This window comes from Nesterenkonia sedimenti, from assembly GCF_012641515.1.
GTDB lineage: Bacteria > Actinomycetota > Actinomycetes > Actinomycetales > Micrococcaceae > Nesterenkonia > Nesterenkonia sedimenti.
In genome coordinates this window covers 1-115343 of record NZ_JABAHY010000003.1, presented here as the reverse complement: position 1 = coordinate 115343, position 115343 = coordinate 1, and the positions used below count along the sequence as shown (strand labels likewise).

Genomic DNA, 115343 nt, shown 5'->3' with positions numbered 1-115343 from the left:
GATATACGCAGATGCTGGCGCGTCCCACCGAAGTGTGCAACAGGGCTAGAGCAGACAGTGCACCGAAACCCGCTACGCCAAAGAATCCGGCCACGGTCAGATGGATGAGATCCCTCCGGCGGGGCGGAAGCAGTGCAATCCTGCGCGTCAGTGTGACAGCGAAGAGGATGACAGCACCGCCACCGAAGGTCACGACCCGGAAGATCCAGACCGGCACATCCTCGAGAGCAAGACTGGCTGAAACGAAGTTCAGTCCCCAGATCATCGCCACCAGAAGCAGTAGGACCTGGTGCAGGACGGGTTTTCCCACCTCAGCTGACAGCAGCTGAGGGTGCCGCGTCATAGGTCAGCCAGGAGGTCCGGGTGGCGACTTTCTCATAAAGGGCCTGGGCCTGATGATTGTCCTCCGCGGTGATCCACCGAACAATAGACCTGTCTTCTGAGGCAGCAATCTCGGTCAACCTGCCGATGACCGCACGGGCAACACCCTGACCGCGTGCTTCTCTAGTGGTGAAGAGGTCATCGAGCCAAATACCCACCGTTCCAGTGGAAGGGCGCGAGAAGCGACGGTAGTTCCCGAGGCCGAGAATGTGACCATCCCTCTCGGCCACTAGGCTCTGGCACTCATGCACGGGATCCATGATCCAACCCCACACTCGGGAGACGACATCCTCGTCCTCTGGCAAACGATAGAACTCTCGATAACTGCGGAACAGTGCTCGCCAGGAACTCTCGTCAGCGGGGGTCAAAGGACGCACGATCAAGGAAGGTGTTGAATTCATGAGCTCAACATTAGGAAGACTTCTGGACCATGAGTTATGCCGGAAAAGCTTCATTTAGATGGACCAGTATGCAGTGGGCTGCCCACCCCTCGGACGTCCTTAACCCCGGCGTGATCCACAGCACGATGCTGATAAAGTCGACATCACAGCATTTTGTAAACAGTTGACCGCGGATCAGGAGCCCCCAGATGATGATCACCGGCGCAGTATTGGAAGAGATGGGCCGCCCCGGGCCCTTTGCGGAATCCACCCCCATCTCAGTCAGTGAGGTGGAACTGGCTCCACCCGGTGAAGGAGAAGTTCTCATCAGGGTCCGCGCAGCCGGGGTATGCCACTCCGATCTCTCAGTGGTCGAGGGAAACCGTCCTCGTCCGCTTCCCATCCTGCTGGGCCACGAGTCCTCCGGCATCGTTGAGGAAGTTGGTCCCGGGGTCGAAGATATCCCCGTTGGGGCCAATGTGGCCATGATCTTCATGCCCCACTGTGGGGAATGCAAGCACTGCGCCGCCGGGGGCAAACTGCCCTGCATCCGCGGCACCGAATCCAATGGCGCCGGAGAACTGCTGGGCGGATCCCGCCGACTGTCCCGCAATGGTGAGAACATCCACCATCACCAGGGAGTCTCCGGCTTCGCCACCCATGCGGTGGTCAGTGCGAAATCAGTGGTCGTCATCGATGACGATATCCCTGCAGAGGTCGCTGCAGCACTGAGCTGCGCGGTCCTCACCGGCGGAGGGGCGGTCAAGAACGCTGGAAACCCTCAACCCGGGGACAGCATCGTGGTGGTCGGTCTTGGCGGTGTCGGCATGGCGGCCCTGTTGGTGGCTAAATCCCTGCAGCTTGGGGAGGTCATCGCCGTCGACGCCAATGACAGCAAACTCGAACAGGCCCGCCAGCTCGGAGCCGATGCCGCCTACACCCCCGAAGATCTCCAGAACCAGGGCATCAAAGCTGATCTGGTCGTCGAGGCAGCAGGCCACCCCAGGGCCTTCGAAACAGCAGTGGAGGCCACCGCACCCGGCGGCACCACCGTCACCGTGGGCCTGCCGCATCCGGATGCGCGCTCATCCATTGCGCCCACAGGCATCACCCAGGAAGCCCGCACCATCAAAGGCTCCTACCTCGGCTCCGGAGTGCCCTTCGATGACATCCGTGAATACGCCCAACTGTGGAAACAGGGCCGGCTGCCAGTGGAACAACTGATCTCCGGGCGCATCGGGCTCGAGGAGATCAACCAGGCCATGGACCGGCTGGCTGCCGGTGAAGCAGTCCGCCAGATCATCACCTTCGACTGAGGAATTCTCCGATGACCATCACCGCAGATACCCGCACCAATGCAGACGCCACCGATCTCGTCTCCGCGCTGCGCCGCGCCGGAGTCTCCGAGGTCGATGATTCAGCTCTGGCCCGTGGGATGTATTCCGCCGACGCCAGCCTCTACCGGGTAGTGCCCCAGGTGGTTGCCCGACCCCAACACGTCGATGAACTCCACGCCGCCCACGAAGTCTCCCGAGAGCTCGGCGTCCCGCTGACCATGCGCGGGGCCGGCACCTCCATCGCCGGCAACGCCGTTGGCGAGGGCATTGTGCTGGACACTCGGGACCTCAAACGCATCATCGAGATCGACCCCGAAGCCCAGACGGCCCGCATCGAACCCGGGGTCGTCCACGCAGACCTCCAACGGGCAGCAGCCCCGCACGGACTGCGCTTCGGTCCTGATCCCTCCACTCACTCCCGCTGCACCATTGGCGGGATGATCGGCAATAACGCCTGCGGATCCCGCGCACTGGGCTACGGGCGCACCGCCGATAACATCGAGGCTGCCACCGTCTTGTTCGGCAATGGTGAAACCGGCAACTTCGATGCCCGCAGTGGCAAAGCCACCGGGCCCACTGCAGAGAAACTGCTGCAGCTGGCTCAGAACAACCTCGCCCATATCCGCACCCACTTCGGCCAATTCGGCCGTCAGGTCTCCGGATACAGCCTCGAACACCTCCTGCCCGAAAACCGGGGTCGGATCGAACGGTTCATGGCCGGTACCGAAGGAACCCTGGGCACTATCCTGGAAGCCACAGTGGATCTCGTCCGCGATGACCCCGGACGCCGACTGCTGGTCCTGGGCTTCCCTACAGTGGCCGAAGCCGCCGACGCCGTCCCCCATATCCTCGAAGCCGGCAAAGGCCGCCTGATCGCCTGCGAAGGGATGGACTCCCGTCTGGTCGCCTTGGTCCGCGGTGCAGGAAAACGCGTGCCCACCCTACCCAAGGGTGAATCCTGGCTCTTCGTCGAGGTCGCAGGGGAGGACGCCCTCGATGTCCTCGACCGAGTGAAATCCGCCTCCGATGCCGTGGGGGACCGGCTCATCGAGGACGCCACCGAGGCTGCCGCCCTGTGGAAGATCCGCGAGGACGGTGCCGGTCTGGCGGGGATCAGCCTGCCTACCCCCGCCCACTCCGGCTGGGAGGACGCAGCCGTTCCTCCCGAGCATCTGGGTAACTGGATGCGCGAATTCGAGGGACTCATGGCCGAATTCGGCCTCCAGGGCTACCCCTACGGGCACTTCGGCGACGGCTGCATCCACTGCCGTATCGACTTCCCCTTCCAGCACGGAGACCCCAGCAGCACCAGCGTCTTCCGCGAATTCATGGCCGCCAGTGCTGAACGCCTGGCCGAATACGGCGGCTCCCTCTCCGGTGAACATGGCGATGGTCGAGTCCGCTCCGAACTGCTGCCGACGATGTACGGCGAGGACTCCATCGCCCTGTTCGCCCAGGCCAAGCATATTTGCGACCCCGAGAACCTCCTGAACCCCGGGATCATCACCGCCCCGGACGACTCCGGACCGGTCTCTCACACCGAGAACATCAAACCGGTTCAGCCCAAACAGGAACTGCCCTGGCCGGGTCTGCTGATGAGCCACGATGCTGGCGACTTCGGAGCAGCCGTCCACCGCTGCTCCGGCGTCGGGCGCTGTGTGGCACCGAAGACCAACGGCGTGATGTGCCCCAGCTATCTGGCCACCCGAGACGAGAAGGACTCCACCCGCGGCCGCGGCCGAATCCTCCAGGAGGCCATGGACGGAACGCTGGTCAAAGGTCTCGCCGACCCCGCTGTGCACGAGGCCCTGGACCTCTGCCTGGCCTGTAAGGGCTGCGCCAGCGACTGCCCCGCCGGGGTGGATATGGCCACCTATAAGGCCGAAGCCCTCTACCAAACCTACGACCGGGACGCCGAGGGCCAGCCCAAACGCAAACTGCGGCCCCGCAGCCACTACATCCTCGGCCGGCTGCCCTTCTGGGCCAAGCTGGCCGCGCCACTGGCGCCCCTGGCCAACCTCACCATGAAACTGCCCCCAGTGGCCGGAATCGCCAAATGGGTTGCCGGTATCGACCAGCGCCGCAGTGTGCCCACCTTCGCGAATAAGACGTTGAGGCGGTCCGAAAAGAAAGCGGAGAACGCGACGTCGTCGTCGACTCCGGATGTCTGGGTATGGGCCGATTCCTTCACCAACCACTTCTTCCCCGGTTCCGGACACGGTGCCCTGGAGTTCCTGCGCTCGCAGGGCCTCAATGTGCAGGTCATCCAGAAGCAGGGCTGCTGCGGACTGCCATGGATCACCACCGGCCAGCTGGATCAGGCCAAGGAACGTATGGAGCAGGCCATCACCACTCTGGAGCCCTATGTCACCTCTGGGGTGCCGGTGATCGGACTGGAACCCTCCTGCACTGCGACCCTGCGCAGCGATGCCGTGGAGCTCTCACCCCGCGAGGAGGCCAAAACAGTTGCCGATGGGGTGCTGACCTTCGCCGAACTGGTCAACCGGCTGGTCGATGAGGGCAAGGTTGAACTTCCCGATCTTTCCGATATCGATGTGGTCGCCCAGCCGCACTGCCACCAGAGCTCGATCATCGGCTGGGATGTGGACCAGGCCCTGCTGGAGATGGCCGGGGCCAAGGTCACCAAGGTGGCCGGCTGCTGCGGGCTGGCCGGGAACTTCGGCGTGGAAAAGGGACATTATGAGGTCTCGGTGGCCGTGGCTGAGACTCATCTGCTGCCGGCGGTGCGTGAACAGGCCGAACGAGATGACTCCGGTCGAACCAAGGTGGTCCTGGCCGATGGCATGAGCTGCAAGGTTCAGCTTGATGACCTCGCCGATGTGCAGGCGATGCACCTGGCCGAACTGCTAGCCAGCCGCAGCGAAGGGCAGGGCTGAGCGGTGACGGTTTCTGCGGTCAGGCCCCTGGCCGCCCAGCCTCTGGGGGCACGGCTGGCCCAACAGCTGCGCATCGAAATCCTCTCCGGCAAGCTGAGTCAGGATGAGCATCTGGTGGAACTGCAGCTGGCTGAGGCCTATGGCGTCAGCCGGGGGCCAGTGCGGGAGGCGATCAAAGAGTTGGAGCGTGACGGGCTGGTCTACTCAGCCCGGCAGGGCTACCGGGTCACCCAGCTGACCAGCGCAGATGTAGAGGAGATCTACGCGATCCGGCTGATGGTCGAACGCACTGCCATTGAAGCCACACTTGGCACCGGGCAGAGCTGGGAACGGCTGGAAGCCCTGGTGGAGCAGATGCGTGCCGCAGCTGCCCAGGGCGACCAGGACAGCTATATCCGGGCTGATATCGCCTTCCACCGCAGCTTCGTCGAGACCGGGGGTGGGAAACGACTGCAGGCGGTCTGGCGGCTTTTCGAACCGACTCTGACCGCGCTGTTCACCATCAACCCACATCCGGTGGAGAATATGGTCGCTCACGCCGAGGAGCACGCCGGTATCTGTAAATCCCTGCAGGCCGGCGACGACGCCTGGCGTGGGCTCCTGGACGCTCACCTCAGCAGGGCACGACGCCGCTTCCTCACCGAACATTTCAACCAGGCCTGAGTACCTGGTTCACTGCAACATGGCTGACCCGCTGAGGGATCAGTCCTCCAGGACGAAGCCCTCTTCCACCAGCTCATGGACCCCATCGATGATTCGGTTGGGCCGGAAGGGGTACCGGGAAATGCTGGCCTGACTGGAGACCCCGGACATCACCAGGATCGTATGCATACCGGCCTCCATACCGGCGACGATATCGGTGTCCATCCGATCGCCGATCATCGCCGTCTGCATGGAATGCGCGCCCAGATGGTTCAGTGCAGAGCGGAACATCATTGGATTCGGCTTACCCACCACATAGGGCTCTGAACCGGTGGCCTTGGAGATCAGTGCGGCAATCGCTCCGGTGGCCGGCAGCACACCCTCCGGGCTGGGGCCGGTGGCATCGGGGTTGGTGACAATGAACCGAGCACCCTCGTTGATCAGGCGCACCGCTTTGGTGATCGCCTCGAAACTGTAATTGCGGGTCTCGCCGACCACCACGTAATCGGGGTCGGTCTCAGTCATGATGAACCCCGCCTCATGCAGGGCCGTGGTCAGACCAGTCTCACCGACCACATAACAGGTGCCCGCCCCCTGCTCCTCATCGATCTGATTGGCCAGGAACGTTGCGGTGGCCAAAGCGGAGGTCCAGATTCGGTCCTCAGGGACCACCAGCCCGGAATTGCGCAGCCGGGCGGAGAGATCGCGGGCGGTAAAGATCGAGTTATTCGTCAGCACCAGATAGGGCAGATCCTTGCGCCGCCACTGCTCCAGCAGTTCAGCGGCACCGGGCAGAGCCTCATGCTCACGCACAAGAACCCCATCCATATCGGTCAGCCAACATTCGATGGCATGTTCACCGGTCATAGCCCCATCTTACGACCCGGCCCATATCTTGTGACCCCTGGGGCAGGGCAGGGGAGTTGACGTCGTCGTCGTTCTATGGTTCATTAGTAGAGTAATGAACCACTGAGGTAGTGGAGTTGGTAAGCTGTGACGCAGCGAAATCCGGAGGAAGGAGGTGTGCTCGTGGACGAGGGTCGCCCACTGTTCGTACAAATCGCCGAAGAGATCGAGGGATCTGTGCTCGACGGTTCGCTCCAAGAAGAGGAGCGCGCCCCATCAACCAATGAGCTCGCCGCATTCCACCGGATCAACCCCGCCACGGCCGCCAAGGGGATCAACCTTCTTGTCGACCGCGGGATTCTGGTCAAGCGCCGGGGACTGGGCATGTTCGTCGCCGCCGGGGCCGCTGAACGGCTGCGCGAGGAGCGCCGCCAACAGTTTGCCGATCACTACCTCACTCCCATGCTTGCCGAGGCCCGTCACATCGGGCTGTCGGTGGAGAACATCATTCAGCTGCTGCGCGAGCGGGCCCAGCAGTCCGGAATTCACGAGTGAGAGGAGTCTGCCGATGAGTGGAAACACCGCCGGCCAGGCGATAGAAGTGCGGTCCGTCACCAGGCGCTATAAGAACACCACAGCGCTCGACGACGTCACCGTCAGTTTTGGGAAGGACGCCATCCACGGTCTGCTGGGTCGCAATGGGGCGGGCAAAACCACCCTGATGTCGATCATCACCGCCCAGCTGTGGCCCTCAGAGGGGCAGGTGGAAGTCTTCGGCCAGACCCCGCATGAGAACGAGCAGGTGCTGCCGAAGATCTGCTTCGTCCGCGAGGACCAGCGCTACCCCGAGGACGCGCTGGCAAAGCATGCCTTCAAGGCGGCCGCCGATGCCTACGAGAACTGGGACTGGGACTTCGCCAATCGGCTCATCGCCGATTTCAAGGTCCCGCAGAAGACCAAGATCAAGAAGATGTCCCGCGGGCAGAAATCCGCGGTGGCAGTGATCATCGGTCTGGCATCCCGGGCCGAGGTCACCTTCTTCGATGAGCCCTATATGGGACTGGATGCGGTGGCCCGCCAGCTGTTCTACGACCGGCTGCTTGAGGACTACGCCGCACACCCCAGGACCTTCGTGCTCTCCAGCCACCTCATCGATGAGATCGCGCATCTGATCGAGAATGTGGTGCTCATCGACGGCGGGCGGATCCTGCTGGATGAGCCGGTCGAGGACCTCCGGGACCGGGCTGTAACCATCGTCGGCAGAGCCGATGCCATTGCCGAATTCACCACCGGCCGCGAGATCCTCCACGAGGAGACTATGGGCCGGATCGCGCGCACCACAGTGCTGGGCGCACTCACCGAGGCCGAGCAGCAGCGGGTCCGCGAACTGGACCTCGACCTGCAGCCGGTCTCTCTCCAACAGCTGATCGTCCGGCTGACCACCCGGGCAAATGCCGAGAACACTGCGGAGGTGCAGTCATGACCACGGCGACCATGCAGAACACTGAGTCCACCAGACAGCGCTCGAGCTTCGCCCGAGTCCCGGCAGCCTTCCGGCTGCAGTTTATGATCCCCTCCAGCCTGATCTGGGTTCCGGCCATGGTCTTCGCCCTGGCCTGGGGAGTCTCCATCGGCATCGGTATCTGGCTGGACGCCCTGGCCGATGACCGGATCCCGGCCGAGGACCCCTTCTACACCGGCGCCTCCCAGGCTGCCCTGTGGTGCCTGGCCTTTATGGCCGGCTACGCCGGATCTCACACCTTCCCCTTCTCCATGGCGCTGAGCTACAGCCGCAGGGTCTTCGTCCTGGGCGCTGGACTGGCCTTCGCAGCCGTCTCGGCAGCCTTTGGCCTGGCATTCGCCCTGGCCGCCCTGGTGGAGCGGGCGACTAACGGTTTCGGCGTCGAGAGCTATACCTTCGATCTGCCGATGCTCACCGAGGGGCCCGGGGGAGTGGCATCAGCCGGACTCTTAGCCGGTCTGCTCTGCCTGGCCGTTATGCTCCTGGGATTCGGCTTCGTGATCCTCTTCAAGCGATTCGGTCTGATGCGGATGTGGCTGGTGCTCATCGCTCTGGCACTGGTGCTCCTGGGCGTGGTCATGCTGATCACCTCTCAGGGAGCCTGGCCGGATGTTGGGCGGTGGTTCGTCGAACAGAACGCCCTGAGCTTCTCGGCCTACCTCGCTCCAGCGGCCATCGCACTCGGTGTGGTGGACTACTTCATGATCCGCAAGGCAGTTCCCTAAGGCCAGGAGTATCACCACCGGTATGGAAGACAACGCCTGGGGCAGCCTGCTGAACAGAGTTCGGGAGAACCGGCACCAACTGCTGGAAGACTTTCTGGCTGAACTGAGCCGACAGCCCGACTATGTGGACGCCAGCGTCTCTCGGGATGAGCTGGAGCGCACGGCACTGCAGGTCTTCGATCTCTTCCTCAACCGGTTGGCCGACCCCCAGGGCGGGTCCGGGTCAGGCTCCTCAGATGTGGCAACACAGCTGGGGCGCCGCCGGGCCCGTCAGGGTGTCAGCTTCGAGCAGTTCACCGAGGCGGTCCGGATCAACTTCCGGCTCTTCTGGCGGGCGCTGCATAGAGTGGCCCAGCCTGATCTGGTCGAAGCGCTGCCAGCTCACGAACTCTTCGCCACCACTGCAGGTGATCACCCGGGGCTGCTGGAATCCCATTACGGACAGCGGCCATATTTCACCTACGACGACGGCGAATACCACCTCCTGTTCCGCCACCGCCAGGAGACCGGAGAAACACCTGAGGCACTTGGGCAGACAGTGGCCCATATTCGGCATGTCCCGGGGCTGGGTGCGTTGGCCGCAGCCGCTGGGCTTGCCCGGAAGCTCTTGGCCCAGCATGTGGAAGCGGGTGTGGTGAGCCCACGTACAGGATTCTCCCGACTGGTGGCTGAAGGTCTGGGGGATCAGCTCTTTGGTTTCGAACATGAGGTCATCGGCCGGTATCACCAGCTGCCCGAGGAAGAGCGACAGCGATACGCCGAAACTCTGGAGGTCTTCCTGCGGTCAGGCTCCATCCGTCAGGCCGCCGAAGAGCTCTATCTGCACCGCAATACTGTGTTCAAGAGGCTGCGCAGCTTCGAAGAGATCACCGGACTGAATGTGACCATCCCGCAGGATGCGATCATCGCCATGGTGATGTTGGCTCACCGGCCGTAGTACTCGCCGCAGCCTCCGGTGTCAGAATGCACACCCAATGGGTATCAATGCGGAGCATTCTGACGATGACAGCAGTCCCGACCGGGCATACGGTGGGCGTGCCAGTGGGCATATGCACCAACCGCTACCTCCAAAGGGGACTGCCATGATTTCTGATGATGTTGCTGCCAAAATTCTCGACGCCGTCGACGCCCAGTTTGATGACCAGCTGAAGGCCACCGCGGAGCTGGTGACCTCGCCGTCGCTGCGGGCAGGGGAGGAGCCGGCCCAGGATCTCATCGAATCCCGTCTGCAGGATCTCGGGCTGGAAGTGGACCGGTGGACTATCGCCTCCGATGAGCTTGAAGCCCACCCCGGATATGGGCCCTCGACGGTGGACTACACCAAGATGACCAATGTGGTCGGCACCTACCGCCCGCAGAAGGAGACCGGTAAGTCCCTGATCCTCAATGGGCATATCGACGTCGTGCCTGAGGGGCCCGAGGAGCAGTGGGCGCGCTCTCCCTGGGATGCCGAAATTCGCGATGGTTGGATGTACGGCCGTGGGGCCGGGGATATGAAAGCCGGGCTGATCGGCAACCTCTACGCCTTCGAGGCAGTGCGCCGGGCTGGATTCGACCTCACCGGCCGTGTGCACCTGCAGTCGGTGGTCGAGGAGGAGTGCACCGGCAATGGCTCCCTGGCGGCCCTGCTGCGAGGTTATGAAGCTAATGCAGTGATCATCTCCGAGCCTGAAGAAGACGCCCTGGTCCGCGCCAACGTCGGGGTGCTGTGGTTCACGGTCCGGGTCTACGGCAACCCCACCCACCCGCGTGAGATGGGCAATGGCTTCAACGCCATCGACGCCGCCTACCAGGTCATGGGTGCCCTGCGAGAGCTGGAGGAGGAATGGAACCAGGACAAGGTCAACCACCGCTACTTCGAGGACCTTGAGCACCCCATCAACTTCAACTTCGGCGGCATCAGCGGCGGCGACTGGCCCTCCAGTGTCCCGGCCTGGTGTGAACTGCGGGTTCGGGTAGCCACCTACCCCGGGACACCTGCGGATCAGGCTTGGGCCCAGATCGTTGAATGTGTGGAGTCCGCTGCGGGGAAGTCCGGTTTCGAAACCCGGCTGACCCGGGACGGTTTCTACGCTGAGGGTTATGTCCTGGAGCCCGGCAGCGATGCCGAGGCCCTGCTGGAGGAGACCCACCGGACTGCCTTCGCTAAGGAACTGACCTCATTCACCACCCCGGGCTACCTCGATGGCCGGGTCTTCGTGAACTACGGCAAGATGCCGACCCTGGTCTATGGGCCGGTCTCTGAGAATATCCATGGATTCGATGAGCGGGTCAGCGTGGAGTCGGTGCGTAAATGCACCAAGTCCATGGCCCTGTTCCTGGCCTCCTGGTGCGGCGTCGAGCCCCGCTCCTGACCGCAGGTGCCCGGACATGAGAAAACCCCCGGGTGGCTGCGTGAGGGGGACGCTTAGAATGCCAACCCGGGGGTTTGAATCACTCGCACCTTGATGAGGTAGTTAATAATCTAGGGGCAGACCTTGATGGAAACCCCTAAAGTCGCTGGAAGTTTCCTGTGAGTTTTTGGCGGAACTTCTCAGAGCTCTAATTCTGGGCATGGGGATGCGGGGTCCCGGGGTGCAGAACGAGATCGCCATCCTCAACAGTCACCAGGTGAGTCTTCACCGGAGACATCGCCGGAGGGGTTTCAGGAACACCAGTCTTCAGGCAGAAGGCCGAGGCATGCATGGGGCATTCCAGAGTCTGCTCCTCGACGAAACCATCCGAGAGCGAGACAGCCTCATGGGAACATTCGTCATCGAGGGCGAAGTACCCACCATCCTCGGCATGAACCACAGCGATATCACCACTGTGGCCGGTCTGTTCGGCGGTCACCTGCATGACCTCGCCCTCAGGAAGCTGATCGGCCGGTCCAAGATTCACTGTCTGTGCCATATCCCTAGCGTAGCGCCCGGGGGCGAATTTATTGAGGGGGGAACCCTTGTCCAATATGTTAGTGGTTGCTAACCTATCGATATGGACAGCTGGCAGGCTATCGCCGACCCCTCCCGCAGACAGATCCTCGTACTGCTGAGCCAACGGGGTGAAGTCACTGCCGGCGAAATTGCCGAGAACTTCACCTCAACCCGATCGGCGATATCCCAACATCTGGCCGTCCTCCGGGCCGCAGGCCTCGTGTCCATGACCGCCCAGGGACGACGCCGCCTCTACCGACTCCACCTGCCGGCACTGCAGGAGGTCCGCAGTCAGATCGAATCCTTCTGGACCCAGGAACTGGACACCCTGGCCCAGGAGGCCACCGCCATCGCAGACCAAAGGAACCCCGGCCATGACCGAAAAACTGCACGTTGAAGTCGACACCTGGCTGCCGCTGCCCCCGGAGGAAGCCTTCGCTCTAGTCACCCAACCAGCACGACTGCGACGTTGGCTGATAGTGGCAGGCAGCATCGACCTGCGCATCGGCGGAGAGGTGCACCTCCTCGTCGCCCCAGGTGCCCATGCCCAGGGGAAGGTCACTGAAATCGAACCCGGGCGCCGATTCGTCTACACCCACGGCTGGGTCGGAGATGAGCACCTCACTCCCGGATCCAGCACGGTCGAAGTGGTGCTGGAACCCCAGGCAGATGGGACTGCTGTCACCATCCGCCATAGGGGACTGCCTGCCGAATACACCGAAATGGCCGAAGGTTGGGCAGAATTCATTCCCCGTCTGGAACGGGCAGCCCGCAACCTGCACAACCACTCGGACTGGGAGGGACGGATGGAAACTGCCACTGATGCTGCCACCACAGAATCAGCCTTCTATGCACTGCTCAGCGCCTTCCGCCGGGCAGAGGGCCAAGGGCAGACAGCCACAGTATCCACCAGCCTGACCATCACCAAGATGGCCGATCACGTAGTAGAGAACGCCCAGATGCTCAGCACAGCACTGAGTGCCAGTAATGACTCGATCGCCGAACCATCACCGGAAGCATCCGATGCGTCCATGGAAGCCCGGGTCGCTGAAACTATCTGGCCTGCCTTGAACCATCTCGAGGGACTTTCACCGCAGGAGAGCATCGACCTCGGGGCGCCGGTGACAGCCGAGCTGATGCTGCGTTATCTCTCGGTGGAGTTCCTGGTTCACGCCTGGGATATCAGCCAGGCCATCGGCGAACCGCTGGATGCCTCATCGACTCTGATTCACCAGGTGCTGACCAATGCCAGGGACACCCGGGAATCCATCTTCTTCTCACCGGAAGCCTATGCGGAAGCTCTCACACCGGGCCCCGATGCTGATGACCTCACCGAGCTGCTGGCTCTGACCGGACGTCGCGCTGGAGTCTAGGCGACTGTAAACCGGAAGGTTCAGCGGTCCTTGGTATAGCCGCGCAGCAGCTCCAGCTGTCGGCGTTCGCGTTTGGTCGGCCGGCCCGTGCCGCGCTCGCGGACCGGCAGCCCGACCTCCCGGGGCTTGATCTGCTCGGGGGAGTGATCGCGATATGCCACCCGGGCAACAGGTGCACCGACCCGCTTGGAATGGGTATGCACCACCTCGAGGATGACCACATAGCCGGGGCGGCTGATATGCACCTTCGTTCCGGGGCTGATCTTCAGGGCAGGCTTCACCGGTTCGCCGTCGATTTTGATCTTCCCGGCCCGGCAGGCCTCTGTGGCGGCCGAGCGGGTCTTGAACATCCGCACCGACCACAGCCAGGCATCCACCCGCACCGCACCCGTTGGCCCATCACTCATACCTCCCTACTGTAGTGAACCCGCAGGCACCGGCGCATGGGAGAGAATGGGAGGCATGCTGAATCTCACTGACCTCCGCGGACGTACTGTGAACATCGCCTCCGCTCTGCCGCGGGCCGACCAAGACATCACCGCCACCCTGGAGACCGTCACCCCCATTCTGGAGCAGGTGCGCACCGGTGGCGAACAGGCACTGCTGGATCTCAGTGAACGATTCGACGGGGTCCGCCCCGACTCACTGCGGGTGCCCCGCGATGTGATGCAGCAGGCCCTCGAGCAGCTCGACCCCACCGTCCGGCAGGCCCTGGAGACCCTGATCGGCCGGGCCCGTGAGGTCCACGCCGCTCAGCTGCCGGCCTCCACCACAGTCTCCCCAGGCCCCGATGCTCAGATCACCAACCGCTGGGTGCCAGTGGATCGGGTCGGCCTCTATGTCCCCGGCGGCCAGGCCGTCTACCCCTCCTCGGTGGTGATGAATGTGATCCCCGCCCAGGTGGCCGGTGTGGCCTCCCTGGCCATCGCCTCCCCGCCACAGAAGGACTTCGGCGGCTGGCCCCACCCCACCGTGCTGGCAGCGGCCGAACTGCTCGGTGTCGAGGAGGTCTACGCCGTCGGCGGCGCCCAGGCCGTGGGAATGTTCGCCTATGGCGCCCGCGCAGAGAACGACGACGTCGTCGCCCCTCCTGTCTCCCTGATCACCGGTCCGGGCAATATCTATGTGGCAACCGCCAAACGTGCCGTCCAGGGCACAGTCGGCATCGACTCCGAGGCCGGGCCCACCGAGATCATGGTGCTGGCAGACGGTTCCGCCCCAGCCGACCTCATCGCCGCCGATCTCATCTCCCAGGCTGAGCATGACGAACTGGCCGCAGCGGTGCTGGTCACTGACTCCGAGGAACTCGCCCGAGAGGTCCAGACCCAGGTCCAGGCCCAGGCAGAGACCACCAAACACCTCGACCGGGTCAAGCAGTCGCTCTCCGGAGCGCAGTCAGCCGTCCTGCTGGTGGGCACCATGGATGAGGCCGTTGAGGTCGCCAATGCCTATGGGGCTGAGCACCTGGAGATCATGACCGCCGGCCAGGAGGAACTCGCCGGCCGGATCAGCAACGCCGGGGCAGTTTTCCTGGGGCCCTACACCCCGGTCTCCCTGGGTGACTACTGCGCAGGCTCCAACCACGTACTGCCCACCGGCGGCTCCGCCCGGTATTCCTCCGGGCTGAATGTGACAAGCTTCCTGCGCTCCCAGCAGGTCATCCACTACGGCCGCCAGGGGCTGGGCGAGGTGGCCCGCCAGGTGGAGGCACTGGCGCTCGCCGAGGACCTTCCGGCCCACGGCGAGGCCATCAGCGTGCGCTTCCGCTAGTCCTGTTGGGGATCAGGCAGCGGTGAGGTAGGTCAGATCCACCCAGCCGAGCTGAGTGCCGGAGTCAGTCTCGAACTCCACCTGCACCCAGGTGCCCTCAGTGTCACCGGTGCGCAGCACCTCGCCGCGCGGGATCTGAGCCAGCTTCTCCGCAGAGGTGCTGGGCTCCTCACGCAGCGGCACCGAATAGGAGGTGCGGATCTCACCAGAGGAGACAGTGCCCGAGGAGGTCTGGGTGCCACCGTGGACATCGAAGTAGTCATCGCCCCAGCCGCCGGGATCCCCGGAGAGACCCAGACTCTGTGAACAGGCCGGCCAGGCGCCCCAGCCCTGGATCTTCCAGAGCTCATAGGCGCGTTCGATCTGCTCCTGCTTGGAGGCCTGGTGGGGGAGACCGGTGCCACCGACAGCCCGCCAGGACTGCGCGGAGAACTGTAGGCCGCCGTAGTAGCCGTTACCGGTGTTGATGGACCAGTTCTGGTTGGACTCACATTCGGCCAGCCGGTCCCAGGCTGCGCTGTAGGGACCATGGCTGCTCTGCCGGTGCTGCCCGCTTGAGGGGCCAGTCCGGCCTGAGGAGCTGGAGGAACCTGAACCGGAGGAGTTGGAAGAGTCCGAGCTCGAAGACCCAGAGCTGGAGGATCCCGAGGAACTCGACCCCGAAGAGCCGGAGCTCGAGGAACCCGAACCAGATGAGCTTGAACCTGAAGAACTCGATCCGGAGCTGCCGGAGGGAACATCCAGGAAGTCCCGCCAGACCCAGCCGGTGTTGCCGCTGGCCCGGACCTCGTACCAACCGCCGTTGTTATCCAGAACATCCACAGTGGTGCCGGCCGGCAGCTGGCGCTGCACTGAGGAGCTCATGCTGGCTCCGGATCGCATATTCACACCAGCGGTGACCCGGGCGGAGTCACTTGAGGATGAGGAGCTGGAGCTGGAGCTGGACCCGGAGGATGACGAGGAGCCTGAAGAGCTCGAGGAACCGGATGAGCTGGAGGAGCCAGAGGTCGATGAGCCGGAACCGGATGAGTTGGAGCTGCCGGAAGAGCTGGAACCGGAGGAGCTTGAAACGCTGGCAGCCGAGACATCCAGGAACTCATCCCAGACCCAACCGGTGTCACCGTTGTGCTCGATCTGGTACCAGCTGCCGCTGCGGCTGAGCACCTCAGAGGTAGTACCAGCCGGAACAACCTTCTGGATGTTGTTGCCCAAATTCGGGGCCGAGCGCATATTCACCCCGGCAGTCACCCGCACCTCACCGCTGGAAGCCCGCGAAGAGGACGATGACGAGGAGGATCCGGAGCTGCTGGAGGACCCGCTTGTCGAACTTGAGCTTGAGCTGGAGGAACCTGAATTGGAGGAGCCACTGCTCGAGGAGCCTGAGGAGCCCGAGGAGCTAGAGCTCGAGGAACTGGAGCCTGAAGAGCTAGAACCGGAGGAACTTGAACCGGAGCTGGAGGATCCGGAGGAACTTCTCGAAGAATGGCTGCTGGATGAACCAGAGTTCGAGGACGAGGAGGAACTCGAACCAGACGAGCTGGAGCCTCCACCGAGCAGACGGTTGACCTCTGCCTGAACTGCAGAGGCATCGTGACCGGCGTCGTTGAGCCGTTGAATGCGGTCAGCACCATTGCCGAACTGACCGTCGATCACCTGCTGGGCAATTTGGGCCACCGAGGAGTTCGAGGAGCTGGAAGAGCTCGAGGAACCCGAACCAGAGGAGGAAGAGGTCCCGGCAGTCGAGGTGCTGGAACCGGAGGAGGAAGAGCCGGAGCTGGAGGATCCCGAACCTGAGGAACTGGAGCCAGAAGAGCTCGATCCTGAGGAACCCGAACTGGAGGAGGCGTTCAGGAAGTCCTGCCAGACCCAGCCGGTGTTTCCACCAGTGCGGATCTGATACCAGCCGCCGTTCTGCCCCAGCACATCCACCGAGGTGCCGGCAGGGACAATCCGCTCCACTCGGGAGCTCATGCTGGCCCCGGAGCGCATATTGACCCCGGCGGTCACCCGAGCGCTGCCGCTGGAAGAGGAGCTGGATGAACTCGAGGAACCCGTGCTGGAGGACCCGGAGGAAGAACCGCTGCTGGAGGACCCGGAGGAAGAACCACTTCCACCTGAACCGGCCGGGGTGGTTGAGGAGCCACCGCTGGCCGGCTGCAGATAGGAACTATGGGACCAACCGGATTGGCCATTGACTCGAATCTGGTACCAGGATCCCTGGGATCCAGTGACCTCTACCTGGGCGCCGTTGCTCAGTCCGCGAACAGTACTGTGCCCCGTGCCAGGTCCCGAACGCATCCAGAGACCACTTGCCGATTCCACCTCATAGGTGCCGGAGGCCGAGGAGCTCGAAGAAGAGCCAGAGGAGGAGCCGGAGGAACCCGACCCGGTGGAACCAGCCGGCGATGAACCACTGGAGGAGGACCCTCCGGAGGAGTCAGAGTCGTCATCGCAGATGCTGGGCTGGTATTCCCGGGCTGCCGCAGCCTGCATATCCACCCCGCGGGCGGAGAGGAACTCATGGGGGTCCAGGGCAGTGCCGCTGTGCCAGGCGCCCTGCCAGATTTCCAGATGCAGATGCGGGGCAGTGCTGACCCCGGAGTTGCCCACCAGTCCGATGGTCTGACCTGCCTGAACGGTGTCACCGACCTCCACATGAGAGGTGCCGTCCCAGACATGCAGATACCGAGAGTGGTAGGTCTGCCCGCCGATGTTATGCCGAACCATGACATGGCCGGCCCGGCTGGAGGTTCCATCCTGGGTGCTGACTACCGTGCCAGCAGCGATCGACCGGAACGGCGTGCCCTCCGGGGCGACCAGGTCCTGGCCCAGGTGATAGGAGGAGGCGCCGGGATTGGGGCTGCAGCGGGGGCCATAGCCAGTGCTGAAAGTGAAGGTCCCGGTCAGGGGCTGGACGAACTGTCCGGAGCTGCGGGAGTTGGTGATTGTCACACCCTGGGACAACGACGAGGTTGGGGCCAGCGCGGAGCTGCCCTGAGTCGGCGGTGTCGTAGGAGCGGTAGCCGTTGCAGCGCCAGCTGCAGCGGGAACGAACGGAATGGTCAGCCCGACGGCCAGCCCGCCCACAGCTGCCATGGGAAGTTTCTTGTGCACAGACACAGCGATATTCCTCACTAGTCGAAAATCGACTCCTCATTAACCAAAGGCACAGGTGCGCCTCAGCTGCCGGGGGCCGCCCGTGAGGGGAAGCAGTGATGGGAAGTGAGCGAAGTCCCCGGTCAACTCGCTGATAACTGTAACGAGATGGTCACGATGCCGGGCAGAGGGGGTTTCGACCGTAGGTTGAACCTGTGACCAAACTGTGAAGTGGAGGAGGGCAGTGCGGTCTCAACATGCCTATGCCACTACCGCAGGACACCTGCACGGAGACTCGCACTGCCCTCTTCCTCGCCTACTATTCCAGCCAACATTCAGCTGCACACCCCCAGGACTCGAGTTGCACTCCGATTGTGACCAGACCGTTATCCGCAGGACCCCGTGAAGGGGGCTGATCAGCGCTTAAAAATTCATAGGAAATGTCCAGGGAATTCAGGGTGTTCCGTTCAGGTAGAGGAGTACCTTAGATAGTGCCTCTTCAAGGTGCGAGTGATTCATAGCTCCCCGGTTGGCCATCTAGCGTCCCCCCTCACGCGGCCAGCCGGGGAGCTTCTCGTTTAACCCCGTTTTTTGGGTTTAAGGCCAGCGTGCCACAATGCCGTGCATGACTAGCTCCCCCGCACTGGATTCGCTGTCGCAGATATCCCTCGCCACCCCGGAGGAACCGGAGAACCAAGAGGAGACCGCCACCACAGACCCCGCCGAGGAAATCACCTCGGAGCTGGAGAACCACGTCCCGGATGAATTCGAGGACATCGTCGCCGAGGCAGGCCCCTTGCTGGGCATCCTCATCGGCGCCGCCCTTTCAGCAGTGGTGGCCCTGGTGGTCACTCTGGTGGCCGCCGCCGTGGTCAAACAGATCTTCCGGCGCAAGCCCATGGTCAAACGTGCGGTCAACCGCACCCGTACTCCCATGTTCGGCATCCTGTTCTTCGCCGGTTCCGCCCTCTCGGTGCGCTATGCGGTCCAGGACAAGTGGTGGGACGGCCCCCTCTATGTGGCCCTGGTGATCTGTGTGATCGTCTCAGTGGCCTGGTGGGCCCTGCGCGTGGTCAAGATCGTCGAAGCCGTCATCCTCTCCAAGTACATCGGCGAGGGCGAACCAGGCATCGAGGACCGTCGGGGCCGCCGGGTCCAGACTCAGGTGGACCTCATCGGCCGCATCCTCGCAGCGATCATCATCACTCTGGCAGTGGCTGCGGTCCTGCTGCTCAACGAAAGCGTCCGCGGTCTCGGCGCCGGTCTGCTGGCCTCGGCGGGTGTGGTCTCGGTGGTTGCTGGTCTGGCGATGCAGTCGACCCTGGCCAATGTCTTCGCCGGTATTCAGCTGGCCTTCACTGATTCCATCCGAGTCGGCGACGTCGTCGTCATCGAGGACAATTTCGGCACGGTGGAGGAGATCACCCTCTCCACTGTGGTCATGAAATCCTGGGACGGCCGGCGCTTCATCTACCCCAGCGCTCATTTCGTGGCCACTCCCTTCGAGAACTGGACCCGGGTGGGCACCGAACTGCTCGGGGCCGTGGAGCTCGATGTCGACTGGCGGGTGCCCGCCGATGCGCTGCGTGGCCGGCTCAACCGACTGCTGGCCACCACCGACCTCTGGGACGGGGAGACCTCAAGCCTGCAGATCACCGAGGCCACCGGCGGGCATGTCCAGGCCCGCGTGGTGGTATCTGCACGGAACTCCGGCGAACTCTGGGATCTGCGCTGCCTCATCCGTGAGGATCTGGTGAACTATCTGCGCACCGAGCACCCCTATGCGGTGATGACTCAGCGGATGCTCATCACCAATGAGGAGGCCCTGGGCGGCAAACCCGAATCGGTGGCTACCGGTCAGTTTGGTACTGTCGATCCTAATGCTGACCAGGCCGCGGCCCAGGAAAGCTCCGAACCGCCCACCGACACTCAGTTCCCCACTGACGAGGGACTGTTCACCGGCTCAATCGCCGCCGTGGAGCGCAACCGCGAGTTTTCGGGCCCCGGCAAGGATGCCTACCGGGAGCGCAAAGACCGCCAACTCGATGACTAAGAACCGCATCACCTTCCCCGGCCTCACCTGCCTCATGGTGCTGACGCTGGCTGCCTGCAGCCCCGCGCAGACCGATACCGAGGCCCCTGTAGAACCAGTTTCCGCCGCACCGGCTTCCACTCCGCCGCTGGATGAACCCGACGACGGCACCGCCGAGCAGTCTCCGGCAGAACCGGAGGAAGCCGAGGAGGAAGAGGAGGGCCAACCCCAGGCCCGGGCTGCCACCGGGGGTGGGGGACCCCAGGATGTCTCCGAGTTCGCCACCGGAGCCCAGCAGTCCGCGGAGTTCCCCGAACCGCTGACTTCCGTGCCGGACTCCGCAGGGCTGGTGCTGGCCGAGGTCCGTACCGGGGTCCACGAGGGCTATGACCGCATTGTCTTCGAACACGCCGGCCAGGGCGCCCCGGGCTGGCGGGCCGAATACGTCAGCACACCAGTGGAGCCTGGATCAGGTTTCCCCCTGCAGGTGGAGGGGGAGAAGTTCCTCTATATCAGTGCCGCCGGATTATCCCAGGCCGGCAGTGAGCAGCAGCAGCTTGAGCTGGACGACTGGACTGACACGGAGGACACAGTCTTCGAGGATGTGGTCACCACATTCGTTCACAACGGCCGGGCCAGCTACTACCTCGGACTGGACACCGAACGGAAGTTCCGGGTCTCGGTCTGGGAGCACCAGGACGGGCCCCGGCTGATCATTGACGTGCTGCACTGACCTCGGAGTCAGTTCCCTCCGACTCCTGTCCGGGAACCCCCATCCGCTTATCGGCAGCCCATTGCACCACAGTGTCCGGGATGAACTTCAAGGCCCCGGTCAGCGCGCGGTACTGAGCACTCGGCACCGAGATCGCTGAGCCCTGAGCATTTGCGGTCAGCCCCTGGCGGACAACATCCTCAGGATCAAGCCACATCCACTTCTTTGCCCCGGAGATCTTGATCCCCGAACGCTCATGGAACTCGGTGCGCACCAGCCCCGGGCACAGGGCGGTGACGGTCACGCCCTCGGGCTTCAGCTGTGCATGCAGAGCCTTGGAGAAGTTCACCACCCAGGACTTAGCCGCTGAGTAGGTGCCTGTGGGGGTGAATCCGGCGACGGAGGCCACATTGATGATCCTGCCGGCCCGCTGGGCGGTCATCACCCGGGCGGCGGTATGGGTCAGTTCCATAGTGGTCTGCACATGCAGACGCAGGAGGTCCCGTTCGTCGTCGAGGTCGTTGTCCAGGAAATTGCCCGCCAGGCCGTGCCCGGCGTTGTTGACCAGAAGATGCACCTGATGGCGGGTGTCCTCCAGCCGCTCCTGCACTGCGGCCACGCCGTCGTCGGTGGTCAGATCCGCCACAATATGCTCAGCCTTGACGTCGTAGCGGGAGGCGAGGTGCTCCGCCTGTTCCTGCAGTCGCGCTTCATTGCGCGCCACCAGGACCAGGTCGTAACCCTGGGCGCCTAACTGACGGGCGAACTCCGCCCCGAGGCCTGCGGTGGAACCTGTGATGACTGCAGTATGTGTTCCCATGAGGGATATCGTAGAGCCCGCACCCTGGTGAAAGGAGGAGCCATGCGCTGGAGGCGTTTGACGGATTGGGGACCGGAGAAATTCGGCGGTCCCCGGCTGCGTGATGACCAGTGGGCCCCACTTCAGGCCCGGATCGCCTCAACGGACCTCGAAGCGGTTGAGCAGGTCCTTGAGGAACTGACCGGATTCATGGACTTCTTCCGAGAGGACGTCGACGGCCTGCCCCTGACCGGGGTGACCGATGGGCAGCTGGCTGTGGTCCACGACTTCAGCAGCGACTCCTGGGGGCGCCGGGTGCTGGAAGTGACCTTCTACGCCGCCGGCAGGGTCGGTGAATCTCAGCCTGACGCCTTCGAGCGGCTGGCGAAGGCCAGTTCCTCCCTGGTGGATGAGCTGCAGGCCGAAGGCGTCTCTGTCGAAGAGATCCGTTGGACTGAGAAGCCCTATATCGCCCGGCCCTTCTGAGCCTCAACTAGCTGCGCTGGAGATGCTCCAGCTGGGCGGCGGTGATCTTGGTGATGATCCGCTGATCCACCCTCGGGTTCTCCCCGTAGACCAGCACACCGAGTTCCTCAGCGCTGAGGTCCCCGTGCTCCTCCAACAGCTGCCGGGCCTGATCCAGCCGTTCCAAGCGGTGCTCACGGTATTTCTGCACCACCGGACCCATCTGCTCATGGACCGGGCCATGAGCTGGCAGCAGCATGGCCTCACCATATTCGGCCAGCTTCTCCAGGGTGGCCAGATAATCGGTCAGCGTCCCGTCGGGGTAGTCCAGCATGGTGGTCCCGCGGCCCAGCACCGTGTCTCCGGTGAGCATCGCATTGGCCGCCGGCACCCAGAAGCTCACTGAATCCGAGGTGTGGCCGGGGGTATGCAGCACAGTGATGCTGTGACCGGCCACTGTGACCTGCTCTCCGTCGATCAGCGGCAGCACTGTCCCATCCCCGCCGGATATGCAGACATCGGGGTCTATGCCGCGCACCGGCGCGCCGGTCTGGGCCGAGAGCAGTTTCGCCGCCCCGAAATGGTCCGGATGCCGGTGGCTGACCAGAATTTCGGTTACTGTGCGTGAGCCCGCCGCGGCCACGAGATCTGCCACATGCTTGGGATGACCCTCCGGGCCAGGATCGACGACGACGACCTCCTCGGCCCCGGGGTCACCGATGAGGTAGCTGTTGGTTCCCTCCAGAGTCATCGGTGAGGGGTTGTCACAGGTGAGGACCTCCACCTGGGGCGGCAGCGGCGTCGTCGTCGTCATCAATACTCACTTCCCATCGGAACACATGGCGCTGACCTGGGCCGAAAGCATAGCCCCGATCTCTAGATCCTCTCTAGCCTATGCCCAGCCGGTCCGCATAGGCTGGTGGTGAAACTCCGTCCACCAGGAGCACATCCAGAAGGAGCGAGCCTGAGCATGAGTGAACCGCAGCCCACCGACGGCACTGAGTACTCCACCAAAGGCGCCTATGTCACCGGGGACGAGTTCACCCGGGACACCAACTACATCGAAGACCGAGTAGTCGCAGATGTGGATGCGGTGACCTCAGCCGCCCAGGAGGAGTCCTCCAAGACTGGCGACCCGCGGATCAGCGGTCTCACTGAGGACGCAGAAGCCTGGCCGGTGGAAGCCGGACGGTACCGGCTGGTCGCAGCCCGAGCCTGCCCCTGGGCGCACCGTTCGATCATCATCCGGCGGCTGCTGGGTCTGGAGGAAGCGATCTCCCTGGCCACGCCCGGTCCGGTGCACGATGTCCGCTCCTGGACCTTCGATCTCACCGAGGACGGCCGCGATCCGGTCCTGGGCACCGAACGACTGCAGGAGAACTACTTCGCCCGGTTCCCGGACTATCCCCGCGGGATCACTGTCCCGGCCCTGGTAGATATCCCCTCCGGTGGAGTGGTGACCAATAACTACCCGCAGCTGACCTTCGACTTCTCCACCCAGTGGAAGGAATACCACCGGCAGGGTGCACCGAACCTGGTGCCCGATGAGCTCATTGACGAGATGCTGCCGGTGATCAGGAAGATCTTCACCGAGATCAACAATGGGGTGTACCGGGCTGGCTTCGCCGGCTCACAGAAGGCCTATAACGATGCCTACCAGCGGCTCTTCGACGCCCTGGACTGGGCCGAGGAACGCCTGGCCACCCGCCGCTACCTCATGGGCGAGCACATCACTGAGGCCGATGTGCGACTGTTCACCACTCTGGTGCGCTTCGATCCCGTCTACCACGGGCACTTCAAATGCAACCGCAATAAGCTCACCGAATTTCCCAATCTCTGGGGTTATGCCCGGGATCTGTTCCAGACCCCCGGTTTCGGCGACACTGTGGACTTCGACCAGATCAAAGAGCACTACTACGTGGTCCACGAGGACATCAACCCCACCCAGATCGTGCCGGTGGGCCCGGATCTGGAGAACTGGCTCTCCCCGCACGGGCGGGAGAAGCTCGGCGGCTCCCCCTTCGGTGACGGCACCGCTCCAGGCCCGATCAGCCCCGAGGAACAGCCCCCGGGAGCCAACCCGCTCTACCGCTGAAGGCAGGCTTCAGCCGAAAGTCGAATCTGGGTCCTCCACGGTGACGGGGCATTTGGCGCCGGTGGTGAGGTTCGCCAGGACGCCACCACAGCCATGGCCACGGTCCTTTCCATACCAGCGCAGGGCAATCCGGTCGCCTGGAGTAGCATCCGGCCCCGGCCCGAAGATCGTGGCTAGATTGGCGACAGTTTTCGGGCCACGGCGCTGTGAGCCTGAGCGATTGGGGAAGAGTCCCCATTGGGCGGCTGCCGAATCCAAGGGGTTGAGGTCAAAATCAGGCTTCTCAGTATCGGCCGATGCCTTGGGTGCGGCCTCCCAGGAGGCGACCTCAACAGCCACAGAGTAGGTGGTCCAATGCGGGCGGTCATCCCCGATGGGGGATCTTTCGATCCCCTGAAATTGGAGCCGGCCGGCTACCTCACGCACAGGCGGTTTCTTCTTAGCCGCAGGCCGTACGCTGCGGCGCCATCGGTGGACACCTCGTCCGCCGAAGTAGATGGAGGCTGCGGAAAAGATGATGATGGCTCCGAAGAGCACTCCGAAGAAGATCCCCTCGCCGACACTGTCATTCCAGGAGCTCCAGACGAGATAACTGAACCCAGCGGTGCAGGCCGCTACGCCGAGCCAGGCGAAGGCCAGCCCCACATAAGCCCACCGACCAATACGGGTGATCTCGTGGGCGGGTAGATCCAGGTTCATGAGGGCATGCTATCCGCCCCGGAAATACTCAGGAGTAACTTCAGGGCGTGGCCTCCTGCACGATACGGTGGGGACACTACTGAAGGACGGGAGGGACCATGGCGGCACACGATGAACTGGACGGGCCTTTTTCCAAGCGCTACGTCGCCCTGGGGGATTCATTTACCGAAGGCGTAGGGGATATTGACCCCTCCAGCCCCAATGGGGTGCGTGGCTGGGCCGACCGGGTCGCCGCACAGCTGATCGACAATGACAACAGCTGGGGGTATGCGAATCTCGCCATCCGCGGCAAGAAGCTCCAGCAGGTTATCGATGAACAGCTCGACGCCGCCCTGAGCCTGGAGCCAACTCTGGTCACCATCTACGCCGGAGGAAATGACATCCTCCGCCCGGTGGTCAACCTCGACGGCATTATGGAGCGCTATCGCTGGGCAGTGGAGAAACTCGTGGACTCCGGAGCCCGGGTGGTCATCTTCACCGGCTTCGACTCCGGTAAGGCGCCCATGTTCCGCCTCACCCGCGGGCGCACGGCGATCTATAACGAGCACATCCGCAAGATCGTCGAGGACCTCGGCATCGAACTGGTGGACTTCTGGCATATGAAGCAGTTCCAGGACTGGCGGTTCTGGGATGTGGACCGGCTGCATCTGGGCATTGAAGGTCACACCATGATGGCCAAGGAAGTCCTCAAGGTCCTGGGCGAGCCGGATGATATCGAGCCTCCTCAGCCCGAGGACCCACCGATCCAGGCTGCCCTGGAGAAGGTGGTCACCGATATCCGGTGGACCAAGGATTACCTGTTGCCCTGGGTGGGTCGGCGGCTGAGCCGGAAGTCCTCCGGCGATGAGCTCAGCCCCAAATACCCCACGCTGACTCAGCGCATCTGGTAGGTTCTTTTTCTCTTTTTTTGTTGCTTGCCTCACGGCAGTGTGCCAAAATGCTGGCACGTTGTACGTACATTTCTCAGATTGGTGCGTACATTCTGATCTATCTCTGCAACAAGAAGGGGCAACCCCGTGGCCAAAGACGTCCAGGAATCCCGCCGCCGTATCCGTGTTCCGCTCTTCGACGGAATGAACCGGGTCCCCGGCGGTCTGATGCTCATCCCGCTGATCCTCGGTTCCATCATCGGCACATTCTTCATGCCGGCACTGGAGATCGGCAGCTTCACCACCGCACTCTTCGTCGACAGCGCCCTGCCGCTGATCGCCCTGCTGATCTTCGCCACCGGCACCCAGGTCACCCTGCGCTCCACTGGCCCAGTGCTGGCACACGCCGGGACCATCCTGCTGATGAAGTCCCTGGTACCGGCGACCCTGGTCATCCTGCTGGGCCTCTGGGTCGGCCTCGACGGTGTCCTCGGCGTCTCCATCCTGGCGCTGCTGGTCATCCTCGACAACAGCAACGGCGGACTCTGGCTGGCCTTTACCGGACGCTACGGCGACAAACGCGACCGCGGCGCCTATATGGCCTCCGCAGTCAACGACGGCCCCTTCATCAGCATGCTCTTCCTAGGCGTCTCTGGCCTGGCCGATATCCCGATCCTCGCCCTGGTGGCAGCCATCATCCCCTTCTTCCTGGGTATGCTGGTCGGCAACCTTGACGACAAATGGCGCAACATCATGGTCCCGGTGCCCAATATCGTCATCCCGTTCTTCGCCTTCGCACTGGGCACCGGCATCGACCTCACCGCAGTGGTCACCGGCGGCGCCCAGGGGCTGATCGTCGGCCTCATCGCCGCACCATTCACCGGATTCCTGGTCTACCTCGGCTACCGGTTCATGCTGCGCCGCGGGGTCAAGAGCGGTCTGGGCTTCGCCGCCGGAACAACTGCCGGCAACGCCATCGCCACCCCTGCAGTGATCGCCGAGATCGACTCCACCTTCGCCCCCTATGTTGCTGATGCCACCGCCCAGGTGGCCGCATCCGCGCTGATCACCGCGATCATCGCCCCGCTGATCGCCTCCTATGTGCTCAAACGCAATGGTGCACTGGAGCCGGCTGAGGACGTTGCCGAAGCAACCGAAGCCGCAACTGCCACCGAAGCGCCCACCGAGGGCACCGGTTCAGGCGAAGGTGGCTCCACTGGCGAGACCCGGGAGTAACTACCCAGATGAGGCAACAGACAGCGGTCATCGCCGATGACCTCACCGGCGCCAATGACACTGCGGTCCAATTCGCCCGGCAGGGCTGGGACACCCGACTGGTGCTCACCGACCTCCGCAGCGCAGCTCCAGCACCAGCCGGGGATACCCCATCGGCAACCCGGGCGTTGGCCACCACAACCGACGCCCGGGCCTTGCCCGATCCTCAGGCCCAGGCGGTCACCTCTGACACCGTGACCGCCGCGCTCAGTGCAGGGGCAGAACGCTTCTACCTCAAGATCGACTCCACCATCCGAGGCAGCGTCTCTGCCCAGATCACCGGCGCCCTGGCGGCTCTGGAGTCCAACGGCACCGATGCCCTGGCCGTGGTCTGCCCCGCATACCCCGGTATGGGCCGACAGCTGCAGGACTCCACCCTGCTGGTCAACGGAGTCCCGGTGGCAGAAACCTCCCTGAGGAACGATCCCGCGACCCCAGTTGAGCACAGCGATCTGCGCCAGATCATCCCCGGGGCCCAGGCCCTGCAGCCGGCCGACCGTTCAGCCGAGGCCCTGGCCCGGGCGCTGGTCGCAGCCTATGAGGCCAACCTGCGGACCCTCGTCGTCGACGCCGTTGAGGACGCAGACCTCCGCAGCCTCGCCCAGGCACTGGCCGACGTCGACTTCCCCACCCTGCCGGTGGGATCGGCGGGCCTCGCCGCAGCCCTGGCCGAGACCTGGCCCCACCACCAGCTGACTGAAACTGCAGCCGCTAGGGCCGGAACCGGCAGCCGCCTGTTGCTGCAGGTCAGCTCCCTGAACCCTGTCTCCGTGGAACAGGCCGCCCAGCTCAACAGCCACGAGGGTCTGGCGACAACGCTCATCGAACCACCGGCCCAGGTACTGACCACCGCTGAGGCAGCCTTCGCCTGGCTGCAAGAGGCCGAACTGCCCACCGAAGGCGCCCTGATCCTCAAAGCACCCGAGGAACGCACTGACGATGCCCGTGCTGTCGCCACTGCCCTGGGCGCGATCTCAGCAGCACTGCTGAACACCGGGGAATTCGCCGCAGCCGGCCTCATCGGCGGCGACGGCGCCCTAGCCGCGCTGCGAGCCAGCGGCTGCACCAGCCTCCAAGTGCTCGATGTCCTGGAGGAAGGCATGCCACTGGCCGCCACTGTCGACGGCCAGAACCCCGGACAGCTCATCTTCACCAAAGCCGGCGGCTTCGGCAGCCCGGCATCCCTCATCCACGCCGTCGAATCGATGCATCACGTACTGAACAGGAGCACCGCATGAGCAGCGCACCCACCACTATCCCCACCCTCGCGGTCACCATGGGCGATGCCGCCGGCATCGGCCCCGAAATCACCGCCAAAGCCCTGCTGAAGAACCCCGAACTCCGCCAGCGCGCAGTGCCGGTGGTCATCGGCGACGCCGAGGCCATGCGCCGCGGAGCGGAATTCGCCGGACTCAACCCCGAGGCCGTCACAGTCATCGACTCCCCGGCAGGTGCCACCAATGACCCCGAGACCATCGAGGTCGTCCAGACCGGCCCCAGCCTGGCCGATGTGCCGGTCGGTGAACTCTCCGCCAAGGCCGGCGACGGCGCCTACCGGTTCGTGGTCGAAGCCTGCCGGCTGGCCAAAGAGGGCAGCGTAGACGCCATTGTCACCCCGCCGCTGAACAAGGCCGCTATGCACGCAGGCGGCCACAAATTCCCCGGTCACACCGAGCTGCTGGCCCACGAATTCGGTGTAACCAACTACTCCCTGGTGCTCTCGGCCGGTGAGCTCTACTTCTTCCACCTCACCACCCACGTCTCCCTGCAGGAGGCTATCGAAGGTGTGACACCTGAGCGCACTGACTCCGTGCTGCGTCTGGCCGGTGCCTTCGCCCGCTCCCTGGGCAAGCCGGAGGCGCCCATCGGCCTGGCCGGGCTGAATCCGCACGCCGGTGAGAACGGGCTCTTCGGGCACCAGGATGACGAGATCCTTGCCCCCGCCGTGCAGCGGGCCAAGGATCAGGGCATCAACGCCCATGGCCCTATCGCCGCCGATGCGCTGATCCCGCAGGCAGTCAAAGGCAAATGGGACTTCGTCATCGCCTGCTACCACGACCAGGGCCACGCCCCCTTCAAAGCCGTATACGGCGACGACGGCGTCAACATCACTGTGGGACTGCCTGTAGTCCGAGTATCGGTGGACCACGGCACTGCTTTCGATATCGCAGGTCAGGGCATCGCCCGGGAGGCAAGCCTGGTGCTGGCCATGGAGCGGGCCGCCGAGCTCGCCCCGGGCTGGGACCTCGTCTGGCAGGAAGCGCAGCGCTAGTCCCAGCGCGGCGCGCATGTCGCCGCGCTTCTCGCTCGGCAAAGCCTTGCCGAGCTTCACGCCTAAAGTCGGTACCTCGCTTCGCTTGTACCTCATGAGGCACTAGCTAATTCACGGAAAAGATAGGCTCTTGCGGATGGATGCGCATACTGACTGGGTGTTGGAGGACCTCTGTCTGGACCCGCAGGCGCGGGAGCCGCTGCATGCCCAGCTGGCCACCGCCCTGCGCGACCGGATCCGGGACCGGCGGCTGCAGCCGGGGGAGGACCTCCCCACTGAGGTGCAGCTGCAGTCCCAGCTGGGCATCTCCCGTTCGGTGGCCCGGCAGGCGATGAGCACACTGGTGGCCGAGGGGCTGGTCAGCCGGTCCCGTGGCCGCGGCTCAGTGGTCTCACCCCGCGGACAGCACCACCGACTGGCCCACCGGGCCGCCGGGCTCTCCAGTCAGATCGCCGAAACCGGAGTTGAGGTCGGCACCCAGGTGCTGAGCCTGGACCGGATGCGCCGCCCCGCCCATGCCGAACAGCTGGCCGAGGCCGAGACTGTCTACCTCGAACGTCTGCGCAGTATCGACGGGCTGCCGGCAGCCTATATCCGCACCTGGCTGCCGGCGAGCCTCGGTGAAGGGCTGACCAGCAAGGAGCTCACCGATTCCTCCCTGCACCGCATCCTGGAGACCCGGCACGCCATCACGCTGACCGGCGGGTCCCGACAGGTGCGGGCGGTGGCCGCCGATGCCGAGCTGGCACGGCTTTTGGGCACCCGTCAGGGGGCGCCGTTGCTGCTGCTGGAGGGTGTCACCACCGCCTCGGATGGAACAGTCGTGGAAGTCTTCTCCACCTGGCACCGGGGAGATCTCATCGCCTTCGACCTCGACGTCGAGGATTCCGCACCCGGTGCCGCCTCGGCCCCTGAGAGGCTGCCGGCACTGCAGGAAGCCCAGCAGACGGCCCAGCGGCTGGCCGAACAGCTCCACCGCCTCACCCGCTGACCACCGACGATATGACCTCAGCCACCTTGGGCTGACCGCAGCAGGCTGCAGGCATAGGGTAGTTGCATCAGGTAACGATCCAGGTGTGCCGAATATCGGCGGAGGTGCGGAATGAAGCTGTGGGGACTGCTCCGGCTCTTTCTGGCAGCTGCTGCGGTCGGCACTCTCTTCGAACTGCTGGGGGTCCCCGCGGGCATGCTGCTCGGTGCGGTCATCGGGGCCGCGCTGGTCAATCAGCGCTGGACACCTCGGATGAAACCGGCTGAGGTGCCCGCGCCCCTGCGCCAAGGCGGGCTGGTGCTGATGGGATTCGTCACTGGAGTGCTGCTGACCCTGGACTCTCTGGCCAGCACCGCCACGATTGCCATCCCCGTGGCGGTGGCCTATCTGCTGCTCGGGGTGGTCAACCTCGGCTTCGTGACCCTGCTGATGTCACGCTATGGGGTGGATCCCGCCACTGCAGTCTTCGCTGTCACCCCCGGCGGACTGGGTGAGGTGATGTCTCTGGCCATGGACAGAGGCGCTGAGGTCGTCGTCGTGCTCACTGTCCACGCCGTGCGGCTGTTCACCCTGGTACTAGTGCTGCTGCCGATCATGCTGTGGGTGCTGGCCGAATGAACCTCTTGATGCTGGGTGCGGTGATGGCTGGATCAGTGGGGGCGGCTCTGCTCTTCCGGTGGGTGCGCCTGCCCCTGTGGCCGCTGACCGGCGGGCTGGTCGGGGCGGCTGCGGTGAACCTCGGATTCGGCCTGGAAGTCCAGATCCCCGGAGGATTCGCGCTGGCTGCCCAGCTGATGATCGGCACTGCCATCGGTGCCACGATCGGACCCGATGTCTTCAAACAGTTCGCAAGGTTCTTAGCCCCCGGGACCCTCGCGGTCGTCGTCGTACTGGGTGCGGGGCTGCTCTTCGGCTGGAGCTTCGCGGCCCTGGGGCTGCTGGCCCCGGGTGAATCCATGTTCTCTCTGATGCCCGGTGGGGTCGCGGAGATGGTCGCTGCCAGTATTGCCCTAGGCTACGACGGCGCAGTGGTGGTCGGTGCCCATATGGTCAGACTCTTCGCGGTGATCTGGAGTCTGCCGCTGTTCCTCTGGGCGGCCGAGCGAATCTACCGCCGGTGGATCCAGTGACGGTCCCACCGGCGGCAGACCGGATAGAGGGGAATTAGCCCAGCACAGAGGCCAGGGTCTTCTCCCAGATGGCCAGGGCGTCGTCGACCTGTTCCTCGGAGACCACCAGGGCGGGGATGAACCGCACGTTCTGGCCGTACATTCCATTGGTCAGCAGCAGCAGGCCGTTCTCCGCGGCAGCCTTATGCACTGCAGCCGAGGTGGCGCCATCGGGCTCGCCATCGGCATCGGAGAACTCCACAGAGACCATCAGGCCCAGGCCGTGGACATTCTGCACCTGGGAGTACTTCTCGCCGATAGCCTGCAGCCCGGATTTCAACTGCTGACCGCGCTCGGCGGCATTGGCCACCAGGTTCTCCTCTTCGATCACCTCAAGGGTGGCCAGTGCCGCAGCGCAGGCCACCGCATTGGCGCCATAGGTGCCGCCCTGGGAACCCGGCCACGCCTTGGACATGACCTCCTCGGAGGCGGCGATACCGGAGATCGGGAAGCCGGAGGCAATGCCCTTGGCGAACATCTGGATATCCGGAGTCACCCCGAAGTGTTCCTGGCCCCAGAACTTGCCGGTGCGTCCGAAGCCGGTCTGGACCTCATCGATGATCAGCAGGATGCCGTGCTTATCGGCGCGCTCGCGCAGGCCCGCGAAGAACCGCTCATTGCCGGGGATATAACCACCCTCGCCCAGAACCGGCTCCACCAGGAAGGCGGCGGTATCGGCAGGGTTGGACTGGGTCTGCAGCACCAGGTCCAGTTCGCGCAGTGCGAAGTCGGTGGCCTGCTCCACATCCCAGCCGTAGTGCCGGTAGTGAGCCGGATTCGGGAAGGGGGAGACCACCACACCGCTCATCAGGGGGCTGAAGCCGGCACGGAATTTGGTGCCGGAGGTGGTCAGGGAGGCAGCTGCCACGGTCCGGCCGTGGAACCCGCCCTGGAAGACCACAATATTGGGCCGGCCGGTGGCCTGGCGGGCCAGACGCAGGGCAGCCTCAGCGGCCTCGGAGCCGGAGTTGGAGAAGAACAGGGAGTCCAGCCCAGCCGGCAGAACACCGGAGAGACGCTCGGTGAGCTCCTGCAGCGGCTTATGCATGATGGTGGTGTACTGACCGTGGATCAGCTTGCCAACCTGGGCCTGTGCGGCCTCGACAACTTTGGGGTGGCAATGGCCGGTACCGGTGACTCCGATTCCGGCGGTAAAGTCGAGGTGACGGTTACCAGACTCGTCATAGAGATAGACGCCTTCGCCGTGAGTTGCCACAACAGGGGTTGCCTGCTTTAGCTGAGGAGAAAGTTGGGCCATTGAAATACTCCTGTTCGGATTGTTGACAATCTGCATCCTCGACTAGGCTACCTATCGAGCCCCGGAATGTCACAGCACGCCATCAGGAGGAACCGCACATAATGACCGCCGTTGCACAGGACCGCGAAGTGTCCGTCGTCGAGGCCGCGCCCAAGAAGCTCTACATCAATGGCCAGTGGCGCGATGCCAGCGGAGGCGCCACCCTGGAGGTCCACGATCCCTCCACCGGAGAGGTGCTCTGCTCGGTGGCAGACGCCACCGAAGAAGACGGCTGGGAAGCACTGCGGGCCGCTGAGGCAGCCCAGGAGAGTTTCGCGGCCATGCCCCCGCGCAAGCGCGCCGATATCCTCATGAAGGCCTTCGAGCTGATGCATGAGCGCAAGGATGACCTCGCCCTGCTGATGACCCTGGAGATGGGTAAGCCCCTGGCCGAGGCCTATGGTGAGGTCAACTACGCCGCCGAGTTCTTCCGCCACTTCGCTGAGGAAGCCACCCGGATCAGCGGCAACTACCAGACCGCCCCGGCAGGCAATGCCCGGTTCATCGTGGCCAAGCAGCCGGTGGGCCCCTCCATTCTGATCACCCCCTGGAACTTCCCGCTGGCCATGGGCACCCGCAAGCTGGGCCCGGCCATCGCTGCCGGCTGCACCTCGGTGCTCAAGCCCGCAGAGCTGACCCCGCTGTCCATGCTGGCACTGGCCCAGCTGCTGGAGGACGCCGGTGTTCCCGCCGGTGTGGTCAACATTGTGGTGACCTCCACCGCCGGCAAGGTCATGGAGCCGCTGATCCGCTCCGGTATTGCCCGCAAGCTCTCCTTCACCGGTTCCACCGGTGTCGGCAAGAAGCTGCTGGAACAGTGCGCTGACAAGGTCATGCGCACCTCCATGGAGCTGGGCGGCAACGCCTCCTTCGTCGTTTTCGAGGATGCCGATCTCGATAAGGCAGTCGAGGGTGCGATGCAGGCCAAGATGCGTAACTCCGGTGAGGCCTGCACCGCAGCAAACCGGATCTTCGTCCACGAATCGGTGATCAGCGAGTTCTCCGAGAAGCTGGCCGCCCGGATGGGTGAGCTGCAGGTCGGCCGCGGTGTTGCCGAGGGCACCACAGTCGGCCCCATGGTCGACGCCAAGCAGCGCGATAAGGTCGCCGAGCTGGTCGACGACGCCGTGAAATCCGGTGCCGAAGTCGTCCTCGGCGGTGAACCGGCTGCCGGTGAGGGCTTCTTCTACAAGCCCACAGTGCTCAAGGGTGTGCCCCGCGAGGCGCGTATGTGGCGCGAGGAGATCTTCGGACCCGTCGCCCCGGTGACCCCGTTCACCGATGAGGGCGAGGTCATCAAATGGGTCAACTCCACTGAATACGGCCTGGTCAACTACGTCTTCACCGAGAACCTCAACCGCGCACTGCGCGTGGCCGAGGCCGTGGAGTCCGGCATGGTCGGCATCAACCAGGGCGTGGTCTCCAACCCGGCTGCACCCTTCGGCGGTGTCAAGGAATCCGGACTGGGCCGCGAAGGCGGCGATATCGGCATCGATGAGTTCCTGGAGAGCAAGTACATCGGTATCGCCGTGAACTGATTCCACCAGCCCCTGAGGCTTTGACCTTCGGTGGCTCCCTATAACGACGACGACGGCTCCCTTCCGGGCCGGAGCGCAGTTGTAGGGGGCCACCGTTTGTCGTTAATCGGCCGTGTCTGAAGGGGTTGAGGGGGAGTTGAAACCGGCTGATTGGGGCCGGGAATGAAGTCGGCGTCGTCGTCGTTATACTCATCGAGCGCAAAGTTGAGTGAGGTTGACTCAAGTCAGTTTGACAAGATCTGGCTCAGGTTCCAGACTTGAGTCGAACGTACTCAACTGTGACGTGAAGACTTGCCCCCAAAGTCCTGATGAAAGGAGACTGCAGATGTCCCGTGCAGTAGGAATCGACCTCGGAACCACCAACTCCGTGGTGACTGTGCTCGAAGGCGGCGAGCCCACTGTGATCGCCAACGCTGAGGGCGCACGAACCACACCCTCGGTTGTGGCCTTCTCCAAGACCGGTGAAGTCCTGGTCGGCGAGGTTGCCCGCCGTCAGGCCGTGTCCAACCCGGACCGCACCATCGCCTCGGTCAAGCGCCATATGGGCACCGACTGGACCACTGAGATCGATGACAAGAAGTACACCCCGCAGGAGATCTCCGCCCGCATCTTGATGAAGCTCAAGCACGACGCCGAGTCCTACCTGGGCGAGGACGTCACCGAAGCTGTCATCACCGTGCCCGCCTACTTCAACGACGCCGAGCGCCAGGCCACCAAGGAGGCCGGCGAGATCGCAGGCCTGAAGGTCTCCCGCATCGTCAACGAGCCCACCGCGGCCGCACTGGCCTACGGCCTGGAGAAGGGCAAGGAAGACGAGCAGATCCTGGTCTTCGACCTCGGCGGCGGTACCTTCGATGTCTCCCTGCTGGAGGTCGGCAAGGACGAGGACGACTTCTCCACCATCCAGGTCCGCGCCACCGCCGGTGACAACCGCCTCGGCGGCGATGACTGGGATCAGCGAATCATCGACTGGCTGGTCGAGCAGGTCAAGGCCAAGGAGGGCGTGGATCTCTCCAAGGACAAAATCGCTGTGCCCCGTCTGAAGGAAGAGGCTGAGCGCGCCAAGAAGGAGCTGTCCTCAGCCTCCTCCGCCACCATCAACATCCCCTACGCCACCCAGAACGACGGCGTCCCGGTTCACGTCAACGAGACCCTCTCCCGCGCGAAGTTCGAGGATATGACCTCCGATCTGCTGGAGCGGACCAAGAAGCCGTTCAACGATGTCATCTCCGAGGCAGGCATCCAGATCAGCGAGATCGACCACGTGATCCTGGTCGGCGGCTCCACCCGTATGCCGGCTGTGGCCGAGCTGGTCAAGCAGCTCTCCGGCAAGGAGGCCAATAAGTCGGTGAACCCGGATGAGGTCGTCGCCGTCGGCGCTGCCCTGCAGGCCGGTGTGCTCGCCGGTGAGCGTAAGGACGTGCTGCTGATCGACGTCACCCCGCTCTCCCTCGGTATCGAGACCAAGGGTGGTGTGATGACCAAGCTGATCGAGCGCAACACCGCCATCCCGACCAAGAAGTCCGAGGTGTTCTCCACTGCTGAGGACAACCAGCCCTCGGTGGCCATCCAGGTCTTCCAGGGTGAGCGTGAGTTCACTCGGGACAACAAGCCGCTGGGCACCTTTGAGCTGACCGGTATCGCACCGGCTCCGCGCGGTATGCCCCAGATCGAGGTCACCTTCGACATCGACGCCAACGGCATCGTCCACGTCTCCGCCAAGGACAAGGGCACCAATAAGGAACAGTCCATGACCATCACCGGTGGCACCTCCCTGGATAAGGAGGAAATCGAGCGGATGGTGGCCGACGCCGAGGCCCACGCCGAGGAGGACAAGAAGCGCCGCGAGGCCGCTGAGAAGCGCAACACCGCTGAGGCCAGCGCCTACTCCGTGGACAAGCTGCTCAAGGACAACGCAGAGAAGCTGCCCGAGGAGATCAAGACCGAGGTCCAGGCCGACGTCGACGCTCTGAAGAAGGCGCTGGAGGGCACCGACAACGATGACGAGGTCGACGCCGCGTTCGAGAAGCTGCAGGCCTCCCAGGTCAAGATCGGTGAGGCGCTCTACGCACAGGAGTCCGCAGGTGCTGCCCCCGGTGAGGAAGCTCCCGCGGGCGAGGCCGGTGCCGAGGATGAGGACATCGTCGACGCCGAAGTTGTTGACGAGGACGACGACGAGAAGAAATAAGGAGCATCCCCATGGCAGAGGAGAACAGCTCCCCAGAAGAGCCGATCCGCTTCACCGATAAGCGCAAGTACCGGCCGGACGCTGCAGAGCAGCCGGCAGAAGGTGAAGCTACGGTTGAGGACCGGGAGGCGGCTGCAGCTGATCCTGCCGCCGACCCCCTAGCCGAGGCCGAGCGGATTCTGGCTGATGTGCCCGAGGAGTCCATTGAGGTCCAGCAGGCTCATGAGGAACCGGCCTCCGAGGAGGGCGACCTCCATGAGCCGGGCGAGGGCTTGGACTCCAATCTGGACGAGGAGCCTGAGCTGCAGGAAGTCCCGGCCGACCAGGCCGCCGGTGGGGTCGAGACTGAGCCCGCCGAGCGGATCGAGGCGGCCGAGGAGGAACTGACCCAGCAGGGTTACGACCGTGAGACTGAGCTGGAGAACGACCTCCGCCGCGTGCAGGCGGAGTACGTCAACTACCGGCGCCGGGTTGAGCGTGACCGGAACCTGGAGAAGGAGCGGGTCAAGGGCCAGCTGATCTCCGAGCTGATGCCGGTGCTCGACGATATCGCTGCCGCCCGGCAGGCCGGGGATCTCGAGGATGGGCCCTTTGCCCACATCGCTTCCCGGTTGGAGCAGGTCCTGAACGCTCAGGGCCTGAGCCCGATCGGCTCAGTGGGGGAGGCCTTCGACCCCAATGAGCATGAGGCGATCATGCAGCAGCCCAGTGAGGACATCGAGGCAGATCACGTCGCCATCGTTGTCCGCTCCGGCTACCGCTTCGGTGACCGTCTGCTGCGCGCAGCCCAGGTCATCGTCTCCAGCGGCAAGGCAGAATAAGAAGGAAATGAGCTGCGTATGCGGGGGCCACACGCCCCCGCATACGCACACCAACTCAGCTGCCAGCAAAGCAAGCAGCAAAAAGGCCCTGTACCTAGGGGCACCTAGGTGAGGGGCACAAACGTGAGCTGCGAGCAAAGCGAGCAGCGACTTTAGGCGTGAAGTTCCGCGCCAACGAAGCGAGATAATGAGGCGCGAGCGAAGCAAGCGCCGACTTTAAGCGTGAAGCTCGGCAAGGCCTTGACGAGCGAGAGGCGCGGCGGCATGTGCGCCGCGCCGGAACAAACACAGGGAGGAGGCGCCTTATGGCATCACAGGAATGGCTGGAAAAAGATTTCTACGAGGTGCTGGGCGTCTCCAAGGACGCCTCGGACGAGGAGATCAAGAAGGCGTACCGCAAGCTCGCCCGGACGTACCACCCGGATAAGAACCCCGGGGACGCTGCCGCTGAACAGAAGTTCAAAGACATCTCAGAGGCACATACTGTGCTCTCAGACCCCGAGCAGCGCCAGCAGTACGATGCTGTGCGCGCCATGGGATCGGGTGCCCGCTTCTCCGGAAGCCCGGGTGAGGGGTCCGGCGGATTCGAGGACCTCTTCGGTGGGCTTTTCGGTCAAGGCGGTTCGCCTGGGACCGGGGGCGGCCGCTTCGGCGGGGGCTTCGAGGACATATTCGGTGGTATGGGGGACCGGTTCGGCGGTCGCTTCGGCGGCAGTCCGGCCAAGGGCGCAGACCGTACCGCGAAGACCACCATCTCTTTCAAGGGTGCCGTGCGGGGCACGACCATCGGACTGCGTGAGCCCAATGGCAATGTCATCGACGTTCGGGTTCCCGCCGGGGTGAAGGAGGGCCAGAAGGTCCGGGTCAAGGGCAAGGGCCAGCCTAGTGCCGGTGGTGCCGGGGATCTCCTGGTGGAAGTCTCCGTCCAGGATCACCCCTTCTACGAACGCATTGACGACAATATTCGCATCCACCTTCCGGTCAGTCTTGACGAGGCTGTTCTCGGTGCAACGGTCGAGGTGCCGACTGTCCACGGTGAGACGGTGAAAATCCGGATTCCGGCCGGCTCCAGCAGCGGCAAGACGCTGCGGCTGAAGGGCCACGGAATCCGGCGTAAGAACTCCAGTGGAGACATGCTGGTGGTGCTCGACATCGTCGTGCCTGAGGACCTCAACGAGGAGGCCATCGAGGCAGTCAAAGCATATGCTGAGGCCACCACCGCCCACAACCCTCGGGAAGGGCTGAGCGCCAAGGCGGCGTTATAGGGAGTGTAGGAAGTGTAACCGATGGACACATACCGGATACGCGGCAACGTGGTCGAAACTGATGAGACCCAGCGCCATGCCCCGCTGTTTGTCATCTCCGTAGCCGCAGAACTGGCAGATTTGCACCCCCAGACCCTGCGTCAGTACGACCGAATGGGTCTGGTAACCCCCCGTCGGCAGGGTGGTCGGCACCGGCGCTACTCGCCCTATGACGTCGAGCAGCTGCGCCAGATTCAACAGCTCTCCCAGGAAGGTGTCTCCCTGGAGGGGATTCGCCGGATCATCGAGCTGCAGAACCGTGTCGAGGAGCTCGAGGCTGAGACCGATGAGCTGCGCAGCCAGCTGCGGGCCGCCGAACAAAGCCTCGGTGGTTCTCGGGTCTTCGCTGTGGGCCCCCACGGCGATGTGGTGACCCTGGCCCGCGGCCAGCGTCCCCGCGCCAGCACCCGCGAAGTGGTGCTGTGGCGATCAGGACGCTGACCACGGGGCTGTGGTGATCTCCGCTTAGCGGATCGGGACTCCCGGGCCCAGTGGCAGGCCGAAGGCGTACCAGACCATGAAGAACAGGAACCAGGTCACCAGCATGGTCAGCGCCAGCGGCAGGGTCAGCGAGATCATCGTGCCCACACCTGCCCGCGGGTAGTAACGCTGCAGGTAGCCCAAAACCAATGCGAAGTAGGGGCTCATCGGGGTGATGATGTTGGTCGGGGAATCACCCATCCGGAACAGCATCTGAGTCACCTCGGGGTTGACCCCGATCAGCATCAGCATCGGCACCAGCACCGGCGCCATCAGCGTGTATTGGGCGGAGCCGGAGGTGATGAAGAAGTTGAACAGCGCCACCAGCAGCACAACACTGCCGAAGAGCACGAAGGGCGGCAGATCCCAGCGCTCGAGGGTCTCAGCACCGTTGATCGCCAGGACTGTGCCCATATTGGTCCAGTTGAAGTAGGCGATGAACTGGGCGGCGGCGAAGAAGATCACGATCACACCAGTGAGCTCCTTCAGCGACCGCGCCATCACCATCGGAACGTCCTGGGCGCGTTTGATGCTGCCCACCGAGATGCCGTAGGTCAGACCGATGACCAGGAAGGCCAGTGAGATCGGCACCGCCACATCGGTGACCAGCGGGGACTCCAGAGCGCCTGCGCCGCCGCCGTCGAAGGGTGAGCCGGGGATGAACAGGGCGGCGAAGAACACACCCAGGAAGATCACCAGGGACAGTCCGGTCTTCCACAGGGCCCGGACTTCCTCCTTGGTGTAGCTGAGCAGATCCTCATTGTCCTCGATCGCCGCCGAAGCGCCCTCGGTGCCGGCACCCTGGGTCTCCTCGCTGCGGCCCGCCCTCAGCACAGCAGTGGCAGCACCGCCCTCCTTATCCTCCTCGGAACGCATCTTGGCGGTGACCTTCACCAGCAGCAGCTCGGTCACCAGGGTGACCACGGCGGCCAGCACGACGGCGGAGGCGGCTGCGAAGAAGTAGTTGGCGATCGGGGAGACCACATAGTCCTCGTCGATCAGTTGGGCCGCCGAGGTGGAGATACCGGCGAAGAGCGGATCAGAGGCTGTGATCACCAGGGAGGCGTTATAGCCGGCTGAGGCGGAGCCGAAGGCGACAATCGCACCGAGCACCGCAGAACGGCCCACCGCCTTAAAGGCTGCCGCGGCCAGCGGGATCAGAATGATGTAGATGGCATCGGAGGCCACTGAACCGGTCACACCGGCCAATGCGACGGTGAACGTCAGCCACCGTTTGGAAACCCGGGAGACGGCCACACGGATCGTGGCCGAGATCAGTCCGGAGCCTTCAGCCACGGCCACACCGAGCATCACGGTGATGATCAGACCCAGGGGCGGGAAGTTCACGAAGTTGTCCACTGCCCCGGTGACCATCACCTGTAGGCCTTCAGCAGTCAGCAGGGATTCCACACCGACCCAGGAGTCCTCACCTTCTTCAGGAGCGGGGTGCTCGGCGCCGACGCCCATGGCGTTGAGCACCGAGGAGAGCACCACCACAACACCGGCGAGGATCACAAAGAGCCAGAACGGGTGGGGCAGGTAGTTACCGATCCGCTCAACACCGTTGAGCGCTCGGACAATCATCCCCTGGCGTTCTTCAGGTGGGTCCTGCCCCGGCCTGGAATCGTCGGTGGTCTGGTCATGGGCGGCCATACATGGATCCCTTCGGTTCGTCGTCGCGCGGTCTGTGACACCACGGGGGTGCCTCCTTGCTGCAGCGTGAGTTTATCCATGTCAGCGGCTCGAACGGAATAGCGGCAGGTGTTTCTCCGCCCCGCCGCGGGTGGCAGGCCGCATACTGGAATGGTGCGTTTTTCCTCCTCTGCTCGCCCTGTTGTGCTCACTGCGGGGGTTCTGACTCTGCTCACCGCGCTCAGCGGATGCGGCTCCGAGGATGAACAGGCCCAGATTGAGGATGCTGCGGCCGAGACTGCTGAGGCCATCGCCACCGGAGACTTCTCCGGGCTGGACTTCGCTTCCGGGTCCCCCGAGATCCTCGCTGAGGCCGCAGAGAACCTGCACGAGCCCTTCGAAGAGCTGCGCCCGGAGGTCGCAGTCGCCGATATCACCGTCGATGACCCGGGTGAGGACTCGGTCCGCCCGCCCACTGCTGAAGTGACCTTCGAACACAGTTGGGCACTGGAGGAGATCGGGATCGACGGCGAGGACTGGAGTTATGACACCGAGACCTCCTTCACCTATGAGGAAGAGGAGGACATCTGGTACATCGAGGCGGAGCCGGAGATCCTCTTCCCCGGTTATGCCGGGCATGAGAACGTCAGCATCTCCACCTCGGAGGCAGACCGCGGCCGGATCATCGGCGATAACGGCCGGGCCATCGTGCACAACCGAGATGTGGTCCATATCGGTCTGGACAAGACTCAGCTGGACACCGAGGAGGCACAGGCCGAATCCGCCCGCGAATTGGCCGAGGCTGTCGGTATTGATCCGCAGACCTACCAGGAGACTGTGGCTGCCTATGGTGACGAGGCCTTCGTGGAGGCGATCACCGTGCGCACCGAGGGTGGACATGTCACCGCCGCCGATGTTGAGGACATCCCCGGTGTGCATCTGAACTATGACCAGATGCCGCTGGCTGAAAGCTCCGATTTCGCGCCGAACCTGCTGGGCCGAGTCGGTCCGGTCACCGCCGAGCACCTCGAAGAGGACCCCAGCCTCAACTCCGGGGACACTGTGGGTCTCTCCGGTCTGCAGGCGGTGCATGAGGAACGGCTGCGCGGCACGCCCGGGATCAACATCACCGTGGGGGAGCAGACGGTCTTCTCCACCGACCCCGAACCCGGTGATGACATCACCATCGGGCTGAACCCGCGGATGCAGGACCTCGCCCAGGGGATCGTCGACGACCAGGATGTCACCGCAGGCTTGGTGGCCATCCGCCCATCGGATGGTGCGATTCTGGCCGCGGCCAGCCATAACACCGAATCCGCCAGTGTCGACACCGCCACCCAGTCCACCTACGCCCCCGGCTCCACTTTCAAAGTGGTCTCCGCCCTGGCGATGCTCCGCGATGGGCTGAGCCCCGAATCCACGGTCTCCTGTCCCGAGATGGTCACCGTCCACGGACAGCAGTTCCGCAATGTGACCGGGTACCAGGACCAGTACGTGGGCAATATCCCCTTCAACACTGCGGTGGCTGTCTCCTGCAACACCACATTCGCCGCAGCCTACGACGACGTCACCTCCGCAGAACTGGCTCAGGCCGCCCGGGATCTGGGGTTGGACAATGACACCGGGATCGGTCTGCATGCGATCAAAGCCAGTGTCCCCGAAGACGCCGATCTCAACCTGCATGCAGCCAATCTCTTCGGCCAGGGCACTGTAGAGACCTCCACGCTCGGCATGGCAGCCGTGGCTGCCTCAGTAGCCGACGGCAGGACGGTCCACCCCTGGCTGGTCCAGCGCGACGAGGAGCCCGATGACTCCGGGCTCAGCGCTGAGGAGGGGGAACAGCTGCGGGAGCTGATGGCCGGAACGGTGGACTACGGCACCTTGCGGGACCTCGACTCCATCCCCGGACCCCCGGTCTACGCCAAGACCGGTACTGCCGAGGTCGGTTCCGGTGATGATGCCTATTCCCATACCTGGGTGATCGGGGCTCAGGGTGACCTCGCCGTCGCGGTCTTCCTGGAGGAGGGAGAGTGGGGCTCCTCCACCAACGGCCCGCTGATGCGTGAATTCCTCATCGGGGCACAAGAAATTCTCGACGACGCCCAGGGCAGCTAGACTCACTGCCGATGTCTGAGACCCCGCAGAAGCACCACCGCAAACCGCTGTCCTTCGTCCGGCGCAGCAATAAGCTCAAGCCCAGCTACCAGCGCGCCTGGGATGCAGCCCTGGGTAAAGAGCTGCTCGATATTCCTCACGGAGAGCGTGACACCTCAGTTGCCGAGGGCTTCAGCATTGACTGGCGGGCCGAGTTCGGACGCACGGCTCCGTTCATCGTTGAGATCGGCTCCGGATCCGGTGAAGCCGTGGCGGCAGCGGCTGCCAATAACCCCGAGACTGACTTCCTGGCCGTTGAGGTCTACCGGCCAGGAGCAGCGCAGTTGGCCGCCCGAATCCGCCGCGAGGGGCTGACCAATGTCCGGGTGGCCTGCGTGGACGCCGTGGAGCTGCTGGATCACCTGCTGCCCGATGGCGGGATTTCTGAGCTCTGGGTCTTTTTCCCCGACCCCTGGCATAAGACCAAACACAAGAAGCGCCGGCTGGTTCAACCGGGTTTCGTGGAAAAGGCTGCCCGGGTGATCTCCCCGACTGGGCTCTGGCGCCTGGCCACGGACTGGTCCGATTACGCGGTGCAGATGCGTGAGGTGATCGGCGCCTCGGAGTCCTTCACCAACCCCCATGCCGGCCAGCGTGCCGGCGAAGAGTCTCCCCTTACCGAGGTGCGGCTCGGGGATCTCGATGCGGCAAGCCTGGGTAAGCCCACTGAACCGTTGCCGTTGTCTCAGGCCCTGGATGAAGAGGGCGGTTGGGCGCCGCGGTTCGACGGCCGGGTGGTCACCGATTTCGAGCAGAAGGCCCTTGACGTCGGCCGCCGGATTTTCGATCTGACCTACCTCCGCCTGCCCTGAGCATTTACTCCTGCAATCTCACAAGGCTAGACGGTAGCCCCGTTTGACCACCGTCTGGACGATATGGGTTTCCGGCAGTGAATGTCGCAGGCGTGAGACCCACATTTCCAACCCGTGCAGAGACCCGCAGTGCGGCAGCATCCTGAGCAGATGATCTCGAGAGATCACCGCCCCTTGGGCTTTGACCAATACACGCATTACTGACATCGGGCCGGGGGCTAGGCGAATGCCCTGATGTCCGGGGAGATGAACCTCATTGCCGATGATTTCTACTGGTCCGCGAGGCATCTGCACTCGGAGATAATGCTCCTCCTCCTCCACCACCTCTGAGGCCAGCTCGGCCATGCTGTTCCCTCCCGTGCCTGGATTGTCCTGATGCATTCTCCACACTAGGACCGGACCGTTACTCGCCCTTGTCAGTGGCGTAAACCGAATATTTCTGGGTTCTCACATCGCGGAAGTTGAAGCTCCTGCGGCGACACAATTTTGCCTACCGGGTTGCAATCGCAAATTGCATGTGTTTACTATGGCAACAACAAGATTTACTTCAGCAAATCACTTGAGAGGACGAGATCATGGAGCAGCAGACCACTAAGACCACCGCAGGACGCAACTTTGCCCGTCGCGCAGCCACTGCAACGGCAGCCGGCTTCACTGCCCTGGGCCTGACCCTCGGCGCGGCAGTGCCCGCACAGGCCTCCGCCGACTTTGACGAGGAGGCCTTCGACGCTCTGCTGAAGCAGCTCATCACTGAGCTCGAGAGTGAGGGCCTCTTTGACGATGACTTCGTTGAGCAGATTGGGCTCATTGGAGACGAGGAGACTGATCCCATCGGTGAGGGTATCTCCGGTGATGAGGATCCTTTCGAGGGTGACTCCGATGAGCAGGGAATCCTCGACGAAGATGAGGAGGATGACGATGAGGATAGCGATCGAGACGGCGAGAACAGCTGGACCTATGATGAGCCCCTGACTGGCAGCGAACTGGCCGAGATCCTCATCGGCGCTGACGATCTCCCGGAGGGGTGGAGCTCCGGTGAGAGCATCCTTCACGAACAGGCAGGCGATGCCTTCGATGCCGAAGACATCGAGCTGGTCGAGGACTCCGTAGTGGTCATTGGCCCCGAGGGTGACGGCGATATCAACAAGAGCTTCTACCTCGACGGTTTCGATGTCAGCGACTCTTGTGCCCAGGCAGTTGAAGACTTCGACTCCATTGAAGAAGAGACTGAATACGCCGCACTCACCGCCTTCCAGGGTGAGAGCGCCGACATCATCTTGGCTGTGGCCAGTACTGAAGAGGAAATGGATCTCTTCGGTGCCAACTACACCAATATCACCGATGAATGCGGCACCACCGTCACCGAGGGCCCGATGACCGTGGATATCGACCTCTTCGAGGTCGGCGAGGGTTTCACTCTCACATTCAGTGGCCTGGGTGAAGGCGGAAACGTGAGCATGGGTGGGGGCAGCTACGGCAATAACCACGTCTTCCTGATCGGTGAAGGCGAGATCGACGACGAGGACCTCGAGCACATCCTGGGTGAGCAGCTCGACAAGATGGACCAGGCGGTCAACTGAGCCGCGCTATAGGTCGGGGGAACGGGAACATAACTGAATAGAGGAATAAAGGGGTGGCCCCGCGCAACTGCGTGGGGCCACCTTCATGATGATGCGAACGATTTGTATTTGCTGGGACTAGATGTCGATAATGATTCGCATGAACAGAAAAATGAGCACTCTCACCTCAGTGGCACTGATCTCCGCCCTGGCCCTGGCCGCCTGCGGCGAGGCCGAGAACGGCAGCGAAGATCCTGAAGAGACCGCAGACGCGGCAGCAGCCGATACTGATGACACTTCCGAGGACGCCGACGAGGAAGGCGGTAACGGTGCGGCAGAGGAGGATTCCGACGAGGGTGTCGTAGAGCCCTCCGAGCGACCCACCCACGAGGCAGGCGGTGCTGAACCTCGACTGGTGATCACCTATGACGGGGGAGTCTCCGTACTGGACGGAGTCAGCCTGGAGAGCGTCGGTGACTTCGAGGCCGAGGGCTTCCTGCGCGTCAACGAAGCCGGCGACGGCCGTCACGCCTTCCTCACCGAAGGTGACTCTTTCCGGCTCATCGATGCCGGAACCTGGGGGGAGCCCCATGGCGATCACAACGACTACTACACCACTGACCCCCTCCTCTCGGACCTCACCCTGGATGGGGACGCCCCAGCGCATGTGGTCTCCCATGACGGGATCGGAACACTGTTCTTTGACGGTACCGGTGAGTACCACACCATCGATCTGACCGAACTCAGCGTTGAGGACGAGCAGATCGAAACCACCGGTGATTATGAGACAGAGGGCGCACACCACGGTGTGGCGGTCGTGGCAGAGGACGGCAGCCGTTTCGAAACCCTCGAGGACCGTTCAGGCGCTCGCTTCCTGGATACTGAGGGTGAAGAGGTCGATCGCAATGAGGACTGCCCCGGTGTCCACGGTGAGGCGGCCGGACCGGAGGGCATCATCGCCGTCGGCTGTGAGGACGGCGTGCTGATCTGGAATGGTGAGACCTTCGAGAAGCTGGACACAGGTGAGGAGTACTCTCGGATCGGAAACCTCTTCCCGGCGGAGGGCTCCCCAGTCTTCCTGGGCGATTACAACCTCAATGAGGACGGCGGTGAGATGACCGAGGTAGCCCTGGTCAACTCCGAGACCGGAGAGATCACCACTACCGATGTCGGCTCCCCCTATAACTGGCGGAACCTGCAGCGCGGTCCCGAGGGCGAGGCCCTGGTGCTGACCGAGGACGGTCAGCTGCACATCATTGACCCTGAGACCGGTGAGCACCTGGAACACATTGACGTTCTGGATGAGTGGACCGAGCCCGAGGAATGGCAGGAGCCCCGCCCGGCCATCCGTGTCAACGGTGATTTGGTCTACGTGACCGATCCCGACAATCAGGAGATTCACCTTCTGGATCTCACTGAGGGTGAGGTTATCACCACCGCAGAGGTCGACTTCGTGCCCAACGAGATCATCGTCATCGACGGCCGCCCGGTGGAGGGGGTCTCCGATGAGTACGACGAAGGCGATGACGACGCTGTCCATGACCACGACCATGACGAGGACGAGGACCACGATCACGACGACCACGATCATGATGAGGATCATGACCACGAGCATGACCATGACGAAGAGGACGATGATCACGACCACGATCACTGATCTTCGATAATGCTCCTCCCGTAGAACAGGTGCGACGGCGAGGATAGAGAAACAGGCGGCCCGGTAACTCAGGTGCAGGCATGAGTCATCGGGCCGCCTTCTTCTGTTCGGAGCAGGGGCGGTGATTCAGTTCCTCAGGTGCGGCGGCTGGCTGTGGCCGCCCACCAGGCACCGGCAATAATCATGGCGCAGCCGCCCAACTGCCACAGAGTCGGAACCTCGGTGAACAGAAGCGCACCCAGCAGAATCGCGAAAATCGGGCCAGTGAGCATCAGCGTGCTGGAGACGGTCTCATTCAGCCCAGTCATCGCAATGTTGAAGCAGAGATAAACCACCACTTGCCCCACGAAGGCCAGAGCTACCAGCCACAACCAGTCCTGGCCGGCAGTCGGGACCTCAAGCCGGCCCGAGAACAGGGCCCCGCCCCCAGCCGTCAGACCGGCGGTGAGGCAGACGATGGTGACAACAGTAAGCGGGGCCGGACGCAGCGTCACTGGAGCCGTTCGGCGAATAATTGCCAAATAGGTGGCATAACCCGCCCCGGCAATCAGGCCGGCAAGGATGCCGAACCAGTGAATCTCGGCGTCGTCGAAGGCGCCTGCGGCAAAGGCAACACCTGCCATCATCAGCGGCACAATCACCAGCAGCTGACGCATCGGACGCTGTCCCTCCACCGCCCAGGCGATCAGCGGCAGGATGACAATCTGAATATTGATCAGCACCGTCGCCAGACCTGGGCCGATCAGTCCGATCGATGCGTTGTAGAAGCTGTAGTCCACACCAATGGCCACCCCGCCGATGGCAGCACCGATAACGGTCGACTTCGGCAAGGCCTGGGAACGGTCCACCCGCCGTAACTCCCAGAGCACAAAGGGAAGCAGCATCGGTACGGCCAAAAGGCACCGATAGGCTGCCACGCTCATCGGTTCGGCGCCCAGATTGAAGATGATGGCCGCTGAACCAGCCATGGCCAGACTGCCCAGCAGCATCAGTGCCACAGCACGGGGAGCGGAGATCACTTCCACATGGTAGAACAGTCACCCCTCAGTACGAGGTTGCCGATAAGGCGTTTGACCAGTTACTGAAAACGGCGCAGCCGCAGCGAATTGGCCACCACGGACAGTGAAGACAGCACCATCGCGGCCCCGGCAAGCATGGGGTTGAGCACACCGGCCGCCGCCAGCGGAATGGCCGCTGTGTTGTAGAGAAATGCCCAAAAGAGATTCTCCCGGATGGTGCGAAGGGTTCTACGGGAAAGCCTGACCGCATCGGCGACTGAATTGAGATCCCCTCGGATCACAGTGATATCGGCAGCATCAATGGCCACATCAGTGCCGGTGCCCATCGCAATGCCCAGCTCCGCCTGAGCCAAAGCAGCGGCGTCGTTGACCCCATCGCCAACCATGGCTACAGATTTACCCTCAGCCTGCAGCCGTTGCACCGCAGTCACCTTATCCTCAGGCAGAGCCTCGGCGATGACCTGCTCGATCCCGACCTCATCGGCCACCCGCTGGGCAGCACCAGCGTTATCGCCGGTGAGCAGAACCGGGGTCATCCCCAATTTCTTCAACTGCTCAACAGCCTGGGCCGAAGATTCCTTGACCGTATCCGAGACCGTCAGCATTCCAGTGAATTTACCGTCGACGGCGATCAGAACCGGAGTGCTGCCCCGGGCCTCGGCGCGTTCGATGAGGTCATCGACCTCAGTGGGGAGATCCACCTCCTGGGTGCGCATGAACCAGCGCCGACCGATGCAGACCTCATGGCCCTCGACCACACCGGAGACCCCGCGGCCCTGATGATTCTGGAAGTTATCCGGGGTAGGCAGCCGCCCCGGCCGGGAGCCCAGGGATTCCCGAGCAGCATTGGTGATGGCTCGAGCTACGGGATGTTCCGAGGCCGACTCCAGGCCACCCGCTAAGCGCAGCAGCTCCGGATCCTCATACTCCCCGCCCCATTCCCGAGCGGACAACAGAGAGGTCAGCTGCATGGCCCCGGTGGTGACAGTTCCGGTCTTATCCAACAGGACTGCATCGATTCCGCGCGAGGACTCCAGTACCTCCGGGCCCTTGATCAGGATGCCGCGCTGGGCGCCACGTCCGGTACCCACCAGCAGGGCGGTAGGGGTGGCCAGACCCAGAGCGCAGGGGCAGGCGATGATCAGTACCGCCACAGCGGCAGTGAATGCCGCCTCAACGGGTGCGCCGAAGAGCAACCAGGCCGCCAGGGTAAGCACAGTTATCCCCAGAACGATCGGCACGAAGACCCCCGAGATCCGGTCGGCAAGTCTCTGCACCTCCGCTTTGCCGGACTGGGCTTCTTCGACCAGCTTCGCCATCTGCGCCAACTGGGTGTCAGTTCCGATCCGGGAAGCACGGACCACCAGGCGGCCGGAGGTGTTGATCGTGGCCCCGATGACGGTGTCACCTTCTGCGACCTCCACCGGAACGGACTCCCCGGTCAGCATCGACATATCCACTGCCGAGGCCCCGGAGATCACCCGACCGTCAGTGGCGACTTTCTCGCCGGGGCGGACAATGAACTCGTCGTCAACGCTGAGCTCTTTGATGGGCAGGCGGATCTCGGTGCCGTTCTTCAATACTGTGACATCCTTGGCGCCCATATTCAGCAGGGAGCGCAGGGCAGCACCCGCGGAGGCTTTTGACCGCTTCTCGAAATACCGGCCAAGCAGCAGGAAAGTCGTGACCGCAGTGGCCACCTCGAAGTAGACATTCCCCGCCCCCATCGAATGGCCCGAGATCCAATAGGGCTCATCGAAGAGGCTGAAGGCATGCCGCATCTGGGGATCCCCGGCATGGCCCAGCAGCAGGGCGTAGAGCGACCAGCCCAGGGCGGCCAGAGTGCCCAGCGAGATCAGGGTGTCCATTGTCGCGGTGCCACGGCGGGCATTCAGAGCCGCAGCACGGTGGAAAGGCCAGCCTGCCCAGAGCACCACCGGAACGCTCAGCACCAGAGAGACCCATGTCCAATAGTCGAACTGAGTGGCTGGGACCATGGCCCAGAGCACCACTGGGAAGGAGAGGATACTGGCGATGATCAACCGGATCCGAAGCGCTCGCAGGTCACGGGCCCCCGGGGACTCGGCGGAGTCCTCCTGGTCCGGTTCGGGTGGCAGTTCGGCGGTGTACCCGGTCTTCTCCACCGTGCTGATGAGTTGGTCGATGAACTCTGGTCGGTCTGCCGCCCCCTCAGCACCGGAGATCCAGGCCTTCTCGGTGGCGTAGTTGACACTGGCGGTTACGCCGTCGAGCTTATTGAGCTTCTTCTCCACCCGATTGGCGCAGGCGGCACAGGTCATCCCGCCGATGGCCAGTTCGACCCGGTCGGTCGCAGAAGTCTCTGCCTGTGGAGCGGGGGAGCGGCGCGTCATGCAACTGCCTCGGCGGTGTAGCCGGCCTCATCCACAGCATTGATGATGTCCTGATTGCTGACCGAGGCGCCCTCTTCCAGGGTGACTGAGAGATCGCCCTCAGCCGCGGAGACAGTGATTGCCGAAATGCCATTCAGTTCCTCGAGCTCGGAGCGCACTGCGGATTCGCAGTGGCCACAGGACATACCGGTCACAGAGAAGTTCTTCGTGCTGCTCATATCCATATGATACCCCCAGGGGGTATCATTCTGTCCATGGGAGAAGCATCACAGCACAGCGGTCACGGCTATATGAGCGACAAGCAGAAATACCTCGCCCGGCTGCGCCGCATTGAGGGCCAGGCCCGAGGGTTGCACCGCATGGTCGAGGAGGACACCTACTGCATCGACGTGCTGACTCAGATCAGCGCGGTGACCTCTGCCCTGGAGAACGTCGCCCTTGGGCTGTTGGATGATCACCTCAAACACTGTGTGGCAGAGGCGGTCAACACCGGCGGAGAAGAAGCCGAGGCCAAGATCAAAGAGGCCAGTGCAGCCATCCAGCGGCTGGTGAAGTCCTAGGTCCTCAGTTCAGCAGCCCCGCCCACCGGCGTGCTGTGTCGATCAGCTCCACCCGGTCCAACCGGTCGATCTCCTCAGGAGCGAACCAGGCGACGTCGTCGGTTGAGCCATCGGCCTCAGGGGTCAGTTCCCCGCCGGTGATATGCGCCCGGTAGATAATCCGAAGGCTCTGCATCGGCACACCATAGCGATCCGACCGTTTGAGTCGCTTCTCCCCGGGGATCACCATATTGTCGATGCCCAGAAGCTCATCGACGGTGACTTCATAGCCGGATTCCTCGAAAACTTCACGAACTACGGCATCATTGGGATCCTCCCCCGGGTCGGTACCTCCCCCGGGTAGGGTCCACCGGTTATTGAACTCCGCGGTCAGCCGCGGCAGCAGCATCCGCCCATCCTCATCAGTCACTACGGCATAGGCGGCAATGCGAATATCCATACCGCGACGCTATCAACTCAGCAGCGGCTGCACGGACTCCCAGATCTCCACCAGGGCTGGAATCAGAGATGCCACCAGGAGGCCGGCCATCACCCAGTTGAAGATCCGCATATGCGATGCCCGGGAGATCACCTTTCCAGCCCCTACGCCGAGCAGCGCCCAGGCCGCAGTGCAGGGGGTGCTGAAGATCAGGGCGATCAGCGCAATCGTCAGCACCTCGGCCAGGAAGGAATCCCAGAAGCCGGTATAAGTCGAAACAGCGGCAACTACCAGAGTCCACGCCTTGGGGTTGACGAACTGGAAGAGCGCCATCTGGGTGAAGCTCGGCGGCTTTCCGGTTCCTCGGGCTTGGACCTCCGTGGGTGCGGTGGCGATGCGCCAGGCCAGCCACAGCAGATACAGCACACCGATCGGCCGCAGAATGTCCAGCAGCCAGGGCCACTGGGCCAGGACTCCACCGAGGCCCAGTCCGACCAGTACCAGCATGGTCGGGAAGCCGACGTTCACTCCGGCAATACAGGGGATGGTGCGCCGAAAACCGTAATTGGCTCCCGACGCCATCGCGATGGTGTTATTCGGACCCGGGGTGCCGGCCCCGGCGATGAAGAAGAGGATCACTGGCAGAAACGTGGTCACCGAAACAACCTACTCTCCCCGTGGCGGTTCAGCGTAGTCGCGCCCAGGAAGCCCCAGAGGAGGCCCGAGCGGGAGAGTAACGGTGGTGTGCTAGTGGCGGTAGCGCTACTATATATTCCCATGCAACAGGATAGCAGTCAGCGAATCGTTCAGGGGTTGTCCTCCTGGATAGATTCTGCTGCTCCAGGGGCCAAACTGCCCAGCACCCGTCAGCTTGTTCAGGACTACTCCGCAAGTCCGGTGACCGTGCAGAAGGCCCTCCGCCAGCTCGCTGTCCAGGGGCTGGTCGAAAGCCGCCCCGGCGTCGGCAGTTTTGTGAGATCCCTGCGACCGGTTCGTGCCCATGACTACTCTTGGCAGACCGGAGCCCTGGGCGCGGGGAGATCGCGGTCGCTGCATATGGCCGCCGCTCTGCGGCAGCCGCGACCCGGCACCTTCGACCTCAGCTCCGGATTCCCCGACTCCCAACTGCTGCCTGAACGCCTGCTGCGCTCGGCCTTCAACCGGGCCCGCAACCGTGCCTTCCTGAACAGCCCGTCTCCGGCCGGATCACCTGCACTGCGAGCCTGGTTTGCCGCAGAACTGGCAGAGTCCATGTCGACGAGGCTTTCAGCGCCCACCGCCGACGACGTCGTCATCTTTCCGGGAAGCCAAGGCGGGCTCAGCGCAGCCTTCCGCTCTCTGATCGGCCCGGGGGAGCCACTGATCATGGAATCACCCACCTACTGGGGCGCCATTCTGGCCGCCGCCCAGGCCAATGTGGAGATTGTGCCGATTCCCAGCTCAGCCCAGGGACCAGATCCCTCCGATCTCGAACGGGCCTTCGCCCAAACCGGTGCCCGCGTCTTCTACGCCCAGCCGAATTACGCCAACCCCACCGGGGCTCAATGGAGCCCCGAACTGGGCCATGAGATTCTGGAGACTGTTCGCCGGCACAAGGCCTTCCTCATTGAGGACGACTGGGCCCATGACTTCGCCATCGACTCCGCACCGCAGCCGCTGGCCGCCCAGGACGAGGCCGGGCATGTGATCTATCTGCGCTCGCTGACCAAGAGCGTCTCCTCCTCTGTGCGCGTGGCCGGAGTAGTCGCCCGCGGACCAGTCCGAGACCGACTGCTGCATGCCACCCAGTCGGAGTCGATCTATGTCAGCGAGCTGCTGCAGGCCGCCGCCCTGGATGTGGTCAACCAGCCGGCTTGGAAGACTCACCTCAAGAACGTCAACGAACAGCTGGCCTCCCGCCGGGACCTCCTGCTGGGCAGCCTGGCCGAATATGCCCCACAGCTGCATATCGAAACCCGGCCCCGGGGTGGACTCAACCTCTGGGCCCGCCTGCCCGAGGGCGCAGAGCTGAGCGGATTCATCAGGGAGGCCGAACTGGCCGGAGTCAGCGTGGTCCCCGGTGATGAACTCTTCCCCGCCGAACCGGTGGCCCCCTTTATCCGGATGACCTACGCCGGCCGCGATCCCGGCAGCTATCCCGAGGCGGCGAAAATTCTCGGCAGGCTCCTGGGATAGATATCGTGCTGACAGAGCCTCAGGAGTCTGCAACTATGGGGACATGTTGGTCACACACCTTGGACATGCCTGTGTACTGGTCGAGGCAGCCGATACCCGGATCCTGATCGACCCCGGCGCCTTCTCCGATCTCTGGCACGAGATCACTGACCTCGACGCGGTGCTGATCACCCACCAGCATGCTGATCACGTGGACCCCGAGAACGCCAAAACTCTGCTGGAAGCCAACTCCAAGGCCGCCGTCTACACCGCCGACGACGTCGAACAGGTGGTCCTGCTCCCAGGGGCTGAATCAGTGACCCCCGGACAGAACCTCACCGTGGGCAATATCCGCGTTGAGACCGTCGGAGGAAACCACGCGATCATCCACCAAGACATCCCGGCCATCCACAACATCGGCTATCTTCTGCACGCCGAAGGCGAGCCCACCTTCTTCCACCCCGGCGACGCCCTGGACACCACCCCGGGAGGCGTCGATGTTCTGGCCTTACCGCTGATGGGTCCCTGGGCGGCGATGAAAGAGCATGTGGAGTTCGTCCGTGGCCTCGAGGTGCCCAAATACAGCATCCCGATTCATGACGAACTGCTCTCCGACCGGGGCCGGGAACTGCTCTCTCGTCAGATCAGCAACCTCACCGGCACTGAGGTCATCAGCCTCCGAGAGGGCGCTACTCGAAATTTCTGAACGCCTCGGCCAGGCTCTGCCGGCAGGCCTGAACAGCCGGCGCCTGTGCTGAAGACCGGCGAGCAGTGGTGAAGATAGTCCGCACCGGCTCCTGGGGCAGCGATTTCAGTGCCAGCCCCTGCAGTTGGTGACCGGTCAGGAACAGCTCCGGCAGAATCCCCACGGCCAGCCCGGCACCGATCAGCCGCAGATGTGAAGCGAGATCATCTGTGGTGAACCGAATATCCGGTTCGAAGCCCAAAGCCCGGCACTGCTGCAGTGACCACTCACGGGAGGCCGTTCCAGCCGGCTCCATCACCCAGGGATACGCATCGAGGTCCTCAGCGTCGACCTCGGCCAATTGCGCCGGCACAATCAGCCACAGCCGATCGGAGCCAAGTGGCTCGATATCGAACTCTGCCTGCCGGGGCCTGCTCATCCCCGGATACTGCTCAGCCACCACGAGGTCATGACGCCTACCGGCCAGATCGAAGAGCGCCTGCTCCGGAGGGGCCTGGACGACTTCGACCCGCAGTTCTGGATGCTGTGCCTTCAGTTGGCTCAACGCCGAGGGGACCAAAGTCAGAGCAGCAGACTGGAAGACCGACAGTCGCAGTAGCCCACCCAGCTCCGGTTCCGCCGAAGTCAGCGAACGCAGGGCGTCATCCTGCATATCCAGCATCGCCTCAGCATGCTCGGCCAGTCGAAGCCCTGCTGCGGTCAGCCGCAGAGTCCGGCCATCGCGCTGGAAGATCACCGCCCCGGCGTCGTTCTCCAATTGGGCTAACTGCTGGGAGACCGTGGAGGGGCTGTAGCCCAAAGAACTGGCTACGGCAGAAACCGTGCCGCGCAGCCGAAACTCATGCAGCAGCTGGAGTCGATGCAGATTCAGCACGGCCACGCCCCTGAACTTAGTGATAATCCGATGCTTCCGGAGATTTTCATTCGATTCTATCGAATCAAAGACAGTCAATGCCTACTCTGGAAAGAGGTCCAGCCCGCAGGGTTCAGTCCAGGGCCGCGAAAATCCAGGAGAGGACGAAGCTGATGAGCGACACCACTTCCACCGAGCAGAACGTCCAGCAGGAGCTGAACCGGCTGGCCGATGGGGCAGTGCAGAAGGTCACCACCTGGCTGCAGAAGACCCAGGCCTCCGGAATCAAACCCCATGCCTCGGCCAAACGCCTCTCCCAGGTGCTCGCCCATCCCACCGGCCTGGACTTCACCGTGGGATTCGTGGACCGAGTCATCCGCACCGAGGACACCAAAGCCGCTGCCAAAGCGCTCAACGAACTCGGTGAGCTCGCCCCCGACACCCTGGACAAACTCGACCGCGCCCAGATCCAGGCCGGCTCCGCCGCCGGGCGGATGATGCCCAATGTTGTGGTCCCCACCGCGCGGAACCGGATGCGCTCAATGGTCGGCCATATGGTGGTCGACGCCCGCGACAAGCAGTTCGGCAAAGCCGTCAAGCAGATCAAGAAACAGGGCAACCGGCTGAACATCAATCTCCTGGGCGAGGCAGTCCTCGGTGAGGACGAGGCCGATAAGCACCTCGAGGACACCGTTCGCCTGCTGCGCCGCGAAGACGTGGACTACGTCTCCATCAAGGCATCCTCCATCGCCAGCCAGATCTCCATGTGGGGCTACGAGGAGACCGTTGACTACGTGGCCAAACGGGTCACCGCGCTCTACACCGAGGCCGCCAAGGCCCCGGTGGGCACCAAATTCATCAACCTGGATATGGAGGAGTACCAGGACCTGCGGCTGACCATCGCCGTGTTCAAACGCCTGCTCTCCCTGCCGGAACTGAAGAACTATGAGGCCGGCATCGTCATCCAGGCCTACCTCCCCGATGCCCTGGCCGCCGTGCAGGAGCTCACCGAATTCGCCAATGCGCGGGTCGACGACGGCGGCGCCGGCATCAAGATCCGCCTGGTCAAAGGTGCGAACCTCGCCATGGAGCGGGTGCACGCTGATATCCACGACTGGCCAGTGGTCACCTGCGAATCCAAAGAGGCAACTGATGCGAACTACAAGCGGGTGCTGCACTGGCTGCTGACCACCGAGCGGATGCGCGGAGTCCGGCTCGGTGTGGCCGGACAGAACCTCTTCGACATCGCCTTCGCACATCTGATGGGCGTCGAACGCGGGGTCACCGACCGCCTGGAGTTCGAAATGCTCCAGGGCATGGCCGCAGAGCAGCAACAGACCATCCGCGAGGACGTCGGCGAACTGCTGCTCTATGTCCCCGCCGTCCGGCCTGAGGAGTTCGACGTCGCCGTTTCCTATCTGGTGCGCCGGCTGGAGGAGAACGCCGCCAGCGAGAACTTCATGTCCGGAATCTTCGAACTCTCGGTGGACAGCAACGGTCAGGGCAGCGAGATCTTCCGCCGCGAGGAGGCCCGGTTCCGCAGCTCAGTGAGCACCCTGGCGCAGATCATCGCCACAGACGGCGAGACCCCACCGGCAGCCAACCACCAACAGGACCGGCTGGCCGAGGAGAGCAACGAGCCCGGAGACTACTCCGCCGGGATCCCTGAGTTCCGCAATGAACCCGATACCAACCCCTCCCTGGAGGCCAACCAGCGCTGGGCTGAAGAGGTCGTGGCACGGGCGACCCCCGAATGGCTAGCTCAGCAGTCCTTGCCGGAGAAAGTGGCCGCTGAGGAGGTCGACGCACTGGTGGAGAAGGCCCGGGCTGCCGGCGAGGAATGGGCCGCACGCCCTGCCGCTGAACGGGCCGCGATTCTCTACCGGGCCGCAGACATCATGGCCGCCCGCCGCGGGCACCTCGCCTCCGTGGCGGCAGCCGAGGTGGGCAAGGCAGTCGCCCAGTCGGACCCCGAGATCTCCGAGGCCATCGACTTCCTGCGCTACTACGCCCACAGCGCCCTGGCCCTGGAGGAGGTCGAACACGCCGAGTTCACCCCCGACAAACTGGTGATGATCACCCCGCCGTGGAACTTCCCCCTGGCGATCCCCACCGGCGGCACCGCCGCAGCACTGGCCGCCGGTGCCGCAGTGATCCACAAGCCGTCCAACCCCACCCCGCACTGCTCCATGGCACTCCTGGAGTGCCTCTGGGACGCAGGGGTGCCCCGCGAGGTGCTGCACGGGATCTATCCCGATGAACGCGATGCTGGTAAGAAACTGATCTCCCACCAGGGTGTGGACCGGATCATCCTCACCGGCGCCTCGGAGACCGCCGCCCTGTTCCGCTCCTGGAAACCGGAGCTGAACATCAACGCCGAGACCTCCGGCAAGGATGCCCTGGTGATCACTCCCTCGGCCGACCGTGACCTCGCCGTCGCCGATCTCGTCTACTCCGCCTTCGGGCATGCCGGGCAGAAATGCTCAGCGGCCTCCCTGGGCATCCTGGTCGGCAGTGTCTACAGCTCTGAACGATTCCGCCGCCAGCTGGTGGATGCCGCGAAATCCCTGGTGGTGGACTGGCCGCAGAACCTCTCGGCCACTGTGGGCCCTCTGACCGAACTGCCCAGCGATAAGCTCAAGCGCGCCCTGACCACCCTGGAACCGGGGGAGGAGTGGCTGGTGGAGCCCAAGCAGCTCGATGACACCGGCCGCCTGTGGAGCCCCGGGATCAAAGCCGGGGTCAAACCCGGCAGCTTCTTCCACCTCACCGAGGTCTTCGGCCCCGTGCTGGGGCTCATGGAGGCCAAGGACCTCGAAACCGCCATCGAGTACCAGAACCAGACCGAGTTCGGCCTCACCGGCGGTATCCACTCCCTGGAGACCGAAGAGGTCGCCCAGTGGCTGGAGAACGTCGAAGTCGGCAACGCCTACGTCAACCGGGGAATCACCGGTGCGATTGTGCAGCGCCAGCCCTTCGGAGGTTGGAAGGCATCCTCGGTGGGGCTGGGCTCCAAGGCTGGTGGCCCAAACTATGTGATGCTCTTCGGCACCTGGAACGACGCCGTCGACCCCACCAAGGTTGTCGAGCCAGAGGTGAACAACCAGATCGTGGAGGATCTTCTGCACACCGTAGAGGTGGAATCCCTGGCCGGGCCCGAAGCCTTCGAGGCACTGAAGGTCGCCGCCACAGATGACACCCACTGGTGGGCTCAGGAATTCGGCGTGGCCAAGGACCCCACCGGCCTAACTTCGGAGGCCAATATCTTCCGCTACCGGAAGGAAGAGGTGCTGCTGCGCCTGGCCCCCGGTGCTCGCAGCAAGGAAGTCATCCGTGTGCTGCTGGCCGCGGCTGCAGCCGAGGTCAACCCCGTGATCTCCTACCACCCCGATGCCGATGACCGGGCAGTGAAATCACTGAAGACCCTGGCCAAGCGGCGCAGCGTGAAACCGGTGAAGGAGGACGATGAGGAGTTCGCCGAGAAGCTGGCCTCCGGAGAGTACGACGCCGGCGTCGGCATCCGAGTCCGCCACCTGGGGGAGATCAGCCCCGAGCTCCGCGAGAAGGTCGCCCACCGTCCCGAGGTCGCTCTGCTGGACGATCCCGTCACCCATTCAGGCCGGGTCGAGTTGCGCCACTGGGTCAAGGAACAGTCGGTCTCGATGACCCTGCACCGGTTCGGCAACGCCTCCAAGCACTTCCACCGGCTGGCCGATCAGCTCAAGGGCTGAACCGGGGCATATGCTCGAAGGGTGTACCGCACTCGATGAAAGGCGAGCATGAGTTTCGACCCGATGCCCACCCTCCGCAGTATCGCGCCCTATCTCAGTGACTGGGCAAGCTTCCAGGCCGAATACCGCGGGGTGGTGGGCTTTCAGCTTGCCGTCGCACGCGGCGATGAGCTTCTGGTCAACCACGCCTGGGGCGAGGCCAATGCGGAGACCGGGGAGAAGCTGACCACCGACCACCTGTTCCGCATCGCCTCACATTCGAAGACTATGACCAGTGTGCTGGTCTTTCGACTGGTGGAACGCGGGGCGCTCCGGCTGGACGACACTATCGGGCAGCACATCACCGAACTGGCCGAGAGCCCAGTGGCACCGGTGACCATCCGCGAGCTGCTCGGCCATCAGGGCGGCATCATCAGGGACTCCTCCGACGGCGACTTCTGGCAGCGGCACCATGACTTCCTGGACCGGGAGGAGGTCATCGACGTCGCCCGCCGGGAGGCGGTTGTCTTCGAACCCAACCTGCACTTCAAGTACACCAATATCGGGTACAGCCTCCTGGGACTCATTCTTGAGTCAGCCGGCGGTGCCAGCTATCAGCAGCTCTGCGAGGAGCATCTCGTCCAGCCGCTGGGACTGACCCATTCCGGTGCCGAATACGATCCGGAACGAGCTGAGGAATATGCCGCCGGACACACGGGGCTGATCACCCCCACAGACCCCCGTCGAGTGGTCCCCCATGTCGACACCCGCGGGATGGCGGCTGCCACCGGCTGGTACTCAACTGCAGCGGACCTGACTCGCTATGGGGCTGCCCATGTGATGGGCAATGAATCGCTGATCAGCGATGCCTCCAAACGACTGATGCAGCGGCAGGAGTCCACTATCGCCGTCCGCGGCAGAGAAGTCGGCCGCTACGGGCTCGGGCTGGCCCTGGACAAAGTCGGTGACCGCGAACTGGTGGGGCACTCCGGCGGATACCCGGGACATATCACCATCACATTCATCGACCCCAAAGATGGTCTGGTCGTCTCCGTGCTGACCAATGCAGTCGATGGACCCGCAGGAGCCCTTGCCCGCGGGGTCATCCAACTGATCGACCTCGCGATTAAGGCCGCCCAGGAGGAACCGGAGCTGGTGCCTGAGGATCTGCGGTTCAGCGGCAGATTCGCCTACCTCTGGGGCGTCTTCGACGTCACCGATCTCGGTGGGATCCTTCATATGATCAATCCCCGCCTGCCGGATCCCGCACAGGCCAGCAGTCGTATTCAGGTTAAAGACGGCAGGCTGATCCACGAGGAAGTCCCCGGCTTCGCCAACCCCGGTGAGCCGGTTAGGGTCACCCGCGATGACGCCGGGCAGATCCGCTCTGTACGATTCGGGGCCCAGAGCACCTGGCCCATTGAGAACTACCGTGCCTACCGTGACGAGAGGACCCTGAGTGAGTGAGCTCCTGCTGACCAATACGCGTATCCCCGGCGAAACTGGAGAGTACGACCTCCTGATCCGGGCGGGGAGTGTCGCTGCCGTCGAGCAGGCAGGGACAGTCACAGCACCGGAGGCAGAGGCAGTGAACCTCAGCGGTCGCTGGGTCATCCCCGGGCTGTGGGACCACCACGTGCACTTCGACCAGTGGACCATTCAGCAGCAGCGCATTGACCTCTCGGCCACAGAATCCGCCGCTGAGGTGGCCCAGCTGGCCGCCCAGCATGCCGCAGACCGCAGCGAACCCCTAGTTGGCTTCGGCTTCCGGGACGGGCTCTGGCCCGATACCCCCAGCCGCGAAGCCCTGGATGAGGCAACCGGCAGTCTCCCAGCGGTCATGATCGCCGGGGACCTCCACTGCGCCTGGCTCAACACCGCCGCAGAAGAGATGCTCGGAGTCCGGGCCGAAGCCGACGGTGTCATCCGAGAAAACGACTGGTTCCCCGCATTGGAACGCCTCCAACAGTCGGTGACCCTCACCGCCGAGCAGTACCAGCAGACCGCACAGGCTGCCGCAGCCAGGGGAGTGGTCGGCGTCGTCGATTTCGAGAACACCGACAATATGGTGGCCTGGCCCCAGCGGGTTGCCGATGGCGTAGACCAACTCAGGGTTGAGATCAGCGTCTGGCCCGACCGGCTCGACCAAGCCGTGGCCGCCGGACTGAAGACCGGCGACCCCGTCGGAGACAGCGGGCTGATCACCATGGGGCCGCTGAAAGTCATCTCGGACGGCTCCCTGAACACCCGCACCGCCTGGTGCTGGGACTCCTACCCCGGGATTGACCCCGGCCACCCACACCCCTGCGGAATGGCCACTGTGCCCGCCGATAAACTCGTCGAACTCCTGCGCACCGCCCGAGACAATGGGATCGCCGCAGCCATCCACGCCATCGGGGACCGGGCCAATACCGTTGTCCTGGACGCCTTCGAAAGCCTCGGCATGACCGGGGTCATCGAACACGCCCAGCTGCTCAAGGATGAAGACCTGCCCCGCTTCGCCGATCTGGGCCTGACCGCCTCCGTACAACCCGAACATGCCATGGACGACCGCGACGTCGCCGATGCCTACTGGGCAGGACGCACCCAGCGGGCCTTCCCCCTGCACTCCCTGCTGGAACTCGGTGTGGAGCTGCGGCTGGGCTCGGATGCACCGGTGGCACCCCTTGACCCCTGGGTGGCGATCTCAGCAGCAGTCCACCGCTCCCGCGGTGAGCGTGAGTCCTGGCATCCCGAACAGCGGATCAGTGTCCAGGCCGCGCTCGCAGCATCCACCCGAGGCCGGGACACCGTCCGCGCCGGTGACCTCGCCGACATCGCAGTCATCGAGGCCGACCCCTTCACCTGTGACCGGGACCAGCTACGCCAGATGACGGTTGCGGCCACCCTGGTCGGCGGGCGATTCACCCACCGCGAGATATAGGTGCACCTAATACCGGTCCGCATGAATTTCGGTATACAGTTATCTCCTAATGCCAGCCACCATGACAGCGCCAGTACCCACCCGTGCCTTCCGCACCGAGGTGGCGCGCACTGAGATACTCACCCCCCACTTCCTGCGGGTCACCGTCACTGCTGAGGACCTCCAGCACTTCGGACCGGCCGGCGGCACTGAGATCGCCTGGGATCAGCGCATCAAACTCTTCCTGCCTCGCCCCGATGGCAGCTACCCCGAGATAGGGCTGCTGGCAGATCCCGCGCCTCCGGTGATGCAGTGGTACAACGCCTGGCGGCAGCTGGATGAGACCGAACGTAACCCCATCCGGACCTACACTGTGCGCAGCATCCGCCACTCACAGCGTGAGGTGGATATTGACTTCGTGCTGCACACTCACGATGACGGCAGCTCCGGTCCCGCCGCCTCCTGGGCGGCCAATGCCCAGCCCGGTGCTGAACTGATCATCATTGGACCCGACCGGCGGGCCGCCGAATCAGGCGGCGGCATCGACTTCACCCCAGGCAGTGCGCGCAACCTCCTACTGGCAGGGGACGAAACCGCAGCACCGGCGATCTGCGCCATTCTGGAGTCACTGCCAGCCGACTACACCGGGCACGCCTACCTCGAAGTCCCCACTCTCGAGGACAGTCTCCAAGCAGTTGAGACCCCCTCCGAGGTCAGCATCACCTGGCTGCCGCGCGAGGGCGCACCACTGGGCAGCAAACTCCAAGAGGCTGTCCGCAGCTGGGGCGCCAACTGGCAGCGACGGCTGCGCGCAGTCCCCGAACGCACCCCAGGCGACCGTGAGATTCCCGAGCTGGGGGAGGAGGACCTCCTCTGGGAGGTCGCCCAGCCCCAGGAATTCAACGACTACGCATGGCTGGCAGGGGAAGCCGGAGTCATCACCGGGCTGCGCCGACACCTAGTCAAAGAACTCGGGCTCTCCCGGAAGCAGGTCAGCTTCATGGGCTACTGGCGCCAAGGCCGACCAGGAGCCTGAACCCCGCATGCAGTAGGTTTGCTCATGTGATGGGTGAACCGAACGCTCTGGACAATCCCCTGGATATGGACCAGCTGCAGGCCCGGCTGGTCGAGACCGGGCTGTTCAGCCGACTGGTCAAAGTCGAATCCACCGGCTCCACCAACGCCGACCTCCTGGCCGCGGCCGCCGAGGCTGACTTCACCGAAACCTGGCCCCACCTCTCTGTGCTCACCGCCGAGGAACAGACCGCAGGGCGCGGGCGGATGCAGCGCGGTTGGGCTTCACCGCCGGGAACCACTCTCTCCACCTCTGTAGTGCTGCAACCCAGCCTGCCTCCGGAACAGCGCCACTGGCTCAGCCTCGCCGCCGGCCTCGCCCTGATCGGTGTGCTGCGCCGCCACGGCATCCCAGCCAGTATGAAATGGCCCAATGATGTCCACGTCCACGGCCGTAAAATTGCCGGCATCCTCGCCATGGTGCCGCCCGAGAACCCCCAGACTGTCATCCTCGGCTGCGGAATCAACGTCTTGCAGACCGCCGAGCAGCTGCCGGTTCCCACCGCCACCTCCGTGCTGCTGGAACGTCCGCAGACCACCGGCACAATGCGCACCGAACTGCTGGCAGCCTGGCTGACCGATTTCGCCGAACTCATCCACCGCATCCAGGGCGAAGGCGATATCGATCCCATCCGTGAAGACATCATCGCAGTCATCGGAACTATCGGTGAGGAAGTTCGCGTCGAACTGCCCGACCAAACCGCGGTACGCGGACGGGCTACCGCCGTGGAACCAGACGGGGCCCTGACCATTGAGGTGACAAGCCGTCGTCGTACCCCATTGGATGCCGAAGCCGGGGGAGGACCAGCCCATCTCTGGGAGACGGTGGCCCCATACCGGCAGTCGTTCAACAGCGGAGATGTGATCCACCTGCGCTACGATGCCGCCTGAGAGGTCATTGGATAAACGCGGAACGGAACGTACATCGTGGCTGATGAAGAAGTGAAGACACCTAAACGCCGCTGGCTTCCCGGGCCAAAGGTGTGACTGGCAGCTGCCGCTGTACTCGCACTGATCGGGGGGTTCATCGGTTTCAGCGAAGACCGGCGCACCGCCGTGCTCGGCTGGGCAGGATTAGCCTGCGGCCAGACCGTGCAGGTGGCTGAACAGACTGACGACGACGCCGTCTGGACCGCCTGGGAGCACTACCCCGAGAGCATTGATGAAGAGCATTTCGAGCTGGTTGACCCCGCCGCCTATGACTACGAGGTGGAGCCAGAGGAGTACATCACTGCGGTGGAGGAGCTCGCCGAGCAGCTCGATGCCACCCCCATCTACGGTTCAAGTCTCACCCATGAGGAGGTTCCGCCCGGTTACACCACCGAGCGGGTCGCCCGTGAACAGATCATTGAATCTGTTGACGGGGTTCTCTTCACCCACTGGAGCCGATGGGATGAGGACCGGGACTTCCCTAGGAAGGCATCGATCATCACCCCCGAGAAGATCGCTCAGCAGCGGGCCGAGGGTGCGGAAGTCTTGGAACCGACACTGACCCTGGGGCATGACGGTGCAGTCCAAGACCCCGGCTGGCCGCGGGTGCTCTCCGCTGGTGAGGACAACATTGGCCTCGAGATCCCGATTCTGCGCTCGGATATGGGACCGGGGCGCTCACCACAGGTCCATGTGCTGAGCTTTGACCGAGAAACTGGCCAAGAACAGGACTGCATCCGCCTCGGCGAACCCTGGCGCAATCCCATGGCAGACCGCGGCTACACCTTACCGGCCGATGGAGAACGGGTTCGGGTTGATGATGAAATCACTGCGGTTCTCCACGGGGCCAACCACGATCCGGCAACGGTCTCAGCGGTGGACCTCACCACGGGAGAGGTGGCCTGGGAGGCCGATATCCCCGGGGTGCCAAGACTGGATCTGGTGCATACCGCGGCGTCGATCCCCGGTGAGCTGCTGATGGTCAGCCCCTATGGCATCAACTCAGCCGCCTACAGCAGCGAGTATCGCGACCTCATAGGCGAGACCGGACCAGGCAGTCTCAGCCCGGGCTCCCGAGAAGGGCATGAGGAGCTGGGCATCTATGCCCTCGATGCCGAAACCGGGGAGCAGCTCTGGCAGTACCCCGAGGATGAGAACACCTTCGCCCTGTTGGTTGAGACCGCTCCCGAAGCCCTCAACGGCCAGGGCGGCATTTTGGTAGCTGAACCCCAGGAGGTCGAGGAGGACGAATTTGCTTCGGCGGAACTGGTGATGCTGGACACCGACGGGGAAGAGGTCTTCCGGATTGAACATGTCATGGCCGGAGAGGAGACCGGCTACCCCTCCGGGACCACCGTGATAGGGGACCGCCTCTTTGTCAACGATTCTCGCTGGGACGCGGACTACCGGGTAGTTGACCTCAACACCGGAGAGACCACCTGGGAATGTGATTTCGCCACTGATGGTCCATGCCCTGTCAATACCTTCGACGTGATCAGTGAAGGAATGGTCCAGATCCAGACAGAGTTCGACGGTGAGGTGAACCCCGGCGGAATCTTTGACCCCGTCACCGGTGAGACCACCGATTTCGACGTCGTCGAGAATGTACCCGGTGTGCGCATCTCAGAGGTGGGCGATGACTACCTTCTGATGTGGTGGATCGGGGCCGGTGTGATCCAGGAGCGGAACGGAACGTAGACTAGAGGCTCCAGCTTCACACGGTGGGCAGCGATCAGAACAGGAGGGTCAGGTATGTTGCTCAAGCTCGTCGATGGCGAGCAGGTCATCATCCGCACCCGCGCTCACCACCGAGCCCTGCTGCCGGCTGCGATCAATCTCTTGGTGACCATCGCGCTGATGAGTTTCCTGCTGGGGTACATCTCCCGGGGAACCCAGCCGGAGTTCATCCAGCACTACAGCCATCTCGGCTCCTTTCTGATCTGGACCGGCGGACTGCTGACCCTGGCCTTCGGCACCGTCAAACCACTGATCATCTGGTTGAACCGCTATACCTTCCTGACCACCGAACGGATCGTGCAGAAGAACCTCATCGGAGCCGCCCAGGCAGCAGTGGTGCCCCTGGGGCTGACAACCCAGGTTGAACTGCGCCAGTCCCAGATGCAGTCGGTGGCCGGAAGCGGAGACATCCAGATCGTCCACGGCGCCCACGGAACCTTCCAGCGCACCACGCTGCGCGAGATGCCCGACGCCGAACACTTCAACACTCTCATCGGCGAACAGCTGGCCGAATACCGCCGCCGGCAGCAGGCCGGGGCCTATGCGGCCCAGCAGGCATATGCTGCCCGCCAAGCCCAGATGGCGTCCCGTGGAGACGTCCACGGCGCGTCCTTCGGGGGCCGCGGTGGGTACTGACCCCAGGCGGGACTATATGGCCGATGAGACCGGGGAGATCACCCGGCTCAGTGAGCCCGGGGCCTACACACCCGATGAACTCGCCGAAGCCAGGGGCGACTGGTCCGATTTCCACTCAGCCAAGACTTCCCCGCAGACCAGCCCGATCCCGCAGGTCAACACTGCCGAGGAGCGAGGCTTCCTGCCCTCCGAGGCGAACTCCGCCACCGCACCCATCCCCAAGCCGAGCATGCAGGAGAGGGAATGGCACCGCAATATCCGACAGCTGGAGCAGCGGCTGCTGGGGGCCGAGCGGACTCTGACCTACCGGCAGATGGCCGAACGGATGGGAGTCTCCACCCGATCGGCCCGGAAGCTCTGGCGCGCCCTGGGATTCCCCAACCTCGACGACGACGTCAAAGCCTTCACCGAGGCCGATGCCGAATCCCTAGCCCAGATGGTCCAACTGGTCCGCGAGGGACACCTCAATGAGGAGACAGCGATCTCCCTGACCCGCTCGGTGGGTCAGATGACCGACCGAATGGTGGTCTGGCAGATCGAAGCCCTGGTTGAGGACAAGATCGCCAATGAGCAGTACTCCGACGCCGAGGCCCGCAGCCACGTGGTCGAAGCCCTGCCCCAGCTTGTCGGGCCCATCCAGCAGCTGATGGGCTACGCCTGGCGGCGCCAACTCTCAGCCGCCCTGCAGCGGCTGACCGTCCGCGTGGAATCCGGCCTGGCATCAGTTTCCCGAGGGCGGGACGGCTCCGAACCCGATGCGCCTCTGCCCCTGGCCCGGGCGGTGGGCTTCGCCGATCTGGTCTCCTACACCTCTCTGTCCCGCCAGATGAGCGAACGGACTCTGGCGCAGATGGTGCAGCGCTTCGAATCCACCTGCGCCGAGATCATCTCCATCGGCGGGGGACGACTGGTCAAAACAGTGGGCGATGAAGTCCTCTATAACGCAGAGACCCCGGAGGCCGGCGCAGAGATCGCCCTGGCCCTGGCCGAGGCCATCGCCGCCGATGACATGCTTCCCGAAGCCCGGGTCTCAGTGGTCTGGGGGCGGGTTCTGTCCCGGATGGGGGACATCTACGGACCCACGGTGAACCTTGCTGCCCGGCTGACCGCCCTGGCCGACCCCGGAACCATTCTGGTGGACGCCTCAACGGCAGCCTCCCTGGAGGCCAGTGAGGACTACCTGCTGGTGCCGCAGCCACCCCGGGTAGTGCGCGGGTTCGGGGAGGTGGCCCCCAGCATGCTGCTGCGCTCCTCCCCGCGGTATGGCGGATTTGATAGAGGATGAGGCAGCAGCGTTGCGCGATGCCGACTTCATGGTGCGAAGCTCGGCGCCACTGCAGCCGAGCGAGAGGCGGCGGGACGGGAACCGTGACGTCGGGACCCGTGGGATGCTGGGCATTGCACGGGCCACGTCACGGCGTGCCCGCCGCCGGGACAAGCTGTGACAAGATAGACGGGTGACGATGAACGCTGAGAAGCCTGAGGGTACAGAGGAGCCCCGAGTTCCGTACGTGGAGTATGGCTACGGCTCCCATGTCGGGCTGCGCCGCGAACTCAACGAGGACTCCTTCGTCGTCACCGACACTCTCTTCGCCGTCGCAGACGGTATGGGCGGCCACGAGGCCGGCGAAGTCGCCTCCTCCTTGGCCGTTCAGGCCCTGGCCGAGGGTTGGGAGGCCGCCGAGGGCAAAGTCACCCAGGAAGATGTCCAGCGATTCCTCGACGACGCCGATTCCCGCATCCGGGAGGCCACCGACTCCAAGGCCGGCACCACTCTCTCCGGTGCTGTGGTTGTCGAAGCCGAAGACACCGACGCAGGTGAGACCCCCGAGGGCCAGTGGCAGTGGCTGATCTTCAACATCGGTGACTCCCGTACCTACCTGCTCAACGACGGCGCCCTCATCCGCCTGACCCGGGACCACTCCCAGGTGCAGGAACTGATGGACTCCGGGATGATCACCGCCGAGGAGATGCACTCCCACCCCCAGCGCAATGTCATCACCCGGGCACTGGGTGCAGGGGATATGTGGGGTGCAGATTTCAGCACCGCCACCGTGACTCCGGGCCAACGTCTGCTGGTGGCCTCCGATGGGCTCACCGGTGAGCTCACCGATGACCAGATCGCGCAGATCCTCAATGCCGGGCGCAACGCCCAGGAGACTGTGGACTGGCTGATCCACCAGGCCCTGCGCCACGGCGGCCGGGACAATGTGACCGTCATCCTGGTCGATGTCACCAAGTGACATCCCACCCCGGGGGCATTAAAGAGCAATAATCCCTGGTGGGCCCGGGCCACTGATCCTCAGCCGATAGGATGAACGGCGAGAAGATTCTGATCCCCAAAGAAACCCGATGAGGGAGTTGCATGGCTGACATCTCGCGCGCCGACGTCGAGCATCTGGCAAAACTCGCCCATATCTCGATGAGTGAGGCCGAACTGGAAAAGATGACCGGTGAACTGGGGGTGATCGTCGACTCGGTCAAAACCGTTCAGGAGGCAGCCGGTGAGGACATCCCGGCCACCAGCCACCCGGTGGCGCTGACTAACGTCTTCCGTGAGGACGTCATCGGCCACACCTACACTGCCGAGGAATCCCTGGCCAACGCCCCCGATGCCGAGGACGGCCGGTTCAAGGTTCCCGCAATCCTGGACGAGGAGTAAGAAGACGATGACGACGACGCCGCATTCCACAGACCTCATCCGCCTCACCGCCGCCGAGATGGCAGCGAAACTGCGGGCAGGGGAAATCACCTCGGTCGACCTCACCCAGGCCCACCTGGACCGCATCGAGGCAGTTGAACCCACCCTGAATGCCTTCCTGCACGTCAGCGCCGAGGAAGCACTGACCACCGCAGCCGAGGTGGATAAGATCCGCGTCGCCGGGGGAGCCGAGGCCGAGAAGCTCCACCCCCTGGCTGGTGTTCCGATCGCGATCAAGGACCTCATCGTCACCAAGGGTCAGCCCACCACCGCAGCCTCGAAGATCCTCGAGGGCTGGATGAGCCCCTATGACGCCACCGTGGTGGAGAAGATTCGGGAGGCCAAGCTGCCCATCCTGGGTAAGACCAACCTCGACGAATTCGCCATGGGCTCCTCCACCGAGCATTCGGCCTTCGGCCCCACCCGCAACCCCTGGGACATCGAGCGGATCCCCGGCGGCTCCGGCGGTGGCTCCGCCGCGGCAGTAGCAGCCTTCGAAGCCCCGCTGGCCCTGGGTACCGACACCGGCGGTTCCATCCGCGAGCCCGGTGCCTTCACCGGCACAGTCGGCACCAAGCCCACCTATGGCGGAGTCTCCCGCTACGGTGCGATCGCCATGGCCTCCTCCCTGGACCAGATCGGTCCGGTCACCCGCACCGTGGAGGATGCAGCCCTGCTGCATGAACTCATCGGCGGTCACGATCCCAAGGACTCCACCTCCCTGCCGGAGCCCGTTCCGGCACTGGTCGATGCCGCCCGCACCCACGATGTCGCCGGGAAGAAGATCGGTGTCATCAAGCAGCTGGCCACCGGTGAGGGCTACCAGCAGGGTGTGCTGGATGCCTTCAACTCCTCCCTGGACGCCCTGCGCGAGGCAGGGGCGGAGATCGTGGAGGTCGACTGCCCCAGCTTCGACTACGCCCTGGGTGCCTATTACCTGATCATGCCCTCGGAGGCGTCATCGAACCTTGCCCGCTATGACGGGGTCCGCTACGGCACACGCGTACTGCCCGAGGAAGGTCCGCTGACAATCGAACGGGTGATGGGAGCAACCCGCGCCGCAGGCTTCGGCGAAGAGGTCAAGCGCCGCATCATCCTGGGCACCTACGCCCTTTCGGCCGGCTACTACGACGCCTACTACGGCTCGGCCCAGAAGATCCGCACGCTCATCCAGCGGGACTTCGACGCCGCCTTCGAACAGGCCGATGTGCTCATCAGCCCCACCGCACCCACGGTGGCGTTCAAGATGGGTGAGAAGACCGACGACCCCATGGCCATGTACCTCAACGACATCGCCACCATCCCGGCAAACCTCGCCGGAATCCCCGGAATCAACGTCCCCGCCGGTCTCAGCGATGGCCTGCCGGTGGGCATCCAGTTCCTGGCCCCAGCCAAGGAGGACGCCCGGGTCTACCACGCCGCCGCTGCCCTGGAAGAGCTGCTGGGCGGCAAGGGCGAGGTCATCTGGCAGCAGATCCCCGATCTGGCGTCATCGTCCGTGGATGTGTGAGGAGAGAAAACATGACTGAGACACAGACTGAAGCCCAGCCGCTCTCCTTCGAGGAGGCCCTGGAGAAATACGACCCGGTCCTCGGCTTCGAGGTGCATGTGGAGCTGAACACCAAATCTAAGATGTTCTCCTCCGCGCCCAATGCCTTCGGCGATGAGCCCAATACCAACGTCAACGAGGTGGACCTCGGCCTGCCCGGGACCCTGCCGGTGGTCAACGGCAAAGCCGTGGAATCGGCCATCAAACTCGGCCTGGCGCTGAACTGCTCGATCGCCGAGTACTGCCGGTTCGCCCGCAAACAGTACTTCTACCCGGATCTGCCCAAGAACTGGCAGACCTCCCAGTACGACGAGCCCATCGCCTATGACGGCTACCTCGATGTGGAACTCGACGACGGCGAGACCTTCCGGGTGGAGATCGAACGCGCACATATGGAGGAGGACGCCGGCAAGCTGACCCACGCCGGAACCTCCGGGCGCATCCAGGGAGCCGACTACTCCCTGGTGGACTACAACCGCACCGGTGTCCCGCTGATCGAGATCGTCACCAAACCCATCACCGGAGCCGGTGAGCGGGCACCGGAGATCGCCCGGGCATATGTGACTGCTATTCGCGACATCGTCAAGGGTCTGGACATCTCCGATGCCCGGATGGAGCGCGGCAATGTCCGCTGCGACGCCAATGTCTCGCTGATGCCGAAGGGAACCACAGATTTCGGCACCCGCTCGGAGACCAAGAACGTCAACTCCACCCGCGCGGTGGAACAGGCGGTGCACTTCGAGATCCGCCGGCACGCCGGGATTCTCTCCACCGGCGGTTCCATCATCCAGGAGACCCGGCACTGGCTGGAGACCTCCCGGACCACCAGCTCCGGGCGGCCGAAGTCCGATGCCGATGACTACCGCTACTTCCCCGAGCCTGACCTGGTGCCGATCACGGTGACCCAGGAATGGATCGAGAGGCTGCGCGCCGAGCTGCCGGAACCGCCTGCGGTTCGTCGCCGCCGGCTGCGTGAGGCATGGGGCTACTCCGATGCGGAGTTCCGCGATGTGGTCGCCGCTGGCCTCATGGACCAGATCGAGGAGACTGTCGAACAGGGCGCCAGCCCCGCAGTGGCGCGTAAATGGTGGATGGGTGAGATCTCCCGCCTGGCCAATGCCCGGGATATCGAACCCGCCGCACTGGGCGTGGAGCCTGAGACCATCGTGGCGCTGAATGTGCTGATCGATGAGGGCAAGATCAACGATAAGATCGCCCGCCAGGTCCTGGAGCACCACCTCGAGGGCGAAGGCAGCCCCGCTGAGATCGTGCAGGCCCGCGGTCTGGAAGTCGTCTCCGATGACGGTGCGCTCACCGCCGCTGTGGAGAAGGCCATGGCAGAGAATCCTGACGTGGTCGAGAAGGTCGCCGGGGGCAAGCTGAAGGCCATCGGTGCATTGATCGGCCCGGTGATGAAGGAGACTCGCGGCCAGGCAGATGCCGGCAAGGTCCGCGAAATCGTCCTGGCGAAACTGGGCATCGAGGGCTAAACCCACAAATACATACAACGACGACGGCGCTTCTCAATGTGGGAGGCGCCGTCGTTGTTTTTCTTAAAGGTTTGAACTTTCCTTGAAGATATACGTGTGATGCAGCTGACATGCGTGTAATGTATGTCGCACCGTGAAATGTTCTTGTAACACTGAGCGGCTGTTCCGCAAACCAGCGGAAACACCAGCTGAGTAGATTAGGAACATTCTGGGACACCACCCAGGGGGTTGTGTGTACTTACGACTCCGAACAACCGTAAATACTCGCCTTTGACCATCCACTGAGGGGATGAGACATAAATGACTGCTCAAGAAGGCATTCTTCTGGCCGAGGAGGCCGAAGAAAACGGGGAGGCCACCACCAATGGCTTTGACCCCGAAACGGACCCCGCATCATGTGATCCAGCGATTCGGGAAACTTTCCTAGACGATATTGCCTGCGGCGTCGACACCGGCTTTGGTCCGGTGTCTTCCTGGTTCGGCAGCGTGATCTTCTGGGGGCCGGAGGTCAACGAACAGAGCCTGATGATTGTTGTCATCTGGTCGATCCTGGCTGCTATCGGTTTCACCATCTACTTCAAGGCCATCCAGTTCACCGGATTCAAGGTGGCGCTGGAGATTGTCCGCGGGAAGTACTCCCGCAAGGATGACCCCGGCGAGGTCAGCCACTTCCAGGCACTGACCTCGGCACTGTCGGCAACGGTCGGACTCGGAAACATCGGTGGTGTCGCCGCGGCGGTCACCCTGGGTGGTCCCGGTGCCGCCTTCTGGATGGTGATCTTCGGACTCTTCGGCATGTGTACGAAGTTCGTCGAATGCACCCTCGGTGTGAAGTACCGCTATATCGACGAAGACGGTGTGGTCCACGGTGGACCCTTCCAATACCTGAAGCATGCCTTCAAGAAGCTGGGCAAGGTGCCCACCGCCATCATCACCGGTATCTTCGCCATCGCGCTGATCCTCTTCGGTATCGGCGGTGGCGGTATGTACCAGACAAACCAGACCATGACCCAGGCCCGCGAGGTGTCCAACACCTACTTCGAGGGCACTGGCCTGGCCGACTTCCTCAACAGCACTGCCGGCGCATTCGTCATCGGCATCATCTTCGCCGGTCTGGTCGGCCTGGTGATCATCGGTGGTATCAAGTCCATCGGTAAGGTCACCGCCACCCTGGTTCCGGCCATGGCGATTGTGTATGTGGTAGGCGCACTGATTGTGGTCATCGCCAATATCGACCAGGTGCCCAGAGCCTTCGGTGAGATCATCACCGGCGCCTTTGGTCATGATGCAGTTGCCGGCGGTATCCTCGGCATCATCTTCCTGGGTGCACAGCGTGCAGCCTTCTCGAATGAGGCAGGCATCGGTTCGGCACCCATCGCCCACGCAGCGGTGAAGACCCGCCGCCCGGCCTCCGAAGGTTTCGTGGCAGCACTGGAGCCCTTCATCGACACTGTGGTGGTCTGCACCATGACCGCACTGGTGATCATTATCGCCAGCCCGAACTACGTGGTCGGCGAGGCCGGCGGCGTGGAGGTCACCTCCGCAGGCTTCGCAACGGTGATGAGCTGGTTCCCGGCTGTGCTGATGGTGGCAGTGGCACTGTTCGCCTTCTCCTCCATCGTCACCTGGTCCTACTACGGCACCCAGGCATGGCGTTACCTCTTCGGCAAGTCCCCCGTGAAGGACACCATCTTCCGGGCGATCGTGCTGATCTTCGTGGTCATGGGCTGCCTGACCTCCTTCGGTTCCATCCTCGAGTTCGCTGACGCTGCACTGTTCCTGTGCATCTTCATCAACGTTGTTGGCCTCGTGATCCTGGCTCCGAAGGTCAAGGCCGAGGTCAACCAGTACCTGGCCGACCGCAAGGCCGGCCGCCTCATGGAGGACCCAGAGCCTCTGGAGGATGAGAAGGCCCTGAACCGCTGACCCTTCTCTGAGCAACCTGACCGGATGCCTCCGGCCCCCAAAGGGGTCGGGGGCATCCGTCGTTAAGAGACCTAGAGGGCTAGGGCCCGTTCAGCAGCGGCGAGAGTGGGGCGGCGGTAGCTGGGGCCGAAGAGCAGCCAATGCACGGCGAGGAAGAAGAGCTGGTGCACCGGCACTCGGTCCTCCCACCCTTCAGCCAGGGACGCCTGCTCCTGATAACTGGCCAGGACCCGCTCCAGATGCGGCAGCCCGAACAGCTGAAGCATCGCCAGATCAGACTCCCGGTGCCCAGCATGAGCAGCCGGGTCAATCAGCACCGCACCCTCCTGGGCATGCCAGAGTACATTCTCGCTCCAGAGGTCACCGTGGATCAGCGCGGCCGGCTCATCCTGATCCAGCTCCCCGGAAGCGATCCGCTCACAGGCTGCTCGCAAGGTTCGATCATCACTGGGACTGAGCTCGGGTCCCAGCAGTTCTAGGATCAGCGCCAGGCGTTCTTGGGCGTGGAAAGCGCCCCAGGTCGCATGCTTACCGTCACCGACCTCCAGCAACTGCTCGGCAGGCCCAAAGAGGGGAGGGGTATCGGGATGGTCCGGGGGCAGTGCACCAAAGGCAGTGCCAGGCTGCAGGGACCCATGCATCCTCGCCAGAGCTGCACCGAATTCCTCGGCAGCCTGCGGAGTCGGCGACGTTGTCGTAATCCGCTCTAACTCCAACCGGCCGGGTTCCACTGAGAGCACCTCAGCCACCCGTGGTCCACCCTGGGGTCTGGCCGAGGCCAACCAGCGTAGGCCAGCGGCCTCGACCATGGCGGCCTCCGGTCTGCCGGGGGAGTGCTTGGTGAAGCTCATGGCCGTCCCGCCAAACTCAGGCGCGCGGGGTGGGTTTCAGCTGCTGGGGTTCGATGCCGATCCGCCCGATGATGCACCAATCGGGCTGGTCTGCCCCATCACCGGATGCCGGGCGCCGCACAGGGACCCCAGCCTCTTCGGCGATCACAGCACCACCGGCCCAGTCATGCTCCTGGGTGCCGTATTCGGCATAGGCGTCCTGGGTGCCATCGGCGACCAGGCAGATATCCAGGGCTGCGGCCCCCAATCGGCGGATATTGCCGAAATGCTCATTCATCAGACCCACGGACTCCACCTGCTGAGCCTTCCGGGCGGGGTCATAGCCGAAACCGGTGGCCAGCAGGCCAGAATTCAGCTCCCCCTTGGGGCCGGTGATGGCAACCGGCTCACCCTCGCCCCGGGCGGTATAGGCGCCGATGCCTCGGGCGCCCCACCAGATCCGCTGCAGGGCCGGGGCCTGAACCACACCGATGATCCACTCACCCTCCGGGTCCTGAACCGCCACGGACGTGCAGTAGTAGACGATGCCGCGGACAAAATTCGTCGTCCCATCCAGGGGATCGATGGACCACCGGTAGCCGGAGGGCTCGGTCACCTCGGTGGTGCCGTATTCCTCTCCGGAGATCACATCATGGGGCCGACGAGCGGTGATCACCTGCCGGACAGCCTCCTCGGCGCGCTTATCGAAATCGGTGACGAAATCCGAGGCAGAGGACTTCGTCTCAATACCGTGGCTGGTGGCCTCCAACGGAAGACCCGCAGGGGCAACCTCATCCCGTTCGGCCAGAACTGCGGCACCGGCCGCGGCAGCTTCTCGGGCGATGGCCAAGAGCTCATTGAGGTTCTCGGAATAGGTCATCAGGTGTTCTCCAGCCCTTCGGGTCCCTTGTTCAGCAGTTCAGTGAATTGATCCTCATCCAGCACCGGCACACCCAGGGACTCCGCCTTGGTGAGCTTGGAGCCGGCGCTCTCCCCGGCCACCACGTAATCAGTCTTCTTCGACACCGATCCGGAGGCCCTGCCCCCGCGGGAGATGATCGCCTCTTTGGACTCATCCCGGGAGTAGTTCTCCAAGGAACCGGTCACCACAACGGTGAGCCCCTCCAAGGTACGAGGAGTGGCCTCATCAGCCTCGTCCTCCATGCGCACTCCGGCAGCAGCCCAACTGTCGATCAGCTGGCAGTGCCAATCAACACTGAACCATTCCCGGATCGAGGCAGCGATCACCGGACCGACGCCGTCGATACCGGCCAGCTCCTCCTCATCAGCATTGCGGATCTTCTCCATGGACCCATAGGCCGAGGCCAGGGCGCGGGAGGCAGTCGGGCCCACATGCCGGATCGACAGTGCCACCAGAACCCGCCACAGCGGCTGCTCCTTGGCCTTCTCAAACTCGGAGAACAGTTTGACCGTATTCTCCCGAGGCTTGGAAGGCTGGCTCAGCTCGCCCTTGGTGTACTGGGGTTTGGTCCAGAAATACAGCACTGGGGTATAGCGGCTAGTACCTTCAAACTTTCCGGACTCGGGGCTCTTCTCCAACACCTCGCGCCATCGGTAGACCCCCTTGAGGTCCTCTGGAGTGAGGTCGAAGAGCCCGGCCTCATTGCGCAGCACCGGGGCCTGCGGCAGTGGCTGGCCCTCATCGTCATATTCCACCGGTGCCCCGGACTCGGCGGTCTTCTCCGCGTCGATGAGCTCCTTGGGCGGGCGCACCTCTTCCGGATCTGGGTTGGTCAGGGCAAGACCGGCCTCCTCGCCCAGGGCCTCGATATCCAGGGCACCCCGGGAGCCGACGTGGATGACCCGCTCTGCCAGCTGGGCCGGGCAGCTCTCTGAATTGGGGCAGCGATAGTCGACATCCCCCTCTTTGGCCGGTGCCAGGGTGGTTCCGCAGGCTGGGCAGTGTTCGGGGAAGACGAAGTCCTTCAGCCGGCCGGGTTCCTTCTCGCGGCGCTCGCGCTCGGCAGGAACCGGACCTAGGATCTCGGGGATGACGTCACCGGCCTTGCGGACCATGACCCGGTCGCCGATCTTCACGTCCTTGAGTTTGACCACATCCTGGTTGTGCAGGGTCGCCTTCTCTACCGTGGAACCGGCTACCAACACCGGCTGCAGCACAGCGAAGGGGGTCACCCGGCCGGTGCGGCCGACCTGGACCCGGATATCCAACAGCTCAGTGGACTTTTCCTCGGGCGGGTATTTATAGGCAGCAGCCCAACGCGGGACACGAGAGGTGTGACCCAGGGCCCGCTGCTGGCCGAAGTCATCAACCTTGATCACCACACCGTCGATCTCATGGACTAGCTCATGGCGCTTGGCCTGGTGCTCATTGAGGTACTCATCGATCTCCTCATAGGAGTCGAGGATGCGGGTATAGGGGCTCACCGGCAGCCCCCAGGCTGCCAACTGGTCATAGGTCTCATGCTGAGAGGTCAGCACCAGAGAGGACCGCTCGCCGATACCGTGGACGAACATCGAAAGCGGCCGCTGGGCGGTCTTGGCCGGATCCTTCTGTCGCAGGGAACCGGCAGCGGCGTTGCGCGGGTTGGCGAACTCCTTCTCCCGGGCCTCCCGCAGACGCTCATTCAGGGCGTGGAACTCTGCGGTGGGCATGAAGATCTCACCGCGGACCTCCAGAACCTCGGGGTGTCCCTCTCCGGCCAACTGCTGGGGGATATCCCCGATCGTGAGCACATTATGGGTGACATCTTCACCGGTGGTGCCATCCCCTCGGGTCGCGGCCCGCTCCAGGACACCATTGCGGTAGGTCAGGCTGATGGCGAGGCCATCAATCTTGACCTCCACCAGCCAGCGGACCTTCTCATCGGGGCGCATCTTCTCCAGGGAGGCCAACGCCCGGTCATACCAAGTGCGCAGCTCCTCCCGGGAGAAGACATCCTCCAGGGAGTACATCCGCTGCAGATGCTGGACCGGGGCGAAGGCCTCCGATGGGGAACCGCCCACCTGCTGGGTCGGGGAATCAGCTGAGGCCAACTCCGGATGCTCAGCCTCAATGCTGCGCAGCCGATGGATCAGCTCGTCATACTCAGCATCCGAGACCAGCGGGGCATCCTGCTGGTGATAGGCAACCTGATGTTTGGCCACCTCCTCGGCGAGCTGGGCATATTCCTCGCGGAGATCGGCAGAAGGTACGGTCCCGTCATCGTGCTCTGTACTCACGTAGCCAGTCTAGTCAGCCGGCGGGGCTGCCGGGACCGCCTCAGGCAAGCTGGGAGGCAGGATCAGCGCCCATCTGATCCACCGGTGCCTCATAGCGCAGGATCGCGGCAGCGTTATCGGTGACCGAGGCGCCCACCAGGGCAACAGCGGCGTCAACCCGAGCCGCGGCCTGCAGGAGCTGATCCTCCTCGGCAGCTTCACTGTCATAGCGCAGCAGCAGAGTCTCGATGGCGCCCAGCTGGGCAGCCCGTCGAATATCCTCGGCACCCTCGACTGCCAGGCCATTGGCACGGGCATCACCGAAGCGTTCGGTCAGCTCCTTGGTTCGGGTGATAGTGATCTCCCGGACAGTGTCCTGCAGGGCTTGGGCGAGGGCCTCATGAGCGCCCTCGTCACCGGAATCATTGGGGATACCGCCACCGGTCTCGACCTCATGGGCGATCTCAGAGAGCTCGGTGGGCAGCTCATCCAGCAGCAGCTTCCGGCCCTGGACCTCACCGGCGACCAGCACAGCATCGGGGCGCCAGCGCTGGGCAGTCTTGCGCACATGCTCAGAGATATCCCGGATATTCAGCCAGGCGGCCTCATCGGCCCGCTGCTGCATCCGCCGGTGGTGCTCAGCGCCCTCGCGGGGCTTATTGACGGTCTCGGTTGCCGAACCTTCCACCGATGACTCAGCCCCGGCGTCCAGCACGGCGGTGGAAGTGAAGACATCACGCCGGACGGTGGCGCGCTCCTTATCCACCAATACCACCAGGGCTTTTACGGAGCGGGCCCGCTGGCGGATGTAGTCGCCCAGGGCAGGAGGTTCGCCCAGCACCGCATGGTCGCCGCCATCGCGGGTGGCGTCGAAATCTTCGGCCAGCAGCAGACCGGTCCGGTTGGCCACCAGGACCCGGCCCTCGGTCTGGACCGCGCCGGGGTCCTCGCCGAGTACTGCATCATCCAGAGCTGCCAGGGTGCGGTCATGAGCGCCAGCTTCAGCCAGCTGCTTGCGCAGGGCGTCCCACCGCAGCCTGACCTCCTGTTCGGCATTGGCGCTGGCTGACTGGGCTTGCAGGTAGACCGTGGCGAAGGGTGCCTGGGCCTCGTAGATTTTCCGAAGAGTGTTCAGCTGCATTCTCAATCACCTTCCGTTGATTGAAGGGTTCTGCTCAACGAACACTCGTAACACTAAAAACCCCAGGTCAGCGCAGGCGTAATGCGAGCTTGGAAGAACCTTGACGCTACGGGCGGGAAGGTGAGGGTTCAGGCCTAGCGGTTCTCCCAGTTCTCGCTGAACTCCTCGGCCAGATCTACTGCGAGCCTGGTGGAGTCCTCCTCGTCGTCGTCCTCTTCCTCGAGGGGGTCCTCTTCGGCGTCTGGTTCTTCCTGAGCGGGGTCCTGGGCGTCGTCTTCCTCCAGCAGGTCCTCCTCGGGCTCCTCAACCTCCTCCTCAGTGGAGTCGGGCTCGCTGTGAGTTTCTTCCTCGGTGTCGGAGGCAGAAAACGGGCCCGATGCGGTGGAGTCGCTGTCGCTGTCGCCGTCATCGCCGCAGGCAGCCAGGGTCAGAGTCAGGGCGCCGATGCCCAGAAACGCTGCGAGATTGCGGGTCGAGGTAACGCTGCTCATAAGTTCCGTCCTGAATGTAGTAACTGTTGCCATCGGCTACTACATTTACGGGCCTTTGCGGGAGCCAGCCCGAACGTTTCCTGGGGGGTCCTGAAAGGTGTAGTCAGCGCGTGAAATCAGGCGCTGCGGCGCAGCTGGTTGAGCGCCTCGAAGCGCTCAACACTGAATTCGCCCGGTTTATGGTGGCGGCAGAACCCACCATCTGGGACCTGCTGCAGGTAATTGGCCATCTGTGCCAGTTCAGCTGCGGAGAATTCTTCGGCACGACGACGCCGCGGGGCAGAGGTGCGCTGAGTGTCCTCCGCGCTGGGAACCTTGAGGTCGAACAGGGTCTCCAAGGCGGCCACATAATCCTGACCGCGGCCCTCGGCGGCCAGCTCGCGGGCGCGCACCGTGGGAGTATGCAGCAGTTTGCGCACGATCCGGCGCAGACCGAATTCAACCTCCTCGGCCGCGGCAGTGCAGCCGTGGTGCTTTCGAACCTTCTCCATCTCCTCATCCAGCAGGGACTGGACATGGCGGCGCAGGGTGACGATGGCGTCATCGGCGCTGCGTTCAGCACGCTCGGAGAGGAACTGCTGGACCGAATCGGTCACCACCGAACGGGCCTGTTCCAGGGAGGACTCCGTCTCATCCGGGGCGGCGAGTTTCACCGACTCCAGAGTGATGAGGTCAACCCCGGGAAGATCAGCAACATCGGGGGCGAAGTCATGGGAAAGGGCGAGATCGATGACGGTCAGCGGTTCCTGCCGCTCATCGAGTCCAGCCAGGGAGCGGATCTCAGCGGCGGTGATCTGCCGGTTGCCCCCGGAGCAGCCGATGATCACATCAGCGGAACGGAAAGCCTCAGCCAGCTGGTCCATCTGCAGGGCGCGAGCGGTGCTGCCACGCTCAGCCAAGGCCTCACCGCGCTCGGCCAGGAACTGCTCGGCGCGGCCGGAACCGGAGAACACCGAAATATCCGGCACGCCCCGCTCGCCCAGCTGGGCCAGGGAGGTCCCGGCATAGGCGCCGGTGCCGATGAGGACCACGCGGGCATCCCGGTAGAACTGGGCGCCATCGCCGCGCATATCACCGGCGATATCCAGTGCCACCGACACAATCGAGCGCCCACGGGCGCCCAGGGCAGTCTTAGCCCCGACCTCCTTGGCCGCACGGGTGGCGGACTCAAAGAGTTTGGTCAGGGACCCGGATGCGGTGCCGGCAGTCTGGGCCTCGCTGAGCGAACGCCGGACCTGGCCGGCGATCTCGCGTTCACCAATGACCGCGGAGTCCAGGCCCGCCCCGACCTCGAAGAGGTGCTTGACGGCAGCATCGTCGACCAGCACACGGAAAGAATTGGCTACGGTCTCTTTGTCCAACCCGGAGGACTCAGCCACAGCTTCCAGCAACTGCTCGCGGCTGTGCTCAACGGCATCGGGGGAATCGGCCGGAGCCTCCGCGTAGATCTCCATGCGGTTGCAGGTGGCCAGCGTGACGGCAGGCAGACTCACAGAAGCGGCGACATCGGCCGCTCCTGAGGAGAGAGTCCCGACCGTCTCCAGGTCAAGATCTGAGTGGGTTGCGACAAGTGAAAAGAGAACCACGGCGCTTATATTCTACAGCGTGTCGAAACCGGATGTGGGACAGCTGAGCTCTCAGCGAAGATGTGACATCCGCGACCGTGGGACAAACCCTGGCACAATGTGGATATGACTTCCGCCCAGCTGCCTGCCGACCATCCCCTGGCCACCGGCCGCACTGCCGATGCGCCGCTGATCAATCAGTACCGGGGCTCGCGTAATAGTGCAGGGGAGACCGCCAAGCCCAGCCGTCGCCCCGTGTGGTTCATGCGCCAGGCCGGCCGGTCGTTGCCGGAGTACCGGAAGCTGCGCGAGGGCACCAGCATGCTGGATTCCTGCCTGGATCCGGAGATGGCCAGCGAGATCACCCTGCAGCCGGTGCGTCGCCATGATGTGGACGCTGCGATCTTCTTCTCCGATATCGTCATCCCGCTGCGCCTGGCCGGCATCGATGTGGAGATCAAACCCGGTGTGGGCCCAGTTCTGGGCTCCCCGGTACGTACCGCCGCCGATGTCGTCGCGCTGCCAAAAATCGACGACGACGCCTTCGCCCCCATCACCGAGGCCGTCCAGCGGACAGTGGCCGAACTGGACACCCTCGGCCCCGACGGAACTGCCGTGCCGCTGATCGGCTTCGCCGGAGCCCCCTTCACACTGGCGGCCTATATGGTCGAAGGCCGGCCCTCCCGGGACCACCTCGGACCGCGCACGATGATGCATGCCGATCCGGAGACCTGGGCCGCCCTGGCCGAATGGGCCGCTGAGGCCTCGGGGCGTTTTATGCGCGCCCAGCTGGAGGCAGGCGCCTCTGCCGCACAGCTCTTCGACTCTTGGGCAGGCTCCCTGGGGCGGGAGGACTACCAGCGCCATGTTCTGCCACATTCAACCGCAGCCCTGGAACATGTCCGGGGCCTGCAGGGTGTCGAGGGAGTCACCGCCCCGCTGGTGCACTTCGGAACCGGCACCAGTGAGGTCCTGGATCTGATGAAGACCGCTGGTGCCGATGTGGTCGGCATCGACTACCGGCTGAATCTCGCTGAGGCCACCCGCCGCCTGGGCGCGGACACCCCGCTGCAGGGCAATATTGACCCTGCCCTGCTGCCAGCAGATTTCTCCGTGCTGGAGGACCACGTGCGCAAAGTGGTCGAAGCAGGTTCCGGTGCCGCCGGTCATGTGCTCAACCTCGGCCACGGTGTGCCCCCGGAGACTGACCCCGAGGTGCTGACCCGGGTCGTGGAGCTCATCCACTCCATCGAACCGTGAGCCCTATGCCGCCCGAGTCTTCCCAGCCGTATTGTAGTTTCCTCGCGAAATTTCGCCCGGAAGATGGAATGTCGCTGGGAAGGTCTGAAATGGACGGCTGCGAGGTGCCCCGATGAGCCAGCCCCGGGCCGCCGTCGTCGGTGGGGGTATCGCCGGGCTGACCGCAGCCTGGGAGCTTGCCCGCAGCGGAGCCGCGGTTGAGCTCTTCGAGGCCACTGACCGCCTCGGCGGCTCCATCGCACCCGTGGCGCTTGCCGGGATAAAGGCCGATGCTGGGGCTGAAGCTTTTGCTACGCGTACCCCAGCGGTCCGGGACTTCCTCTCGGAGCTCGGACTGGCCGAACGCATCGTGTCTCCGAATCCGGCAGGGGCCTGGCTGCAGTTGCCCGAGCTGGCCGCCCCACTGCCGGCAACCGGCATCATGGGCATCCCCGGGGACCCCGAGGCCGCAGATGTCCTCGCACTCCTGGGACCAGAGGCTGCCCGGCGCGCCGCCGAGGATCTCACCGCGGAGATGACCTGGACACCCGGGCAGGCGCCGACCCTCGGTGAGGTGGTGGCCGACCGCATGGGCTCTGCGGTAGTGGACCGGCTGGTCGCACCGATCACCACCGGAGTCCACTCAGCCGGACCCCACCAGCTGAGCATCCGCACCGCCCACCCCAAGCTCTACGACCGGATGCTGGAGGAAGGCTCCCTAGCCCGGGCCGTGGCCGGAATCCGCGCCTCAGCGCCGGCGGGCTCGGCCGTGCAGTCCCTGACCGGCGGGATGAACACTCTGGTCACCGCACTGCAGGAGCAGCTGGCCGAACTCGGCGCCCAGGTCCACCTGAACCACTCCCTGCGTCACTCCGACAGCCATTTCCTCTGGGAAGGGGACTACGACGTCGTCGTCCCCGCCCTCGATGCCGCACAGGCAGCCCAGCTCATCGGCGGAGACGAACAGCCTGTGCAGCAGACACCGCCGGCCGCCCAGACTGGAACTGGTGTGGCCCTGGTGAGCCTGCTGGTCCACGCCCCGGAGCTGGACTCCCATCCGCGGGGGACCGGCATGCTGGTGGCCCCGCAGGTCACCGATATCCGGGCTAAGGCGATGACCCATATCTCGGCCAAATGGAGCTGGGCCGCTGAGGCGCTGCAGGAGAACCTCGGCTCCAGCCACCACCTGTTGCGGCTCTCTTATGGTCGGGCCGGAGAGACCGGTGGATTGGGCTTTGACTCCACCGATGAGCAGTTGCATGCCGCCGCATTGACTGATCTCCCGTGGCTGACCGGAACCTCGATCAGCCCCGAGCGGGTTCTGGACCACACGGTGGTGCGCTGGCGCCGTGGTGCGGCCAGCGAAGCAGCCAGGAGTCTGCGCGAGAGCTTGGCCACATCCGCGCAGACTGGCACCCGGATCGCCGTGGTGGGGGAGTCCTATGCCGGGACCGGATTAGCGCAGATCATCCCCGATGCTCGCGAGGTCATTCAGAGCCTCCTGAAGTAAGTGTTTCTGCTGCCAATTGAGCCGAGAGGAGACCCGAGCTCGCTCGGGGGCTTCCAAGGCGATTGAGGGAATGAACACCGCCAAGCGGTCTTCTACGCCGTGTAGAAGTCACCCACACACGCGCGATAGAGTGGAGCCCATGAGCTACGGCCGCAACCCTAAGCGCACCCCTGAAGAGGTCAACTCCTCCGGTAAGGACTGGTATACCCTGTTCGCCGTCTTTCAGCGGACCGAGACCCGCTCTGCCACGGACTGGTGGGAGCCCAAGAACCGTAATGAAGCTCCCAGCGGCCGTAAAGCCGAGAAGATCACCGCCGAGTTCGAAGAGGCCGTGGCCGCCCTGGCCGGAGAAGGACTCGGAACCGACGACGATGCCGTCGAACTGCGCGGGACCTATGACGTCTCCGGAATGCGCGCCGATGCCGACATCATGCTGTGGCTGACCGGCCATAAGGCCGAAAAGCTCCAGGCCGCCCTGCGCCAGCTGCACCGCACCGAGCTGCTCAACCAGACCGAGATTGCCTTCTCCGCAATGGGGGTCCACCGCACTGCGGAGTTCGCCCGTGCCCATGTGCCCGCCTTCACCCGCGGAGTCGAGGCCGAGGACTGGCTGGTGGTCTACCCCTTCAACCGCAGCTACGACTGGTACCTCATGGACCCCGCCAAACGCGGTGCCATGCTGCGCGAACACGGCCAGCTCGGCCAGGAGTTCCCCTCGGTGCTGGCGAACACCACCAGCGCCTTCGCCCTCAACGACTGGGAATGGCTGCTGGCACTGGAAGCCCCCGAACTCACGGATCTCGTGGATATGATGCGCAAGCTCCGCGAATCCGAAACCCGATACCACGTCCGGGACGAAACCCCCTTCTACACCGGACGCCGACTGCCCAACACCACTGACATCCTCGAGGTCCTCTCCTGATCATGAGCAGCACCGCACCCGCCGCCAAAGCACTGCCCGCCGACTACGTCGCCCAGACCCCCGCCGAAGGCGAACGCCGCAGCTATACCGCCATCCTGCTGGCCAGCTTCGGCGGCCCCGAAGGCCAGGATGACGTCATCCCCTTCCTGCGTAACGTCACCCGCGGCAAAGGAATCCCCGATGAGCGACTCGAAGAGGTCGCCACCCACTACCGGGCCAATGACGGCATCAGCCCTATCAACGAGCAGAACCGCGACCTCATCGCCGCCCTGGAGACCGAGCTGGCCAAACGAGAGATCGACATCCCGATCTACTGGGGCAACCGCAACTGGGACCCCTACTTCGCCGACAGCTTCAAGAAGATGCACCAGGGCGGCCACCGCGATGTGCTGGTGCTGGTGACCTCCGCCTACGCCGGATACTCCAGCAATGACCAGTACCTCGAGGACTTCGAGCGCACCCTGGACGAGACCGGCCTGCGCGGGGAACTCAACCTGGTCAAGGTCCGTCAGTTCTTCTACGACAAAGCCTTCACCAAGCCCAATGAGGAATTCCTCAGCGCCGGTCTCAGCGATGTCAGCAAGCAGCTGAGCGAGAAGGGCTCCGAGGGCAAGACCAAGGTCCTGTTCGTCACCCACTCCATCCCCTCCGCCGTGGCAGAGCGTCAGGGACCGGCGCGGATCAAGGAACTCTTCGGCACCGACGTCTACACCGCCCAGCACCAGGCAATCGCCGACTACCTCATGCAGGCAGTGCCCGAAGCCAAGGATGTGGACTACCAGGTGGTCTTCCAGTCCCGCTCCGGCAGCCCCGAAACCCCCTGGCTGGAACCGGATATCAACGACCAGATCGAAGAGGACGCCCAGAACGGCTACGCCGGCGTCGTCGTCGTGCCCTTTGGGTTCGTCTCCGATCATATGGAGGTCATCTGGGACCTCGACACTGAGGCCAAGGAGACCGCCGAGGAGCAGGGCCTGGCCTTCCACCGGGCACCGACTGTGGGCGTGCACCCCGAGTTCGTCTCCGGACTGGTCGACATCATGGGCGAATACATCACCGGAGCCGAAGGCCAGCCGCTGGCCACCGGTGAACAGACTGTCCCCGGTGACTGGAGCGACCTCACCACCGACGGCGGCTGGGGCACCCCGCTGCAGGGGAGCTAGACAGTCCCGTTACTGTTAGCCCTATGCAGACATTCCGAGTAGGGACCCGCGGGTCCAAGCTGGCCCTGGCCCAGTCCACCACCGCCGCCGAGGCACTGGCCACCGGCGCGGGATTCGACTACGAGCTAGTGACCATCAAATCCGAAGGAGATGTGCTCACCGGACCGCTGAGCCAGCTGGGCGGAACCGGCGTCTTTGCCGCAGCCCTGCGCAAAGCCCTGCTGGACTCCGAGGTCGATGTGGCCGTGCACTCCCTGAAGGACCTGCCGGCTAAGGATCTTGAGGAACTGGCCATTGCCGCAGTCCCGCAGCGTGAAGAGGTCCGCGATGCCCTCTGCTCGGCCCATGACCTCAGCCTTGAGGAACTGCCCTCCGGTGCCAAGATCGGCACCGGATCCCCGCGCCGAGCAGCTCAGCTGCTGGCCGCCCGCAGTGATCTGCAGATCGTCGATATCCGCGGCAATGTGGGCACCCGCCTGGCCCGAGTCCGTGGTCGGGAGGATGCGGGTGAGAAATCACCCCAGGCCGGGGACTCCCCACGCGGAGACCTCGACGCCGTGGTGCTTGCCGGGGCAGGGCTTATTCGCCTCGGTCTGGAGCACCATATCTCCGAACTGCTGGCCCCCGAGGTGATGACCCCCGCCCCCGGGCAGGGAGCACTCGCCGTGGAGGTCAGGGCCGCCGATGCAGCGATCACCGCCCCACTGGGCGTGGGTCTGGCGACCCTGGAGGATATGGAAGCCCGCCTGGAGACCACCGCTGAACGCGCCCTGCTGGCCCGGCTCAACGCCGGCTGCGCGGCACCTATCGGCGGGCTGGCCCGGGCCACCGATGAGCCCGACGGCGGAGTCCGACTCCGGCTGGACACAGTGGTCTGCGCCCCCGACGGCTCGGAATCCCAGCGGGCCGGGGCCGAGATTCACCTCTCCATGGGGGCTGACCGGGATGTGGCCGTGGACGAGGCTGCCCGTTTGGGAGCCGAGGTCGCCGAGACCCTACTGGCCGAGGACAAAGGCCTGCTCAAACACGTCGTCGACTCCTAGACCGGAGCGCTGAGCATGGCAGCTGCCCCCGAGAAGATCCTGCTGACCCGGAACCCTGAACAGTCCGGGGCGCTGGAGTCCGGGCTGAGAGATGCCGGCTATGCAGTGGACCATCTCCCACTGACACAACAGGTACTGCCCCAGGACATGGGACAGCTGAGGGCTGCGCTTGATCAGCTGGCTGCAGGGGAGTTCAGCTGGCTGCTGCTGACCAGCGGGAACACTGTGCGGTCGCTGATAGAGGCTGGGTGGGACGGCAGCGTTCCGCAGACCACGCAGATCGGCGTCGTCGGACCCGGAACAGCGCGGGTCCTCGAGGAGCTCACAGGTCTGACCCAGGTATGGATGCCAGCCGAGCACAGTGCGGCAGGAATCCTCGCCGAGCTGCCTGCACCCGAGACCAGCGACAGGCTACTGCTGCCCCAATCAGCCCAGGCCCGATCCCAGCTGGCCCAGGGGCTGGCAGAGCGGGGTTGGGAAATCACCTGGGTCACTGCCTATGCCACAGTGGCCCTGCCCCATCCGGAGACAGACCAGCTCAGCCGGGGGGATACGGTGCTGATCACCAGCTCCATTGCAGCAGAGGTCTGGGCGCAGCTGGATACCCCGGAGATCACCGTATTGGCCATCGGAGAACCCACTGCCCTCACGCTGAATCAGCGGGGTCGGCCCGCCGATGCCGTGCTCGCCGAACCCACAGCGGCCGGCGTCGTCGATGTCCTTAGGCAGCGGTATCCAAGGCGTCCTTAATCGCCTTCACCGCCGTGTGAACCTCACTGTCAGTGGTCACAAAGGGTGGGCTCATCTGCAGGTTATTGCCCGGAAGCGGGCGGAAGATGAACCCGCGCTCAATCAGCGTATCGGCCAGGGCCTCACCGCTGATGGCCGGATCCAGTTCAATACCGGCCAGGAAGCCGCCGACCCGAATATCCTTCACCAAAGCGTGGCCCTCCAGCACGGTGGTGGCCTCAGCCAGCACCGTCTCCAGCTCCTTGGCCCGCTGCACGAGGTGTTCTGCCTCGAGAATGTCCAGGTTCTTCATCGCCACAGCGCAGGAGGTGGCATGCCCGGAATAGGTGGTGCCATGCCGGTAGACCGGAGACTCAGCCCCACGGGTGAAGAAGGGCTCCCAGACTCGCGGGGCCACCAGGATGCCGCCCAGCGGGGCATAGCCGGAGGTGATGCCCTTGGCCATGGTGACAATATCGGGGCTGAGGTTATACCGCTGGGAGGCGAACATCTGCCCGGTTCGGCCGAAACCAGTGATCACCTCATCGGCGATAAGCAGGAAGTCATGCTCAGCGGCCAACCGCTGCAGCCCCTCCAAATACCCTGGGGCCGGCGGATGCACACCACCGGTTCCCATAATCGGCTCGGAGATGAAGGCCGCAATATTCTCCGGCCCAATGCGCAGGATCTCCGCCTCAACGGCCTCGATGTCATCACGGGAGACCCGGGCGGTCTCCGGAATCAGGGATTCGGTGCCATAGCCCTCACGGTTGAAATCCAGCCCACCCACTGAGGTGCCATAGGCGTGGAGCCCATGGTAGGCGGACTCCCGGGAGAGGATGATCTTCTTAGCCGGGGCACCTTCGACCTGCCAGTAGCGGCGGGCCAGTTTGCAGGCTACATCCACAGCATCGGAGCCACCGGCGTTGAGGATGACTTTTGCATCGGCCATCGGCGCCAGCTCACGCAGCCGCTCCGAAAGCGCCTGAGCCTGGTCATTCACATAGCGTCCGAAGGTGTGGTAAGTCTCCAGTTTCCGCATCTGCTCGGCGGCCACCTCGGCGATTTCGGCCCGACCATGGCCCACATTCGCGTACCAGAGCGCGGCCGAACCATCGAACAGCCGCTGGCCATCCTGGGTGTAGACGTAGGCGCCCTCACCGCGTTCGATGACGACCTGCCGGTCCATCACGGTGGGCATATGCGCCTGGGGGTTCCAGAAGGCGGGGGATACTGCGGTCACTGATGTCTCCCTAACGTGTCGTGGGCTCCCACCCGGGGCGCCCCTGCAACGAGCTCAGTCTCGAGCGTAACGGAGATGATGGCCACAGCTGTGGCAAGCCGCGGCGTGTGATCCACCCTTGCCCACTCATAATCCTGCGATTCGGAGGTATAACCATGGGCGCAGTTAACGGTGGGTCCTGCCCGGATGAACCGCCTAGACTGGTGGGCGTGACTTTCCCTTACGCCCGCCCCCGCCGGCTGCGCCGCACCCCCGCGCTGCGCCGGCTGGTCGCTGAAACCCGCCTGCACCCGGCCGATTTCATCCTCCCGGTCTTCGTCCGGGAAGGGCTGAGCGAACCCGAACCGATCAACTCCATGCCGGGGGTCGTCCAGCACACCGAGAAGAGCCTGCTCAGCGCAGCCAAGGACGCCGCCGACCTCGGACTGGGCGGGATTATGCTCTTCGGAATCCTCGCCGAACGAGACGCCGAGGGCAGCGCCGGACTCGACCCTGAGGGGATCCTCAACCGCAGCATCCGCGCGGTCAAGGACACCGTGGGCGAGCAGCTGCCGGTGATGGCCGATCTCTGCCTGGATGAGTTCACCGACCACGGTCACTGCGGGGTCCTGGACGCCACCGGATCTGTGGACAATGACCGCACACTCGAGCTCTACGCCCAGATGGGAGTAGTCCAGGCAGCCGCAGGCGCCGACGTCGTCGCCCCCTCCGGGATGATGGACGGACAGGTCGGAGTCATCCGCGATGCCCTCGATGAGGCCGGCCACCAGGAGGTGCCCATCCTGGCCTATGCCGCCAAATACGCCTCCGCCTTCTACGGACCCTTCCGCGAAGCCGTGGACTCCCAGCTCACCGGTGACCGCCGGCAGTACCAGATGGATGCCCCCAACCGGACCGAAGCCCGCCGCGAGGTCGAACTGGACCTCGCCGAGGGCGCCGATATGGTGATGGTCAAACCCGCCAGCGCCTATCTGGACATCCTCTCCGATGTCGCTGAGATCTCCGATGTGCCCGTCTCCGCCTACCAGGTCTCCGGGGAATACGCGATGATCGAGGCCGCCGCAGCCCAGGGCTGGGTGGACCGTCGGGCCATTGTCCTGGAATCACTGACCGCTATCCGGCGCGCCGGCGCCGGCAACATCCTGACCTACTACGCCGCCGAAGCAGCCCGCTGGCTGCATGACTGAGGAGCTACATGACCACCAACGCCCAGCTGTTCGAAACCGCCCAGAACCTCATGCCCGGGGGAGTCAACTCCCCGGTGCGTGCCTTCGGATCTGTGGGCGGGACACCGGTGGCCATGATTTCCGGCCAGGGCCCCTACCTCACCGACACTGAGGGCAAAGAGTATGTGGACCTCGTAGGCTCCTGGGGTCCGGCGCTGCTGGGCCATAAGCACCCTGAGGTCACCGAGGCCGTCCGCAAGGCCGTGGACGCAGGCCTCGGCTTCGGCACATCTCACCCCTCCGAGGCCCGGCTGGCTGAACTCGTCCGGGACCGGGTTCCCGGAGCGGAGATGATCCGCATGGTCTCCACCGGCACCGAGGCCACAATGACTGCAGTGCGGCTGGCCCGCGGAGCCACCGGGAAGAACCTCGTGGTCAAATTCGCCGGCTGCTACCACGGCCACTCCGACGGTTTGCTGGCGGCCGCCGGCTCCGGTGTGGCCACCCTCGGACTGCCCGGTTCAGCCGGGGTCACCGAGGCGCAGGCCTCGGAGACCATCGTCCTGGAGTACAACGACCGCAGCGGGCTGGAAACGGTCTTCAACGAGCACGGGGAGAACATCGCTGCGGTGATCACCGAGGCGACCCCAGCCAATATGGGTGTCGTTCCCCCGGAGCCCGGATTCAACCAGCTCATCCGCGACCTCACCAGCAAATACGGCGCGAAGATGATCTTCGACGAGGTGATGACCGGCTTCCGGATCACCGAGGCCGGCTACTGGGGCGCCTCCGGTCGCCAGGAGGGCTGGACCCCGGATTTGTTCACCTTCGGCAAGGTCATCGGCGGAGGGCTGCCCACCGCCGCAGTGGCCGGAAGCCGAGAGGTCATGGAACACCTGGCGCCCACCGGGCCGGTCTACCACGCAGGAACCCTCCCCGGGAACCCGGTGGCCATGGCCGCCGGTGTTGCCACCCTGGAAGCCGCCACTGCCGAGGTCTACGAACATATCGACAGCAAAGCCGAGGTGGTCGCCGAGGCGCTGACCGCCGCCCTGAACGACGCCGGGGTGGAACACAGCATCCAGAAGGTCGGCTCCCTGTTCTCAGTGGCCTTCGGCACCTCCGCCACCGGAGTGCATAACTACACCGAGGCCCAGAGCCAGGAATCCTTCCGCTACGGACCGTTCTTCCACGCCATGCTCGATGCCGGGGTCTACCTGCCGCCCAGCGTCTTCGAGGCCTGGTTCCTCTCCGCAGCACACGACGACGCCGCCGTGGACCGGATTCTGCAGGCCCTGCCAGCAGCCGCCCGGGCAGCTGCCGAGGCCACCGCCTAAAAGAGGTCTCCCAACCAGTCCTGGGCATCCTCCCAGGACTCGCGGGGGTCCCAGTTGCGCAGATCATCCCAACGGTCCGCCGACCAGCTGCCGAAGTCATCGGCAGTCTCCTGCACCGAATTGCGCACATCATTGGTCAGCAGAACCTGAGGGGTCGAGGCATCGGCGTCGATATCGGCCACTGACCAGTTGTGTCCGATATAGACAGTGCCTCCGTCAGTGACGACTTCATAGTCCTGCTCGTACTCCAGGCCAAGCTCGGCGAGCTGGTCCTGGGCCGCAGGCCATTTGGTGCCCACCAGATCCTGGCTTTCGATGAGCTGCCCCAAATGCGGTTCCAAGGTGACAGTGACCTCATCATCCCCAGCGATCTCGACCTCCTCCACCAGGAGGTCAACACTTGGGTCCAGTTCCAAGCCCTCAGGCTCGAGTACGGAATAGTCGCCGTCGCCGACTCCGGCCTCACGGACCTCCTGGCGGACTTCGGTCCACTCCCGGCCCTCGGCCTCGAGCTCACCGAAGACCTCTGCGGCAGTGGGCTGATCCGGTGCCACGGCACGGACGAAGACCAGAACTGAACCCAGCAGGATGATCACCACTGCGGCGATCAGCAGCAGCCGACGCTGCCCGCCCCACCGCGGGGGCTCCTCGGCATCCTCCACCGACTGCGGTTCTTCCGGGGTAGTCGCCGTCGGATGCGCGGTGTAGTGGTGCGGGGAGTAATGCGCAGGCATCGGGGTGGTGGCCTGCAGGGCGTCGTGGAGCGGAACTGTCCGCTCGGCGGTCAGCGGCTCAGTGTGTTCAGAGATAGTGAGTTCAGGCTCAGCGTTCTCGGCCTGAGCCTCCTCAGGCTCGGCGCGCTCACCCTCTGGGGTCTTCTCATCTGACACGCTGTGCAACTGCCCCCTTCCGGATCATAGTCCGAGGATAGTCAGCACCCCGGTCAGCTGTTCGGCAGCATCGCCGGTATAGCTGACATGCTGGCTGCGCCAGCTGCGGAACGCCCAGTAGAGCACCGCAAAGATCACCACCGCGATGATGATGATCGACCAGGGCAGCCCTCCGGTGGGGGAGCGTTCGACGTCGAGGTCTTCCTCTCGGTCGGGCTCGCTCTCCGGCCCAGGTTCGTTCTCAGGGGTATCAGTCATAGGACTATTGTTCCTCACCGCTGAGCGTCACAGCGGCCAGGACCCATCGATGAACGCATCGGTCTTACCCTGCCGCTGCAGATAGGCCTGGAAATCCGCAGCCTGCTCGGCCCGCCAGCCCACCTGCAGATCATGCAGCTGCCCGGCCGGCATCTGCAGCTCCGGGAACTTCTCGGCCAGACAGTCAGCCACCTGCACGGTGGCCAGGGCATCCGGGGCCGCCGAATGAGCCTCATTGAGCAGTACCCCATAGACACCGCAGAGATCACCCAGACGCCGCTTCCCGCGCCGGTACTTATCCACCTGCTTATCCACCACCAGGGGATCGATCACCGGCCGGGGCTCGGGGAACTGAAGCCCATAGCGGGCGGCCTCAGCCCGCAGCACACCGAGGTCATAGGGCGCATTCATCACCACAACCGCCGAACCGGCATCGAACTCCTCAGTCAGGGCGATCACCAGCTGTTCAATGGCAACCGCTGGGTCCTGGCCGTGCTCGCGGGCATACTCAGTGCTGATCCCGTGGATGGCCACGGTCTCCTCCGGGATCGGAATCCCGGGATCTACCAGCCACTCACGCACCACCGGGGAGGCGTTATCGTCATCGTCATCTAATGCCACCAGTGCTGCGGAGACGATCCGCGCCTCGGCGGGAAACCGGGAGGTGGTCTCCAGATCGAAACCCACCCGACGCCGTCGGTGCCAGGAATCAGCCGAGGGCTGGATCTCAAAAAGTGCTTCGCTCTCCATGCCCGTAACGATACCGTCGCGGGCGGACACGGCGTGGTGGCAGGCCCAGGCCTAGGGGCAGGTTCAGCCCTGCTGGGGGTCCTCGTCCAGCTGACCGGCGATCTGCTCACGGATGGCTGCCATCTGCTCCAGCGACAGCGGGAACTGGTGATCAGCGCCGGGATCGATGATGATCGAGGCATTGGTGACAGCCTGCAGCACACCCACACCGGAGACCACAGCCACATGCGGGGCCTGCTCGGTGTACTCCGCAGGAATTTCCTCGGGGGAGGAGAACAGCGGCATCACCGGATTCTCATCGGTGTCCTGCAGCATCAGGGGGTTGACCGAACCGTCCTCGCCCGGCTGCTCCACTGACGGCAGGTATACCTGCGAATTCAGGAAGGAGTTGACCACCTCAACCAGCTGCTCAGTGGTGGTCTCCCCGTCTGCGGCGGTGACCATCTTCTCTTTAAGGTCGGGCTGGGCGGCGAAAGCTTCCTGGGACATTGGTACCTCTATACCTTCCGTATGGGGTGCCGGATTCACACCGGCTGTACCGTCTCCACGGTACGCGAGCACGCCCCCGGCTGTGAAGCTGTGCCGACTCCGCCCCAGCCCCGATGGGACCACGGAACCCCGCCGTGTCCGGATAGAGTTCTAAGGTGGCAGGATGAGTGGGCCGGAGACCCGGCTCATCGCCAAGCGAAGAGGTGGGGAAGCGAAGCAACGATGAACCAATGTAGAGGGTTCCCGCCCCCGGGAAGTGGACCGATCCTGGTCTACGGACGGCCGGGATCGGGCAAAACTGAACAGGCAGTCGCCGCGGGTCTGAAGTTCCTGCAGGCCGGCCATGATGCCCGCCGGCTGAGCATCCTCTCACCCACCCGCGCCACAGCAGCCCGAATCCGCGACAGCCTCGAGCTCCAATGGAGCGCCACCGGTCCCGAGGCCTCGCTGAGCGACCAGCCCTCCCGGTCATTCGCCGCCTACGCATTCTGGCTTTTGGGAGAGGCACGACGACGCCGGGTCCTACGCTTCAGCGCCCGCTCACCCCGGCTGCTCTCCGGTGCCGAGCAGGACCGGATCCTGCGCGAGATCCTGGCGGAGTTCGCCGCCGAACACGGTCACCAGGCCTGGCCCGGCTCCCTGGCCGAGGCTGCGACCACCGAAGGTTTCCGCAAAGAGGTCCGGGAACTGATCGAACGCTGCAGCGAACAGGGCATCACCGCTGAGCAGCTGCACAGCCTCGGCCTCGAACACAACCGGCAGGAATGGCAGGTGGCCGCTGAGATCTACGCAGCCTACCGGCGGCTGCTGGACAGCCCCGAATACGCCGATGCCTTCGATCCAGCTGGGCTCATCCAGGCAGCATGTGAGGTCCTGGAGGCAGATGAGCAGTTCCTCGCAGCCGAACGGCAACGGCTGCAACTGCTGGTCATCGACGACCTCCAGGAGGCCGGATCCAATGTGCTGCGACTGCTGCGCCTGGTCGGTGCCGGCAAAGACGTGCTGGCCTTCGCCAACCCCGATACCGCCGTTCAGGGCTTCCGCGGAGCCCGCCCGGATAAGCTGCGGGACTGGACCACCAAGGCGCTGATGTCCCCCGATGCCGAGGCAGGTCTGCCCGGTGCCCAGCCTCAGATTCAGATCCTGGAGGGCAGCCATCGGCTGCGCGGTGAGATCAGCCGGCTCTACTCCCGAGTGGTGCAGCGAATCGGGGCAGTGGGCCCTGCCCAACTGCGCAGGGCCGAGGAGGCCGAGCTTGCCGAAGCTGGGACTGAAACAGGTGCCACCGGGGGAGAAGACGAGGTCACTGTCGCAGCAGCCACCGCAGCGGGAGAACATATCGCCGAACAGGCAGTGCTAGCTGAGATCCTGGAGCGCTACGACAGCCACGGGGTGCCCTTCGGCCAGATCGCGGTGATCGCCCGAAGTGGCTCCACCGCCCATGGCCTGGCCCGACAGCTGCGCGCCCGTGGGGTCCCGGTCCGGCAGTCGATGAGCGAGTTCGTCCTCAACCAGGAACCGGCAGTGACCCCACTGCTAGAGATCCTGGCCCGATACTCCCAGCCCAGCCTCCCCGACGAGGAAGCGCCCACCGAGGAACAGCAGGCAGAACTGGACCTGGAGCTGCTGCTGAGCCTGCTCAGTGGCCCCTACGGAGACACCGACCCCCTGACCCAGCGAAGCCTCCGGCAGCTGCTGCTGCGGGCCGAACGCGCTGCAGCCGCAGAGCAGCAGCGTGCACCCCGCAGCGCCGAACAACTGCTGTTCACCGCTGTCCATAACCCCGAGGACCCCGTACTGGTCACGACAGTGGAGAAACACCCAGGAGTCGCCTACGGTCTGGGTCGGGCAGCGCGCATGCTGCAGGCAGCCCGGGAGACCATCGGTGAACAGACCACCGAGACCGCCGGACCCGAAGAGGTGCTCTGGGCGGTCTGGGAGGCAGCCCGGGTCACGACAGGCTGGGCTGAGACCACCGAAGGCAGCGGGATGGAAGCCGAACGGGCGGACCGACATTTGGACTCCGTGCTGGCCCTGTTCCAGGCAGCCGAACGCTTCGCCGACCAGAACCCCCGGGCCACCGCCGCCGATTTCGTCGACCACATGCGGCGGATCGAACTGCCCATGGACAGCCTCGCCGCCACCGCCGCCCCCGAGGACTCCGTGGAGATCCTCACCCCGACCACCGCCGCCGGCCGGGAGTTCAACACTGTCATCCTCTACGGACTCCAAGAGGGACGCTGGCCGAATCTGCGCCCCCGCGGGGCCCTGCTGGGCACCACCGAACTGGTGGACCTCATCGAATACGGCAGCACCGGCCAGCAGAACCCGCTGATCAAACGCCTCACCGTCCTCCAGGACGAATACCGGCTCTTCGCCGCAGCCGCCTCCCGGGCCAGCCACCGGGTCTTCGCCCTGGCCGTGGAATCGGCCGAGGAACAGCCCAGCCTCCTGTTGGATCTGGTCACCCCCGCCGACCAACGGCCTGCAGTGACCCAACTGCGACCCGAACCCCCAACCTCCGCCAGGCTGGTGGCCGAACTGCGCCGGTTCCTGGAGACCAGTGCCGCCCAGGACCAGCTGCAGTCCCCCGAGGCCCAGGAAGCAGCCCAGGCCCTGGCCGCCCTCGCCGATGCCGGGATCAGAGGAGCCGACCCCCAGCAGTGGTGGGGCCTGGCCGAGCTCACCGATACCCGCGGACTCCACGACCCTGAGGAGAAGATCTCCATCTACCCCTCAGCCGTGGAGAAGGCCATCACCAACCCCCTGGCCTGGTTCACCTCAGCCGCCGGAGGCACCGAGGCCACTGACTTCGCCCGATCCCTGGGCGTGCTCATCCACGCAGTGGCCGAGGAACACCCCGAGGAATCCGACCCCGAGGTGCTCACCGAAGCCCTGGCCAAACGCTGGGACGCCCTGGGGCTGAAGCCCGGCTGGCAGGCCGATGCCGAATGGGAACGCGCCCAGGACATGCTGCGCCAACTGGCTCAGTACCACGCCCGGGCCGCCTCTCGGCAGCTGCTGGGCACCGAGCTGCACGCCGAGGCAGAGCTGACGGTACCCACCGGCAGTAATGAGCAGCTGGTGCGGATCAGCGGCACCATCGACCGGATCGAGCGCACCCCCGAGGGTCAGCTCTACATCGTCGACCTCAAAACCGGCCGCCGGGCCACACCCGGGGCAGAGATGTCCCGCCACCCCCAGCTGGGCCTTTACCAACTGCTGCTCACCGAGGCCGAACTGCCCGAGGAGCTCAAGGCCCCCATCCACCAGAGCGCCCTGCTGTTTGTGGCCGCAAACCAGAACCACACCCTGCGCGAGCAGGACTCCGCGCCCCTGGATGACCCCGCCGCCTGGCCGCGGAAGCAGCTCACCGCCGCCACCGAAACGATGACCTCGGCCAGCTTCACCGCCCGGCATGAGCCCAATCAGGACTCCACCTCCCGGGCCGGCTGCCGCATCGGCCCCCTCTGCCCCCTGTGCACCGACACCAAGCAGGTGACCCAACCATGAGTGCAGGCCAGCATCCCCGCTACAGCTCCACCGAGATCGCCCAGGCCCTCGGGAACCCACCGCCCACCCCCGAACAGCGTAAGGTCATCGAAGCGCCCCTGGAACCCACCCTGGTGATCGCCGGGGCAGGATCCGGCAAAACCGCCACTATGGCCGACCGGGTGGTCTACCTCGTGGCCAATGCGATCATCCGGCCCGATGAGATCCTCGGGGTCACTTTCACCCGCAAAGCAGCCGGAGAACTGCGCGAACGGGTCACCGGCAAACTCGCCCACCTTCTGCGGGCTGGGCTCATCACCGCCGAAACCCTGCTGCCAGCCGAGTCTGAGGACACCGGCCCGGCAACCGCCCAGCTGGACCCCGCCGCCCTGCTGGCCCCGGTGATCTCCACCTACCACGCCTATGCCCAATCCCTGGTCACCGAATACGGGATGCATATCGGCCTGGAACCCGAAACCCAGCTCATCGGAGAGGCCCAGGCCTGGCAGATCGTCGCCCCCCTTGTGGAGAGCTTCGAGGAGGGCCACACCTTCGTGGAGACCGGGGCAACTGTCAGCTCCCTGCCCGGACAGGTGCTCACCCTGGCAGGTGACTGTGCCGAGCATCTGAGGAACCCCGCCGACGTCGTCGGTTTCCTGCAGACCGAGATCGAACGCGCCGAGCGCCTCCGGGACCTCAAATTCGCCGAACATGAGGCCAAGGAGCAGAAGAAACTCGCCAAGGACCCCGACTACCAGCCCAAACCCCCCAAGCTCGGCCAGAAGGAACAGGCCCTGCTGGATCTGCTGAAGACCCGGCAGGCCCTGCCCGGACTGGTCACCAAATACCACCAGGCCAAGGCAGAACTGGGGGTGATGGACTTCGGTGACCTCCTGCGCCATGCCGTCCGGATCGTCCAGGAGGCACCCCAGGCTGTGGAGGCCGAACGGGAGAAATACCGGCTGGTGCTGCTCGACGAATTCCAGGACACCTCCTACGCCCAGCTGGAACTCTTCGCCCAACTCTACGGAGCCGGCACCGAGAAGGCCGTCACCGCCGTCGGCGACCCCAATCAGTCCATCTACGGATTCCGCGGAGCCTCGGCAGGCCAGCTCTTCTCCTTCCCCCACCGATTCCCCCGGACCGAGAACGACGACGCCACCCCCAGATACCGGCCGGCCCCCATCCGCCAGCTGACCGTGGCCTGGCGCAACGGGCGCAGCATCCTGGCCACCGCCAACGCCATCGTCGCCCCGCTGAGCAGGGACGCCGATAACCCCTGGGATGCCTCCACTGCGAAGCTACGTGGCGAATTGAAGCCCCTGATCACCCCCGATCAGGCGGATAAAGACCCCGAGCAGCCGCTGAGCTCCGGGGGCGAGCCCATCCTGCCGCCGGAGAAAGTGGCAGCCGGTGAGGTCCACTATGGCTTCTTCCACACCGAAGCCGAGGAGACCGAGGCGATCATCGCCCAACTCCGTCAGGTGGTGAACACCGATGAGGGGACTGCGAAACCCACGGAGGAACAGCCCTCCTGTGCGGTGCTGGCGCCCACCCACGGCCGGCTGGCCGCCATCGCAGAAGGCCTACGAGCCGCCGGAGTGCACTACCAACTGCTGAGCCTGCAGGGACTGCTGCATGTGCCCGAGGTGGCAGAGACCATCAGCTATCTGCGGGTGCTCAATGACCCCGGCCGTTCCGATGCCCTGATGCGGATCCTGGCCGGAGCCCGCTACCGAATCGGCCCACGGGATCTGCACCGACTGGGAGCCTATGCCTCATCCCTGGCCGGCCGGCGCCGCCCCTCCGCCGGCGAGGAGCCGCTGACCACCGCAGAGGCCGATACCGCGGAGCTGCAGTCCCTGGCCGAAGCCCTGGCCGCCCTGCCCGAGGACACCCAACGACTCACCGAAAGCCTGGGATTCTCCACCGAGGGAGCCCAGCGCCTGCTGGGGGCGAAACAAGATTTCGCGACCCTGCGCCGGCTCATCGGCCTCGACCTCGGCACCCTGATCCACCGCCTGGTGCAGGAGACCGGTCTGGATGTGGAGGTCGCCGCCCGCCCGGTTTCTGAGGACACAGGCCCCACAGACTCAGCAGGCGCCCAGCCCGCTGCTCATCCCACCGCCCAGCTGGATGCGCTGATCGGCTATGCCCAGAGCTTCGCCGAAGGAGAAGACCCCACTGATCTCACCGGTTTCCTCGACTGGCTCGATGCCGCCGCAGCCAATGAGCGGGGTCTGGAACAGGCCGCCCAGGAACCGGCCCCCGGGGCAGTGCAACTGCTGACCGTCCACGCCTCCAAAGGGCTGGAATGGGATGTGGTGGCGGTGGCTGGGCTGCGCGAGGACCTCTTCCCCGCCGCCCGGGCCCGGGCACAGAACTGGCTCAACGCCCAGGCGAATCTGCCCTGGCCCCTGCGCGGTGACCATGCGGCCCTGCCCCAATGGGACTCCGACCAGGAGAGCATCAGCTTCTGGGTCTGCTCCTCGGGACGCAATTCCACCAAAGCCTATGAGAACACCGGCGGACGGGTCTTCAGCGAGGACTGCTATGCCTTCAGCCGCCAGGAACAGCGCCGCCTGGCCTATGTCGCCCTCACCCGGGCACGCAGCCGGCTCATCTGCACAGGAGCCAGTTTCTACGGTGCATCCGGGGGCAAGGAGGCCAGCGAATTCCTCAGCGACATCAGGCAGGCCGCCCAGGAGACCAACCAGCCGGAGAGCTTCACCGAGCTGAACTGGTACGAATTCGACCCCGAGGATCAGCCGGAGAACCCCGAGGCCGGGCTGCTCACCGAAGCCCAATGGCCCTATGACCCCCTGGCCGCGGTGCCTATGAGACGAGTGCGCCTGGAACGGGCTGATACCGAGGATCCCACCAGTGTGGACGAATACCACCCGGTGGCCGATGAACAGCCCCAGCAGCTGCCCACCCGCCGACCGGCGATGACCGCCGCCGCACAGGCAGTGCGGGAGGCGGCAGCCGAGAACGTCGTCGTCGATTCTGAGGCCCAACAGGAATCACCCCGGCGAGGCTGGCTTGCCCAGGCCCAGGCCGTGATCCGCCGCCACCAGCTGGCCCGGCGCGACCGGGGAGGCACCGAGCTTCCAGCCCAGATGAGCGCCTCCACAGTGGTGGCCCTGGCCCAGGACCCCCAGCCAGTGCTCGAGCAGGTCCGCAGGCCCGTCCCACAGCGCCCGCACCGCCAGGCCCGGCGCGGAACCGTGGTCCACGCCTGGGTGGAGCAGCAGTTCGACGCCGTGGCACCTTTCCCAGAGATCGACGACGCCGTCTCTACCGAGAAGGACCTCGAGCAGCTCTTCGACCTCGCCACGGTCAAGGAGAACTTCCGGTCCACCCCCTGGGCTCAGCGGCAGGTCTTCGCCATGGAGATCCCGGTGGAGACCTCTGTGGAGGGCGTGATGCTCCGGGGCCGGATCGATGCCGTGTTCGGCTCAGACCCTCAGGGCAGGCAGCTGGGCACCGGGGATTTCGAACGCTGGGAGCAGCTGCCCAAGCTCGAGCGGAACGCGAAGATGGCCCAGTGCAGCTGGGATCTGGTCGACTGGAAGACTGGATCAGTGCCCACCGGGGCGGACCTCGAGGCCAAACAGCTGCAGCTGGCCATCTACCGGCTGGCCTTCAGCAGGATCTACGGGGTCCCGGCGGAGCAGATCAACGCCCACTTCGTCTATCTCGACGCCGGTCGGACACTGACTCCCCAGCGCCTGCAGAGCGCCGAAGAGCTGCAGGAACTCATCCGCGGAGTCAGACCTTCTGGCCGGCCCGTTTGGTCAGCATGATGGCGTAGAGGGTGATCAGCACACCGATCACCGCTGCGGCCGCGCCCACATAGGCGGGGGCGCGCAGCCAGTCTCCCTCACGATCGGCGATCACCAGGGCACCGGCGACCGCACCCAGGGCATTGGCAGCGTTGAAGGCCGAATGGTGGAAACTTGCCGCAAGCTGCGGGGCCTTCGGGGCGGTGTCGATCAGATGAGTCTGCATCGAAGGGCCCAGGGTGGAGGCCGAGCAGCCCACCAGGAACAGCAGCAGAAGCATCAGCCAGGGAATATGGGCCAAGAGGCCGAAGAGCGTCATGAACAGTGCCACCAGGCTCATCGCCACCAGCACTGTGCCCAAGACAGACTTATCTGAGAAATAGCCGCCCAGGAATGTGCCGGTGACCATTCCGGAGCCGAAGATCAGCACCACCCAGGGCAGGAAGCTGTCACTGAAACCGGTGACCTCCACCGCCACATGTGTCAGATAGGTGTAGATGGCGAACATTCCGGAGAATCCGATGATCGCCAGTCCGATGCCGACCCAGAGCCGCTGATTAGCCAGGGCACGCAGTTCCCCGCGGACCGAGGCGCCCTGGGGCGGGTGGATCCGTGGGGCATAGATCAACAGGGCCAGCATGGTCATCGCACCCAGGATGGCGACCACAGCGAACATCCACCGCCAGCCGAAGGCCTGACCCACCCAGGTCACCGCCGGCACACCGGTGAGATTGGCGATGGCCAGACCCGAGAGCACCACGGCAATAGCCCGGCCGCGTTTGGCCGGTCCGGCCATCTGAGCAGCCATCAGCGCGGCCGTGGCGAAGAAAGCCCCATGGGGCAGCCCGGAGAGGAAACGGGAGACGACCAGGGTCTCGAAATTCGGGGCCAGGAAACTGAACAGGTGGGCGGCGATGAAGAGCACCAGCAGCAGCAGAGCATAACCGCGGCGCTCCCGTTTGGCCCCACCCAGGGAGAGGATCGGGGCCCCGACCACCACACCGAGGGCATAGGCGGTCACCAGCATGCCGCCCTGGCCCAGGGAGACCCCGAGATCGGCCACGATCTCGCGCTGCAGTCCCATAATCGCGAACTCTGTGACCCCGATGGCGAAACCACCGGTGGCCAGGGCCAGAATGGCCAGGGCCACCTGACGGCGTGTCAGGTGGGGGCCGCTGTTGGTCACCAAGGGGACCGGCTGGGAGGTGGGGGTCTTCTCGCTCACTGAACGCCCAACCTCAGGAAACCGGCAATCATTCCCAATTCAGATGTGACGGCCGTGACCCCATAATCCACGGGGCCGGATCGATCAGCCGGATCAGCTGCCCGGCGGGCGCAGGCCGGGGTGGCGCTCATAGATTGAACCCTCCGATGTCGAGGACTCCTTCTCCGCGGAGGCCTCACCCTGCGGTTTCTCCGATTCGGACTCTTCGGCACTGGCAGCAGAGGGGGCTGAGGCCGCCGAGCCGGTGCTGTTCGCCGAGCCCGCGGAACCAGCTGACCCCGTGGAGGCAGCGGAGCTGGCAGATGCTGCCGATCCCGCCGAACGTCCACTGGCAGCCGAGGCGGCCGAGGCCGGGAAGTAATTCTTCTGCTTGGCCCTCTGTTCACTGCGCGCATCGGGACGAATCGGCAGTGAGGAGGAGATCGGATCCTCCTCGAACTCCTGGACATCGTCCACATAGGCCGGCAGCTGGTCGGTGGGCGGATCCTCAGCCGGTGCGCTGGGCTGTGGCGAAGCCTGAGGCCGGGGCCGGATAGGAGTCACGGCACCGGTGGGCTCATCATCGCCAGCACCGGGGGAGGGGATAGCGCCGGTGGGCTGTTCGGAGGTATCACCGGTGGCCGAGATTTCCTCAGCATCAGCACCGGGGTTCACCTCACCAGTGGTATCGGTGCCGTCGTCGATGATCACTGCCGGTTCGTCGTCGTCATCGTCTTCCCAACCACCGGCGATAGTGGCTGCAGCCCCGGCACGCATCACCGGTTTGGAGTCCTGGGTGTCAGCGGGTCCGCGCGGTTCCTCACCCTCCATCGGGGTCAGCGCGATCGGACGGCCGCCATAGGTCTGAATGTCATTGGCCAACTGGTTGAGCAGACCCAGGGCCTCCTCAACCATCTGCTGGTTCTCTCCGGTCTGACCGCGGACCAGCCAGCGGGCTAGGGCGAACTCCGCGCTCAGGCCGGCCCGGCGCAGAATATGTTCATCGGCCTCACCTTTGAGGTTGCGCCGGTAGGCACCCATCACCGCATCGGCGAACTGCTGGCTCGGGGAGGCGATCAACCAGGCCAGATCATCGGCGGGATCCCCGATATGCAGATCCGTCCACCCGGTCACGGCCACCACACGGGGGCCCTCGATGAGCAGATTGTCCTCATGCATATCCCCATGGACCACAGTGGGGGAGAACTCCCAGAGTTCCTTCTCCTCCATGGCATGCTCCCAGCGGCGCAGCAGCAGCGGCGGGACCTTACCGGTGGCGGCTGCGGCATCTAGCTCATTGAGCCGACGCTGACGCAGCTGCTCGGCTGAGTACCGGGGCAGCTCGGCGTGATCGACCACCGACTCCGAGAGGTCATGCACGGCAGCCACAGTCCGGCCCAGATCCTCGACCAGCTCGGCGGCCGAACCGGTCAGCGCCGCCAGTTCCTCCGGGGCGCCGGGGAGGTGGTTATAGACGAAGATCCGCATCTCCCCGACCCGGGTCGCCCCGGCAACGGAGGGAACGCGGAAGGGCAGCTCGGCGCGGATGGCAGTGGAGAACCCGCGCAGCACCTGAACTTCGGTCTCCAGGCGCAGAGCAGCCTGGGCATGCTGAGGCCCGCGGACACGCCAGCGGTTGCCGCCGCCGTCGACGACCACAGCGGACATGAAGTCCCGGGCGTCATCGGGGGCATCGGCCACACCCGTGGGGGAGAGGCCGGGCACAGCACGGGTAGCCAGAGCCGCCAGTTCCATCGAAGTCCATCGCACGCATGCCAGCCTATGCCGCTTGAGGCCTCCTTCCCTGTCAAAACACGGTCACAGGGCCAATATCTGGGGGCCCCTGCCTGTGGATATCTGGTCCGAGCCGGTCAGCGACCCCGGTACCGTAGAGCTATGACCGTTGCCCAGGATGCCCCCGAAGCCGTATTGGAAGGCCTCGATGAGGAACAGCGCACTGCCGCTGCCACACTGACCGGCCCACTGTGCATCCTCGCCGGGGCCGGCACCGGCAAGACCCGGGCCATCACCCGCCGGATCGCCTACGGGGTGCGCAGCGGAGTCTATGACCCCCACCGGGTGCTGGCTGTGACCTTCACCGCAAGGGCCGCAGCCGAGATGCGCTCGCGGCTGGCTTCCCTGGGTGCCCCGGGCGTGCAGGCCAGGACCTTCCATGCCGCGGCCCTGCGCCAGCTGCAGTACTTCTGGCCGGTGGCCGTGGGCGGGACGATGCCGCAGATCCTCGACCATAAGGTCCGGCTGCTGGCCGAGGCCGCCAAACGCCTGCGGATCACCACCGACCGGGCCAGCCTGCGCGACTTCGCCTCCGAGGTGGAATGGGCCAAGGTCTCCACCCTGACCCCGGAAGGTTATGTGGAAGCCGCCACCGGACGGGAGGCCCCGGCAGGGGTGGATCACCAGAGCTTCGCCCGGCTCTACCAGGCCTATGAGGACCTCAAATCTGACCAGCATCTGATGGACTTCGAGGATGTGCTGCTGTTCACCGCCGGCATGCTGGAGAACGATGAACGGGTCGCCGCCCAGATCAGACAGCAGTACCGGCATTTCGTCGTCGATGAGTACCAGGACGTCTCCCCGCTGCAGCAGCGTCTGCTGGACAACTGGCTGGGCGGACGTGAGGAGCTCTGCGTGGTCGGCGATGCCGCCCAGACCATCTACTCCTTCACCGGGGCCAGCCCCGACTACCTCATGCAGTTCCGGCGCAGCTACCCCCAGGCTGAGGTGGTCAAACTTATCCGGGACTACCGCTCCACCCCACAGGTGGTCTCCCTGGCCAATACCCTGCTGGCCGACCGCAAACCCGGTCTCGGCGGGAATGAGGCCCCCTGGCCGACCCCGCTGCAGCTGATCTCCCAGCGCGAGGCCGGTCCCACCCCAGTGCTGACCGAACACCCCGACGACGACGCCGAGGCCGCCTGGGTGGCCGAACAGGTCTCGTCCCTTCAGGAGCAGGGGGCGGCGCTGAGCCAGATCGCGGTGCTCTACCGCACCAATGGGCAGTCCCAGGCCTTCGAGCAGGCCCTGGCAAGTGCAGGGATCTCCTACCAGCTGCGCGGCTCGGAACGGTTCTTCTCCCGCCGCGAGATCCGCGAGGCAATGGCCGCCCTGCGCACCTCCTCCCTGGTCCAGCAGCCCGAGGCCGGAGGCGAGCCGGAAGAAACAGTGCCCGAGGCCGTGCGGGGAGTGCTCTCCTCCATCGGCTGGTCGGCCAAAGCGCCGACCTCCACCGGTGCGGTCCGGGAACGCTGGGAGTCTCTGGCCGCCGTCGTCGCCCTCGCTGATCAGCTGGCTGCCGAACGGGAAGAGTTCACCCTGCGGGAGTTCCTCGCGGAGCTGGATGAACGCTCCGCCGCCCAGCACGCCCCCACCGTGGAGGGGGTGACCCTGGCCTCCCTGCACTCCGCCAAGGGCCTGGAATGGGATGCGGTCTTCTTAGCGGGACTCTGCGAGGGGCTGATGCCGATCACCTTTGCGCAGACCCAGCGGGAGATCGATGAGGAGCGCCGGCTGCTCTATGTCGGCATCACCCGAGCTCGTAAACACCTCTACCTCTCCCACGCTTCAGCCCGGCATGCCGGGGGACGGGGTCGGCGCAAGGCCTCTCGGTTTCTGATTCCGCTGCGCCGCAGCCTCGGTCTGGAGCCCGCCGCCGTGAAGATCGCCCCCGGCGGCGGAAAGCCCAGCCCCAATGCGGCCACCCGGAAAGGCCCGGTGACCTGTGCCGGTTGCGGGGAGGTGCTGACCGTGGCCACCCAGATCAAACGCCGCCGCTGTGAGACCTGCCCGCCCCGCTACGATGAGCAGCTCTTCGAGCATCTGCGGGCCTGGCGGCTGGACTACGCCAAGCGGCTGCAGTTGAAGGCCTTTATGGTCTTCGCCGACTCCACCCTGGAACTGGTCGCCGAGCATAAGCCCACAACTGATGAGGATCTGCTGAAGATCCCGGGGATCGGCACCAAGAAGCTCGAACAGCACGGTGCCCCGCTGAAAGAGGCACTGACCGAATACCTGAAGACCTAGCGGCAGGGGCCCCGGAGGGCGCAGGCAAGTATCGGGCCCAGGTCAGGTGCTGGCCCACTGCACTCCGGCGAGGAAACCATCGGCCTCCTGGGTGCGGGGGTAGCGGTTGACCAGCTCCTGGAACCTCGGGCCGTGACCGGATTCCACCAGATGCGCCAACTCATGGATCAGCACCGCATCCACCACCCACTCCGGCATCCCCCGCAGCCGGGCTGAGAGCCGGATAGTGCCCTCGGTGGTCGTCGTCGAACCCCATCGCTTCTGCTGCCGGGTCGACCATGTCACCGACCTCGGGCTGATCGGCAGATCAGGGAAGTACTTCGCGATCAGCTCCTCAGCACGGGAGTGCAGGGCCTCGTCACTCTTGGCAGCCTGGGGCTGACGTGCGGCAAAGCGCTTCATGAACTCCCGGGCATGATCCTCGACCTCCACCCGGGAGGTGCGCATCGGCACCCGCAGCTGCAGCACCCCACCATTGAGGGCGGCGCTGACCGTGCGCCGCCGCTTAGCCGATCGGATAACCCGAACCTCCTGACCGTCCACGGTCATGGGGTACTCCACGATTCCCTGCCTGCTCATGACAGCAGAGACTACCTGCGCCTGCCGAGACCCGCGGATACTCCGGGCCAGGCTGTGGATAACTCAGCTGGCGGGGCGGTGAGGCCGGAATAATAACCATATGGGTGCAGCAGTGACAGAGGCCCGACGGCGGCTCAGCACAGTCCTGGTCGAAGGGCTCGAGGAACTGGGCTTCACCCTGGCCAGACACCTCATCAGCGCTGGAATAGGCACAGTGCTGCTCTGCGATGAATCACCTGTCACCGGTGCTGAGAACAGCTACCGCAGTCTCGATGAAGGCCGACCACGGGCGGAGGCTGCCCTTTCCCTGCTGGAGGACCCCGGCGGAACCAGCGTATTGGCCGAGGCACCCGAGGGGGCGATCACCAGTGGAGTAGACCTTCGGGTGCTCTGCGTATCAACTGCGGCACTGGATGCCCTGGGCCAGCATCCCGAGGCCCTGAGATACGACTGCCCCATCCTGCCGGTGCTGCACAGCCCCGGAGGCCCACCGGCGTCGAGATACGGATCGGCCCTCTGCTGAACCTTCCCTCGGGGCCCTGCCTGGGGTGTCTGCTCAGGCATCGGCAGTCGAGCACCGTACCGTCCAGTCCTGAACCGCCCAGCCCCGGGACAGATTCCCCGGTCCTACCGGTGATCCCAGCTGCGGCCGCGCTCGCCGTCTGGCAGGTCCTGGTGCTGATCGACGGCCGTCATAGCGCAGATATGGAAACCAGCGGATGGCTGCTGCAGGCAGAGGCCGGAGAGCTTATGCAGTTCCAGACCCGGCAGCATCCGGACTGCCCCTGCCTGACCCAGCACCGGTAGGACGGAACGCCATCGGATCACTGATCTGTCATCCTGGGGCGAACGAACCGGACAAACCCCAGGTAGCAGGGATACTCTGGGCTTCACGCTTGGTCAGACGTCTACTTCCTAGGGAGCCACCAGCCATGACGGATAAGTCCGACGGTCACTCCGGCGAAGACCGCGGAGGCAATGAAGAGGAGTTCCTGCGCAAACTCTTCGGCGAAGCCTTCGGTGAGAAATCTGAGCCTGGCGGTGAAGACGATAAGAACGACGACGCCGATAACCAGGGTTCCACAAACCGAGGCCCCTCTATGGGCTTCACCGGCAACCCCGGGGCCGGGTCCTCAGGCGACCAGGGCCAGGCCGGTGGTTTCCCCGGCTTCCCACCCGGTTTCGACCCGAGCCAATTCGATCCCAGCCAGCTGGGCGCATTCGGCGCCGATCCGGCCATGATGCAGCAGATCATGGGCCAGGTACAGGCGATGTTCTCCGCCATGCAGAACCAGGATGGCGAGGAAACCATCAACTGGGATCTGGCCAAGAACGCCGCCGTCTCCGCCATCGGCTCCGATGACGCATCGGTGACCCCGGCGGAGTCCAAACAGATCGACGACGCCCTCCGGCTGGCCGAGATGTGGCTTAATGACGCCACCAGCTTCGAGGCAGTGGGCGCGATCGGTCAGGGCTACAGCCGCCGGCAGTGGATTGAGCAGACCTTCGAATCCTGGAAGCGGCTGACCACCCCGGTGGCCGAATCCGTGGGCCGGGCCATGGCCCAGGTGGTCCGCCAGCAGCTCGAGGACGGCGACGGCGCACATATCCCCGAGGAGCTCAAAGGCATGCTGCCGCCGGATGCAGCCGGGCAGATGGCCTCCATGATGGAGCGGATGGGCTCGATGGCCTTCGGCACCCAGATCGGCCAGGCCATCGGACAGCTGGCAGCCGAGGTGCATTCGGCCTCCGATATCGGCCTGCCCCTGGCCGGGGACACTATGGCCCTGATCCCGGCGAATATCAAAGCCTTCGGTGAGGGCCTGCAGGTCGAGGACGAGGAGATCCTGCTCTACCTCGCCCTGCGTGAGGCCGCCCGGATGCGGCTGTTCATCCGCGCCCCCTGGCTGCAGGATGATCTCTTCAACGCCGTGGCCCAGTATGCCGCCGGAATCCACATCAATATGGAACGGATCGAAGAGGCCGCAAGCCAGATCGACCCCTCCAATCCCCAGGAGATGGAGGACCTCTTCGGCGACGGTCTCTTCCAGACCGACCGCACGCCGATGCAGGAGGCAGCACTGCGCCGGATCGAAACGACCCTGGCGCTGGTGGAAGGCTGGGTGGACGACGTCGTCGCCCAGGCCGGATCCCACCTGCCCTCCCTGGAGAAGCTGCGCGAGACTATGAACCGCCGTCGGGCCAGCGGTGGGCCGGCAGAGGCCACCTTCGCCGCACTTGTCGGCCTCGAGCTGCGGCCCCGCCGGCTGCGCGATGCCGCCGCACTCTGGGCACATCTGCGCGAGACCGATGGTGCCGCCGGCCGCGATGAGGTCTGGTCCCATCCCGATGTCCAGCCCGATGAGGCTGACCTCGACGACCCCCAGGGCTTCCACCGCCGCCGTGAAGAGCGGCAGCAGGAGGCGGCCAATATCGACGAGGAACTCAAGAAACTCCTCGACGGCGGCTATGAGGGCCCCGGCAGTGACGGACCCACAGGCGGGCAGAACTCTTGACCCTGCGCACAACCGTTCAGGCGGCCTCCGGTATCGGGGCAGTGGCCCTGGGAGTTACCGCGCTGTTCCTGCCCGGTGCGCATGTGATCGAATCCCCCGGCCCGATCTTCGACACCATCGGAGAGGTCGAAGGGATGCCGGTGATCACCGTCCAGGGTGCAGATACCTATGCCACTGAAGGCACCCTGGCGCTGACCACTGCCTATGTCTCCGGGGGGCCGGTGACCGATGTCCGGGTCGCCAGGGTCATCGGGGGCTGGCTGGCACCCAGCCAGGATGTCGTCCCCGAACCCTATGTCTACTCGCCCGGCACCACCTCCGAGGAGGTCGCCGAGCGTAACACCAGCACTATGGCCTCCTCGCAGCAGATATCTGTTGCGGCCGCCCTGGAGCACCTGGAGGTGGACTTTGACGCCCAACTCGTCGTCGTCGGCTTCACCGAACGCGGGGTGGAAGAAGGCGTGGAGGAGAAGCTCCAGCTCGGTGATGAGATCACTGCAGCGGCAGGGGAGCCGATCTCCGGGATCGAAGGCCTCCGGCAGGCAGTTAACGAGGCAGAAGGCGAACCGATAGAATTGACGGTGGTCCGTGACGAGGAGGAACTCAATATTGAGGTCCCCACGTTCCAAGAAGCCGACGGCGAATACTACGTAGGTATCGGTGCCGACAGCCGGCTCAACTTCCCCGTGGACGTTGATTTCCGGCTCGAGGACGTCGGCGGACCCTCAGCCGGACTCATGTTCACCCTGGGACTCATCGACACGATGACCGAGGAATCACTGACCGGCGGAGAACATTGGGCCGGCACCGGCACGGTGGACCCCGACGGGACAGTGGGGATCATCGGCGGCCCAGCACAGAAAGCAGTGGGCGCCAATGAGGCAGGCGCAGACCATTTCTTGGTACCACGCGTGAACTGTGATGAGCTGGAGGGCAGGATTCCCGGCGACCTCGCGGTCTACGGGGTAGATGACGTCGACGAGGCTGTCGCCGTCATCGAGGCCGTCAGAGACGGTGATACTGAATACTTGGACAGCGTCGAACCATGTGGGCGCTGAGGCAGAACAAACACTTGCACTGATATGAGCATGACCAGAGACGAGGACAGACGTTGAGTTTCTCTCAGGGATTCGGCAATTCGAACCCGTTTTCCGGAGGCATCTTCGGATCGGGACCGGGGGGTAGAGGTGGATCCTCCGGGTCCGGCGACGGCGGGGACGGCCCCACCGAGCGCCAGGAGACCGGAGGTCGCTCCCGGCGGCCATCAGCACTGATCATCACGATCATCATCATCGCCGCCCTGCTGGGTGCCTTCATCGCCTTCTCCGGCTTCTACGCCGAGGTCATGTGGTACTCCCACCTGGGCTACTCCGAGGTCTTCTGGACCGAGTGGATGGCCCGCGGCGGAATCTTCGCAGCATCCTTCCTGGTGATGGGTCTGCTGGTCTGGCTGAGCCTCTTCTACGCATTCCGCTCCCGGCAGCAGGACCTCGAGGGCCAGGTCAGCGATTCTGTGGGCCGCTACCAGTCCACGCTGACCTCCATGCGCCGGCTGCTGATCTGGGGACTGCCGGTCCTGATGGGTCTCTTCGCCGGCACCGCCGCCCAGGCCAACTGGGAGACAGTGCTGCTGTTCTTCAACCAGGAGCCCTTCGGGCAGACCGATCCCGAATTCGGCCTGGACTTTGCCTTCTATGTCTTCACCATGCCGTTCCTGAACTTCCTGGTCGGCTTCCTGATCTCGGCAGTGCTGGTCGCCGGTATCGCCGGTGTGCTCTGTCACTACCTCTTCGGCTCCATCCGGATTGAGCAGAACGGCAAGTTCATCGTCGAGACCGGTGCCCGTTGGCATGTGGCCGTCACCGCCGCACTGTTCCTGCTGCTGCAGGGTGTGAACTGGTGGCTGGCTCGCTATGGCACCCTGCAGGACCAGGGCGGCAACTGGGCCGGTGCAATGTTCACAGATATCAATGCCGTGGTCCCCGCCCAGGCAATTCTGGCAATCTCGGCCGCTCTGGTCGCCGCGGTCTTCATCATCACCGCGATCACCGCCCGCTGGCGCTTCTCGATCATCGGTACTGCCATGCTGATCGTGGCAGCGATCATCGGTTCCGGCGTCGTGCCCTTCCTGGTTCAGGAGTACCGGGTCTCGCCCACCGAGCAGACCCTGGAACGGGACTACATCGAGCGCAATATGGAGCTGACCCGCTTCGCCTACGGTCTCGATGAGCTGGAGAAGCAGAACTACGACGCCGCCACAACCCCCGAGGCCGGTGCTCTTGAGGGCGATGAGGCCAATATCGAGAACATCCGTCTGCTCGACCCCAATCTGGTCTCCAATGCCTACCGCCAGTTCCAGCAGTTCCGGCCCTACTACACCTTCCCGGACACGCTGAGCTTCGACCGCTACGAGATCGACGGCGAAACTGTCGACACTGTGGTCACCGCCCGTGAGGTCACCACTGACTCCGACTCCTGGGTCAACCAGCACCTCATCTACACCCACGGCTACGGACTGGTCGCCGCCAACGCCAATACCGTCACCCCCGAGGGCCGCCCGGACTTCAGCCTCCAGGGCATCCCCACCACCGGTGAACTGGCCAGCGACGAGGACTACGAACCCCGTATCTACTTCGGTGAGTTCTCCCCGCAGTACTCCATTGTGGGCGCGCCTGAGGGTGAATCCCCGATGGAGCTGGACCGCCCAGCCACCCAGATGACCGAGGACGAGGACGGCGAAGGCGCTGAAGGTGAAGCCGATGAGGGCGAGGACACCCAGTACACCTTCACCGGTGACGGTGGACCCTCAGTGGGCAATACCTTCAACCGGCTGATCTACGCACTGAACTTCCAGTCCCCGGAGATCCTGCTCTCCGGAGATATGAACGAGGAATCTCAGATCCTCTACGACCGGCACCCGCGGGAACGCGTGGAGAAGGTCGCCCCCTACCTGGAGGTCGACCAGAACGTCTACCCCGCCATCGTCGGTGACCGGGTGAAGTGGATTGTGGAGGGCTACACCACCTCCAGCGACTTCCCCTACTCCACTGAGCAGCAGCTGGAGTCCGCAACCCAGGACGCCCTGACCCAGGGCGGGCCCCAGCTGACCGGTCAGGTCAACTACATCCGCAACTCGGTCAAGGCCACAGTTGATGCCTATGACGGTTCTGTGGAGCTCTACGCCTGGGATGATGAGGATCCGATCCTTCAGGCCTGGCAGACCGTGTTCCCCAGCTCCTTGAACTCCTATGAGGATATGAGTGCCGAGCTGCTGGACCACGTCCGCTACCCGGAGGATATGTTCCGCGTTCAGCGTGAGCTGCTCACCGAGTACCACGTGGATGATCCCGGTACTTTCTATGAGGGCAATGACGCGTGGTCGGTTCCGGATGACCCCACCACCGACGACGACATCTACCAGCCCCCGTACTACATGACCCTGCAGATGCCGCAGCAGGATGAGTCCAGCTTCCAGCTGACCTCTACCTTCATCCCGGCCACCACTGCTGATGGTCAGCAGCGCAACGTGCTCTACGGATTCCTGGCCGCATCCGGTGATGCCGGAACCGGCGAGGACGGGGTCAAAGCCGAGGACTACGGCCGGCTCCGGCTCCTGGAGCTGCCGCGTCAGACAGCCATCCCCGGTCCGGGACAGACCCAGGCGAACTTCGATTCGCACACCACGGTCGCCCACCAGCTGAACATTCTGGACCAGGCCGGCTCCACGGTGATCAACGGCAATATGATCTCCATCCCAGCCGGCGGCGGCATCCTGAATGTTCAGCCGGTCTACGTCCAGTCGGCCGGAACCGAAGCCGCCTACCCCGCACTGCGTATGGTGCTGGTGGCCTTCGGTGAGAATGTCGGCTACGGCGACACCCTGCAGGAGGCTCTGGACGACCTCTTCGGCGGTGATGCCGGAGCCGAGGCTGCTGAAGGTGCCGGTGTGGACGCCGAGGCAGTCGAGGACGAGGTCGTCGAGGGTGGTGTCGAGGATCCTGAGGCACCGCCGGAGGAGGACGAGGAGGAAGCATCTCCGAGCCCCACTCCGGAAGAGACTGAGGAAGCCACCACTGAGGACGATGAGGACGAGGACACTCCGACTGTCGAGGGCGACCAGGAGCAGCTTGACCAGCTGCGACAGGAAGCTGCTGATCTCTGGCAGCAGCGCAATGACGCCTTCGGCGAGGGTGAACGCTCCGAATACCTGCAGCTGGAAATGGAGCTTGAGGAGAAACTCGACGAGCTCTTCACCCTCGAGGATCAGCTCAACAACTGAACGGAGACAGTAGGAAGTCATGAGCAACTGGCCACAGGGGGATCCGGCAGATCGGGCTGCAGACCCAAGCACCACAGCGGCGGAACTGCACCAGCTGGCTGCCAATCACCCGGAGCTTCGCCCTGCCATTGCAGAGCACCCCAATGCCTATGAGGGTCTCCTGCAGTGGCTGGGCGGGCTGGGCGATCCCCAGGTGGATGCCGCCCTGGCACGTCGGAACCAGCCGCTCAGTGAGCAGCCGACTCAGGCCATGGCCACCGGACCGGAACCGGATGCCACGGACCCCGATGCCACCCAGGCTATTGCTCCCCAGGAATTGGAATCTCAGCCCGAACCCTCAACCGAGGCGCTGAAGGCTGCTGATTCCAACACCAGCCCTGCCGAACTGCATGCTCTGGCTACCTCCAACCCAGAGGTCCGGCCGCAGATCGCTGAGAACCCCGCGGCCTACCCAGGTCTGCTGGAGTGGCTGGGATCCCTCGGCGACCCCGAGGTGGATGCGGCACTGGCCCGGCGGAATGCGGACCAGCCGCCTACCGCCGCAGCTGACGCTGAGTCCACCACAGTGATGCCGGCCGCTGCGGGCACCCCGGAACCCACTGAGGAATTCGGTGCCGTCGGTGGCCGGCAGCCCTATGCGGAGCCGGAACCGGAACCCGAGCCGGAGCCGGACCACTACGACCAGTACGCCTATGCGCCCGGAATGGCTGCCCCCGCCTATGGGCACCCCGGACAGTACGACCCCAATGCCGGTTACCGGCCCCATGCTCCCTGGCAGGAACCTCATCTCGAAGAGGAGGAGGAAGAGGAGAAGAAACGCGGTGGTCTCTGGGCGCTGCTGATCGTTCTGCTGCTTCTGCTTCTGGCCACCGGTGCCGCCCTGTACTTCATCTTCTTCGGCAACCCCTTCGATGACGAGGAAGAGGGTCAGGGGGATCAGGCCAAGGTCGAAGAGGAAGAGGCCGGGGAGGAGGAAGATCCTGCCGAGGAACTCACCAGCGTTGAGCCTGAGGCCCCACAACATGACCCTGAGGCGAATGCGGTCAGCGTGCCCGAGGTCGAAGGTGTCAGCTACAGCGAGGGCCCCGGCGTCGTCGAAATCCCCGAGAACGGCCTGACCATCTCCGCAGAACCCGAGGAGGGCTACGAGTTCCCCGAGGGTGTGCAGAGCCAGTGGGACTACGAATACGAGCAGCAGGATGAGGAGGTCACTCCCGAGGAGCCGACCCATGATCCGGATGAGAACCTGGTCGAGATCCCCGATGTCGAGGGTGTCGAGTACAGCGAATCCGGACCTGAGGTAGAGGTCACCGAAGAGGGTCTGGTCATCACCGCATCCCCCGAGGAGGGCTACACCTTCCCGGATGACGCAGAGACCCGCTGGGAGTTCGACTACGAGGATGAGGAAGAGGAGCGCCCGGCCCCTGATGGAGCTAGCAACCTCTCCGGGTTCTCCGCCCCGAGCCAGAACATTCACTGTGAGCTCGAGGACGATTCAGTGGTCTGCACGATCAACGATTTCGACTTCTCCTCGCCCTCCGGCTGTGGAGACAGTGACGTGACCCTGCGGGTCACCGACGACGGCGATGCCGAGGTCGACTGCGGAACCACTATCTCCTCCCAGGGGGCGAGCCTCCAGTACGGCAATGCCGGCACCAATGGCGATTTCGCCTGCACCTCGGATGAGTCCGGCATCGAGTGCTGGTCCACCCGAACCGGAGCCAGTTTTGAGCTCGCGCGTGAGGGCTACAGCCTCAACGACGCCGACTGAGAGGCAGCGGAATCGGCCCCATCCGGCTCGATTTTGCGCAGCGTTAACCAGCATGTAAGATAGATAAGTCCCGGAAACGGGAATCCCAACGCGGGGTGGAGCAGTTCGGTAGCTCGCCGGGCTCATAACCCGGAGGTCGCAAGTTCAAATCTTGCCCCCGCAACGAAGAGGAAAAACCCCTGACCATGAGGTCGGGGGTTTTTCTTTGCCTACTGACCTCGGCGATGGACGGTTATAGGCAGAAATGTGTGTATAGCCCGGGCGTGTCACGGCCTGCCTGCCCAGCCTGATC

99 protein-coding genes, 1 tRNA gene and 2 pseudogenes (1 of these 102 running past the window's edge) are annotated in these 115343 nt (G+C 64.3%); 67 read left to right on the top strand and 35 right to left on the bottom strand.

What is annotated here, in order from left to right; all coding sequences use genetic code 11:
• Positions 1-343, bottom strand: partial view of a DMT family transporter gene (locus HGQ17_RS04925; RefSeq protein ID WP_267873141.1) — the 5' portion only. It extends 599 nt beyond the left edge of the window; only the first 343 of its 942 coding nucleotides appear in the window; it begins with the start codon at positions 341-343; its stop codon lies beyond the left edge, outside the window.
• Positions 312-782 carry a GNAT family N-acetyltransferase gene (locus HGQ17_RS04920; RefSeq protein ID WP_168886860.1) on the bottom strand — a complete coding sequence of 157 codons (471 nt, stop codon included), beginning with the start codon at positions 780-782 and terminating at the stop codon, positions 312-314. Before HGQ17_RS04920 ends, HGQ17_RS04925 begins: the two co-directional genes overlap by 32 nt.
• Positions 783-970: 188 nt before the next feature.
• On the opposite strand from HGQ17_RS04920, the gene HGQ17_RS04915 reads away from it, so the two are divergent.
• From HGQ17_RS04915 to HGQ17_RS04905, 3 genes are read left to right on the top strand one after another with little or no spacing between them, the layout of a single operon-like run.
• On the top strand, positions 971-2077 hold the full coding sequence (locus HGQ17_RS04915) for a zinc-binding dehydrogenase (RefSeq protein WP_168886859.1): 1107 nt from the start codon (positions 971-973) through the stop codon (positions 2075-2077).
• An 11-nt stretch (positions 2078-2088) separates the two neighbouring features.
• A complete protein-coding gene (locus tag HGQ17_RS04910; protein WP_168886858.1) occupies positions 2089-4995 on the top strand; it encodes an FAD-binding and (Fe-S)-binding domain-containing protein in 2907 nt (968 codons plus the stop codon).
• A 3-nt stretch (positions 4996-4998) separates the two neighbouring features.
• A complete protein-coding gene (locus tag HGQ17_RS04905; RefSeq protein ID WP_168886857.1) occupies positions 4999-5658 on the top strand; it encodes a GntR family transcriptional regulator in 660 nt (219 codons plus the stop codon).
• Between the two features lie 39 nt (positions 5659-5697).
• On the opposite strand, the gene HGQ17_RS04900 is transcribed toward HGQ17_RS04905, so the two are convergent.
• A complete protein-coding gene (locus tag HGQ17_RS04900; protein WP_168886856.1) occupies positions 5698-6504 on the bottom strand; it encodes an HAD-IIA family hydrolase in 807 nt (268 codons plus the stop codon).
• Between the two features lie 126 nt (positions 6505-6630).
• Between HGQ17_RS04900 and HGQ17_RS04895 the strand changes: the two genes are divergently transcribed.
• From HGQ17_RS04895 to HGQ17_RS04875, 5 genes are all read left to right on the top strand, one after another.
• Positions 6631-7038 carry a GntR family transcriptional regulator gene (locus HGQ17_RS04895; RefSeq protein ID WP_324615191.1) on the top strand — a complete coding sequence of 136 codons (408 nt, stop codon included), beginning with the start codon at positions 6631-6633 and terminating at the stop codon, positions 7036-7038.
• Between the two features lie 13 nt (positions 7039-7051).
• Positions 7052-7966 (top strand): ATP-binding cassette domain-containing protein, encoded by a 915-nt coding sequence (locus tag HGQ17_RS04890; RefSeq protein WP_168886855.1) that lies wholly within the window; start codon positions 7052-7054, stop codon positions 7964-7966.
• The gene (locus tag HGQ17_RS04885; protein ID WP_168886854.1) at positions 7963-8730 is read left to right on the top strand and encodes a hypothetical protein; all 768 of its coding nucleotides are present in this window, start codon (positions 7963-7965) and stop codon (positions 8728-8730) included. The genes HGQ17_RS04890 and HGQ17_RS04885 overlap by 4 nt, the downstream gene beginning before the upstream one ends.
• 22 nt (positions 8731-8752) lie before the next feature.
• Positions 8753-9667 (top strand): helix-turn-helix domain-containing protein, encoded by a 915-nt coding sequence (locus HGQ17_RS04880; RefSeq protein ID WP_168886853.1) that lies wholly within the window; start codon positions 8753-8755, stop codon positions 9665-9667.
• A gap of 145 nt (positions 9668-9812) precedes the next feature.
• A complete protein-coding gene (locus HGQ17_RS04875; RefSeq protein WP_168886852.1) occupies positions 9813-11084 on the top strand; it encodes an ArgE/DapE family deacylase in 1272 nt (423 codons plus the stop codon).
• Between the two features lie 187 nt (positions 11085-11271).
• Here the strand turns inward: HGQ17_RS04875 and HGQ17_RS04870 are convergent, their stop codons facing one another.
• Entirely contained in the window at positions 11272-11622 is a 351-nt protein-coding gene (locus HGQ17_RS04870; protein WP_168886851.1) for a Rieske 2Fe-2S domain-containing protein, read from the bottom strand.
• Positions 11623-11703: 81 nt separating this feature from the next.
• On the opposite strand from HGQ17_RS04870, the gene HGQ17_RS04865 reads away from it, so the two are divergent.
• Positions 11704-12039, top strand: coding sequence for a metalloregulator ArsR/SmtB family transcription factor (locus HGQ17_RS04865; RefSeq protein ID WP_168886850.1), 336 nt, complete (start codon positions 11704-11706; stop codon positions 12037-12039).
• Positions 12017-13015 carry an SRPBCC domain-containing protein gene (locus tag HGQ17_RS04860; RefSeq protein WP_168886849.1) on the top strand — a complete coding sequence of 333 codons (999 nt, stop codon included), beginning with the start codon at positions 12017-12019 and terminating at the stop codon, positions 13013-13015. Before HGQ17_RS04865 ends, HGQ17_RS04860 begins: the two co-directional genes overlap by 23 nt.
• Positions 13016-13035: 20 nt before the next feature.
• Here the strand turns inward: HGQ17_RS04860 and HGQ17_RS04855 are convergent, their stop codons facing one another.
• The gene (locus HGQ17_RS04855) at positions 13036-13422 is read right to left on the bottom strand and encodes an RNA-binding S4 domain-containing protein (RefSeq protein WP_168886848.1); all 387 of its coding nucleotides are present in this window, start codon (positions 13420-13422) and stop codon (positions 13036-13038) included.
• 55 nt (positions 13423-13477) lie between these two features.
• On the opposite strand from HGQ17_RS04855, the gene hisD reads away from it, so the two are divergent.
• The gene (gene hisD, locus HGQ17_RS04850; protein WP_168886847.1) at positions 13478-14785 is read left to right on the top strand and encodes a histidinol dehydrogenase; all 1308 of its coding nucleotides are present in this window, start codon (positions 13478-13480) and stop codon (positions 14783-14785) included.
• A 12-nt stretch (positions 14786-14797) separates the two neighbouring features.
• Here hisD and HGQ17_RS15675 read toward each other — a convergent pair whose 3' ends face one another.
• Complete coding sequence (locus HGQ17_RS15675; protein ID WP_324615190.1) at positions 14798-15649, bottom strand: transglycosylase family protein; 852 nt, start codon at positions 15647-15649, stop codon at positions 14798-14800.
• Between the two features lie 285 nt (positions 15650-15934).
• Positions 15935-16399, bottom strand: a pseudogene (locus tag HGQ17_RS15835) (hypothetical protein); the annotation flags it as partial.
• A 130-nt stretch (positions 16400-16529) separates the two neighbouring features.
• Here HGQ17_RS15835 and HGQ17_RS15170 point away from each other — a divergent pair.
• On the top strand, positions 16530-16682 hold the full coding sequence (locus tag HGQ17_RS15170) for a hypothetical protein (RefSeq protein WP_229503320.1): 153 nt from the start codon (positions 16530-16532) through the stop codon (positions 16680-16682).
• Positions 16683-16718: 36 nt separating this feature from the next.
• Positions 16719-16949 (top strand): hypothetical protein, encoded by a 231-nt coding sequence (locus HGQ17_RS15165; RefSeq protein WP_229503319.1) that lies wholly within the window; start codon positions 16719-16721, stop codon positions 16947-16949.
• A 50-nt stretch (positions 16950-16999) separates the two neighbouring features.
• Here the strand turns inward: HGQ17_RS15165 and HGQ17_RS15830 are convergent.
• Positions 17000-17881 (bottom strand): annotated as a pseudogene (locus tag HGQ17_RS15830) (peptidoglycan DD-metalloendopeptidase family protein); the annotation flags it as partial.
• Positions 17882-18506: 625 nt separating this feature from the next.
• On the opposite strand from HGQ17_RS15830, the gene HGQ17_RS04840 reads away from it, so the two are divergent.
• Together HGQ17_RS04840 and HGQ17_RS04835 are read left to right on the top strand one after the other, a co-directional pair.
• A complete protein-coding gene (locus HGQ17_RS04840; protein WP_168886845.1) occupies positions 18507-19934 on the top strand; it encodes a mechanosensitive ion channel family protein in 1428 nt (475 codons plus the stop codon).
• Positions 19927-20646 carry an AMIN-like domain-containing (lipo)protein gene (locus HGQ17_RS04835; RefSeq protein ID WP_168886844.1) on the top strand — a complete coding sequence of 240 codons (720 nt, stop codon included), beginning with the start codon at positions 19927-19929 and terminating at the stop codon, positions 20644-20646. Before HGQ17_RS04840 ends, HGQ17_RS04835 begins: the two co-directional genes overlap by 8 nt.
• Here the strand turns inward: HGQ17_RS04835 and HGQ17_RS04830 are convergent.
• Positions 20627-21445, bottom strand: a complete 819-nt coding sequence (locus tag HGQ17_RS04830) for an SDR family NAD(P)-dependent oxidoreductase (protein WP_168886843.1) — start codon at positions 21443-21445, stop codon at positions 20627-20629. The genes HGQ17_RS04835 and HGQ17_RS04830 overlap by 20 nt on opposite strands.
• Positions 21446-21502: 57 nt before the next feature.
• Between HGQ17_RS04830 and HGQ17_RS04825 the strand changes: the two genes are divergently transcribed.
• Positions 21503-21910, top strand: coding sequence for an RNA-dependent RNA-polymerase (locus HGQ17_RS04825; protein WP_168886842.1), 408 nt, complete (start codon positions 21503-21505; stop codon positions 21908-21910).
• Between the two features lie 7 nt (positions 21911-21917).
• Here the strand turns inward: HGQ17_RS04825 and HGQ17_RS04820 are convergent, their stop codons facing one another.
• Positions 21918-22703, bottom strand: coding sequence for an MBL fold metallo-hydrolase (locus tag HGQ17_RS04820; protein WP_168886841.1), 786 nt, complete (start codon positions 22701-22703; stop codon positions 21918-21920).
• 156 nt (positions 22704-22859) lie between these two features.
• Here HGQ17_RS04820 and HGQ17_RS04815 point away from each other — a divergent pair, with 156 nt between their 5' ends.
• Positions 22860-23984 carry a glutathione S-transferase family protein gene (locus HGQ17_RS04815; protein ID WP_168886840.1) on the top strand — a complete coding sequence of 375 codons (1125 nt, stop codon included), beginning with the start codon at positions 22860-22862 and terminating at the stop codon, positions 23982-23984.
• 9 nt (positions 23985-23993) lie between these two features.
• Here HGQ17_RS04815 and HGQ17_RS04810 read toward each other — a convergent pair whose 3' ends face one another.
• Positions 23994-24683 carry a hypothetical protein gene (locus HGQ17_RS04810; protein ID WP_168886839.1) on the bottom strand — a complete coding sequence of 230 codons (690 nt, stop codon included), beginning with the start codon at positions 24681-24683 and terminating at the stop codon, positions 23994-23996.
• A 98-nt stretch (positions 24684-24781) separates the two neighbouring features.
• On the opposite strand from HGQ17_RS04810, the gene HGQ17_RS04805 reads away from it, so the two are divergent.
• From HGQ17_RS04805 to HGQ17_RS04775, 7 genes are all read left to right on the top strand, one after another.
• Positions 24782-25573, top strand: a complete 792-nt coding sequence (locus HGQ17_RS04805; RefSeq protein WP_168886838.1) for an SGNH/GDSL hydrolase family protein — start codon at positions 24782-24784, stop codon at positions 25571-25573.
• A 126-nt stretch (positions 25574-25699) separates the two neighbouring features.
• A complete protein-coding gene (locus tag HGQ17_RS04800) occupies positions 25700-26788 on the top strand; it encodes a 2-keto-3-deoxygluconate permease (RefSeq protein ID WP_324615189.1) in 1089 nt (362 codons plus the stop codon).
• A gap of 8 nt (positions 26789-26796) precedes the next feature.
• Positions 26797-28065 carry a four-carbon acid sugar kinase family protein gene (locus tag HGQ17_RS04795; RefSeq protein WP_168886837.1) on the top strand — a complete coding sequence of 423 codons (1269 nt, stop codon included), beginning with the start codon at positions 26797-26799 and terminating at the stop codon, positions 28063-28065.
• Positions 28062-29099, top strand: coding sequence for a 4-hydroxythreonine-4-phosphate dehydrogenase PdxA (gene pdxA / locus HGQ17_RS04790; RefSeq protein ID WP_168886836.1), 1038 nt, complete (start codon positions 28062-28064; stop codon positions 29097-29099). Before HGQ17_RS04795 ends, pdxA begins: the two co-directional genes overlap by 4 nt.
• A gap of 136 nt (positions 29100-29235) precedes the next feature.
• Entirely contained in the window at positions 29236-30090 is an 855-nt protein-coding gene (locus HGQ17_RS04785) for a GntR family transcriptional regulator (RefSeq protein WP_168886835.1), read from the top strand.
• A 111-nt stretch (positions 30091-30201) separates the two neighbouring features.
• Positions 30202-30708, top strand: a complete 507-nt coding sequence (locus tag HGQ17_RS04780; RefSeq protein ID WP_168886834.1) for an AbrB family transcriptional regulator — start codon at positions 30202-30204, stop codon at positions 30706-30708.
• Positions 30705-31220: an AbrB family transcriptional regulator gene (locus tag HGQ17_RS04775; protein ID WP_168886833.1), complete on the top strand. Its 516-nt coding sequence runs from the start codon at positions 30705-30707 to the stop codon at positions 31218-31220. The genes HGQ17_RS04780 and HGQ17_RS04775 overlap by 4 nt, the downstream gene beginning before the upstream one ends.
• 34 nt (positions 31221-31254) lie before the next feature.
• Here HGQ17_RS04775 and HGQ17_RS04770 read toward each other — a convergent pair whose 3' ends face one another.
• Positions 31255-32517 (bottom strand): aspartate aminotransferase family protein, encoded by a 1263-nt coding sequence (locus tag HGQ17_RS04770; protein ID WP_168886832.1) that lies wholly within the window; start codon positions 32515-32517, stop codon positions 31255-31257.
• Positions 32518-32618: 101 nt separating this feature from the next.
• On the opposite strand from HGQ17_RS04770, the gene HGQ17_RS04765 reads away from it, so the two are divergent.
• The 5 genes from HGQ17_RS04765 (at position 32619) to HGQ17_RS04745 (ending at position 38848) form a co-directional block, all read left to right on the top strand.
• The gene (locus HGQ17_RS04765) at positions 32619-34094 is read left to right on the top strand and encodes an NAD-dependent succinate-semialdehyde dehydrogenase (RefSeq protein WP_168886831.1); all 1476 of its coding nucleotides are present in this window, start codon (positions 32619-32621) and stop codon (positions 34092-34094) included.
• Between the two features lie 325 nt (positions 34095-34419).
• Complete coding sequence (gene dnaK, locus HGQ17_RS04760; RefSeq protein WP_168886830.1) at positions 34420-36282, top strand: molecular chaperone DnaK; 1863 nt, start codon at positions 34420-34422, stop codon at positions 36280-36282.
• An 11-nt stretch (positions 36283-36293) separates the two neighbouring features.
• Entirely contained in the window at positions 36294-37103 is an 810-nt protein-coding gene (locus tag HGQ17_RS04755) for a nucleotide exchange factor GrpE (RefSeq protein WP_168886829.1), read from the top strand.
• A 305-nt stretch (positions 37104-37408) separates the two neighbouring features.
• A complete protein-coding gene (locus tag HGQ17_RS04750) occupies positions 37409-38368 on the top strand; it encodes a DnaJ C-terminal domain-containing protein (RefSeq protein WP_168886828.1) in 960 nt (319 codons plus the stop codon).
• A 21-nt stretch (positions 38369-38389) separates the two neighbouring features.
• Entirely contained in the window at positions 38390-38848 is a 459-nt protein-coding gene (locus tag HGQ17_RS04745; protein ID WP_168886827.1) for a heat shock protein transcriptional repressor HspR, read from the top strand.
• Positions 38849-38872: 24 nt separating this feature from the next.
• Here HGQ17_RS04745 and HGQ17_RS04740 read toward each other — a convergent pair whose 3' ends face one another.
• Positions 38873-40540, bottom strand: coding sequence for an AbgT family transporter (locus HGQ17_RS04740; protein ID WP_211090444.1), 1668 nt, complete (start codon positions 40538-40540; stop codon positions 38873-38875).
• Positions 40541-40690: 150 nt separating this feature from the next.
• On the opposite strand from HGQ17_RS04740, the gene HGQ17_RS04735 reads away from it, so the two are divergent.
• On the top strand, positions 40691-42634 hold the full coding sequence (locus tag HGQ17_RS04735; RefSeq protein WP_168886826.1) for a penicillin-binding transpeptidase domain-containing protein: 1944 nt from the start codon (positions 40691-40693) through the stop codon (positions 42632-42634).
• A gap of 11 nt (positions 42635-42645) precedes the next feature.
• Entirely contained in the window at positions 42646-43485 is an 840-nt protein-coding gene (trmB, locus tag HGQ17_RS04730) for a tRNA (guanosine(46)-N7)-methyltransferase TrmB (protein WP_168886825.1), read from the top strand.
• An 18-nt stretch (positions 43486-43503) separates the two neighbouring features.
• On the opposite strand, the gene HGQ17_RS04725 is transcribed toward trmB, so the two are convergent.
• The gene (locus HGQ17_RS04725; protein ID WP_229503318.1) at positions 43504-43830 is read right to left on the bottom strand and encodes a winged helix-turn-helix domain-containing protein; all 327 of its coding nucleotides are present in this window, start codon (positions 43828-43830) and stop codon (positions 43504-43506) included.
• Between the two features lie 230 nt (positions 43831-44060).
• Between HGQ17_RS04725 and HGQ17_RS04720 the strand changes: the two genes are divergently transcribed.
• On the top strand, positions 44061-45065 hold the full coding sequence (locus HGQ17_RS04720; protein ID WP_168886823.1) for a hypothetical protein: 1005 nt from the start codon (positions 44061-44063) through the stop codon (positions 45063-45065).
• Positions 45066-45216: 151 nt separating this feature from the next.
• Positions 45217-46701: a PQQ-like beta-propeller repeat protein gene (locus HGQ17_RS04715; RefSeq protein ID WP_211090443.1), complete on the top strand. Its 1485-nt coding sequence runs from the start codon at positions 45217-45219 to the stop codon at positions 46699-46701.
• Positions 46702-46835: 134 nt separating this feature from the next.
• On the opposite strand, the gene HGQ17_RS04710 is transcribed toward HGQ17_RS04715, so the two are convergent.
• The 3 genes from HGQ17_RS04710 to HGQ17_RS04700 are packed head-to-tail and all read right to left on the bottom strand — an operon-like array spanning position 46836 to position 50310.
• A complete protein-coding gene (locus HGQ17_RS04710; RefSeq protein WP_168886822.1) occupies positions 46836-47720 on the bottom strand; it encodes a DMT family transporter in 885 nt (294 codons plus the stop codon).
• A gap of 59 nt (positions 47721-47779) precedes the next feature.
• Positions 47780-50092 carry a heavy metal translocating P-type ATPase gene (locus HGQ17_RS04705; protein ID WP_229503317.1) on the bottom strand — a complete coding sequence of 771 codons (2313 nt, stop codon included), beginning with the start codon at positions 50090-50092 and terminating at the stop codon, positions 47780-47782.
• Entirely contained in the window at positions 50089-50310 is a 222-nt protein-coding gene (locus tag HGQ17_RS04700) for a heavy-metal-associated domain-containing protein (RefSeq protein WP_168886821.1), read from the bottom strand. Before HGQ17_RS04700 ends, HGQ17_RS04705 begins: the two co-directional genes overlap by 4 nt.
• Before the next feature lie 36 nt (positions 50311-50346).
• On the opposite strand from HGQ17_RS04700, the gene HGQ17_RS04695 reads away from it, so the two are divergent.
• Positions 50347-50652, top strand: a complete 306-nt coding sequence (locus HGQ17_RS04695; RefSeq protein WP_168886820.1) for a metal-sensitive transcriptional regulator — start codon at positions 50347-50349, stop codon at positions 50650-50652.
• Positions 50653-50656: 4 nt separating this feature from the next.
• Here the strand turns inward: HGQ17_RS04695 and HGQ17_RS04690 are convergent, their stop codons facing one another.
• Together HGQ17_RS04690 and HGQ17_RS04685 are read right to left on the bottom strand one after the other, a co-directional pair.
• On the bottom strand, positions 50657-51091 hold the full coding sequence (locus tag HGQ17_RS04690; protein WP_168886819.1) for an NUDIX hydrolase: 435 nt from the start codon (positions 51089-51091) through the stop codon (positions 50657-50659).
• Between the two features lie 12 nt (positions 51092-51103).
• Positions 51104-51727 (bottom strand): LysE family translocator, encoded by a 624-nt coding sequence (locus HGQ17_RS04685; protein WP_211090442.1) that lies wholly within the window; start codon positions 51725-51727, stop codon positions 51104-51106.
• Between the two features lie 120 nt (positions 51728-51847).
• Between HGQ17_RS04685 and HGQ17_RS04680 the strand changes: the two genes are divergently transcribed.
• Both HGQ17_RS04680 and HGQ17_RS04675 read left to right on the top strand, forming a co-directional pair.
• On the top strand, positions 51848-53245 hold the full coding sequence (locus tag HGQ17_RS04680; protein ID WP_168886818.1) for an aminotransferase-like domain-containing protein: 1398 nt from the start codon (positions 51848-51850) through the stop codon (positions 53243-53245).
• 43 nt (positions 53246-53288) lie between these two features.
• Positions 53289-53930 carry an MBL fold metallo-hydrolase gene (locus HGQ17_RS04675; RefSeq protein ID WP_168886817.1) on the top strand — a complete coding sequence of 214 codons (642 nt, stop codon included), beginning with the start codon at positions 53289-53291 and terminating at the stop codon, positions 53928-53930.
• On the opposite strand, the gene HGQ17_RS04670 is transcribed toward HGQ17_RS04675, so the two are convergent.
• On the bottom strand, positions 53914-54810 hold the full coding sequence (locus HGQ17_RS04670; RefSeq protein ID WP_324615188.1) for a LysR family transcriptional regulator: 897 nt from the start codon (positions 54808-54810) through the stop codon (positions 53914-53916). The genes HGQ17_RS04675 and HGQ17_RS04670 overlap by 17 nt on opposite strands.
• A 146-nt stretch (positions 54811-54956) precedes the next feature.
• Here HGQ17_RS04670 and HGQ17_RS04665 point away from each other — a divergent pair, with 146 nt between their 5' ends.
• Both HGQ17_RS04665 and HGQ17_RS04660 read left to right on the top strand, forming a co-directional pair.
• Complete coding sequence (locus tag HGQ17_RS04665; RefSeq protein WP_168886816.1) at positions 54957-58514, top strand: proline dehydrogenase family protein; 3558 nt, start codon at positions 54957-54959, stop codon at positions 58512-58514.
• A gap of 48 nt (positions 58515-58562) precedes the next feature.
• Positions 58563-59960 (top strand): serine hydrolase domain-containing protein, encoded by a 1398-nt coding sequence (locus HGQ17_RS04660; RefSeq protein WP_168886815.1) that lies wholly within the window; start codon positions 58563-58565, stop codon positions 59958-59960.
• Here HGQ17_RS04660 and HGQ17_RS15825 read toward each other — a convergent pair.
• Positions 59930-60052 carry a hypothetical protein gene (locus HGQ17_RS15825; protein ID WP_407670751.1) on the bottom strand — a complete coding sequence of 41 codons (123 nt, stop codon included), beginning with the start codon at positions 60050-60052 and terminating at the stop codon, positions 59930-59932. The genes HGQ17_RS04660 and HGQ17_RS15825 overlap by 31 nt on opposite strands.
• Between HGQ17_RS15825 and HGQ17_RS04655 the strand changes: the two genes are divergently transcribed.
• The 11 genes from HGQ17_RS04655 (at position 60013) to HGQ17_RS04605 (ending at position 73438) form a co-directional block, all read left to right on the top strand.
• The gene (locus tag HGQ17_RS04655; RefSeq protein ID WP_407670750.1) at positions 60013-61416 is read left to right on the top strand and encodes an amidohydrolase; all 1404 of its coding nucleotides are present in this window, start codon (positions 60013-60015) and stop codon (positions 61414-61416) included. The genes HGQ17_RS15825 and HGQ17_RS04655 overlap by 40 nt on opposite strands.
• A gap of 61 nt (positions 61417-61477) precedes the next feature.
• Entirely contained in the window at positions 61478-62431 is a 954-nt protein-coding gene (locus tag HGQ17_RS04650) for a siderophore-interacting protein (RefSeq protein WP_229503316.1), read from the top strand.
• 29 nt (positions 62432-62460) lie between these two features.
• Positions 62461-63360, top strand: a complete 900-nt coding sequence (locus HGQ17_RS04645) for a biotin--[acetyl-CoA-carboxylase] ligase (RefSeq protein ID WP_168886812.1) — start codon at positions 62461-62463, stop codon at positions 63358-63360.
• A 207-nt stretch (positions 63361-63567) separates the two neighbouring features.
• Positions 63568-65097, top strand: a complete 1530-nt coding sequence (locus HGQ17_RS15670; protein ID WP_168886811.1) for an outer membrane protein assembly factor BamB family protein — start codon at positions 63568-63570, stop codon at positions 65095-65097.
• Positions 65098-65151: 54 nt separating this feature from the next.
• Positions 65152-65772, top strand: coding sequence for a hypothetical protein (locus HGQ17_RS04635; RefSeq protein WP_168886810.1), 621 nt, complete (start codon positions 65152-65154; stop codon positions 65770-65772).
• 16 nt (positions 65773-65788) lie between these two features.
• Positions 65789-67057: an adenylate/guanylate cyclase domain-containing protein gene (locus HGQ17_RS04630; protein WP_168886809.1), complete on the top strand. Its 1269-nt coding sequence runs from the start codon at positions 65789-65791 to the stop codon at positions 67055-67057.
• A 178-nt stretch (positions 67058-67235) separates the two neighbouring features.
• Positions 67236-68015 carry a PP2C family protein-serine/threonine phosphatase gene (locus HGQ17_RS04625; protein ID WP_168886808.1) on the top strand — a complete coding sequence of 260 codons (780 nt, stop codon included), beginning with the start codon at positions 67236-67238 and terminating at the stop codon, positions 68013-68015.
• Positions 68016-68137: 122 nt separating this feature from the next.
• Complete coding sequence (gene gatC, locus HGQ17_RS04620) at positions 68138-68434, top strand: Asp-tRNA(Asn)/Glu-tRNA(Gln) amidotransferase subunit GatC (protein WP_168886807.1); 297 nt, start codon at positions 68138-68140, stop codon at positions 68432-68434.
• Between the two features lie 7 nt (positions 68435-68441).
• Positions 68442-69983 carry an Asp-tRNA(Asn)/Glu-tRNA(Gln) amidotransferase subunit GatA gene (gene gatA / locus HGQ17_RS04615; RefSeq protein ID WP_168886806.1) on the top strand — a complete coding sequence of 514 codons (1542 nt, stop codon included), beginning with the start codon at positions 68442-68444 and terminating at the stop codon, positions 69981-69983.
• 11 nt (positions 69984-69994) lie between these two features.
• Positions 69995-71512: an Asp-tRNA(Asn)/Glu-tRNA(Gln) amidotransferase subunit GatB gene (gatB, locus tag HGQ17_RS04610; protein ID WP_168886805.1), complete on the top strand. Its 1518-nt coding sequence runs from the start codon at positions 69995-69997 to the stop codon at positions 71510-71512.
• Positions 71513-71812: 300 nt separating this feature from the next.
• Positions 71813-73438 carry an alanine/glycine:cation symporter family protein gene (locus HGQ17_RS04605; RefSeq protein WP_168886804.1) on the top strand — a complete coding sequence of 542 codons (1626 nt, stop codon included), beginning with the start codon at positions 71813-71815 and terminating at the stop codon, positions 73436-73438.
• Between the two features lie 71 nt (positions 73439-73509).
• Here the strand turns inward: HGQ17_RS04605 and HGQ17_RS04600 are convergent, their stop codons facing one another.
• From HGQ17_RS04600 to HGQ17_RS04575, 6 genes are all read right to left on the bottom strand, one after another.
• Positions 73510-74289 carry a fructosamine kinase family protein gene (locus tag HGQ17_RS04600; protein ID WP_168886803.1) on the bottom strand — a complete coding sequence of 260 codons (780 nt, stop codon included), beginning with the start codon at positions 74287-74289 and terminating at the stop codon, positions 73510-73512.
• A gap of 16 nt (positions 74290-74305) precedes the next feature.
• Entirely contained in the window at positions 74306-75148 is an 843-nt protein-coding gene (locus HGQ17_RS04595; RefSeq protein WP_168886802.1) for an inositol monophosphatase family protein, read from the bottom strand.
• Complete coding sequence (gene ligA, locus HGQ17_RS04590; protein ID WP_168886801.1) at positions 75148-77469, bottom strand: NAD-dependent DNA ligase LigA; 2322 nt, start codon at positions 77467-77469, stop codon at positions 75148-75150. Before ligA ends, HGQ17_RS04595 begins: the two co-directional genes overlap by 1 nt.
• Before the next feature lie 40 nt (positions 77470-77509).
• Positions 77510-78589, bottom strand: a complete 1080-nt coding sequence (locus HGQ17_RS04585; protein ID WP_168886800.1) for a baeRF2 domain-containing protein — start codon at positions 78587-78589, stop codon at positions 77510-77512.
• A gap of 134 nt (positions 78590-78723) precedes the next feature.
• Positions 78724-79080: a hypothetical protein gene (locus tag HGQ17_RS04580; RefSeq protein WP_168886799.1), complete on the bottom strand. Its 357-nt coding sequence runs from the start codon at positions 79078-79080 to the stop codon at positions 78724-78726.
• Between the two features lie 116 nt (positions 79081-79196).
• The gene (locus HGQ17_RS04575) at positions 79197-80666 is read right to left on the bottom strand and encodes a glutamyl-tRNA reductase (RefSeq protein WP_168886798.1); all 1470 of its coding nucleotides are present in this window, start codon (positions 80664-80666) and stop codon (positions 79197-79199) included.
• A gap of 105 nt (positions 80667-80771) precedes the next feature.
• On the opposite strand from HGQ17_RS04575, the gene hemE reads away from it, so the two are divergent.
• From hemE to HGQ17_RS04545, 6 genes are all read left to right on the top strand, one after another.
• Positions 80772-81905, top strand: coding sequence for a uroporphyrinogen decarboxylase (gene hemE / locus HGQ17_RS04570; protein WP_168886797.1), 1134 nt, complete (start codon positions 80772-80774; stop codon positions 81903-81905).
• Between the two features lie 112 nt (positions 81906-82017).
• Positions 82018-83394 carry a protoporphyrinogen/coproporphyrinogen oxidase gene (locus tag HGQ17_RS04565; RefSeq protein ID WP_168886796.1) on the top strand — a complete coding sequence of 459 codons (1377 nt, stop codon included), beginning with the start codon at positions 82018-82020 and terminating at the stop codon, positions 83392-83394.
• 139 nt (positions 83395-83533) lie between these two features.
• Positions 83534-84316: a hydrogen peroxide-dependent heme synthase gene (gene hemQ, locus HGQ17_RS04560; protein WP_168886795.1), complete on the top strand. Its 783-nt coding sequence runs from the start codon at positions 83534-83536 to the stop codon at positions 84314-84316.
• A 2-nt stretch (positions 84317-84318) separates the two neighbouring features.
• Positions 84319-85479, top strand: coding sequence for a ferrochelatase (locus HGQ17_RS04555; RefSeq protein ID WP_168886794.1), 1161 nt, complete (start codon positions 84319-84321; stop codon positions 85477-85479).
• A gap of 23 nt (positions 85480-85502) precedes the next feature.
• Positions 85503-86522, top strand: coding sequence for a hydroxymethylbilane synthase (gene hemC, locus HGQ17_RS04550; protein WP_168886793.1), 1020 nt, complete (start codon positions 85503-85505; stop codon positions 86520-86522).
• Positions 86523-86537: 15 nt separating this feature from the next.
• The gene (locus tag HGQ17_RS04545) at positions 86538-87272 is read left to right on the top strand and encodes a uroporphyrinogen-III synthase (protein ID WP_168886792.1); all 735 of its coding nucleotides are present in this window, start codon (positions 86538-86540) and stop codon (positions 87270-87272) included.
• Here the strand turns inward: HGQ17_RS04545 and HGQ17_RS04540 are convergent.
• Complete coding sequence (locus HGQ17_RS04540) at positions 87244-88494, bottom strand: aminotransferase family protein (protein WP_324615187.1); 1251 nt, start codon at positions 88492-88494, stop codon at positions 87244-87246. The genes HGQ17_RS04545 and HGQ17_RS04540 overlap by 29 nt on opposite strands.
• 209 nt (positions 88495-88703) lie before the next feature.
• Between HGQ17_RS04540 and hemB the strand changes: the two genes are divergently transcribed.
• Together hemB and hemL are read left to right on the top strand one after the other, a co-directional pair.
• A complete protein-coding gene (gene hemB, locus HGQ17_RS04535; protein ID WP_168886791.1) occupies positions 88704-89681 on the top strand; it encodes a porphobilinogen synthase in 978 nt (325 codons plus the stop codon).
• Positions 89682-89689: 8 nt separating this feature from the next.
• On the top strand, positions 89690-90997 hold the full coding sequence (gene hemL, locus HGQ17_RS04530; protein WP_168886790.1) for a glutamate-1-semialdehyde 2,1-aminomutase: 1308 nt from the start codon (positions 89690-89692) through the stop codon (positions 90995-90997).
• Here hemL and HGQ17_RS04525 read toward each other — a convergent pair.
• The 4 genes from HGQ17_RS04525 to HGQ17_RS04510 all read right to left on the bottom strand — a co-directional run bounded on the left by HGQ17_RS04525 (position 90994) and on the right by HGQ17_RS04510 (position 93384).
• Entirely contained in the window at positions 90994-91887 is an 894-nt protein-coding gene (locus HGQ17_RS04525) for a hypothetical protein (RefSeq protein WP_168886789.1), read from the bottom strand. The genes hemL and HGQ17_RS04525 overlap by 4 nt on opposite strands.
• A gap of 24 nt (positions 91888-91911) precedes the next feature.
• The gene (locus tag HGQ17_RS04520; RefSeq protein WP_168886788.1) at positions 91912-92145 is read right to left on the bottom strand and encodes a hypothetical protein; all 234 of its coding nucleotides are present in this window, start codon (positions 92143-92145) and stop codon (positions 91912-91914) included.
• A 27-nt stretch (positions 92146-92172) separates the two neighbouring features.
• Entirely contained in the window at positions 92173-92895 is a 723-nt protein-coding gene (locus HGQ17_RS04515) for a 3'-5' exonuclease (protein WP_168886787.1), read from the bottom strand.
• Positions 92896-92958: 63 nt separating this feature from the next.
• Complete coding sequence (locus tag HGQ17_RS04510; RefSeq protein ID WP_168886786.1) at positions 92959-93384, bottom strand: SseB family protein; 426 nt, start codon at positions 93382-93384, stop codon at positions 92959-92961.
• A 222-nt stretch (positions 93385-93606) separates the two neighbouring features.
• On the opposite strand from HGQ17_RS04510, the gene HGQ17_RS04505 reads away from it, so the two are divergent.
• Together HGQ17_RS04505 and HGQ17_RS04500 are read left to right on the top strand one after the other, a co-directional pair.
• Complete coding sequence (locus tag HGQ17_RS04505) at positions 93607-96897, top strand: UrvD/REP family ATP-dependent DNA helicase (protein ID WP_168886785.1); 3291 nt, start codon at positions 93607-93609, stop codon at positions 96895-96897.
• The gene (locus tag HGQ17_RS04500) at positions 96894-100682 is read left to right on the top strand and encodes an ATP-dependent DNA helicase (protein WP_168886784.1); all 3789 of its coding nucleotides are present in this window, start codon (positions 96894-96896) and stop codon (positions 100680-100682) included. The genes HGQ17_RS04505 and HGQ17_RS04500 overlap by 4 nt, the downstream gene beginning before the upstream one ends.
• Here the strand turns inward: HGQ17_RS04500 and HGQ17_RS04495 are convergent.
• Positions 100648-101886: an MFS transporter gene (locus HGQ17_RS04495; protein WP_168886783.1), complete on the bottom strand. Its 1239-nt coding sequence runs from the start codon at positions 101884-101886 to the stop codon at positions 100648-100650. The two genes, HGQ17_RS04500 and HGQ17_RS04495, sit on opposite strands and share 35 nt — an antisense overlap.
• Before the next feature lie 93 nt (positions 101887-101979).
• On the bottom strand, positions 101980-103635 hold the full coding sequence (locus HGQ17_RS04490; RefSeq protein ID WP_324615186.1) for a phosphotransferase: 1656 nt from the start codon (positions 103633-103635) through the stop codon (positions 101980-101982).
• A gap of 126 nt (positions 103636-103761) precedes the next feature.
• Between HGQ17_RS04490 and HGQ17_RS04485 the strand changes: the two genes are divergently transcribed.
• Entirely contained in the window at positions 103762-105906 is a 2145-nt protein-coding gene (locus HGQ17_RS04485; protein WP_168886782.1) for an ATP-dependent DNA helicase UvrD2, read from the top strand.
• 42 nt (positions 105907-105948) lie between these two features.
• Here the strand turns inward: HGQ17_RS04485 and HGQ17_RS04480 are convergent, their stop codons facing one another.
• The gene (locus tag HGQ17_RS04480; RefSeq protein WP_168886781.1) at positions 105949-106485 is read right to left on the bottom strand and encodes a M48 metallopeptidase family protein; all 537 of its coding nucleotides are present in this window, start codon (positions 106483-106485) and stop codon (positions 105949-105951) included.
• 100 nt (positions 106486-106585) lie between these two features.
• On the opposite strand from HGQ17_RS04480, the gene HGQ17_RS04475 reads away from it, so the two are divergent.
• The 7 genes from HGQ17_RS04475 to HGQ17_RS04445 all read left to right on the top strand — a co-directional run bounded on the left by HGQ17_RS04475 (position 106586) and on the right by HGQ17_RS04445 (position 115214).
• A complete protein-coding gene (locus HGQ17_RS04475; protein WP_168886780.1) occupies positions 106586-107008 on the top strand; it encodes a hypothetical protein in 423 nt (140 codons plus the stop codon).
• A gap of 110 nt (positions 107009-107118) precedes the next feature.
• Positions 107119-107292 carry a hypothetical protein gene (locus HGQ17_RS04470; RefSeq protein WP_168886779.1) on the top strand — a complete coding sequence of 58 codons (174 nt, stop codon included), beginning with the start codon at positions 107119-107121 and terminating at the stop codon, positions 107290-107292.
• A gap of 125 nt (positions 107293-107417) precedes the next feature.
• Positions 107418-109001: a zinc-dependent metalloprotease gene (locus tag HGQ17_RS04465; RefSeq protein WP_168886778.1), complete on the top strand. Its 1584-nt coding sequence runs from the start codon at positions 107418-107420 to the stop codon at positions 108999-109001.
• A complete protein-coding gene (locus tag HGQ17_RS04460; RefSeq protein ID WP_168886777.1) occupies positions 108998-110059 on the top strand; it encodes a YlbL family protein in 1062 nt (353 codons plus the stop codon). The genes HGQ17_RS04465 and HGQ17_RS04460 overlap by 4 nt, the downstream gene beginning before the upstream one ends.
• Before the next feature lie 53 nt (positions 110060-110112).
• Positions 110113-113280, top strand: a complete 3168-nt coding sequence (locus HGQ17_RS04455; RefSeq protein ID WP_168886776.1) for a UPF0182 family membrane protein — start codon at positions 110113-110115, stop codon at positions 113278-113280.
• Between the two features lie 19 nt (positions 113281-113299).
• Positions 113300-115051: a variant leucine-rich repeat-containing protein gene (locus HGQ17_RS04450; RefSeq protein ID WP_168886775.1), complete on the top strand. Its 1752-nt coding sequence runs from the start codon at positions 113300-113302 to the stop codon at positions 115049-115051.
• An 89-nt stretch (positions 115052-115140) separates the two neighbouring features.
• Positions 115141-115214: transfer RNA gene (locus tag HGQ17_RS04445), tRNA-Met, on the top strand.
• Positions 115215-115343 lie beyond the last annotated feature (129 nt).

Excerpts from the sequence above, each read along its gene's own strand:
- HGQ17_RS04920 (WP_168886860.1), bottom strand. The coding sequence starts at position 782 with ATGAATTCAACACCTTCCTTGATCGTGCGTCCTTTGACCCCCGCTGAC.
- HGQ17_RS04915 (WP_168886859.1), top strand. The coding sequence starts at position 971 with ATGATGATCACCGGCGCAGTATTGGAAGAGATGGGCCGCCCCGGGCCC.
- HGQ17_RS04910 (WP_168886858.1), top strand. The coding sequence starts at position 2,089 with ATGACCATCACCGCAGATACCCGCACCAATGCAGACGCCACCGATCTC.
- HGQ17_RS04900 (WP_168886856.1), bottom strand. The coding sequence starts at position 6,504 with ATGACCGGTGAACATGCCATCGAATGTTGGCTGACCGATATGGATGGG.
- HGQ17_RS04890 (WP_168886855.1), top strand. The coding sequence starts at position 7,052 with ATGAGTGGAAACACCGCCGGCCAGGCGATAGAAGTGCGGTCCGTCACC.
- HGQ17_RS04885 (WP_168886854.1), top strand. The coding sequence starts at position 7,963 with ATGACCACGGCGACCATGCAGAACACTGAGTCCACCAGACAGCGCTCG.
- HGQ17_RS04880 (WP_168886853.1), top strand. The coding sequence starts at position 8,753 with ATGGAAGACAACGCCTGGGGCAGCCTGCTGAACAGAGTTCGGGAGAAC.
- HGQ17_RS04875 (WP_168886852.1), top strand. The coding sequence starts at position 9,813 with ATGATTTCTGATGATGTTGCTGCCAAAATTCTCGACGCCGTCGACGCC.
- HGQ17_RS04870 (WP_168886851.1), bottom strand. The coding sequence starts at position 11,622 with ATGGCACAGACAGTGAATCTTGGACCGGCCGATCAGCTTCCTGAGGGC.
- HGQ17_RS04865 (WP_168886850.1), top strand. The coding sequence starts at position 11,704 with ATGGACAGCTGGCAGGCTATCGCCGACCCCTCCCGCAGACAGATCCTC.
- HGQ17_RS04860 (WP_168886849.1), top strand. The coding sequence starts at position 12,017 with ATGACCGAAAAACTGCACGTTGAAGTCGACACCTGGCTGCCGCTGCCC.
- HGQ17_RS04855 (WP_168886848.1), bottom strand. The coding sequence starts at position 13,422 with ATGAGTGATGGGCCAACGGGTGCGGTGCGGGTGGATGCCTGGCTGTGG.
- hisD (WP_168886847.1), top strand. The coding sequence starts at position 13,478 with ATGCTGAATCTCACTGACCTCCGCGGACGTACTGTGAACATCGCCTCC.
- HGQ17_RS15675 (WP_324615190.1), bottom strand. The coding sequence starts at position 15,649 with ATGAGCTCCTCAGTGCAGCGCCAGCTGCCGGCCGGCACCACTGTGGAT.
- HGQ17_RS04840 (WP_168886845.1), top strand. The coding sequence starts at position 18,507 with ATGACTAGCTCCCCCGCACTGGATTCGCTGTCGCAGATATCCCTCGCC.
- HGQ17_RS04835 (WP_168886844.1), top strand. The coding sequence starts at position 19,927 with ATGACTAAGAACCGCATCACCTTCCCCGGCCTCACCTGCCTCATGGTG.
- HGQ17_RS04830 (WP_168886843.1), bottom strand. The coding sequence starts at position 21,445 with ATGGGAACACATACTGCAGTCATCACAGGTTCCACCGCAGGCCTCGGG.
- HGQ17_RS04820 (WP_168886841.1), bottom strand. The coding sequence starts at position 22,703 with ATGACGACGACGACGCCGCTGCCGCCCCAGGTGGAGGTCCTCACCTGT.
- HGQ17_RS04815 (WP_168886840.1), top strand. The coding sequence starts at position 22,860 with ATGAGTGAACCGCAGCCCACCGACGGCACTGAGTACTCCACCAAAGGC.
- HGQ17_RS04810 (WP_168886839.1), bottom strand. The coding sequence starts at position 24,683 with ATGAACCTGGATCTACCCGCCCACGAGATCACCCGTATTGGTCGGTGG.
- HGQ17_RS04805 (WP_168886838.1), top strand. The coding sequence starts at position 24,782 with ATGGCGGCACACGATGAACTGGACGGGCCTTTTTCCAAGCGCTACGTC.
- HGQ17_RS04795 (WP_168886837.1), top strand. The coding sequence starts at position 26,797 with ATGAGGCAACAGACAGCGGTCATCGCCGATGACCTCACCGGCGCCAAT.
- pdxA (WP_168886836.1), top strand. The coding sequence starts at position 28,062 with ATGAGCAGCGCACCCACCACTATCCCCACCCTCGCGGTCACCATGGGC.
- HGQ17_RS04785 (WP_168886835.1), top strand. The coding sequence starts at position 29,236 with ATGGATGCGCATACTGACTGGGTGTTGGAGGACCTCTGTCTGGACCCG.
- HGQ17_RS04780 (WP_168886834.1), top strand. The coding sequence starts at position 30,202 with ATGAAGCTGTGGGGACTGCTCCGGCTCTTTCTGGCAGCTGCTGCGGTC.
- HGQ17_RS04775 (WP_168886833.1), top strand. The coding sequence starts at position 30,705 with ATGAACCTCTTGATGCTGGGTGCGGTGATGGCTGGATCAGTGGGGGCG.
- HGQ17_RS04770 (WP_168886832.1), bottom strand. The coding sequence starts at position 32,517 with ATGGCCCAACTTTCTCCTCAGCTAAAGCAGGCAACCCCTGTTGTGGCA.
- HGQ17_RS04765 (WP_168886831.1), top strand. The coding sequence starts at position 32,619 with ATGACCGCCGTTGCACAGGACCGCGAAGTGTCCGTCGTCGAGGCCGCG.
- dnaK (WP_168886830.1), top strand. The coding sequence starts at position 34,420 with ATGTCCCGTGCAGTAGGAATCGACCTCGGAACCACCAACTCCGTGGTG.
- HGQ17_RS04755 (WP_168886829.1), top strand. The coding sequence starts at position 36,294 with ATGGCAGAGGAGAACAGCTCCCCAGAAGAGCCGATCCGCTTCACCGAT.
- HGQ17_RS04750 (WP_168886828.1), top strand. The coding sequence starts at position 37,409 with ATGGCATCACAGGAATGGCTGGAAAAAGATTTCTACGAGGTGCTGGGC.
- HGQ17_RS04745 (WP_168886827.1), top strand. The coding sequence starts at position 38,390 with ATGGACACATACCGGATACGCGGCAACGTGGTCGAAACTGATGAGACC.
- HGQ17_RS04740 (WP_211090444.1), bottom strand. The coding sequence starts at position 40,540 with ATGGCCGCCCATGACCAGACCACCGACGATTCCAGGCCGGGGCAGGAC.
- HGQ17_RS04735 (WP_168886826.1), top strand. The coding sequence starts at position 40,691 with ATGGTGCGTTTTTCCTCCTCTGCTCGCCCTGTTGTGCTCACTGCGGGG.
- trmB (WP_168886825.1), top strand. The coding sequence starts at position 42,646 with ATGTCTGAGACCCCGCAGAAGCACCACCGCAAACCGCTGTCCTTCGTC.
- HGQ17_RS04725 (WP_229503318.1), bottom strand. The coding sequence starts at position 43,830 with ATGGCCGAGCTGGCCTCAGAGGTGGTGGAGGAGGAGGAGCATTATCTC.
- HGQ17_RS04720 (WP_168886823.1), top strand. The coding sequence starts at position 44,061 with ATGGAGCAGCAGACCACTAAGACCACCGCAGGACGCAACTTTGCCCGT.
- HGQ17_RS04715 (WP_211090443.1), top strand. The coding sequence starts at position 45,217 with ATGAGCACTCTCACCTCAGTGGCACTGATCTCCGCCCTGGCCCTGGCC.
- HGQ17_RS04705 (WP_229503317.1), bottom strand. The coding sequence starts at position 50,092 with ATGACGCGCCGCTCCCCCGCTCCACAGGCAGAGACTTCTGCGACCGAC.
- HGQ17_RS04700 (WP_168886821.1), bottom strand. The coding sequence starts at position 50,310 with ATGAGCAGCACGAAGAACTTCTCTGTGACCGGTATGTCCTGTGGCCAC.
- HGQ17_RS04695 (WP_168886820.1), top strand. The coding sequence starts at position 50,347 with ATGGGAGAAGCATCACAGCACAGCGGTCACGGCTATATGAGCGACAAG.
- HGQ17_RS04690 (WP_168886819.1), bottom strand. The coding sequence starts at position 51,091 with ATGGATATTCGCATTGCCGCCTATGCCGTAGTGACTGATGAGGATGGG.
- HGQ17_RS04680 (WP_168886818.1), top strand. The coding sequence starts at position 51,848 with ATGCAACAGGATAGCAGTCAGCGAATCGTTCAGGGGTTGTCCTCCTGG.
- HGQ17_RS04675 (WP_168886817.1), top strand. The coding sequence starts at position 53,289 with ATGTTGGTCACACACCTTGGACATGCCTGTGTACTGGTCGAGGCAGCC.
- HGQ17_RS04665 (WP_168886816.1), top strand. The coding sequence starts at position 54,957 with ATGAGCGACACCACTTCCACCGAGCAGAACGTCCAGCAGGAGCTGAAC.
- HGQ17_RS04660 (WP_168886815.1), top strand. The coding sequence starts at position 58,563 with ATGAGTTTCGACCCGATGCCCACCCTCCGCAGTATCGCGCCCTATCTC.
- HGQ17_RS04650 (WP_229503316.1), top strand. The coding sequence starts at position 61,478 with ATGACAGCGCCAGTACCCACCCGTGCCTTCCGCACCGAGGTGGCGCGC.
- HGQ17_RS04645 (WP_168886812.1), top strand. The coding sequence starts at position 62,461 with ATGGGTGAACCGAACGCTCTGGACAATCCCCTGGATATGGACCAGCTG.
- HGQ17_RS04635 (WP_168886810.1), top strand. The coding sequence starts at position 65,152 with ATGTTGCTCAAGCTCGTCGATGGCGAGCAGGTCATCATCCGCACCCGC.
- HGQ17_RS04630 (WP_168886809.1), top strand. The coding sequence starts at position 65,789 with ATGGCCGATGAGACCGGGGAGATCACCCGGCTCAGTGAGCCCGGGGCC.
- HGQ17_RS04625 (WP_168886808.1), top strand. The coding sequence starts at position 67,236 with ATGAACGCTGAGAAGCCTGAGGGTACAGAGGAGCCCCGAGTTCCGTAC.
- gatC (WP_168886807.1), top strand. The coding sequence starts at position 68,138 with ATGGCTGACATCTCGCGCGCCGACGTCGAGCATCTGGCAAAACTCGCC.
- gatA (WP_168886806.1), top strand. The coding sequence starts at position 68,442 with ATGACGACGACGCCGCATTCCACAGACCTCATCCGCCTCACCGCCGCC.
- gatB (WP_168886805.1), top strand. The coding sequence starts at position 69,995 with ATGACTGAGACACAGACTGAAGCCCAGCCGCTCTCCTTCGAGGAGGCC.
- HGQ17_RS04605 (WP_168886804.1), top strand. The coding sequence starts at position 71,813 with ATGACTGCTCAAGAAGGCATTCTTCTGGCCGAGGAGGCCGAAGAAAAC.
- HGQ17_RS04600 (WP_168886803.1), bottom strand. The coding sequence starts at position 74,289 with ATGAGCTTCACCAAGCACTCCCCCGGCAGACCGGAGGCCGCCATGGTC.
- HGQ17_RS04595 (WP_168886802.1), bottom strand. The coding sequence starts at position 75,148 with ATGACCTATTCCGAGAACCTCAATGAGCTCTTGGCCATCGCCCGAGAA.
- HGQ17_RS04585 (WP_168886800.1), bottom strand. The coding sequence starts at position 78,589 with ATGCAGCTGAACACTCTTCGGAAAATCTACGAGGCCCAGGCACCCTTC.
- HGQ17_RS04580 (WP_168886799.1), bottom strand. The coding sequence starts at position 79,080 with ATGAGCAGCGTTACCTCGACCCGCAATCTCGCAGCGTTTCTGGGCATC.
- hemE (WP_168886797.1), top strand. The coding sequence starts at position 80,772 with ATGACTTCCGCCCAGCTGCCTGCCGACCATCCCCTGGCCACCGGCCGC.
- HGQ17_RS04565 (WP_168886796.1), top strand. The coding sequence starts at position 82,018 with ATGAGCCAGCCCCGGGCCGCCGTCGTCGGTGGGGGTATCGCCGGGCTG.
- hemQ (WP_168886795.1), top strand. The coding sequence starts at position 83,534 with ATGAGCTACGGCCGCAACCCTAAGCGCACCCCTGAAGAGGTCAACTCC.
- HGQ17_RS04555 (WP_168886794.1), top strand. The coding sequence starts at position 84,319 with ATGAGCAGCACCGCACCCGCCGCCAAAGCACTGCCCGCCGACTACGTC.
- hemC (WP_168886793.1), top strand. The coding sequence starts at position 85,503 with ATGCAGACATTCCGAGTAGGGACCCGCGGGTCCAAGCTGGCCCTGGCC.
- HGQ17_RS04545 (WP_168886792.1), top strand. The coding sequence starts at position 86,538 with ATGGCAGCTGCCCCCGAGAAGATCCTGCTGACCCGGAACCCTGAACAG.
- hemL (WP_168886790.1), top strand. The coding sequence starts at position 89,690 with ATGACCACCAACGCCCAGCTGTTCGAAACCGCCCAGAACCTCATGCCC.
- HGQ17_RS04520 (WP_168886788.1), bottom strand. The coding sequence starts at position 92,145 with ATGACTGATACCCCTGAGAACGAACCTGGGCCGGAGAGCGAGCCCGAC.
- HGQ17_RS04515 (WP_168886787.1), bottom strand. The coding sequence starts at position 92,895 with ATGGAGAGCGAAGCACTTTTTGAGATCCAGCCCTCGGCTGATTCCTGG.
- HGQ17_RS04510 (WP_168886786.1), bottom strand. The coding sequence starts at position 93,384 with ATGTCCCAGGAAGCTTTCGCCGCCCAGCCCGACCTTAAAGAGAAGATG.
- HGQ17_RS04505 (WP_168886785.1), top strand. The coding sequence starts at position 93,607 with ATGAACCAATGTAGAGGGTTCCCGCCCCCGGGAAGTGGACCGATCCTG.
- HGQ17_RS04500 (WP_168886784.1), top strand. The coding sequence starts at position 96,894 with ATGAGTGCAGGCCAGCATCCCCGCTACAGCTCCACCGAGATCGCCCAG.
- HGQ17_RS04485 (WP_168886782.1), top strand. The coding sequence starts at position 103,762 with ATGACCGTTGCCCAGGATGCCCCCGAAGCCGTATTGGAAGGCCTCGAT.
- HGQ17_RS04480 (WP_168886781.1), bottom strand. The coding sequence starts at position 106,485 with ATGAGCAGGCAGGGAATCGTGGAGTACCCCATGACCGTGGACGGTCAG.
- HGQ17_RS04475 (WP_168886780.1), top strand. The coding sequence starts at position 106,586 with ATGGGTGCAGCAGTGACAGAGGCCCGACGGCGGCTCAGCACAGTCCTG.
- HGQ17_RS04465 (WP_168886778.1), top strand. The coding sequence starts at position 107,418 with ATGACGGATAAGTCCGACGGTCACTCCGGCGAAGACCGCGGAGGCAAT.
- HGQ17_RS04450 (WP_168886775.1), top strand. The coding sequence starts at position 113,300 with ATGAGCAACTGGCCACAGGGGGATCCGGCAGATCGGGCTGCAGACCCA.